A 115,343-nucleotide genomic window follows, 5' to 3' on the forward strand; every position below is an offset into this window, starting at 1 on the left:
TGCATAATATCTGTTGTGATATTTAAACCGAGAATTTAGATTCTCGGTTTACTTTGTAGGTTAGTAGTTCAATTGGTAGAGCGTCGGTCTCCAAAACCGAATGTTGGGGGTTCGAGTCCCTCCTAACCTGCCATTTATTTCAAAAGTTAAAGCTTGATGCTGACTGAGCTAAATTGTCTTATAATAAGTCGCGAATTCTACGACGAGTACACCCATGTCGAATGATAAATCGCGTGACGCATTAAGCGACGCGCCAATCCCTCAAAGAAATAATTCTGCTGAAGTTGTTCGTTCTGGCTCCCCTTTGGATGTTGTCCTGTGGATTGTTGCGATTATTTTATTTATTTGTGCAACTTTGGTGAATCAGTATCTGCCAGCATACTGGGCACCAGCCAATAATGTTTGGACGCGTATAGGTGCAATTTTAGCTTGTATCATCGTGGCTTTAGGTTTATTATACGCCACCCACCAAGGTAAAGGGTTTATCCATTTACTGAAGGACGCACGCGTAGAATTACGTCGAGTAACTTGGCCAACCAAGCAAGAAACCGTAACAACCTCATGGCAAGTTGTACTTGTTGTTGTTATCGCTTCAATTGTGTTGTGGTGTTTTGACTACGCTTTGGGCTGGTTAGTGAAGTTGATTATCGGGTAAGAAGCTATGAAACGTTGGTATATTATTCATGCCTATTCAGGTTATGAAAAACAAGTGATGCGCTCACTCAAAGACCGAATCCAGCGTAGTACTGTTGCCGATAGCTTTGGTGATGTTCTTGTTCCTACCGAAGAAGTGGTAGAAATGAAGGACGGTAAAAAACGCAAGTCTGAGCGTAAATTCTTTCCTGGCTACGTGTTAGTCGAAATGGAAATGAATGACGATACTTGGCACATTGTTAAAGAATGTCCAAAAGTGTTGGGCTTTATTGGTGGTACACCAGAAAAACCTGCACCGATTACTCAGCGCGAAGCAGATGCGATTCTTGCTCGTGTACGCAGTACAGGTGAAGCACCTCGTCCTAAGACGATGTTTGAACCAGGTGAAGAATTATTAGTTATTGACGGTCCATTCACAGACTTTAAAGGTGTGGTGGAAGAAGTTCAATACGAGAAGTCACGTTTAACGTTGACGATTAATGTATTTAATCGACCAACCCAAGTTGAATTGGAATTTCGCCAAGTCGAAAAAACAATTTAATTTGAATTGGTTGGAAAACGCCCGATTTATTCGGGCATTGTTATTGTAACAATTATGTTGCGAGAATAGTTGGGGAGCCTAGCGGCGTTTGTACCCAGAGGTAACTTAAAATGGCTAAGAAGATTGACGGCTATATCAAGCTGCAAGTTCCAGCTGGTAAAGCAAATCCATCTCCACCGATTGGTCCTGCATTGGGTCAACGTGGTGTTAACATCATGGCATTCTGTAAAGAATTCAATGCTGCGACTCAAAAACTTGAAGTTGGTTTGCCAATTCCAGTCGTGATCACTGTGTACAACGATAAGTCGTTCACATTCATCATGAAAACTCCACCTGCATCTATTCTTCTTAAGAAAGCTGCTGGTATCCAAAAGGGCTCATCTGTACCAAACAAAACTAAAGTTGGTAAGTTGACTCGTGCTCAGTTAGAAGAAATTGCGACTACTAAAGAACCAGATTTAACTGGTGCTGATTTAGACGCACGTGTTCGTACCATCGCTGGTTCTGCACGTTCTATGGGCTTGGAAGTGGAGCTATAAGACATGGCAAAGTTAACTAAACGTCAAAAAGCCATTGCTGCTGCTATTGAAGCAAACAAAGTTTACACTTTGGAAGAAGCAGTACAAGTTCTTTCTAGCCTACCTGCTGCTAAATTCAAAGAGTCTTTGGATGTTGCGGTAAACCTAGGTGTTGATCCTCGTAAATCTGACCAAGTTGTTCGTGGCGCAACTACACTTCCTGCAGGTACTGGTAAAACTGTACGTGTTGCAGTGTTTGCTCAAGGCGCGAATGCAGAAGCAGCTAAAGCTGCTGGTGCAGACATCGTTGGTTTTGATGATCTTGCTGAGAGCATCCAAGGCGGCAACCTTGACTTTGATGTAGTCATTGCTGCTCCAGACGCAATGCGCGTTGTAGGTAAATTGGGTACGATCCTTGGTCCACGCGGTTTGATGCCAAACCCTAAAGTGGGTACGGTTACTCCAGACGTTGCAAATGCAGTTAAAAATGCAAAATCTGGTCAAGCACGTTACCGTGTAGACAAAGCGGGTATTATCCACGCTGCGATTGGTCAAGTAGGTTTCTCTGCTGAAGCTGTTCGTCAAAACGTTGAAACTTTGATTGCTGACTTGAAAAAGTTAAAACCAGCAACTTCTAAAGGTGTCTACATCAAAAAGATCACTTTGAGCTCAACTATGGGTCCTGGTCTTGCTGTTGATGTAAGCAACGTTTCTAACTAAGTTTCGACTTAGAAAAGAATTTTAAAGCCCTGATAGAGAAAAGTGTAAATAGCAAATCATTGATTTTCTTCTACACTTAAGCAATTTATTGCTTTCTCATCAGGCGGACTTTGAATTGATAAATGTAAATTTATCAGCGTCAAAGACCTCGGGCGAAAAAAGTTTTTTGAACTTTTTTCTTAAAAAACCAGTCCGAGTAGACGCGGTGGTGTGATTTATTCATCCTCCGCGTGTAAGTTCGAAAGAACTTACGAATTGGGAGTGTGCTTGTAAAAGTACATAGATCACCGTTAGGAGGTTTACGATGGCTCTTCTTATCGAAGACAAAAAACAGATCGTTGCAGAAGTAAACGAAGTTGCTTCTAAAGCGTTTTCTGCTGTTGTTGCTGACTACCAAGGTTTAACTGTAGAAGCATTGACACAATTACGTGTTGAAGCTCGTAAGCTAGGTGTTAATACGCGTATCGTTCGTAACACTTTGGCTAAACGTGCGTTCGAAGGTACTCAGTTTGATATCTTGAACGATAACCTTGTTGGTCCAACAATTCTTGGTTTTTCAACTTCTGAAGATGACATGGGTGCAGCTGCACGCTTGTTCGAAGAATTTGCTAAAACTAACAAAGCATTTGAACTTAAAGCTGCTGCATTTGATGGCAAGGTTTATGTGGGTGCTGAAGTTAGCGTAATTGCAAATCTTCCGAACCAAGAAAAAGCGCTTACTATGCTTGCCAGTGTTCTTCAAGCTCCTATTTCGAAATTGGGTCGCCTCATTACAGCGCTCAAAGAGAAAAACGAGCCAGAAGCTGCATAAGCTTAAATTTATTTACACACCATTCAATTTCCATTTGGAGTTATTCTCATGGCTTTAACTAACGAAGAAATTTTAAACGCAGTTGCTGAAAAAACTGTTCTTGAACTTGTTGAACTTATCTCTGCTTTTGAAGAGAAATTCAACGTATCTGCTGCTGCTGTAGCTGTTGCTGCTGCTCCTGGCGCTGCTGCTGCTGTTGAAGAACAAACTGAATTCAACGTTGAGTTGACTTCTTTCGGTGCTAACAAAGTTGCGGTTATTAAAGCAGTTCGTGAAGCTACTGGCCTTGGTCTTAAAGAAGCTAAAGATCTTGTTGAAAGCGCTCCTTCAGTTGTTAAAGAAGCAGTTTCTAAAGAAGACGGCGAAGAACTTAAGAAAAAACTTGAAGCAGCTGGTGCTACAGTTACACTTAAGTAATTTGCAAGGGAGTCAATTATTTTTAATTGGCTCCTAAAAAATGGCTGATGGCTCTTGGGTCATCAGCCTTTTTGCGTTACAATAATCGGCTCGATTTTTGTTCTTATCGAATGAAAACGAATATTTTATAAAATAACGCAATATATCAAACGCTTACCAATATTTTTCAATAAAAAATATTGTTAAGCGTTTTATTACCACTCTAAATTGCAGCATTTGTAAGTAGTGGTGGCCATATCGGCCTGCGTAATTCCATCTAAATCCGAACTGCAGGCGGATTTAGTTTTGTACTTTCCGAGGACTCCAAATGGCATACTCATATACCGAAAAAAAACGGATCCGTAAGAATTTTGGTAATTTGCCTAAAGTGATGGACGTTCCGTACTTGCTTTCGATTCAAGTCGACTCGTACAGAACATTCTTACAAGATGGCAAAACACCAAAAAATCGAGAAGATATCGGTCTTCAGGCCGCATTTCGTTCAGTTTTTCCAATCGAAAGCTATTCTGGCAATGCTGCTTTAGAATTTGTTGAGTATAGCCTTGGTAAGCCAGAGTTTGATGTTCGCGAATGTATTCTTCGTGGCTCAACTTATGCGGCACCAATGCGCGTAAAAATTCGCTTGATCATTAAAGATCGCGAAACTAAATCAATCAAAGACGTTCGTGAACAAGAAGTCTATATGGGTGAAATGCCACTCATGACGGAAAATGGTACGTTCGTGATTAACGGGACTGAGCGTGTAATCGTATCTCAGTTGCACCGTTCTCCTGGCGTATTCTTTGACAGTGACAAAGGTAAAACGCACGCCAACAAAACTTTATATTCTGCTCGTATTATTCCTTACCGTGGTTCATGGTTGGATTTCGAATTTGATATTAAAGATTTGGTTTACGTACGTATCGACCGTCGTCGTAAATTATTGGCAACAGTTATTTTACGTGCGTTGAATTACACAGATGAACAAATCCTGAACTTGTTCTATGAAAAAGTTCCTGTGTATGTCGATATGGGCAGTTACCAGATTGAATTGGTTCCAGATCGCCTGCGTGGTGAAATGGCACAGTTCGATATCGCTGACAGCTCTGGCAAAGTGATTGTTGAACAAGGTAAACGTATTAACGCACGCCATGTACGTCAAATGGAAGCTTCAGGTCTGACTAAACTGCCTGTTCCAGACGAATACTTGTATGAGCGTATTATTGCAGAAAACGTGACTTTACGTGATGGTGACGTGATTCCTGCAAATACCTTGCTTAGCCATGACATTATGGTGAAATTGGCTGAAGGCGGTGTTAAGCAATTTAACATCCTGTTTACCAATGATATTGACCGTGGTTCATTTATTGCAGACTCTTTACGTGCAGATACAACATCTAGCCGTGATGAAGCTTTGGTTGAAATTTATAAAGTGATGCGCCCAGGCGAGCCACCAACCAAAGAAGCAGCAGAAAACTTGTTCCATAACTTATTCTTCTCTACAGAACGTTATGACTTGTCACCTGTAGGTCGTATGAAGTTCAACCGTCGTTTGGGTCGTCCATACGAAGTGGGTACAGATCAGAAATCTCGCGAAGTTGAAGGTATCTTGTCGAATGACGATATCATTGATGTAATGCGTATCTTGATCGAAATCCGTAACGGTAAAGGTGAAGTCGACGATATCGACCACTTGGGTAACCGTCGTGTTCGCTCTGTGGGTGAAATGACTGAAAACCAATTCCGTGTTGGTTTGGTTCGTGTTGAACGTGCTGTAAAAGAGCGTTTAAGCCAAGCAGAAACTGATAACCTGTCTCCACAAGATTTGATCAATGCTAAACCTGTCGCTGCGGCAATCAAAGAATTCTTTGGTTCAAGCCAGTTGTCTCAGTTTATGGATCAAAACAACCCGTTGTCTGAGATTACACACAAACGTCGTGTATCAGCACTCGGACCTGGTGGTTTGACTCGTGAGCGTGCAGGCTTCGAAGTGCGTGACGTACACCATACACACTATGGTCGTGTATGTCCGATTGAAACGCCTGAAGGTCCAAACATTGGTTTGATCAACTCGCTTTCTGTGTATGCAAAAGCCAATGACTTCGGTTTCTTGGAAACTCCGTACCGTAAAGTTGTTGATGGTCGTGTTACTGAAGAAACTGAATACCTGTCTGCAATTGAAGAAGTAGGTACAGTTATTGCGCAAGCCGACTCAGCAGTCGATGCTGAAGGTAACTTGATCGATGAGATGGTTACAGTTCGTCACCAAGGTGAAACTGTACGTATGCCACCTGAAAAAGTGACGCATATGGATGTATCTGCACAGCAGGTTGTATCTGTTGCGGCATCATTGATTCCATTCCTTGAACACGATGACGCGAACCGTGCATTGATGGGTTCAAACATGCAACGTCAGGCTGTTCCGACTTTGCTTGCTGACAAGCCACTTGTTGGTACAGGTATGGAAGCAAACGTAGCACGCGACTCTGGCGTGTGTGTGATTGCGAACCGTGGTGGTGTGATCGAGTTTGTTGACGCTTCACGTGTTGTAATTCGTGTCAATGAAGATGAGATGATTGCTGGTGAAGCTGGTGTCGACATCTATAACTTGATCAAATATACACGTTCAAACCAAAACACCTGTATCAACCAGAAAGTTCTTGTGAACTTGGGTGATAAAGTAGGTCGTGGTGATGTATTGGCTGATGGTCCTTCTACCGATGGCGGTGAGTTGGCATTGGGTCAAAACATGCGTGTTGCGTTCATGACTTGGAACGGCTTTAACTACGAAGACTCGATCTTGCTTTCTGAACGTGTACTTCAAGAAGACCGTTTAACCTCGATTCATATCCAAGAATTGTCATGTGTAGCACGTGATACTAAATTGGGTGCAGAAGAAATTACGGCTGATATTCCTAACGTTGGTGAAGCCGCACTGTCTAAACTGGATGAGTCTGGTATCGTTTATATTGGTGCTGAAGTAACAGCAGGGGATATCCTTGTTGGTAAAGTGACACCAAAAGGCGAAACTCAGTTAACTCCAGAAGAAAAATTGCTTCGTGCGATCTTTGGTGAAAAAGCGGCTGACGTAAAAGACTCTTCTTTACGTGTTCCGTCAGGTACTAAAGGTACAGTTATTGATGTTCAAGTCTTTACTCGTGATGGTTTAGAGAAAGACGAACGTGCACAAGCAATTGAAAAAGCACAACTTGATGCTTACCGTAAAGATTTGAAAGAAGAATTCAAAATCTTTGAAGAAGCAGCACGTGAACGTATTATTCGCTTATTGACAGATCAAGAATCTAATGGCGGTGGTACAACTAAACGTGGTGACAAGCTTGCTGAATCTGTTCTATCAGGTCTTGAGTTGGTTGATTTACTTGAGATTCAACCGACTGATGAAGCAATTGCCGAACGTTTAAGTCAAATTCAAGTGTTCTTGAAAGAGAAGAGCGCTGAAATTGATGAGAAATTTGCTGAGAAAAAACGCAAACTTTCAACAGGTGACGAACTTACAACTGGCGTATTGAAAGTTGTAAAAGTTTACTTGGCAGTGAAACGTCGTATCCAGCCTGGTGATAAAATGGCAGGTCGTCACGGGAACAAAGGTGTTGTATCAAACATCTTGCCTGTAGAAGACATGCCACACGATGCCAATGGTGTTCCTGTTGACGTGGTATTGAACCCGCTGGGCGTACCATCACGTATGAACGTGGGTCAGATTCTTGAAACTCACTTAGGTTTGGCTGCAAAAGGTCTGGGCGAGCAAATCGACAAGATGCTTAAACAGCAACGCACGATGGCTGAACTACGTGATTTCCTTGACAAGATCTATAACAAAGTCGGTGGTGAGCAAGAAGAGCTTGATACCTTGACTGATGAAGAAGTCTTGAAACTTTCAGGTAACTTGCGTAAAGGTGTGCCTTTGGCAACACCTGTATTTGATGGTGCTGAAGAAAGCCAAATCAAAGAGTTACTTGACCTTGCAGGCTACTCGAAGACTGGTCAAATGGAGCTGTACGATGGTCGTACAGGTGAGAAATTTGATCGTCCTGTCACTGTTGGTTATATGTACATGCTCAAATTGAACCACTTGGTTGATGACAAGATGCATGCGCGTTCAACGGGTTCTTACTCGCTTGTAACTCAACAGCCGCTTGGTGGTAAAGCACAGTTCGGTGGTCAGCGTTTCGGTGAGATGGAAGTCTGGGCACTTGAAGCATACGGTGCAGCATACACACTTCAAGAAATGCTCACTGTTAAGTCGGATGACGTTGAAGGTCGTACCCGCATCTATAAGAACATTGTAGATGGCAACCATTATATGGATCCAGGTATGCCTGAATCATTCAACGTATTGACCAAAGAGATCCGTTCTTTAGGTATCAACATTGAACTGAAAAATGGTGACTAAGCCCTAAACTGCTTAGATTTTTCAGGAAAAAACAATATTTGTGACCCAGCCGAGCGAGTTATGCTCCTCGGCACACGGAGAAAAAAATTGAAAGACTTGCTCGATATCATGCGTAAGAAGACGGACTCTGACGGTCATGCTCCAGTAGAGTTTGATCGCATCCGTATTGGTCTTGCGTCACCAGAAATGATTAAGTCGTGGTCTCACGGTGAAGTTAAAAAGCCAGAGACAATCAACTACCGTACCTTTAAACCAGAACGTGATGGTTTGTTCTGTGCCAAAATCTTTGGTCCAGTAAAAGATTACGAATGCTTGTGTGGTAAATACAAGCGTATGAAATATAAAGGCGTCATTTGTGAAAAATGTGGCGTTGAAGTAACAACTGCAAAAGTTCGTCGTGAACGTATGGGTCACATCGAGCTTGCATCACCAGTAGCACACATCTGGTTCTTGAAATCATTACCAAGCCGTATCGGTTTGCTTCTTGATATGACATTACGTGATATCGAACGTGTATTGTATTTCGAATCATACGTTGTGACTGATCCTGGTATGACTCCGTTCGAGAAGTATCAGCTTCTGACTGACGAAGAATACTTCAATGCACTTGAAGAACACGGTGATGAATTCACTGCGAAAATGGGTGCAGAAGCAGTTCAGGACTTGTTGAAAGACATCGACCTTGAAGCTGAAATCACACGTTTGCGTGAAGAAATTCCTCAAACAACTTCTGAAACGAAGTTGAAAAAAGCGTCTAAGCGCTTGAAATTGATGGAAGCATTCAAAGAGTCAAACAACAAGCCAGAATGGATGGTGATGAACGTACTTCCAGTACTTCCACCAGACTTGCGTCCACTTGTACCACTTGAAGGTGGTCGTTTCGCGACTTCTGACTTGAACGACCTTTACCGTCGTGTGATCAACCGTAACAACCGTTTGAAACGCCTTCTTGACTTGGCTGCACCAGACATCATCGTACGTAACGAAAAACGTATGTTGCAAGAGTCTGTGGATGCCTTGTTAGACAACGGTCGTCGTGGTCGTGCAATTACAGGTTCGAACAAACGTCCGCTTAAATCTTTGGCTGATATGATCAAAGGTAAGCAAGGTCGTTTCCGTCAAAACTTGTTGGGTAAACGTGTTGACTATTCTGGCCGTTCGGTAATTACCGTAGGTCCATCTTTACGTTTGCACCAGTGTGGTCTTCCGAAGAAAATGGCACTTGAACTATTCAAGCCGTTTATTTTCGCGAAACTGCAAGCTTCAGGTCAGGCAACAACCATTAAAGCTGCGAAGAAAATGGTTGAACGCGAGACTCCGGAAGTTTGGGACGTTTTGGCATCTGTGATTCGTCAGCATCCAGTGATGTTGAACCGTGCGCCAACACTTCACCGTTTGGGTCTTCAAGCATTTGAACCAATCCTGATTGAAGGTAAAGCGATTCGCCTACACCCACTCGTATGTACAGCGTTTAACGCCGACTTCGACGGTGACCAAATGGCGGTACACGTACCATTAACACTTGAAGCTCAACTTGAAGCTCGTGCGTTAATGATGTCAACCAACAACATCTTGTCACCTGCCAATGGTGAGCCGATTATCGTACCTTCTCAGGACGTGGTCTTGGGTCTTTACTACATCACGCGTGATGCGGTAAATGCCAATGGTGAAGGCATGGTATTTGCGGATACTCATGAAGTGAACCGTGCGCTTGCAACAGGTCAAGTGGCGATGCACGCTCGTGTAAAAGCGCGTGTACACCAAACTGTAATTAACGAAAATGGCGAACGTGAAAAACAGACCATTATTGTTGATACAACGCCTGGTCGCTGCTTACTTTGGGAAATCGTACCTGAAGGTCTAAGCTTCGAGTCAATCAACCTTGAGATGACCAAGAAAAACATCTCAAAACTGATCAACTCTTGCTACCGTAAATTAGGTCTTAAAGATACCGTTATCTTTGCTGACCAATTGATGTACTTGGGCTTCCGTCAAGCGACTCGCTCTGGTGTATCTGTGGGTATGGAAGACATGCTCATTCCACCACAAAAACAAGCAATTATTGCCAAAGCAGAAGCTGAAGTCCGTGAAATCGAACAACAGTTCGAACAAGGTTTCGTAACTGCGGGTGAACGCTATAACAAAGTGGTCGATATTTGGGCGCGTACCAACGACCAAGTTGCCAAAGCGATGATGGACAACTTGTCTTATACTCTTGTGAAAAACAAGAAAGGTGAAGATGAGAAACAGAAATCATTCAACAGTATCTACATGATGTCTGACTCTGGTGCGCGTGGTAGTGCAGCACAGATTCGTCAGCTTGCTGGTATGCGTGGTTTGATGGCTAAACCAGATGGTTCGATCATTGAAACGCCAATTAAAGCGAACTTCCGTGAAGGTTTGACAGTACTTCAGTACTTTATTTCAACCCACGGTGCGCGTAAAGGTTTGGCGGATACAGCATTAAAAACTGCGAACTCGGGTTACTTGACACGTCGTCTTGTAGACGTTGCACAAGACTTGGTGATCACTGAGCCTGACTGTGGTACAGCAGGCGGCCTAGTCATGACTCCACTCATTCAAGGTGGTGACGTGATCGAGCCATTACGTGACCGCGTATTGGGTCGTGTAACTGCAGAAGACGTAAAACGTGCATCTGATGATGAAGTTGTATTACCTCGTGGTACTTTAATTGACGAGAAAATTGCAGCTTATCTTGAAGAAGCAGGTGTCGATGAAGTTAAAGTTCGTTCAGTTGTAAACTGTGAATCTACATTTGGTGTATGTGCACGTTGTTACGGTCGTGACTTGGCTCGTGGTCACTTGGTAAACCCAGGTGAATCTGTTGGTGTAATGGCAGCACAGTCAATTGGTGAACCAGGTACACAGTTAACCATGCGTACGTTCCACGTAGGTGGTGCAGCGAGCCGAACTTCTGCGGCAAACAGCGTACAAGTGCGTAACAAAGGTACAGTACGTTTCCACAATGTGAAAACTGTACAACATACCAAAGGTCATTTGGTTTCTGTTTCACGTTCAGGTGAAATCGGTATTGCAGATGATTTAGGTCGTGAACGCGAGCGTTATAAACTTCCTTACGGTGCAAGCATTGTACTGAAAGATGGTGAAGTGGTTGAAGCTGGTGGTATCGTTGCGACTTGGGATCCGCATACCCATCCATTGGTAACAGAAGTTGCTGGTAAAGTACGCTTCTCGCAAATCGCTGATGGCGTAACTGCAACATCGAAAACTGATGATGCAACGGGTATGACCACAGTTGAAATCTTGCCTGTAACTGCACGTCCTGTAGCTGGTAAAGATATGCGTCCTGCGATCGTGCTTGATACGGCTGATGGTACTGAACAGTTCTACTTCTTGCCACAAAACACAATCGTAACTGTACGTGATGGTGAAACGATTGGTGTGGGTGACGTTATTGGTCGTGTACCACAAGAAACGTCACGTACTCGTGACATTACCGGTGGTTTGCCACGTGTTGCGGACTTGTTCGAAGCGCGTAAACCGAAAGAACATGCAATCTTGGCTGAAGTGTCAGGTGTTGTAAGCTTCGGTAAAGAAACCAAAGGTAAGAACCGTTTGGTTATTGCTCCAGATGATGGCTCTGAAATCTATGAAGAGCTTATTCCGAAATGGCGTACCATTAACGTGTTCGAAGGCGAGCATGTCAACCGTGGTGAAACCATTTCTGATGGTCCACAAAACCCACATGATATCTTACGCTTGAAAGGCGAAGTGGCGTTGACCAACTACATCGTGAACGAAGTTCAGGACGTTTACCGTCTGCAAGGTGTAAAAATCAACGATAAGCACATTGAAGTCATCGTACGTCAAATGTTACGTAAAGTTGATATCACTGATGGTGGCGATACAAGCTTCATCAAAGGTGAGCAAGTCGATTACATCCGCATGGTACAAGAAAACCAAGCAGTTGCAGCGCAAAACAAATTCCCAGCGAAATTTGAGCGTCAATTGATGGGTATTACCAAAGCGTCGCTTTCTACTGACTCGTTCATTTCTGCTGCATCGTTCCAGGAAACCACTCGTGTGTTAACTGAAGCGGCTGTAACAGGTAAAGAAGATGAATTGCGTGGTCTGAAAGAGAACGTGGTTGTAGGTCGTTTGATTCCTGCAGGTACAGGTCTTGCGTATCACTTGGAACGTCGTCGTCAAGAAGCTGAAGCTGCGGAGTTTGAACTTCACAATGACTTTAGTGATGTTGACCAGGCGTTTAGCCAAGCATTAAATGAAAGCCAATTCTAAGTTTGAATTGACTGACTAAAAAAGAGAGCCTTTCGAGGCTCTTTTTTTTGTTTATATACTTTGAAAAATAATGAATTTGAAAACTTAAAAGAATGAATTTAGAAGAAGCAACGCAGAGGTTTAATCAAGCTGTATATTTTTATAATAACAATGAATTCGATAAACTACAGATCAAACTTTCGTTGTAAAACGCTCACATAATCCGTTTAGAACTTAATCAAGCAAAACAGATTTTACTTAACCATTTAAAGAATATGCTTAGCATAAAAATTCATAAACAGGATTCTGGATTATTTGAGATTGTGAATTAAAACGGTTTATGATCTTGAAATAGCCTTTAAAAAACTATTCAGGAAGACTCATGACAACAGATGCACAATTTCCAACGCCAGCCAATTTAGGTATTGCGGTTTATGCCAACAACGCTGAAGCAATTGGTAACACGCCACTGGTTCGCATTAACCGTATTATTCAAGGTGGCGCAACCGTTTTAGCAAAAATAGAAAGTCGTAACCCTGCATTTTCAGTGAAATGCCGCGTGGGTGCAGCGTTGGTCGCAGATGCTGAAAAACGTGGTGTGCTTAAAGCAGGCATGCATATTGTTGAGCCAACCAGTGGTAATACAGGTATTGCTTTGGCATTTGTAGCGGCTGCAAAAGGTTATCCGATTACCTTAACTATGCCTGCCAGCATGAGCCTAGAACGTCGTAAGGTACTGAAGGCACTTGGTGCAAACTTGGTACTAACTGAACCTGCAAAAGGCATGAAAGGTGCGGTAGATGAAGCAATCCGCCTTGCCACTGAACAGCCAGAGCTTTACTTTCTGCCACAGCAGTTTGAAAATCCTGCCAACCCGCAAATCCACCAAGACACGACAGGGCCTGAAATTTGGCAGGCGACAGGCGGTCAAGTTGATATTTTGGTGTCAGGTGTTGGAACTGGCGGTACAATCACTGGGATTTCACGTTACTTTGAACAAGTACAAAACAAGCCATTGTACTCAGTTGCAGTTGAACCTGCGGAATCGCCGATTATTAGTCAATACCGACGTGGCGAAGATATTACTCCAGCACCACATAAAATTCAGGGGATTGGTGCAAACTTCATTCCTAAAAACCTAGACCTGAGTTTAGTCGATGAAGTTCTACCAGTGACTAGTGAAGAAGCTTTGGAATGGGCACGTAAAACTGCAACTCAAGAAGGTATTTTGGTGGGTATTTCATGTGGTGCAGCATTGGCAGCAGCAGCGAAACTGGCTGCACGTCCTGAAAATGCTGGAAAAACCATTGTGGTGATTTTGCCAGATAGTGGTGAGCGCTATTTGTCTTCGGTATTATTTGAAGGTTTATTTACTGAAGAATAAGCTCAGCCTACAAAGTGAAGTTGTAAAAAGACAAGGTAAATGCCTTGTCTTTTTTATTATCAGGTTCCATCTTGCTGTGCGCTGCGGCGACGTTCTGCCAAGCGTTGTAGCCAGACCTGCTTGGTCTGTGGTTTGATAAATAAACCGACAATTTCAGGATGCATGTGTTTGACGCGCATTTCCAGGCGGTTAACACAAGCTTCAATCTCATCGGAAGTCAGGTTATCTTTAAACTCCAAACTGAGCGATGCAATCACCTGATGTGCACCCATTTGCTGGGTGAGTACGCCATTGGCATGTAACACAGCATAATCTTGCTGTACCAGTTCTAAAATATGCTTCGGCAGCGCAGGATCGGCAGATTCACCCATAAGTAGACCTTTGGTTTCACGTGCCATAAAAAATGCCACCACCGCCAAAATACAGCCAATCAGGATAGAGGCAATACCATCCAGCACAGGGGCATGATAATAATGCGAAAGGAATACGCCTAAAAAAGCGATCATTAAGCCTAATAATGCTGCGCTATCTTCAAATAAAACGGTAAAAGTGGTCGGGTCTTTGCTTTTGCGAAAGGCTTCAAAATATCCCATATCGCCTTTGTATTTGCGAAAGCCTTTGAGCGCTAGTAACCAAGAAAAACCTTCACAGACAAATGCAATGACAAGAATGACATAGTTAATGACGGGCGAAGTGATGGCTTCAGGTTCAGCAATATGATGAAGACCCTGATAAATTGACACCACTGCACCCAGTGCAAAAACCAGTAACGCTACAATAAATGACCAGAAATACAGTTCACGACCATAACCAAACGGATGCTCTTCATCGGGCGTTTGCTGGGATTTTTTTAAACCGTGCAACAACAAAATTTCGTTGAGTGTATCGACCACCGAATGCACCGCTTCACTGAGCATGGCGGCACTCGAAGTGAGAAAAGCTGCAATAAACTTAGCCACCGCAATAATAAGATTGCCAACTAAGGCAATATAAATGACGCGGCGGTTACTGGAGGCTTTTTTCATAGATGGCCCTTAAAATAATCTGGGAATCTGGTTTTGATTCATCAATATTGTACGCTTTGCCCAATGGATAATCATAAAAAATGCCCTGTTGGATGTACCAGCAGGGCATTCAAATCATGCAAAATAAGTTCTAGAGTTTTGATCGGTTTTTCGGTTTAACTAAAAACTTATGTGCAACTGCGAGGAAGATGAGCCAAATTGCCCCGACATAGAGCGCTGGGCGTGAGTCTGGGAAATAACCAATCATGGCAATCACAAAAATCATAAATGCTGTGGCAATGATTGGAGCAACTGGCCAGCCGATGATTGGGAAATCTAGCTTCTTGATATCTTCTGCACTGAGTTTTTTCCGCATTCCCATTTGCGCTAGCAAAATCATGAGCCATACATAAACCGTTGCAAATGTTGCAATTGAAGCAATGATTTCAAAGACATTTTGTGGAATCAGATAGTTTAAAACTACACCAGCCAAAAGCACGACGGTCATGACCACAACAGGCATGAGTGGTGCGCCATTTTTTGAGGTTTTACAGAAAATTTTCGGAGCATGACCTTTGAGTGCCATACCGTACATCATGCGACCTGCGCCAAATACATCACTGTTAATGGCAGAAATAGCCGCAGTAATGACCACGATATTCAGGATTGCTGCCGCTGATTTAATGCCTAGACCTTCAAAAATCTGAACGAACGGGCTACCTGCAGTTCCAATTTGGTTCCATGGGAAAATTGACATTAAGACAAAAATCGTGAGGACATAGAACAGAATAATACGGATCGGCACGGCATTGATGGCACGTGGAATCGCAGTTTTCGGGTCTTGGGTTTCGCCCGCAGTCACCCCAATAATTTCAATTCCGCCAAACGCAAATACCACCACGGAGAAACAGGCAATAAAGCCAGAAATTCCGTTTGGCATAAAGCCGCCATGCTGCCACAAATTGGCGATGCCTGGGGTAAAGTCACTATGGGGTATGTGCATGCCATACAACATGATGCCAAACCCACCCAAAATCATGGCAATAATCGCAGTGACCTTGATAATAGACAGCCAGAATTCGACTTCACCATAGACTTTGACATGAATCAGGTTAATCGCGCCCAAGAATAAAATGACCGAGAGTACCCAAATCCAGCGCGGAACATCGGGAAACCAAAACCCCATGTAAATACCAAATGCAGTCACATCAGCAATTGCCACAATGACCATTTCAAAGACATATGTCCAACCCGTGGTAAAACCTGCCAATGGGCTGAGATACTCAGAGGCATAATGGCTAAAGGAGTCTGAAACAGGGTTGTGTACCGCCATCTCACCAAGTGCGCGCATCACGATATAAATGGCTACACCTGCAATCATATAGGCAAGTAAAACAGATGGTCCTGCCTGCTTTATTGCAGATGCCGAACCATAAAATAACCCCGTTCCAATCGCCGAACCTAGCGCAAGGAAACGGATGTGACGCGTATTCAGCCCGCGCCGTAAAGTAGATGTCTCTGACATTATTCACTCCAATTCATGCGCGGATATTGTATAGAAGCTTGACTGTGAGTTCACACAATATTTGCCCAGCTCCAGTATTTCCTGATGAATACTGAAGAATTTGTGCTATATGCATGTCTTTTGATCAATTACAAAAAAAAGTAATAAAACGATTGGTTGTAACAAAATGTTATGATTTTTTACTACAAAAAAGTTTAGTCTGATACTGAAAGACAACATAGTCTATTCGGAGCAAAATGATGAAAAAATTACTCGGTTTATGTGCACTTACTGCTTTATCTGGCATGATGCTGGTTGGCTGCCAAAGTATGTCACCTTCTGAGCAAAATATTGGTGCGGCAGCGTTAGGTGGTGCAATTGGTGGTGGTGCTGGTAACCATGTAGGTGGTGGTTTAGGTGCGGGCGTTGGTGCTGCTGCAGGTGCAGGTATCGCCAGCCATACCCAAGGTGGTTCAAGAACGACAACAGGTAGTGCAATTGGCGCAGGCGTGGGTGCAGTCATTGGTAAAGCGGTATTAGGTGGTGATGCAGGTGCAGCAATCGGTGGTGCAATTGGTGGGGGCGCTGGTGCTGCTATCCAAGAAAACAAATAAACGTTTGTCGCGTTGATTCATAGGGCTATACTTCGGATAGCCCTTTATTTTTTGACCAATGATCATGTTATAGAAATTAATTACAACAATAATTACGTTCATTATTTTTCAACTCAACATTAGCTTGGTGAACACCCATTCAGCTATTTAAGTCAATCCAGATCTGCCAAATTGAAACAGTTGTTTTGTACTATGAAAATGCCTTGGGCAGATCTTGGTATAGGTTGAATCTTGTATGAGGGATGCTGATTTTTGAAAATTAAAAAATAAGCTTAGCATAATAATCACAAATATTATTTAAAATAAACTTGTTTCAAAAATTGTTTTATTTATGATAATTAATTATAAGTTAATTGTTTTAAATCAGATTAAAACGGTTGGAATAATATTATTATAATCAGATTAAAAAGGTTGGATTAATCGTTTTTAAATCAGATTAAAATAGTTTGATATAATAAATTGTTATTTTAAAACCCAACTAAATCAATATGATTTAAAAATAAATTTTAATTAAAACAATATATTATAAATAATGTTTTGGTTGTTGTTAAAAAATGTATTGCATTCGTTTAAATCAGCTCTTAATATTTAATTAATTTATAAAAGGGGTTATTAACATGTTGAAAAAAACATTAGTCCTAGCATTATTAGCGGCTTCATCTGCAACATTTGCAGGTAATTGGCAAGTGAAAGTTGGTGGCAGCGTTGTTGCTCCGTCAGAAGATAATAATACATTGGCAAATGGTGCGTTAACGCACGTTAAAGCTGATAGCGCATACAGCTTTACACCATCTGTAGAATATTTCTTTGGTCAAAGTAATGTTTCTGCTGAATTGTTGTTGGCAACACCATTGAAGCATGATGTAAAAACAAATGGTCAAAAAATTGCATCTTTTAAAGAATTACCACCAACATTGACTGTTAAATATAATTTTAAAAACTCAACTCGCTTTACGCCATATATTGGTGTAGGTGCTACAGCAGTGATTCCATGGGGTGAAAAAATTGCTGTTGATGGCGCTAAGCTTAAAGCAGACAATGCTTATGGCGTTGCAGGTCAAGTCGGTTTTAACTTCCAGCCTGCTGATGCGAAAAACTGGGGTGTTTTCGTAGATGTGCGTTATGCAGACATTGGTTCTGAGCTTAAAGTCAATGGTACAAAAATTGGTACTTTAGATGTGAACCCTTGGGTTTATACCGTTGGTTATAGCTACCGTTTCTAAGTCTCTTTGCAACAGAGTTAGAATTAAAAACCTCATTCATTTGAATGAGGTTTTTTTATGCCTGATACAGTAGATGTACTGAATTGCCTTATAAATATAATGGGTTGGAGAGCTTTTAAACTTTAGACTAGAGTGACCAGACAGATTATAGAGGAAAGTATGATGACTCAATTATCTATCGGATTTTGTATTTTGGTTTTGGGAATTTATTCGCAAGCTCAGGCAGCCAGTTTTTCTTGTGACAAAGCCCGTTTAAAGGCAGAAAAAACCATTTGCCAGCGACGTTCACTGAATGATGCTGATGTGAAAATGGCAACCACCTATCAAATTATCCTGCATGCCTTGCCCATGGGTGGACGTGATCAACAGAAAGAAATTCAATGGCAATGGCTCCAATCCCGTAATGCCTGCGGAGCAAATGTTCCTTGTTTAAGCAAAGCTTATGAGCAGCGCCAACAACAGCTCGATACAATGATTCAGCAGCGTATTTTGAATCATGGACCTTTTTAGGGTGAAAAAAATTATATTGTAAGCATTGAAAAATTTCAGAATTACTCCATTCATAAAGCATTCAAGAAAAAATACCGATGTATATTTAAAGGAGTGATTCATGAGCGAACAAAAAGCGTCACAAAATTATAGTTTCCAAGCAGAAGTTGCCCAACTTTTGCATCTCGTGACACATTCACTATATTCCAACCCAGAAATCTTCTTACGTGAATTGATTTCAAATGCGTCAGATGCGTGTGATAAATTGCGTTTTGAAGGTATCAATCATCCAGAATTTTATGAAGATGATGCTGATTTGCATGTACGTGTCAGTTTAGATAAAGAACAAAAAACCATTACCATTTCGGATAACGGGATTGGTTTAACGGCACAAGAAGCGATTGAAAATCTGGGAACAATTGCCAAGTCAGGTACCAAGGACTTTATGTCTAAACTGACAGGTGATCAAAAATCGGATGCTCAGTTGATCGGTCAGTTTGGCGTTGGCTTTTACTCGGGTTTTATTGCTGCCGATAAAATTACAGTCGAGTCACGTCGTGCAGGGGTAGCTGCATCTGAAGGGGTTCGCTGGATTAGTGGCGGTACAGGCGAGTTTGAAGTTGAACAAATTGAAAAAGCTTCACGCGGTACAGACATTATTTTGCATTTGCGTGAAGATAAGCTGGATTACTTAGAATCTTATAAAGTTAAGCAAATCATCAACAAATACTCTGACCACATTAGCTTGCCAATTCAAATGCAAAAAGAAGTTTGGCAGCAAGAAGAAGTGGCTGAAGGTGAAGAACCGAAAGCAGGTCAGTACGTTAAAACTGACGAATGGGAAGCGGTTAACTCGGCAAGTGCGCTGTGGACACGTAACAAAAATGACGTGACTGAAGAGCAATATGTTGAATTCTATAAAAACTTAACTCATGACTATGAAGCACCACTGGCGTGGGCGCATAACCGTGTTGAAGGTAATACTGAATATACTCAGCTTTTATATATTCCAAGCAAAGCACCTCAAGATATTTTCACCCGTGAAGCGAAAGCAGGCATCAAGCTGTACGTAAAACGCGTGTTTATTATGGATGATGCAGACAACCTGATTCCAAATTATTTACGTTTTGTACAAGGGGTTGTGGACAGCGCTGACTTGCCATTGAATGTCAGCCGTGAATTGTTACAAGAAAGCCGCGATGTCAAAACCATTCGTGAGGGTAATGCGCGCCGTATCTTGACTGTAATTGATGGTTTAGCCAAATCAGAAGACGAAAAAGATCAGGAAAAATTCAAGCAGTTCTATGCTGAATTTGGTGCTGTACTCAAAGAAGGTTTGGGTGAGGACTTTGGTAACCGCGAGCGTATTTTAAAAATCTTACGTTTTGCGACATCAAATAACGACGAAATCAGCACTTCTTTAGCTGACTATAAGGCACGTATGAAAGAAGGGCAAAAAGCCATCTATTACGTGACTGCTGACAGTTTAGCGGCTGCGAAAAACTCGCCACAACTTGAAGTCTTCAAGAAAAAAGGCATCGAAGTATTGTTGATGGCAGACCGTGTCGATGAATGGGCAATGAACTTTGTTCATGAGTTCGATGGTACGCCAATGCAAAGCGTGTCTAAAGGTGCGGTAGACTTAGGCGACTTGCAAGATGCTGAAGAGAAAAAGGCACTGGAAAAAGCCGCTGAAGATTTCAAACCAGTGGTTGAAAAATTGTCTGACTCACTCAAAGACAAAACCAAAGAAGTACGTGTAACGACCCGTTTGGTGGATTCACCTGCATGCTTAGTCACCAGTGAGGGCGAACTGTCACCACAGTTACTGCGCATGTTGAAACAGGCAGGTCAGGCAGTACCTGAAAGCAAGCCGATTCTTGAAATTAACCCTGAACACCCCTTGGTGAAAAAACTTGATAGCTCAGAGCAGTTTGATGACTTAGCCAATGTGATCTTTGATCAGGCCGTGATTGCAGAAGGTGGCTTACCTGAAGACCCTGCGGCATATGTAAAACGGATTAACAGCCTGTTATTAAAATAATAGTGTGTTAAATCTAAAAAGCCTCTGTAAATCAGAGGCTTTTTATTTTTCTAAAGACAGAAAGTAAAATTTATACAGGATCAATATGGGTAATCACATCAATCACTCGATGTTTCTGCATAATCTGGTTTCGGACATTGACCGCAATATCGTGGCCTTCACGTACACTGAGTGAACCCTCAACTTCGATATGTGCATCAACAATAATCATGTCACCCATTTTACGGCTACGGATGTTATGTACGCCACTGATACCAGTTGTTGTTAAAAAGGTTTGGCGAATCGCCTCGACTTCACTTTCATCGGCAGCACGATCCATCAAATCACTCAGCGCGTCCCAACCGAACTCAACACCCATTTTTAAAATAATAAAGCCAACGATCAAAGCTGCTATCGGGTCTAAAATCGGATAACCCATGATGTTACCAATAATACCGACCATCACCACCAAAGATGAGGCAGCATCCGAACGCGCATGCCAGGCATTTGCGACTAGCATGCTGGATTTGACTTGTTTGGCGATACGAAGCATGTAACGGAATAGCAGTTCTTTAGCGATCAGGGCAGTCGCTGCAACATAAATCGCAACGCTATGTACTTGTGCAATCTGTTCATGATGCATAATTTTATTAATTGCAGAGATCGACATGCCAACCCCTACACCGACCAATAGAAGTCCTAGTACAAAAGAAGCTGCATTTTCAAAGCGATAGTGCCCAAATGGGTGATCATCATCGGCATCTTTCTGGCTAAAGTGATTGGCAATTAATACAATAAAGTCAGCAACTAAATCACTTAAAGAGTGAATACCATCGGCAACTAGACCTTGTGATTTAGAAAAAATACCGATCATGATTTGCAAAATAGATAGACATAAATTGACGACCACGCTGACCCAAGTGGTTTTACTGGCAGCTTTAGCCCGTTGTTCTGGATGAATGAAATCATCTTCATGAGTATCATCAAAATGCGGTATTAACATAAGTAAAATGAAATAGCTGCAGAAGGAAAGCCAAGTTTACGCTATTTTTTAGCCAAATTGAATTGTTATTTTTTAAAAAATATTTAAAAATCAGTTATTTAGTTAATAATAATCTTGGGGATATTGAAAATAATTTCACTTTGGAAATGCTTCTTATCTTGATCAATCTATCTGTTGGTTTAGAAGTTAGTTTGAAATTGTAGTGAGGTACTGAAAATATGACGTCCCTCATTATTGGTTAACTCCTTGTAATAAGAGACTTCATTTTCGATATAAATCCAGTTATACAATAATGGTCTTCGCCAAGAGACATAAGGTCCCCAGCTTTGTAACTCGATATCACGCTTGGTCTTGTCATAAATACCGCTCGAATAAATCCCATAAGTTAAACGCTTGTCGTTAGGAAATTGCTGCTGGCGAAATAGATGGTTATCCCAGGTATAGGTTTCATCAAAGGTTTTGACGACTGAAAACTGTGTTGATGCAAGCGTTGTTTTAGACTCTTGCTGTGTAAGTTTAAAATTGGTTTCCGAGTAGTTACGGCTTTGTGCACCATAGCGAAAAGTTTGCGCCGCGTTAAAGCTAAATTTTGGGGTGAGCTTCCAGTTTTTTTCAGCGCTGAGTTCAACATAAACATCAGAAGGTGAATTTGACCCCAGGTTCATATCATTTTGAAAAGGTAACATTTTGGATAAATCTGACAGCACATGTTTGACCCAGTGATTGTCAGTACTGGTTTTTTTATGGACTGCTTTCTGTGTACGGTTTTCACCAAATATGCGGCGTTTACGACGATTCTGCTCAGCTTTTTGTGCTTTTTCTGCCAAAGAATCTTGAGAAAATACGGCCATTAGCTCTTCACTGAGTTGTGGTGAATAGGGATCAAACTCAGGCGCATATGGATTTTCTGGTAAATTTTGAAATGGCGAAGGTGGCCATAACCGTGAGGGTTGCAGATTGTGTAACCGACAGATATTTTCATTGGAAAATGAGAATAAGTGATGTTGTTGTTCTTGGTTAAGTAATTGGTTTGCAACAGTATTTGTAGAAACAAATAGTGTCATAATCAGCAATTTTCGATTTATAAAAGCATTGAAATAAATCATGGGCATAAAATCATCAAAAGCATTGATGTAGCATATGAGAATAAATCTGCTATTTTAAAAGCTGCTTAAAAACTAATGTTCTGCCAACAGTTTTTGGGTTTGAGCATATAAAGTTTCTGCACGAATGGGTTGAGGCAAGACCTCGATAATTTCACGAAATAGTTGCCAGCTCACCCCATCTTGGCGTGAAAACAAAATACATGGATAACCGAGCTCGTCAGGGTCAAGTTGTAGCCGTTTTTCACCATGCAAGACCCGATACTTTTGTCGTTCTTTAATCAGTAGCAAGGGGGTTTCTAAATTGGCTTCACTTTCTTCAAAAGGAATAAAACGCTGCGGCAAAATCATTGAGGCTGGAATAAACGGGTACATATATTGCTGTTGCCACAGATTTTTGGCATTTAAATACTCATTGAAGAGGAGTTCAATGCGGTCATAACTGGCCTGAAACTGACCCCATGAGAGGGTTTTGACACTGGCTAAGATCGTATCGGTCTGCAAACAATATTGCTGTGCGAGCTGCCCTGCGGTCTGAATATCACGAATGCCTAAAATGGCAATATAGCCTAAAAACTGCCCGTTTGTATTGATGCGTTCAGCAACGACTGTCGGAGCCTGCTGCATTTCATTGACCCGTTGAGACAAACTAAAGCAGGTGAGGTAGTTTGAAATATGGTCATGACTTTGAAAAATGACTTCAAAACATAACTGGCTAAAACCTTCAATTCGAATCGGGGAAGTTTGGTGAATATTGATTGAATGATCGATTTTTTCTGCAGAAGGCTGTTGAGGCATGTCATCTGAAATTTCAACGCTCGGTAACTGGTCGGGCGTTTGCTGTTCTGCCCGAACTGCAGGTTGAATACCCAGACGTTCATTAAATTCATCATCTGTCAGTAAACACTGCAACAGGTTTTGTTGCTGTAACATCCATTGATAGCCTTCGTTTAAATGTCCTTTCCAACTACAGTGAATAGCCCCACGTCGCGCTTGTGGAATGAGCCAGACTTGCCAAAGCCGCTCTTCCTGATTATATAAAATTGCCCATCCCATGTTGGGGTTCTGATTCAGCGCCTGTAACAGTAAGGAGCGGTCATAAAACAACCCCCGATAGCTATTTTTAAATTTGGACAGCTTCAGCAGTTCATTACTTAAATGCACATGTGCTTCAGAAGCAATATGTGTTCCTTTCGGTGTCCGAAAGGTAATTGGTTTTTCACAGAGTTGAAAAATTTCTTTGAGATGGTGGGTTGCCTGAGCACGCTTAAACAGGGGGAGATGCTCATTGTCAATCATGACAATAGTTTGATGAATATCTTTAATCAGTAATGCTTTTTCTAATAAATTCATTGTTAATAGCTCACTTGCTAATATAGTTTTTAGCTTTGTTGAGATATTGTGTCAGTATCTGATTCAGGGCTAATTCCAGCATCCGATATTCTTTAGTCTCTTGATTTGTATAGTAGTTTGCAAGTTCGATCAGTTCGTCTAAATTCAGCTGATCATAGCGAACTTTTTCTTGTAAAAATTCTTGTAACTTTAGCATGGTAGCCTGACTAAAAAGCACAGATGGCTTTAATTATAAACAACTTCATTCAGTTTAAAACATATGTTTAATAAAAACATTTTTAGATCGTTAAATAATTTGTAACTCATTTATATAATTAATATTTAATATGAATAGTGTGGCATTTTCTGGTTTTAAAAAAGCGCAGATTTACTGCGCTGCTGAAGGTGGGATTTGACATTGCTCATCATCACAACGAGCTGCATCGGTATTCTGTTGAATATGAGTCGCTTGTTGCAGGGCTTGTAAGAAGATTTCGCGCGGCTGAGCGCCTGAAAGTGCGAACTTTTGTTCAAAGACAAAAAAAGGTACACCTGAAATATTGAGCTGTTCATGTGCAATTTTTTCATCATGACGCACAAATTCGGCAAACTCGTCTGAATCGAGTACATACTCAACTTCGGCATGATCTAGCCCGATACGTGAGGCAATTTCTTCGATGACTTCACGTTCACCAATCGCCAAACCTTCGGTCATGTAGGCATGAAAAAATGCTTCTTTGGCTTGATTACCCAGACCTTTACTTTGTGCCAGATGAATAATGCGATGCGCATTGAAACTATTGCCTGAATTGGCTTTTTCCCACTGGAAGTCAATGCCCTCACTGGCAGCAAGCGCAGCAACATTGCGTTCCATATCCTGCATTTCGGCAAAACTGCGACCGTATTTTTGGGCTAGACGCTCAGTATTGCTCAGCGTATGTCTGGCTGGTGCATCTGGGTCGAGCTCAAAACTATGCCAATGAATGTCAAGTTCAATGCCTGCTTCTTGTGCGACATGTTCTAAACGCTTTTTGCCAATATAGCAAAACGGGCAGACCACATCTGACCAAATATCTACACGCATATTCAGATTCTCTGATAAATAGACTTTGCATAGTAAAGCTTAGATTGGGGAATGAAAAGCTGTGCCATAACAGCCTGCTGATATTTAAGCGATAACCATAAAAGAACGATATTTATTTTTATCAGCAAGGTCGTAGATTTACCCTTCAGTGAAAAAGCCAGATCTACAAGTGTGTGGACATGAGCGCTTTAAGTAGGCAATTGAAAGCCTCGAGATAGTCGATGGATGAATAAATATATATAGATTGATAAACAGCTTCGATTTTTATTCAAATGTTATGGTTTTTGAAGAACGCTTGATTTATGTATCTTATATTTGTAAATCTTATTTTTTAAATAAAAATAAATCAATTTTATTGATAATTGGGTTGTTTTAAGATAATCACAAATACCCACAGGATATTTGTGATGCAACAGCCACAACAGTTGATTCGACATTTCACCCCGAACTGGCTTACGGTCAATATGGGAACCGGAGTCGTCGCACTACTCTTGAGTGCATCTCCGCTGATGACTGCATTTTGTGAGGAATTGGCATGTATATTGTGGTTGGCAAATATTGTGCTGTTTATCTTATTTGTCGTGTTGTATAGCTTACGTTGGCTTTTTTATTTTCATGAAGCCAAACAGATTTTTCAACATTCAAGCATGGCATTTTTCTTTGGCGCGATTCCAATGGGATTAGCAACCATCATCAATGGTCTGGTTAAATTCATGCCGCAACATTTGGCCTTGGCTGAGTTGTTATGGGGCATCGATGTCATCTTGGCGGTGACTGTGGCGGTGGGTGTACCGATGCTGATGTTTGTGTATCAGCAGCATCAGTTAAACACCATGACGGCGATTTGGTTATTACCCATTGTGACGGCAGAAGTGGTGGCAAGCTCTGGAGGTGTTTTGCTCGCACATTTGCCTGCCAGTCAAGCTGCAATGAATTTACTCTTTGGCTGCTATGTTTTATGGGGAATGTCAGTTTTACCCGCATTTGCAGTATTAACGATTTTATTGCTGCGCTTGGCACTGCATCGTTTACCTGAAGCACAAATGGCAATGTCTGTTTGTCTGGCATTGGGACCTATTGGTACAGGTGCGCTGGCATTGCTGCTGTTGGGACAACAAGCTCCACGTATTTTGGCAGCCTGTCATTTGGTCGAACTCGGCAATTTGATGCATTATGCTGGCATTTGGATCAGTTTTATTTTGTTGGGCTTTGGGTTGTGGTGGTTCGCTATCGCATTGTTTACGATCTATAAACATAGTCGTACAGGGTTGAGCTTTAATCTGGGATGGTGGGGGCTGACTTTTCCTTTGGGTGTGTTTGATCTGGCGATTTTAAATCTTGCCCAGCAAATCCAGAGTCAGGCTTTGTTGTATATCGGTTTCAGCTTTGCGGGATGTATTGTGCTGTTATGGGCAATGGTGATGGTAAAAACCATACAAGGCGCTTATCGGGGTTCATTGTTTTTTTCACCATGTTTAATGTCAATGCTTGAAAAAGCATGATCTAATGCTGAAATAAAATACAAGAAGTCAGAACCTATCATGTTGATTGAAGCAACACAACAGTATATTCCAGACATTGTTGAGCTGGTAAATCTATCTTACCGCTCACAAGATCTGCGGGGTTGGACATCAGAAGCCGATGTGGTTGAGGGAGATCGGATATCTGCTCAACAGCTTCAGGATTTATTTATTGCTGACTCTAAAATCCTGTTGTTGTTTGATGCTGCTGCACTGATTGCCTGTGTGCATGTGCAGAAACATAAAGATCAGGCCTATATTGGTATGTTGACCACACATCCACAGTGGCAAAATCAAGGGTTGGGTAAACAGGTGTTGCAGTTTGCAGAAGATTTTGCTCAGGAAAATTTTGCGGTTACAGATTTTAAAATGTCAGTACTGTCTTGTCGTACCGAATTAATCGAGTTTTATTTGCGTCGGGGTTATGTATTGACAGGTGAAACTGAAGATTATCCAATCGATGCGAATGTAGGGCAGCCATTATTTGAGAATATTCGGCTGTTGCATTTAAAGAAATTGGTTCGCTAATATAATTATAGAATTTGATGAAATAAAAATGAGTTTAAAAGATCGAGCTTCACTGATTCATGGGTATGGTGGCTCGATCGGATTGATTCAATCTGTTTTTCTGCGCCAATTTTCTTTCATATTTTGCGGTTTTGGTAGAGTGGGTGAATAAATTGTTTTACGACAACTTGTGTCGTTACAATCGTTATTAAAAAAAATTAGACAAATAGTTGGTTATATAATTATGCAATATAGAGAAAGTTACTATGAAATTTTTGATATCTCTAATTTTGAGTCTGAGCAATTTGAGCAGTTAGGGACTAAAAGTAAATTCTGGTACGTTGATGATCAACAAAGACAATATCTCTTTAAAAGTATTGAGTCTAAAGGTGGTGATAGAATTGGTGAAGATTGGGCTGAAAAAATTTCATGTGAGTTAGCCCAATGTATAGGTTTACCTCATGCTTATTATGAATTAGCTATTCATGATGGTGTGAGAGGGGTAATTACACAGAATTTTATTTCTCAAAAAGGGGAATATTTAACTTCAGGTAATGAGCTTCTACAAGAGTATTTAAGAATATCTACTGATGAAAATCCCAATATACAGTACATAAAAGATGTATATGAAATTATGACTCAAAAGATAGTGGGAAAACCTATTGGTTTTGATAGTTTTCCTAATGTTAAAACAGCAAGTGAATTTTTTGTAGGTTATCTAATGTTTGATGCTTTGATTTCAAATCAAGATCGCCATAATGAAAATTGGGGAATGATTCGTACAGTAAGAGCTGCTACTCATTTGGCCCCTAGTTATGATCATGGAGCTAGCTTGGCTAGGAATGAAAGTGATGCTCAAAGAAAGACTAGACTTTTATCTAAAGATAAAGGTCAACAAGTCGCATCTTATGTATTGAAGGCCCGCTCACAATTTTTAGATCCATCTAGTAATAAAAAGCTGAAGTTACTTGAAGTTTTTTATCAGTATGGAATGCTTGAAAAAAAAGCAGCAAGGGCTTGGTTAACTAAATTAAGATTCTTGGATGAAGGGTGTTTAAGAGGTTTAATTAATAAAGTTCCACATACTTTAATGTCTGATGTTTCCAAGGAATTTACTTACCAATTAATAGAGCATAACAAAGAAAATCTACTAAAATTGAATAATGAGTTTTTATAATGTTTGTTAGAGTTATTAAGGGATTGTCATAATGAAGAGTGTTTTCGTAATGTGGCAAGATTTAGCAGGTACTAGAATGTGGTATCCAGTTGCTAAATTGGTACAGTCTTCAGAGAATAGCTATCTTTTTCAATATACAAAAGGTGCAAATCATAAAAATTTTAGCTTCTTCCCGAGTATGGAAGACAAAAGCAAAATTTATAAGTCGGATAAATTATTTACTTTTTTTCAAAATAGATTAATGCCAGAAAGTAGGCCAGAACATGACAGTATGTTTGAGTGGTCTGGCTTATCTGTAAGTTCAAAAGATTATTTAGAGCTATTGGCTATCTCTGGTGGTGAGAAAAAGACTGATCATTTTCGTATTGTAAGCCTCCCTAAAAATGATGATGGATTTTACAGAGTAAAGTTTTTTGTAAGTAGTATTAATTACTTAAATCCTAAAGAGAAAGAGAATTTAAAATTAATCCAAACTGGCGATAAATTAAGTTATCAATTTGATAAAGAAAATCCAGTAGATGACGAGGCAACTATTTTATTGAAGGATTTTCAATTAAAAGTTGGCTATCTTCCACATTATCTATGTAAAGATCTAAAAAATCTTTTGGAGTATGTTGGTCCACAAGATATTGATGTTGAAGTTAAAAAAGTAAATTTAGATGCGCCTGCTCAATTCAAAGTTCTGTGTGAATTAAAAACTAAATGGCCTAATAAATTTGAACCATTTAATTATCAAGAATTCGAAACTATCTAAAAAAATCCCCGCACTAAGCGGGGATTTTCTTTCAAGCTTAAATCAAACACGTTCAATAATAGTCGCAATACCCTGACCTAAACCAATACACATAGTCGCTAGACCGATTTGAGTATCTTTTTGCTCCATGACATTGAGCAAGGTCGTGGTAATACGCGCGCCTGAACAACCAAGCGGGTGACCAAGTGCAATTGCGCCGCCGTTGAGATTGACGATATCCTGTTTCTCATACAAACCTAAGCCTTTGAGTACCGACAAACCTTGAGCAGCAAAGGCTTCATTCAGTTCAATGGTTTGAATGTCAGATATACTTAAGCCTGCACGTTTTAAGGCTTTTTGTGTCGCAGGTACAGGGCCATAACCCATAATTGCCGCATCACAACCTGCCACTGCCATTGAGCGAATCACGGCACGTGGTTTGAGACCTAAATCTTTGGCACGTTCAGCGGACATGAGTAACATGGCAGATGCACCATCAGACAGTGCTGATGAGGTTGCTGCGGTTACTGTCCCGCCTTTTGGATCAAATGCAGGGCGAAGCGCTTGGAAAGCTGCCAGATTGGCATCGGCACGAATCACTTCATCGACATCGCAGAAGATTTTAAAACCATCAGCATTATGACCTTCAACGCCAACAATCTCATTTTTAAAGCGACCTTCTTGGGTGGCTGCCCAAGCGCGTTTATGTGATTCAACCCCAAAAGCATCTTGCTCTTCACGGCTAATGCCATTCATGCGACCCAGCATTTCTGCGGTCAAGCCCATCATGTTTGAGGCTTTGGCATAGTGTTTAGACGCTTCAGGATTGAGGTCAACCCCATGCATCATGTTGACATGACCCATGTGTTCCACACCACCAATAATGAAGATTTCACCTTGATGTGTGGCGATTTGAGCCGCCGCAGTATGAATCGCCTGCATCGATGAACCGCACAAACGGTTGATGGTTTGACCTGCAACGGTTTTTGGCAAACCTGCCAGCAAACTAGCATTACGGGCAATGTTCCAGCCTTGTTCAAGGGTCTGATTCACACAGCCCCAAAGCACATCTTCAACTTCATTCACGTCAAAGCTGTTACGTGCCACCAACGCACGAATCAGGGCAGCCGACAGATGCTCGGCACGCACATTGCGGAACATTCCGTTTTTGGATTTGCCCATGGCGGTACGCACGCCATCAACAATCACAACGTCACGTGGATTTAAAGTAGTCATTCACGCTGCTCCTTAACCGTAAAATTTCTTGTTGTTTTCAGCCATGTCACGCAGCAATTGCGGTGCTTCATAGGCTTTGCCCAAATGTGCATAGGTGTTGCACAGTGCCACGTATTCAGCGACGCCAGTCTGGTCGATATAACGGCATGGCCCACCACGGAAGGCAGGGAAACCAATACCCATGATCATTGCCATGTCTGCTTCATGTGGTGTAGCAACAATTTTATCTTCTAGGCAACGAACCGTTTCATTGCAGAGCGCCAACATCATACGGTCAATGATTTCCTGAGGGTCAAGCTCACGTTTCTCACCTGTGACCACAGCGGCAATCAGTTCATAGGTTGTCGCATCAACGGTTTTGGCTTTTTTGCCTTTCTTGTCGAGTTCGTATTTGTAGAAACCGACATCATTTTTCTGACCGAGGCGTTTTGCTTCATATAAAGTTTCGATTGAACCTTTGAAGTCTGGTTTCATACGGTCAGGGAAGCCTTCTGCCATGACCTCAGCACCGTGTACACCTGTATCGATACCGACGACATCCATCAAGTAAGCAGGGCCCATTGGCCAGCCAAATTTTTCCATGACTTTGTCGATTTGCTGGAAGTCTGCACCGTCTTTGAGTAACAGATCAAATGCGCCGAAGTAAGGGAACAGAACGCGGTTAACCAAGAAGCCTGGACAGTCATTGACGACAATCGGGGTTTTACCCATTTTCTGAGCCAACACAACTGTCGTTGCAATCGCTTCTTCAGAGGTGTGTTCACCACGAATCACTTCTACCAGTGGCATCATATGCACAGGGTTAAAGAAGTGCATGCCGACAAAGTTTTCAGGGCGTTTTAGCGCTTTGGCCAAACGGGTAATCGAAATAGTCGATGTGTTAGATGCAAGAATGGTGTTGTCACGCACTTTGCTTTCGGCATCGGCAAGAACCATTTCTTTGACTTTTGGATTTTCAGTCACGGCTTCAATGATGATGTCGACTTCTTTAAATTCGTCATAACTTAAAGATGGACGGATACGGGTCAGGGTTTCGCCCATTTTTGCCGCAGTTAATTTGCCACGTTCGACTTGTTTGGTGAGTAATTTGTTGGCTTCAGACATCCCCAATGCGAGTTGTGGGTTGCCAATGTCTTTCATAATAATCGGCGTGCCTTTACTTGCAGCCTGATAGGCAATACCACCGCCCATGATCCCTGCACCTAAAACTGCAGCTTGGTTGATCGGATGTGCACCTTTCTCATGTTTTTTCGAGGCTTTTTTCACAACCTGATCGTTGATGAATAAACCAATCAAGGCTTCTGCCTGTGGCGTCACCGCAGCTTTGGCAAAGCCTTGCGCTTCGATTTTGACTGCTTCATCACGAGTGAGTGTTGCACCTGCTTGTAGTGAGTCCAGCATCAGTTTTGGTGCTGGGTACTGGGCAGGGTTGGCTTTAGACAGCACCGCAGCTTTGGCGGTGGTAAATGCCATCATTTGTTCAATTTGATTGAGTTTGACTGGATCAAGTTTTTCCTGACGTTTGGCTTTCCAGTCCAGACGTCCAGCAATCGCTTGTTTCACCAAATCAATCGCGGCGACAACGACTTTGTCATCGGCAACTACAGCATCAACTGCACCATCTTTGAGTGCAGCATCCGGTTTTTTAGGGACAGCCATAGCGATCCATTCAACCGCATTGTCAATCCCGATGATACGGCTTAAACGGACTGTGCCACCAAAGCCAGGGAAGAGACCAAGTTTGATTTCAGGTAAGCCAACTTGTGCCGATTGTGCCATCACGCGGTAGTCACACACCAGACACATTTCAAAACCGCCACCCAAAGCCATGCCATTAATGGCAACCACTTTCGGGATATTCAAATCTTCAAAACTGTTAAACACTTGATGAATGCTTACCAGCCAGTCCTGAATCACTTGCTCACCTTGAGCAAAATTTTCCCCAAATTCAGTAATGTCTGCACCGACAATAAATGTCGATTTGGCAGAGGTTACCACTAAGCCTTGAATTTCAGGATGTGCCTGTACCGCAGCGATTGCGGCTTGGAAGTCATTAATGGTGGCTTTATTGAATTTATTAACCGACTCACCGAGTAAGTCAAAGCGGAATTCTGCAATTCCGTCCTGTAGCATTTGGACGGTAATGGCATTGCCAGCGTGGATCATGCCCTGATCTCCTTTATTTTGGAGGACTTGTACGTTGATGTTATTGGGTTATGGTGCAAAGCACGCATCTGGAGTGCTTTTCATCTTACGATAACTCTAAACAAAAAATATGCTTGGAGTTGTATCAAGCCGTGACGCAATGGTCACTGATTTTTTGCATCAAAAGCGAACTGGGCAGTTTTTTTGTTGAATATGCATACCTAAAATACAGATTTCTAGAATTTATCATGATGTAAATCATTGGCTTGTAAAATAATCATCTGGGAATTTTGAAAAAATTATAAAAATGTATTTTTTGTCATTTGAGTCAATTCTATAAACCTTCTACAAGGAGGATGCATACAAAATTGCACAGCGCTTTAATTTGAATACACGACTCTCTAGAAAATACCGACAAGCAAATTCCGATGGGTGTTTAGGGCTGCACACTTAAGTCACGTAAAGAAGTATTATTCAACAATAACCAAGAATATGCTGGGTTAAATCGTTATGAAAGAAGCATAATCATTGCGTGATTAATCAATCTACCCAATAATCAACGAAAATTATTTCGCCTGAATTTATAAAAATGAAAGTTAGAATTATTTTTAAACATTCCTCTAACAACAGCCTTTTCTCTAGTAAGTTTTTATTTTTTTGGTAAAATTTCACAACATGATAATCAGTTGCTTTTTTAGGCTGATCGAATCATTGATTAATTCTGAGTAATACTATGATTAAATGGATTATTTTAGCGATTTTTGTGATATCAGCACTGTATATCCAATATCGCGGCAAAGTGCGTCATTCGTTTTATCGTCAGTTTTTTGACCATTCAACCTTGCTCGCACCGATTAATTTCTTAATGTATGCCTTTTCGAAAGTACCCAATCAGCCGTATATCGAAACGCAATACTTTAAAGATCTGAAAGTCCTCGATGAAAACTGGGAAATGATTCGTGATGAAGCCAAAGCACTGTATTCGCGTGGCGGCATTAAAGCAGCAGATACCTATAATGATTTAGGCTTTAACTCGTTTTTTAAAACAGGTTGGAAGCGTTTTTATCTAAAATGGTATGATTCTGCACATCCTTCAGCAGCCGAGCTTTGCCCAAAAACTACAGCTTTGCTGAAAACACTGCCGAGCATTAAAGCCGCAATGTTTACTGAACTCGCGCCAAACAGTCGTCTGGTTCGTCACCGTGACCCTTATGCTGGCTCATTGCGTTACCATTTAGGTTTAATGACCCCGAATGATGATCGTTGTTTTATTGATGTCGATGGGCAACGGTATTCTTGGCGTGACGGGCAAAGTGTCGTATTTGACGAAACTTATATTCATTATGCTGAAAATAGCACAGAGCAGAACCGCATCATCTTTTTTGCCGATGTTGAACGCCCCCTCAAAAGCCGTTTGATGGAAAAATTTAACCACTGGTTTGGTAAAAATGTCATGACTGCGGCAAGCTCACCGAATGATACAAATGATCAAACAGGCGGATTAAATAAAGCCTTTGCTTATGTGTATCAGATTCGTTTAAAGGCCAAAGCGTTGAAAAAAACCAATCGTCAGTTGTACTACGTTTTAAAATGGGTACTGATGCTCGGTATTTTCTTCCTGATCTTTATTCGTCCTTATGTGTTTAAATAAAAAAATGTGATTTAAAACGCCCAATAATGGGCGTTTTTTTATGCATAAAAAATATTATTTTTCATTGTCTAAAAATAAATATTCCATAAAATTGGAGATAAATTCATCAAAAACAATGGTAGGAAAAATACAAATGAAAACCAAACAACTTGCGGTTTTATTGGGGGCATTGGGGCTGAGTGTGTTGGGACATGCTACGACATGGTTTGCGGGTTCAGAGCATCGCGGCAATGTGAATATCCGCATTTCAGGCGGTGCAGGGGTGACATGGAACTGTAATGGTCGTGAATGTCAAATGTCTGGTCCTTGGGGCAATGATTTATCGCTTGAGTCTTGTCAGAACTTGGCAGCACAAGTGGGTGAGCTACGTTATTACGGCAACTCGGCGGGACGCATGTGGTCAGCGGGTTCATCTGCTTTGAATCAGTGTAATCAGGCAGCCAGTCGCCCAAGCAACCATGGGGAAACCGTATGGTATGCTGCAAGTCATTATCGGGGTAAAGTTCAAACTCAAATTTCAGGTGGTGCGCCTGTTGTTTGGGATTGCAATGGGCACGAATGTAGTATGTCTGGCCCTTGGGGCAATGATTTATCCGTTGATTCTTGCCGTAATTTGGCAGCGAAAGTCGGGCGTATCAGTAGCTATAGCAATTCGGCAGGTGCAGAGTGGCACAGTGGTTCACGAGAGCTTGCGAGTTGTAATGCAGCAGCACGTTAAATCATTTTATTCTTGAAATCTGCGGGTTCAGGCGCTACATACTGTCATAACTGTTTTGATTGCTGAGCCAGCCGTGAACCCAAACGCCCGCGAACACATTGAGCAACTGCTTGCCAAAATGACCCAATTGCCAGGGGTATATAAAATGCTGGGCAAGGAGGGCGAGCTGTTGTACGTGGGCAAAGCTAAAAACCTGAAAAATCGGGTGTCGAGTTACTTTGTCAAAACCATTGAACATCCAAAAACCCAGGCTTTGGTTGCACGCATTTATGATATTGAAACGCTGGTGGTGCGTTCTGAAACTGAGGCGTTATTGCTTGAACAAAACCTGATCAAGTTACATCGCCCGCCGTATAACATCATGCTGCGGGACGATAAATCCTATGTTTATATTTTCATTTCGGCTGATCAGCCTTATCCACGGATTGCCAGTGGACGCGGCAAGGGCAAACATCAGATTGGTAAATTCTTTGGGCCTTATCCGAGCGCTTATGCGGCACGCGATACTTTATTGATTTTGCAAAAACTGTTTAATGTGCGGCAGTGTGAAAACAGTTATTTTTCTCAGCGTAAACGTCCTTGTTTACAGTATCAAATTAAACGTTGTACTGCGCCGTGTGTCGGGCTGATTTCTCCTGAAGACTATGCACAAGATGTGCAAAACTCGATTCGCTTTTTGCAGGGCGACACGAAAGAATTAAATCAAGAACTGATCCAAAATATGGAAGCAGCAGCTGCACAGTTAGAATTTGAAAAAGCTGTGTTTTATCGTGACCGATTGGCATTGCTGCGTGAAGTTTCAGCGCAGCAAGCCGTTTATAAAATCAAGGGCGAAGCCGATATTCTGGCGATTGCGCAGCAGGCAGGCGTGACCTGTGTACAGATCATGTATGTACGTAATGGACGGATGCTCGGAGGAAAAAGCTATTTCCCCGATATGCTCAGTGATGACCTCGGGCAAATGCTCAGTGATTTTATGGCCAATTTTTACTTTCAGGTTGCCGATGAAATTCCACAGGAATTGATTGTGAATACTGATCTGCCTGATCGTGGTGAGCTGGAACAGGCACTCAGCCAGCAGTTCCAGAAAAAAATTCAGATTAAGCCGAATGTACGTGAAACCCGTGCCGAGTGGTTGGAACTGGCACAAATGAATGTGCAACATGCGATTCAGGGACAACTGAATCAGCATCAGGAATTACACGAACGTTTTTATCAGTTAGAGCAGATTTTAGAACGCCCGATCGACCGTATTGAATGTTTTGACATTAGTCATACCATGGGCGAAGCCACCATTGCATCCTGTGTAGTGTTTGATCAGGGTGGGGCACGTAAACGCGACTATCGCCAGTTTGCCATTGAAGATATTCAGGCAGGAGATGACTATGCCGCCATGCGCCAAGCCTTGACCCGCCGTTATAAAAAAGCGCCTTTGCCTGACTTACTCTTGATTGATGGTGGTAAAGGTCAGTTGCACATGGCGATGCAGGTCATGCAAGACTTGGGACTGGATGCGTTTATGCTTGGTGTGTCCAAAGGCGAAGGACGTAAACCGGGACTGGAAACTTTGCACTTTACCGATGGACGTAAAATCCAGCTGGCAGAAGATCATAAAGCGTTGCATCTGATTCAGCAGGTACGTGACGAAGCACACCGTTTTGCGATTACCAAGCACCGCGCCAAACGTGATAAGCGTCGGGCAGGTTCTGTCTTAGAAGTGATTCCGGGGCTTGGACCTAAGCGCCGCCGTGATTTGTTGACGCATTTTGGCGGAATACAAGGTGTGCTGAAAGCCTCGGAAAAAGAACTGACTTTGGTGCCTGGGCTTGGAGAGGTCATGGCACGCACGATTTATCAGGTACTGCATGAGTGATGGCATGAATTTGCTGTTATTGAGGATAGGGGCTGGTCGATGAATCTTTTGCCTTGCTGTATCGGCTTTGTAGTCGACACATCTATGCATTTCGTATAAAGTGTGACTGTATTGATCAGTCAAAAATACGTTTAAAAATCACTCTATGCGGACTTTGCAAGGGCTATATTGGCGGTGGCTATGACAACAGGGCGAATCCTGAATATTCCAAATATTCTCACCATTGCACGAATTGTGCTCATTCCCGTATTTTTACTTGTGGCTTACTGGCCTCCTGCAATTGGTGTCGAAGGACATACTGGGAGTTTCTCACGCCACATTCTGCTGACTTCCATTTTTGTCTTGGCAGCAGTCACTGACTGGTTTGATGGTTATCTGGCGCGTGCTTTAAATCAGACCTCGGCATTTGGACGTTTCCTTGACCCTGTTGCGGATAAGCTGATGGTGGCAGCTGCTTTGGTGGTACTGGTACAGTGGAAACCGACCATTATTATGGCATTTGCTGGGATTGTGATTATTTCGCGTGAAATTACAGTTTCTGCGCTGCGTGAGTGGATGGCTGAACTTGGTGCGCGTACCAGTGTTGCAGTGTCCACCGTTGGGAAATACAAAACAGCTTTTCAAATGATAGCGATTAGCGTGTTCTTGCTGAACTGGCAGCCTCTCGATACCTTTGCTTATATCCTGTTGTATACCGCCGTGATTTTGACACTTTGGTCGATGTTTATTTATCTCAAGGCGGCATGGCCGTATTTAAAACAGCCCTGAGAGCCAAAGCCCTGTATGTTCAGGGCTTTTTTGTGCCTGTTTTTTGGGTGTGCATATTTGCTGAAATAGCATGTATGGGAAAAATAGCTAAATGATTTATAAAGTAAAATTTTATAAAAATAATCCTTATTGAAAAACTTGGCTTTATGCAAGGGCTATTAGCAATAACACTGTATAACATTACAGATGCTGACAACTGTGTTGAGAAAAACTACCTTTTTTTAAAAAGAGCTCTGTCAAGATGCTGTGCGGCACGTGAAGTTTTCCTTCAAGGATTAGGGATGATGTGTTGTCAAACAGGGAAGAGATAGGAATAACAAATAACGAGCTGTCTTATTCTTTCATTTTAGACGGTTATTTATGAAAACAATGTTTTTAGATCGGAAGTTTTATCCGAGCGATTTAATGTCAGGTTTAGTGGTGTTTCTGGTGGCGTTGCCGTTGTGTTTGGGAATTGCCCATGCATCGGGAGCGCCGTTATTGTCAGGTGTGATTGCAGGTGTAATCGGCGGAATTGTAGTCGGTGCATTGAGCGGTTCACAGATTAGTGTTTCAGGCCCTGCAGCGGGTTTAACTGCGATTATTTTGACACAGCTCATGGCGCTGGATGGTCAGTATTCGGCATTTTTGCTGTGTGTAATTTTGGCAGGGCTGCTACAAATGGTCTTTGGCTGTTTAAAGCTGGGCAGCTTTGCCAATTTTGTCCCAACCAATGTGATCTTGGGTTTGTTGGTGGCAATTGGTTTAATTCTCATGATCAATCAGTTACCTAACTTGTTTGGTTTGCATATGGCAACCGTAAAACAGTTGGGTCTGCAAAATTTCCCTCAGGTTTTACAACATATTGATGTGGGTGCAGCCGTGATTGGTGTACTGTCTGTCGCATTGATTTTGCTATGGGATCAAACGCCTTTAAAGAAGTTGCAGTTGCCATCGGCACTGGTTGCGGTGGTATTTGCAGGCGTTCTGAACTGGTTGTTGATTCAGACTGGTTCAAGTTTTGCGGTAGGTGATCAGCATTTGATTGATTTACCGAGTTTGTTTTCTTCGGAAGAGAAAATTTTTTATTTCCCAGATTTTTCTTACTGGAATAACCCGCAAATTTATGTGGGAGCAGTCACGCTTGCTGTGGTTGCATCGTTGGAAACTTTGCTGAATCTGGAAGCTGCCGACAAGATGGATCCGCAAAAGCGCAGTTCACCGCCAAATCGTGAATTGCTGGCGCAGGGGATTGGTAATACGCTATCGGGTTTTGTCGGCGGGATGCCTGTCACATCGGTGATTGTACGAAGTTCCGTCAATGCGACCAGTGGTTCCAAAACTAAAGTATCGACCATTTTTCACGGCATTTTGCTGATTATTGCGATTGTGTTTTTAACGCCTTTGCTGAATGTTGTGCCACTGTCGGCATTGGCAGCAATTCTGTTACTTACAGGTTATAAACTGGTACAGCCAAAGCTGTTTATTCAGTTGTACCAGAAGGGCTGGAAGCAATTTCTACCGTTTATGGTGACCATTGTTGCAATTCTGCTGACCGATTTGTTGATCGGGATCATGATTGGTTTAGTGTTGAGTGTGTTATTTATTTTGCATAGCAATATGCATAGTGGCGTCAAAGTGATTCATGAAAAGCATTTGCATGGCAGTTTAACCCGTATTGAACTGGCGCAAAATGTCAGCTTTTTAAACCGCGCGACGTTATTGTCTGTACTCAACAAAATCAAGCGCCATGAGACGGTGGTGATTGATGCCAGTAACACCCTATATATTGATCCAGATTTGTATCAGGTGATTCATGAGTTTCAGAAGGATAAAGCCACACAACAGCAGATTGACCTGAAGCTGATTGGCTTTCAGGCACACTATCCCGAGTTGCATGAAGATGATGTGATTGATGTTGATGTCAGTACCCGTGAGCTGCAGCAACAATTGACCCCTGAACTGGTTTTGCAAAAACTCAAAGATGGCAATCAACGCTTTGTTTCGCAGCAGCGGTTACAACATAATATTGCCCGACAAATCCAGATTACCGCCAAATATGGACAGCATCCGATTGCTGCAGTGCTAGGCTGTATGGATTCGCGTGCCCCAACCGAAATGCTGTTTGATGTTGGCGTGGGTGATCTGTTTAGTTTGCGCATTGCGGGGAATATTGCAGGGGAGAAAGTGCTCGGTTCACTGGAGTTTGCTTGTAAAAGTAAAGGTTCTCGCCTGATCGTGGTTCTTGGGCATACAGACTGTGGCGCAGTCACGGCAGCATGTCAGATGTATCAGCAGCAACTTGATGTGAGTCAGGCTCAAGATACACCCAACATTCAATATGTGCTGAAACCGATTATGTCGGCTATTGATACGGTCAAAAACCGGATGGCGAATGATCCGAACGTGCACAGTTTTATTGATGAAGTGACCATGATGAATGTCAAAAACAACATGGCGTATATTCTAAAACATAGCAATGTGCTACGTGAGATGGTCGAGAAGGGTGAAGTTGGAATTGTTGGTGCAATTTACGATGTAAAAACCGGTCAAGTCAATTTTCTAGAGTAATTACCAAATCTTGTTTGATACAAGCAAGGCGGATGTTTATCCGCCTTGTGATTTTTAAAAAAGTGAATTAGTCGTGATGAGACTGCTGTTCAACCTGTTCAGCAAGGCTTAAATATTTTTTCTCAATCTCTGTAGCATGTTCTTTCAACGTCTGAATGATTTTTTCCAGATTGACGTATTCAAAACGGTTTTTTGAACCGACAACTGTTAGGGCAACAGGTGCAATTTTGCTGGAATATTTAATCGGTACGGACAAGCTTGAATAGAGTGGATTGACTTCACCTTGAGAAAAATAATAACCCTGCTTTTTAATTTTACGCATGTGCTGAATGAACTGGCTTTCATCCTGAGCAAAACCGACTTTGGCAAGTTGTGCGGAATAATGCTCGTAGAAATTGTGCAAGCCTTGCTTGTTCATGTGTGCCACAATAATTTTGGGTGATGCTCCCATATAGACAGGGCGCGGGCTACCTCGACCATACGACACCAGTAAGTTGCCTTGAAAAGACTCATCATGAATGTCGATACAGTAATCATGGTTTAGGAAAGTGAGTAGGCAACTGAGTTCGGTATGCTCAACAATATCTTTCATATACGGAATACTGACTTGAACCAACGGATCAGTCGTCCGTGAAATATAGTCCAGTACCGCAATTTTCGGTCCAAGTGTATAGTCGCCTGAAGTACCGCTAATACGTTGCAATAAATCCGCGGACACCAGCTCTTTTAAGTAACGATAGCTTGTCGGTCGGGATAAACCGAGTTCCTGACTAATAATATCGACATTGATGACGTGTCGAGAAATCGAGAATAAATCTAAAACGGTTAAAATTTTACCAAAGCTCGTAACAGCCATAGAGAATAGATTTCCCAAAAATAAAGGTGGCAAAGTCGTTATATTTTATAAAACGGTACATCTTTTCGCATAAAAAAAACATAAGATGTTTGTATAAAATAACATAAATTATCAAATTAAGATATTAGTGTTGACGAATATGTTTTTTTTTGAAAAAATCGGCAAACCAAATATCGAATGAAGACGTTAAATTGCATCTTCTTTGCATTAAACGAATTCAACTCTTTGCTTTCTTGCACCTCAAACAGGCAAGAAAACCTCCGACCAAATACAGCGCCTGTAGACAAGCCTATGGGTTAAGTATGCTATGGCATTGTGACAAATCATAGATTTGCTGTTTGTTGAGCAAATGTTAGAACATTATTGTCTTTAATTTGAGCAAAGAGTGATACATCATCAAAATCTAACCGAGTATTCGAGAGATATGCATGTTGCTCTATAAACAGTTGTTGGCGTTTCGCCCTTCAAAAATGGATTTTATCTTTGCGGTAAAAACCTTTATTGCGGGCATGTTGGCACTGTATCTCGCCTTTTGTTTAGATTTGACCTATCCCATGTGGGCCATCGGCACCGTGATGATTATTGTCAATCCATATTCAGGTATGGTGTCGTCCAAAGCGCTTTACCGTTTATTGGGTACTGCCGCAGGGGCGGTGGTCGCAACGCTGGTTACACCCCATTTGATCAATACGCCATTTTTGTTTATGTCAGTCTTGGCAGCTTGGGTAGGCTTCTGTTTATATATCTCTTTACTAGACCGCACACCACGTAGTTATGTTTTCATGCTGGCAGGTTATACCACCGCCATGATTGTATGTAACTCGATTAATAGTATCGAAACCGTGAGTGTCTTTGATATGGCACTGGGACGCGTACTTGAAATTTCGCTGGCGGTGGTTTGTACTGCGGTGGTCTTTGCCACGATTTTCCCTATGCATCTGGGGCCAGCCATTCAACAGCGGGTCGATAAAACCTTAAATGATACTCGCCAGATTTTTCAGAAAATTTTAACTGAGCATATTGCTGACAATAACTATACCCAGCTGCTCGGTGCAATCACCAGTGATATTGCAGATATACATGCTTTGGCAGCACACTTGGCCTATGAAAAAGGCGAACTGCAAGGCATGACCAAACCGATTCAGGAGTTACTGCATCAGGTCACCATGATTGTTTCCAATCTGACAGCGACAGCAGAACGGATTCGCCAGCTCAATGCCATCGATGCGCATTATCAGCAAGGCGTATTGACCCTGCATCAACATATTCGAGTATTTATTCAAAGTAAAACAGAGGTTCAAGAATCTGATTTAACGGCATTACCTGCTGAATTTGAACAGGATTTTAAACATCTGCATCAGCTGGCACGCCCAGAACAACAGATCATACTTGATGGTCTGAAAATGGATATTCGCCATCTGATTCAAAATGTTTTTACAGTGAAACTCATTTGGCAATTGATTCAACGTGGTGACAAGCACATTCCTGAATCAATCGCGACTTTGACCACCAGTTATCCAAGTTTGCATCGCGATCATGGTATGGCACTGCGTGGGGCGCTTGCAGCGATGGTGGCAATTCTTGTGTCATTTTCGCTGTGGGTGTATAGCGGCTGGAGTGCAGGTTACATGATGGCACAGTTGGCAGCAGTTTCAGCGTGTATTTTAACTGCAATGGATAACCCTGTTCCTGCACTGAAACTGTTTATTCGTGGCAGTATTTATGCAGGAATTTTAACGGTGATTTATATCTTGGGCATTATGCCTGAGGTCAAGGAATTCTGGCAGTTAGGCTTAGTTCTTGCGCCAGTCCTGATTTTCTTTGTCATGCTCTATCCACATCCACCGTTGGCGGGTTTGGCATTGCCGACCATGGTGACGTTCATCATGAGTCTGAATTTGCAAAACCGTTATAGTATTGACCCCGTAAAGTCCTTTGAAGGTTGCTTGGGTAGTGTAGCAGGTCCTATTATTGCGGTACTGGCGGTGTATTTTATTCGTGCCATTTCTCCCGAACAAAGTGCCAGCCGAATTTTATCCCTCCACTATAAAGCCATGCGCGAAGCATTGTACTTACCTTATGGCGTTGAATTCCGAATTCATTTACGCAGTATGCTAGATCGAATAGGCGTACTAAATACTAAGCTGGTTCAGTCTGCTGACTTAAAGCAAGCCATGAATTTGGCCCTGATTGAAACCAGTGCAATTGTGGATTTAAGCCGCTTGGATGAGCTGGCTAATCGGGCAGAAATGCCTACTGAATTGAAAACAGAGATTGGTGAATTGCAAAGCATATTAGACGATGCTTTTCGCAATCAGGAAAAGCAGTTGCATTTGGCAGAAGATATTCTTGCGCAGGTCATGCAGAAGATTACACAGTTAGAACAACAACTTCAGCAAGAAACGCCAGCCGATATTGAACAGCGGTTACGCATTAGTCTTAACAATATCCGTAGCAGTATTTTTCATATTTCAACCACGCAGGCAGGGGCATAAGCATGGGTGAATTCAATCTATATGGTGTTTTTGTGCCGAGTCTGCTGATTCAGGCACTGCTGGCATATATTGTTTTTATGCTACTGAGTAAATGGACAGATCGCCTGATTCAACGTGACTGGGTTGCCTTTCCAGGCATATTTAACCTGAGTTTGTATATGGTTTGTCTATTGCTGACACACTGGGTGTTTGCTCAGTTTTCGTATTAATTTTAGGTGATGAACGTTTAGGATAAAGTTATGAATTCATTTGATGCACGTAAAGTCGTTCGACCTATCGTGACACTGGTGACATTGCTCATCGCAATTTATGCTGTGGTGCATTTGTGGGATTACTACAATGCTGAGCCATGGACACGTGATGGTCGTGTACGTGGTGATGTGATTCAGGTGTCTTCCGATGTTTCTGGGTTAGTGACGGATGTACTGGTACAAGATAACCAGACGGTGAAGAAAGGCCAGGTCTTGTTCAAAATTGACGTTGCGCGTCAGCAACTGGATGTTGAGCAAGCACGCGCCGATCTGGCTAAAGCTAAAGCAGGTCTGGCACAAATGCAGGCCAATTTGCTGCAAGCCAATGCAAATTTGGTGAAATCACAAGCCAATACCCATCTGGCAGAAAAAAATGCGGTGCGTTATTCCAGTTTAATGGATGGTGCGGTGTCCAAACAGGAACAGGATCAAATGTTTGCCACACGTGATCAGTCGCATGCCGAAGAAGGTCAGCTCAAAGCGGCGATTGAAGAAGCTAAAGCCAATATTCAGCAGCAAAAAGCAGCGGTTGAAGTCGCTCAAAGTGCAGTCAATCTGGCAGTCTTGAATTTGCACCGCTCACAAGTGGTTGCGCCATCAGATGGAACTTTGTCGAACTTTAGTTTGCGTGCAGGCAGTTATATCAAAGTGGGTGATAATGTTGCTGCATTGATTGACCGTAAACAATTGTATGTGGTGGGCTATTTTGAAGAAACCAAACTCAATCGTATTCATTTGGGCGATCATGCCACGATTCAGTTGATGGGTGATTCACAAAAAATTAAAGCGCATGTGCAAGGGGTTGCTTCAGGGATTGATGACCGTGAGCGTTCAACCAGTTCGAATTTGCTGGCAAATGTAAACCCGACCTTTACTTGGGTGCGTCTGGCACAGCGTGTACCTGTCAAATTTATTTTGGATGAAGAGCCAAAAAATACATTGGCGTTTGTGGCGGGGCGTACCGCGACCATTCATATTCTAGAGAATAAGCCTGCCAAAAAATAAGCTAGTCTTTGGGCACATCACCTAAACTTTGACTTTGTCTTATTTTCCCAATAAAAAACCTGCATTAAATTGCAGGTTTTTTATGTCTTGAACTTCGAGTTTTAGGGTGTGATCCCTTCGGGTTCACGATACCAGCTTTCCAGTAATAACCCTGCTGCAAGGCTATCGGCAGCCACGCGTTTGGCACGCCCCTGACGCTGAAAGGCACTGAGTTCTTCACGGGCTTCACGTGTGGTCAAACGTTCATCCAGCATCCATGTCGTAATGTTGGTTTGATGGCGTAAGCGGCGGGCAAATTTGCGTGCGCGCATGGACAAATCAGACTCTGAATCATCCATATTTAAAGGAAGCCCCACCAGAAATACATCTGGCTGCCATTGCTTGACCAGTTTTAGCAACTCATCCCAGTTAGGAATACCGTCTTTCATGGGAAAAAGAGGGAGGGGATTCACGTTCTGAATGGCCGACTGACCCACGGCAATGCCCATTTTTTGTGTGCCGAAGTCAAATGCCATAAGGGTTTGCATTGTTTCAGGCATGACCAATCTCGGAGGCAAGCCAGTTACGATCAATGCCGATTTTTTTATAGGCAGCATCCCAACGCTCAGGGTACGGCAAGTTAAAAATCAGATCCATATCGGCATCACACATCAGCCAGTCACCACGGGCGATTTCTTCTTCAAGCTGGTTTTTAGTCCAACTGGCATAGCCCAATGCAATCTGATAACGTCCAACGCCTTCATTGTGAGCAATCGCATCTAAAATATCTTTGCTGGTGGTAATACACAGATTTTCACCAACCGCAATTGACGAATGCCAGACAGGCTGTCCTGTATGTAAAACAAAGCCTGCCTCAGGGCGTAGTGGTCCGCCTTGTAGCACTTCATGCGGTTGTACATTGTCTGCGTCAATTTCCAAGTCATTGAGTAACTCTTTAACCTGAATCCCTGCAGGGCGATTAATAATAATTCCCTGTGCACCATCGGCATCATGACGTGCCAAATAAATCACGGTGTTGGCAAAAAAATCATCTGCCATATCAGGGGGAGCAATGAGACAACGATGCGTCAAATATTGTTTGCTCACCTAAGCCGTTCTCCTAAAATCTAGTTGTTCAATGTTATATTGAGACCTTTTATCAACATACAAGAGTAAATCGCTTTCGCCAATAGTTTTTACTCAGGATTTTTCGATCTTCGTGTGCTGAAATTTCAATTGGCGTAACTGCTTGGCATGTTGCAAGGTGGTGTCATTGATTTCAACCCCACCTGTCATACGTGCTAGCTCCTGAATACGCTGCTCTTCGTTCAGGGCAAAAATGGTGCTGCTGGCAGGGTCGCTTTGTCGTTTTTGAACCAGTAAATGATGATCGGACTGTGCAGCAACCTGCGCTTGATGCGTAATACACAGAATTTGCACATGTTGAGCCAGATCTGAAAGTAAACGCCCAACAATTTCGGCTGTACCACCGCTGATCCCGACATCAATCTCATCGAAAACCAAAACTTCAGCATCGGTTTTTTCAGCGTTCATGACTTGCATGACCAAGGCAATGCGTGACAATTCACCACCTGAGGCCACACGAGCCAGTGGTTGTGCTGGAATGCCTTTGTTGGCGGTAAATAGCAGTTGAATGAAACTTAGCCCCTCAGCATTAGGTTGTTCCAGTGGTTCAAACTTAAACTCAAAATAGGCTTCGGGTAATGCCAATGGTTTGACTTGCTCGGTGAGCAATTTAGCAAGTGGTCCTGCTGCATCACGACGTTGCTGATCGAGTTGCTCGGCAAAAGCCAAAAATTCCTGTTCGGTTTGCTTCACCTGTTCGGCAAGGGTTTCAGGATCATCCAGTTGTTGTAGCTGCTCCAGTTCCTGCTGCCATGTGGCATATGCAGTATGTAACTCATCGGGTTGGGTGCGGTATTTACGTGCCAAACGGTGAAAGATCTCAAGCTGTTGATTGAGCTGTTCCATGCGTTCTGGGTCAAAACTTTGACGGTCAATAAACTGGCGCAGGTTTGCTGTGGCATCTTCGAGTTCACTTTGTGCGTTGACGAGAGCCGTATAAATATTGGAGAGTTGCTCACTGCGTCCGACGTGACTTTCAAAGCGGCGTACTACACTTGCCAGTTCCTGAGTCAGGTTTTGCTCAGCTTCATCAAGTACATTTAACCCATAAGCACAGTCCTGCATGATGTGTTCATGATGACTAAGCCGATCAAATTCCTGCTCAATTTCAGCATAGTTGTACTGTAAGGTATCTTCGAGTTCTTCAAGTTGCAGTTCAAGGGTGGCAATGCGTTGCAGACGAGTGGCTTGAGCATGTAAGGCATGTTCATGCTGACGAATGGCTTTTTGCCATACGCTGTAGGCGTCGCGTACTGTTTGGGCAGGTTCAGCAAAGTTGCTATAACGGTCGAGCCACTGTTTTGGATAAGGCGGTTCGAGCAGTTGTTGCTGACTATGCTGACTGTAGAGCTGAACCAGTAAACGCCCGAGATCTTTAAGTTCTGCAAGGCTGCTTGGACGTCCGTTAATCCATGCCTTACTACGTCCTGTGGCAAAAATCACCCGACGTAGATGAATCTCGCCAGATTCATCAGCCAGTTCATGTGTCGCTAGCCACTGTGCTTCGGCAGAATGTTCTTCATAGCTAAAAATGGCAGTGACATCGGCTTTATCTGTGCCATAACGTACCATATGGCTGTCTGTACGCTCCCCAAGACAGACAGAAAGTGCATCGAGTAGCAGGGATTTACCCGCACCCGTTTCTCCCGTGAGGACATGAAAGCCTGCTTCAATATCCAAGGCTAAATGATCAGCCAAAGCAAAGTTAATCAGAGTTAAGTGAGTCAACATATATGGACGCATCCAGACTGCGAGAAATGATGTTTGAAATAAATGAGGTTTTAAGTCATAACGGCTTCATCTTTGACAACGATCATACAAAACATCTTGGCACTGTAAACAAGATTTTTATATCAATCTGCAATTCGTACAGTAAAACAGCCAGTTTGGTATAGGATTTGCTAATTTAACCTGAGTTCAAGATGAAATGTATAGAAAGAATAGGTTGTGCAGAAACCTCTACGCTATGTTTGAGATCAGGACTACATTGTTAAGATATTGTTTATCAATGTATTAAAAAGATGATGATATCTGACAGAGTGTGCGAGAGGGTAGTCTTTGTGCAGCAATGCTGTTCATTTTGAAAGCCTTGTGAAGTTGTGCTTCTCAGATCGAACAGGGGAGAAGAACCCTGAGATACGAGTCAAAATGGTAAGGCTGAGTCATCATGATTTATTTGTTTTCAATATGTTGAGTAAAATTTTTCACATAAATCGATGTTAATTGACATTAAAATCAGATGGTGATTGATTCAAACCGCAGCCCTATTTAAACTAGACTCACGTATTTACAATAAATGCACATTATTTGGAGAATATGCATGTCTGCTCAGTATGATCATGTTTCGGTCGTAAAGAAATCAAATGTTTATTTTGGTGGTTTATGTATCAGCCATACGGTTCAATTTGAAGATGGCACTAAAAAAACACTTGGTGTCATTCTACCAACAGAACAGCCACTTACATTTGAAACGCATGTTCCTGAACGTATGGAAATTATTTCAGGTGAATGTCGCGTAAAAATTGCAGACAGTGAAACTAGTGAGCTTTTCCGCGCAGGGCAATCATTTTATGTACCTGGCAACAGCAAATTCAAAATTGAAACTGACGATGTACTGGACTATGTTTGCCACCTAGAAGGTTAAGCAAATCACGGTAAAATCCGTTAAACTATGCTCATCATCAATCCTGTAAAGTTGGCTTTGCAGGATTTTATTTTTTTATTTGTATCGTTTTTGAGGTCACCCGTTCATGGCAAAACCAGAATACTATTATGGCGTACATTCAGTGGAATCACTGTTGGAACTTGAGCCAGAACGGGTACTGACTTTATTTACCCTCAAAGGGCGCGATGATCAGCGCTTGCAGCGTATTTTGCAGTTGGCTGAGCCGTTTGGTATCAGTGTGCAAAAAGCCAGCCGTGACAGTTTGGAAAAGCTGGCAGGTTTACCGTTTCACCAAGGCGTGGTCGCCGCTGTACGTCCACATCCAACCTTAAATGAAAAAGACCTTGATGATTTGCTTGAGCAAAACCCAGATGCCTTGCTTTTAGCACTCGATCAAGTGACTGACCCGCATAATTTGGGCGCATGTATTCGTACCGCTGCCGCAATGGGCGTGCAGGCGGTGATTGTCCCGCGCGACCGTTCTGCAAGTTTAACGCCAACGGCACGTAAGGTTGCTGCAGGTGGGGCAGAAAAAGTGGCGTTTATTCAAGTGACTAATCTGGCACGTACCTTGGCACATATCAAAGACCAGCATCATATGCGTGTGGTTGGCACTATGCTGGATGAAAAAGCGCTGCCAATTCAAAAATTTGATTTTACTGGCGCAGTAACGATTGTTATGGGGGCAGAAGATACGGGTTTACGTCCGATTACCCAAAGCCAGTGTGACCAAACAGTTTATATTCCAATGGCAGGTAATCTACAAAGTTTAAATGTCAGTGTGGCGGCTGGTATGGCACTCTATGAAGCTTGCCGCCAGCGTAATCTCGTTTAAGCCAACTTTGAGCCGATAATGACTTCACGTACCCAAGGGTATTTATTTGTTGCCATTACCATGTTGATTTGGGGTGGCTTCACGATCTTTTCCCGACTCAATGCAGGGTGGCATATCAGTGCATGGGATATTTGTGCGCTAAGGTTTACCATCGGTTTTACGGTTTTAATGCCGATTTTAATCTGGCGTCGTGAAACTGCATTTTTGTGGAAAAAAGAGCCATTTATCTTAGGGTTACTCGGTGGGGTTGCATACTGTCTGACGTCGTATTCGGCGTTTCATTATGTGCCTGCAGCTCATGCTGCAATTTTCCTCAATGGCTGTATTCCATTATGTACCGCAGTTGCTGCTTATCTATTGTTTAAGCAACCTTTTGATAAACACACCTGGATCAGCCTGATCATTATGCTGGGTGCAATTTCAGTCATGAGTGTCATGATGTATGAGCAGACGCATGTTGCCCTGAATATTGGTGATGGCTTATTTTTCCTGTCTGCTATTTGGTGGGGTATTTTTACCGTATTGCTGAAACACTGGAAATTATCCGCTTGGCAATCCATGAGTGGTGTGGCAATTTGGTCGGCACTGATTTATTTGCCAATTTATATCCTGTTTTTGCCAAAGCATTTTCAGGAAGCCAGTCTAATGCATTTAGCGATTCAGGGCTTCTTTCATGGCATTTTGGTTGTAATCGTTGCAACCCTGAGCTATGTTGCAGCCATTGAGCGTTTAGGCGCATTTAAAACGGGGAGTATCGTGACGCTTGCGCCGTTTATTGCGGCGATTGTCGCCGTGCCACTTTTGGGTGAACCCTTAAATACTGCAATGATTTTTGGGTTGGTTGGTATGGGCGTGGGTGCGTTACAGCCTTGGCGCTGGTTTAACCGTAAAGACCCATTGCAACAGCAATTGAATGCACAGAAAAAAACAGCCTCACATTGAGGCTGTTTTTTTGGCATAGTTTAAATATTGTTGATGCAAGGGTTCGAGTTGTGCATATAAATGTGCAAGCTCTCCATCATTGATCACAATATCATCGGCACGTTGTTGTTTTTCTTCACGTGGCATTTGATGTGACATAATGGTTTGAATATGCTGATGCGAAATTTGATCGCGCTGAGTCGCTCGGTGTAATTGTAAATGTTCTGGTGTATCAATCAGTAGATTACGCTGTGTCAGGTGGGTTTGTCCTGTTTCAAATAATAAGGGTGATACTAAAATTACATAAGGACTTACCGCAGTTTGTAGCTGCTGAATGATGCTTTGCCGAATGATAGGGTGAGTAATATTTTCTAGCGTTTTTTTGGCTTCAGGATGTTGAAAAATATATTCGCGTAGTGCACGCCGATTCAGTTCACCATTTTCTAGAATGACCCAGTCACCGAATTGCTGTTGGATGTGTAGCAGTGCAGGCTGTCCAACCTGTACCACCTCACGTGCAACCACATCGGCATCAACCACTTGAATCCCTTGTTGAGTAAACCAGTCGCTGGCAACTGTTTTGCCACTACCGATACCGCCTGTGAGACCAATCACATACATCTTATTGACCCAAGTAGATTTTCATAATGTCGTTACCCCATAAAAAAGCAATCCAGCCAGCAATCGCGATATAGGGGCCAAAGGCGAAAGGTTGATTTTCTTTACGTATCTTCAGCAAAATGATCCCAATGACAGCACCCACCATAGACGACAATAAAATAATCAACGGCAGCATCATGGGGCCCATCCATGCACCAAGTGCAGCAAGAAGCTTGAAGTCTCCGTAGCCCATGCCTTCTTTGCCTGTAATCAACTTAAACAGGATATAGACAATCCATAAGCATAAGAAACCAATCACAGCTCCCCAAATCGACAGGGTTGGTGATGTATAAATGCCAAAGCTGTTAATGGCTAACCCTGCGCCTGCTAAGGTCAAGGTAAAGCGGTCAGGTAACAGTTGAGTATCAAAGTCAATAAAGGTGAGGGCAATCAGTACCCAAGTCAGTACCACACCACACAGCATTTGCCATGTTGCACCGAACACGGTAACGACAATCAAAGAACAGATGCAGGTGAGCAGTTCAACGAATGGATAACGTTTGCTGATGGGATGCTGGCAATTGCCACAGCGCCCACGCAATGCTAACCAACTCACGACAGGAATATTCTGATACCAGCGAATGGCTGTGTGACAATTCGGGCAAGTTGAAGGTGGGCTGCTTAAAGTCAGTTTTGCATGTTCAATGATGGGCTGTTCAGGGTGGAGCAGCAGTTGGCACTCCTGCTTCCACTCCTGTTCCATCATTTTGGGTGTGCGAAAAATGACGACATTTAAAAAACTACCCACGCATAAGCTGATTAAACCGATAGCGAGATAGAGAGCTATGGAATTCTGTACAAAATAATTGATGAGTTCTAGCATTAGACCACAGAACCCATCTGGAAGATTGGAAGGTACATGGCAATCACCAGACCACCCACAAGAACCCCTAGAATCGCCATAATTAAGGGTTCCATCATTGCGGTTAAACCATCCACAGCATTGTCGACTTCATTTTCATAGTAACTGGCAACCTTGTCGAGCATGGCATCTAGAGAACCTGATTCTTCACCAATCGCCACCATCTGGATGGCCATAGAAGGGAAGATATTGGCAGCGCGCATCGCAAATTGTAATTGTTGTCCAGTTGCGACATCGTCCCGAATCTTCATTACGGCTGTTTCATACACAACGTTGTTTGTTGCACCAGCCGTAGATTCTAAAGCATCAATCAGTGGGACACCTGCCGCAAAAGTGGTTGCAAGCGTACGGCTATAACGAGCAATAATCGCTTTATAGACCAAATCTCCAAAAATAGGGAGTTTTAAAGAGAGTTTGTCGAGATTATCCCTGAATTTTTGACTGCGTTTTTTCGCCTCCAGAAAGCCATATACCGTCACGCCAATCCCAATAATCAGGATGAACCAGTATTCCTGCATCCATTTTGACATGTTCACGACCATTTGAGTAAAGGCGGGTAACTGCGCACCAAATGAGGTAAATAGGTCTTGGAAAACCGGAACGACTTTGACCATCAAAATAATGGTGACGATGATTGCCACCACGATTACGGTCATTGGGTACTTCATGGCTTTTTTAATTTTTTGTTTTAAAAGCTCACTTTTTTCTTTATAGGTTGCGACACGTTCCAGCATAGTTTCAAGCGCACCAGATTGTTCGCCTGATTCCACGAGAGAACAGAATAGCCGATCGAAATACTGTGGATATTTTCGCAGCGCACCTGTAAATGTGTTACCGCCTTCTACTTCACCTTTAATCCCTAAAACTACTTCACGCATGGCAGGATTATCCAATCCTTCTGCGACGATCTCAAAGCTTTGAACCAGCGGGACACCTGCTTTCATCATGGTTGCAAGCTGACGAGTGAAAATGGTGATATCGAGTGTAGACACTTTCTTTTTAAAAATATTTTCAAGCAGATTTTTTCGCTTCTCATGGATAGACTTAACATCTACACCTTGTTTTCGCAAAGTAATCTTGGCCAAAGCCATGTTGCGAGCAGTAAGTTCCCCTTTAACTTTAATACCTTTGCGGTCAACCCCCGCATAGGCAAATATTGGCATCGCCTGAGCTTTTTTTACCGCCATAGTATTATCCTTTTTTTAATTTCGCTATGCATTATTCACTAGTGACACGATTGACTTCTTGTAAAGAAGTCACCCCTTGCATTACTTTCTTTAAACCTGAGCGCCGAAGGTCAGGAAATCCCAGTTTTTTCGCTGTTTCGGCAATTTGTAAAGCATTACCATCTTCCATAATCAATTTGGAAATTTCAGGTGTGATTTTCATCACCTCATAAATCCCCACACGACCTTTGTAGCCTTCTCGACATTCAGGACAACCCACAGGTTGATAAAGTTTAAATTCTGGATCCTCTAAATCTGCCTGAGTAAATCCCATTTCATACAAACTGTTTTGTGGAATATCAGCAGGGATTTTACATTTAGAACATAAACGACGTGCTAAACGTTGCGCAATCACTAGATTGACAGAGGTTGCAATATTAAATGATGGCACACCCATGTTACGTAAACGAGTCAGGGTTTCTGGCGCACTATTGGTATGTAAGGTTGAAAGCACCATGTGACCTGTTTGTGCTGCCTTAATCGCAATTTCGGCAGTTTCAAGGTCACGAATCTCCCCGACCATAATAATGTCAGGATCCTGACGCAAGAAGGAACGTAAGGCTGCCGCGAAGCTTAAGCCAACTTTCTGGTTGACGTTGACCTGATTAATCCCTTCAAGGTTAATTTCGACAGGGTCTTCGGCAGTCGAAATATTGGAATTTTCTGTGTTGAGAATATTTATACCCGTATAAAGTGATACGGTTTTACCAGAACCTGTCGGGCCTGTAATCAGCACCATCCCCTGAGGTCGGTGCAGTGCTTCTAAAAACAGCTCTTTTTGCTCTTCTTCATAACCGAGGGCATCAATCCCCAGCATTGCGCTTGATGGATCAAGAATACGCAATACAATTTTTTCACCAAATAAGGTCGGCAAAGAGTTGACACGAAAATCAATGGCTTTGGTTTTTGATAGTTTGAGTTTAATACGACCATCTTGAGGAATCCGTTTTTCTGAAATGTCCATTTGTGACATGACTTTTAAACGAGAGGCAAGACGGTTTGCCAATTGTAGTGGTGGGTTGGCGATCTGGCGTAACACACCATCGACACGGTAACGGACTCGATAAGATTTTTCGTAAGGTTCAAAGTGCAAATCTGATGCACCCATACGAATCGCATCGACAAGAAGCTTGTTAATGTATTTGACAATTGGTGCTTCATCTTCTTTAGAATCATCCTCAGAAGGTTCTGTAGGTGAAGATTCATCCAATGAAATATCTAGCTCTTCGTCACCGAAGTTAAAGTTATCTTCTTCGGTGAAATACTTATCAATAAATTTTTCTAATTTATCATGCTCAACAATCACCATTTCAGGGTTGAGCTTACTGTTAAAGCGAACAGCATCAATGGCTTCTAAATCAGTCGGGTTACTGATTGCCAAATAGATGTTATTGCCGCGTCGCATGAGCGGCACAATTCGGTGCTTTAAGATATGTTTATCTTCAACCAAATCACGAGGTAGCTGTATAGGATCATAACTAGAAAGATCAAACAATGGCTCATTAAATTCGATTGCAATCGCTTCTGCAATGGTTAACGAAGCAAGATGCAAATGATCAATCAAATAAGGTACAAGGTTTTGCCGAGCTTTTTTTGCCCCCTCAACAGCCTGTAGCATTTTATCTTCAGAAATATGACCATCTGCAACTAAACGACGGGCAAAGCCTGATAAACGTGGCGTAATAGAGATGTCTGCCATAAATGTATTTGCCTTATGATTTGATCGTTTGCGAATACTCGATATTGAAAAAATTATACGGTTGCTTTCACAAAGCGCCATGCACGAATGCAAGCTAACAGTATGTTACAACACTGAATTACGAGTATTTAACCTAATTATAAAAAATATAGAACTTACTGAGCATACAGCGTTGTTTATTTTGACAGAAAAAATAGCTTTGTGAGATTAAATTGTATAAAAAAGCAAAAAAAGCGTCAATTTGAGAAAAACTGTGTAAAATAAGCCCATTTTGGTGAAAGGGTTTTCTTGTATGTCGGGTTCGACAATTGTGCCTTGGGTGATTGGTAACTGGAAAATGAACCCTGCTTGGGCGAGTTCCCAACAATGGATTGAACAATTTAAGCAACATTTACAGCAATCTCCAATTTTAGAACAACAATGCCATTTAGCCGTTGCACCCACTGCAATTGCCTTAAATCGAGTACAGGTGCAATTAGACAACGCGCCACGGACTGTGCATACTGTTGCCCAAGACGTTTCACGTTTTGCTGGAACAGGTGCATTTACAGGTGAGATCAGCGCGACTTTACTTGCCGATAGTCAAATCGGTTATGTCCTGATCGGGCATTCAGAACGCCGCGAGTTGTTAGGTGACACGCCCGATGTGCTGAAAGCAAAAATCACACAAGCTTTGGCAGAAGGTCTCACCGTGATTTACTGTGTGGGTGAAACCCTTGAACAGCGTGAGCAAGGTGTAGCTGAGCAAGTGGTATTACAACAAATCTGTGATGTGGCCACTGTGATTTCTGAGCAGCATTGGCAAAACCAGATGATTATTGCTTATGAGCCGATTTGGGCAATTGGGACAGGTAAAACCGCTTCTGCACAAGATGCGCAAGCCATGCATGAAAAAATCCGTGCAGGTCTGGCGCAGTTAAGTCCAGCAGGTCAGCAGGTCGCCATTTTGTATGGTGGTAGCGTGAAACCTGAAAATGCTCAGGAGCTTGCAGCATGCCCTGATATTAATGGTGCTTTGGTGGGTGGCGCTTCATTAAATGCAGAGTCTTTTTATCAAATTGCTCAAGCATTTGCGGCAAACCAATCCTAAGGAGATTCAACATGCATACATTTATACTGGTTGTGCATATTTTACTGGCTGTCATGATGATTGTCCTGATCTTGGTACAGCAAGGTAAAGGCGCAGAAGCAGGAGCCTCTTTTGGTGGTGGCGGTGCTGCTACTGTGTTTGGTGCTTCAGGTTCAGGTAACTTTTTGACCCGTTTAACTGCAATTTTAACGGCGCTATTTTTTGTGACCAGTATTACTTTAGCTGTACTTGCCAAGAAGCAAACAGCAGAAGCATATAGCTTGGGAACACCCGCAGCACCTGTAACAACGCCTGTAAAAAATTCGACTGAAACTTCATCAAATACGCAGAAAACTGCAAATTAATGCCAAGAAAGACTTTTCTTTTTTGAATGAAGCGAATAGAATGCACGCACATGCGGTGGTGGTGGAATTGGTAGACACGCTACCTTGAGGTGGTAGTGCTTTCGGGCGTGGGGGTTCAAGTCCCCCCTTCCGCACCAACATTTTAGATAAATAAAATGTTGTTACCAAACAAAAAGGCTCAGTCTGAATAAGACTCAGCCTTTTTTGTTGTCTATAGAAAAATAAAGACTCATAATAATTTTGACTAAATTTATGAAATTAATTGTTTTTTAGGTAAAGAACTGTTTTTTTCTTCTATAAGCTCTGCATTAATTTTTGCTAAATTTTGAAATGAATCAAAAACTGCATCATCAGTGATGTGCTAAGCATTTGCCGTTCAATGAATGCCTTGATCAAAATCATAATTGACCTAGAATTTAACTTATCGACTTGGCAAGGGTTTATGGCAAGCTGTCACAATAGCCTATCAGTTTAAATGATCGGATCAGTATCACCGAGCACCTGATTGATAAACCCAATTTTGCAACATTTGACCAAGTCCAGAGCAGTTTTTTGCCCAGTTTGATCTTGCCAGAATCACAGTGATAGCAGATTGGGTGATTGATGCAAAAATTGAAATTATTGTGATTGCCAAAATAAAAGGATAAGAAATGTCGAAAGAAGTTTTGGTGCTAGGTGCAGGTATGGTCGGAATTTGCACTGCTATTCATTTGCAACAGCAAGGTTATACTGTCACGGTGGTTGACCAGTCCGCACCGGGCACAGAAACTTCCTATGGCAATGCCGGGATTATTCAAACAGAAGCGGTTGAACCGTATGCCTTTCCGCGTGAATGGGTAAGTTTATTTAAAGTCGCGCTAAAACAGGATAGTGCGGTGAATTATCATGTGAATGCCTTACCAGAATATGCTGCACCGCTGTTGCAATACTGGCGTAATTCCAGTCCGAAAATTCATCAGGCCATCTCGCAGGATTATGCGGTGCTGATTCGGGTGGCACTGTCGGAGCATCAGCAGTTGATTGCTCAGGCACAGGCTGAAGATCTGATTTTAAAAAATGGCTGGATTCAGCTTTACCGTAGTGAAGCGGCATTGCAAGAGGGCATTCAGGATGCCGAGCGCCGTCAGCAGCGTTATGGCGTGCCGAGTCAGATTTTAAATACTGGTCAAATCAACCAGCTTGAACCGAATCTGAAAGCCGATCATCCTTTAATTGGCGGGATTCACTGGACGCAGCTGTGGAGTGTGATTGAACCCGGTGAACTGGTACAGCGCTATGCTCGATTATTTGAGCAGCTTGGCGGTGTGATCGTACAGGCTCAGATTCAGCAATTACAACAGCAAGATCATGGATGGCAAGTCCAGACTGATGGGCAGGCTTTAACTGCACCGAATGTGGTGCTGGCGCTTGGCCCATGGTCATCGAAATTTATAACTGAACTGGGCTATCACAATCCGTTATTTGTAAAGCGTGGTTATCATCAACATTATACTCAAGGCAGTCAGTTGAGCCGCCCAATGCTCGATGCTGAATATGGTTATGTACTTGCACCGATGAAAAAAGGCACTCGTCTGACTACAGGCGCCGAGTTTGCGCATTTTTCTGCGCCTGCAACGCCTGTGCAACTGGAGAAGACTCAGCAACGTGCCCGTGACTGGCTGGACTTGGGGGAAGCTTTGCCAACACCTGCATGGCTGGGTCGCCGTCCTTGCAGTGTCGATATGAAACCGTATATTGGTGCTGCACCGCGCCATAAAGGGCTGTGGTTTAACTTTGGGCATGGGCATCAGGGTTTTACTTTGGGCGCAGCCAGCGGGCGTTTATTGGCAGAAATAATGACAGGGAAAGTCCAGTTAATTTCTGACCCAAATATTTTTTCACCGAACCGAATTGCAGTTTAATCAAGAGCGAAATCTGTTATGCAACCTATTCAAATCGATCAACTTGTTGCTAAATTTCCGTTGCTGCAACAGCTACAGGATTTACAGGAAACAGTATGGTTTAACCCAGCCAGTACCACGTTGGATGTGGCGCTGGCGGATGTCGGTTTGACCGCAGAAGATGTGGCACAGGCACATGCGCGCTTGCAGCGTTTTGCACCATATTTAATGTTGGCTTTTCCAGAACTTGAAGCGACTGAAGGTAAAATCGAGTCGGACTGTGTAGCAATTCCTGCAATGCAACATTGCTTGCAACAGCAATATCAGCAAGAAATTTTTGGGCAGCTTTGGTTAAAACTGGACAGCCATTTGCCGATTTCAGGTTCGATCAAGGCGCGTGGCGGGATTTATGAAGTGCTGGCTCATGCCGAAAAACTGGCAGTCGAAGCCGGTTTACTGAATCTTGAAGATGATTATCGCAAGTTGTATTCGTCTGAGTTTAAACAGTTCTTTAGCCAGTATGCGATTGCGGTGGGTTCAACAGGTAACTTGGGAATGTCAATTGGCATCATGAGTGCCAAAATGGGCTTTCGGGTCACGGTGCACATGTCGGCAGATGCCCGTCAATGGAAAAAGGACAAGCTACGTGCCAACGGCGTGACGGTAGTTGAATACGAACAGGATTATGGTGTCGCAGTTGAACAGGGACGTGCTTTAGCCGCTCAAGATCCGCAGTGTTTTTTTATTGATGATGAAAATTCACGCACGCTGTTCTTGGGCTATGCCGTGGCAGGCGAGCGTTTAAAGCAGCAGTTCCAGCAAAAAAATCTGGTGGTGGATGCTGAACATCCACTATTTGTATATTTGCCTTGCGGCGTGGGTGGTGGGCCTGGCGGTGTGGCATTTGGTTTGAAACTGGCATTTGGTGATCATGTGCACTGTTTTTTTGCTGAACCGACGCATTCGCCGTGCATGTTGCTTGGCGTGCATACAGGATTACACGATGCGATTTCGGTACAGGATTTGGGCATTGATAATTTAACTGCCGCAGATGGTCTGGCGGTTGGTCGTGCTTCGGGGTTTGTGGGTCGTGCCATGCAGCGCCTGATAGATGGTTATTACACTCTGAATGATCAGCGTTTATATGACATGCTGCGCTGGCTCAGTGATGCTGAAAATATTCAGCTTGAACCTTCGGCTTTGGCAAGTATGTACGGTGCGGTATTGATCTCGCAGGCATCAGATTATCTGAATGCGCAACATTTCTCAGAACCGCAATTGCGGCAGGCGACGCATCTAGTCTGGGCAACAGGCGGTGGCATGGTGCCTGAAACTGAGATGCAGAAATATTTGGCACAAGGTCTGGCGGCTACTTAATGCTATGTGTAGTCGCATGCAGAAGTGTTTGATAATGGGGTGATCATTCTAAATTTGGGTTTAAGCAATAGAATGCTTTTATCGTGGATCACATGCTGTTTTTTCTCTGATCAAAATTTCAAGAAAAAGCAAAAGGGTTTATGGCGAGTGTCTAATCAACTCTAAATTTTGGGAACTTTTTTGTTATTTTTTAGAAATGGTCTGCTGCACGTGCAAAAGGGGCAATGATCTTAAACCTACACTTTAAAGCTGCTCACATTTTCAAACTGAAAGCTCTTATCTACACGGGATAAGAGCTTTTTTGTGGTTAGGCAGAAAGTTTGTGATTAAACGTGTCATGCCATTGTTCTGCTAGCAGTACCCAGACAGGTGACCAGTATGAGAAAGTTTTCACTTCGGCAATCACCTGATCGATATTGTTTAAAGTATCAGATTTAAGCTGGAAAAATACCGTATCAGAAAGGGTTTCCATAAAATGCTGTGCCAATGCGCTGGCATCATTGAGCAACGCAGGGTCTAGGCTGTCATGAACAAAGACATCAAATAATGTTTCGGCATAAGTCAGTGGTGGTAGCCCTAATTTGGACACTTTATTTTCATTATAAAGCTCCATTGCATCTTTCATGTTCAGGGCAAGGACACAGTGTTGTTGATAATCGCTAACAGGTGCAAATTGCTCAGGTGTGTTGGCAAGCTGCTGTTCATACAGCTCGAGTGCCAGTTGCTTGGCTTGCTGTACGATGGCTGGATTAAGTGTGTTTGTATGATCCATTTAAAACCCCAAAAAATAACAAAAATATCGCTTTCTAATCGTAGGAAATTCCTCATTTCATTCTAGCAATTTTTTCTGGAAAAGCGCTAATTTTGCAGCGATCTGACTGTAAAAAAGCAGATTTATGCCGATGCTCAGTCAACATGGAATGGATATTGCTTGAATACTGTGACAAATGCCGTGAATGGTTCAGCTTGCAATAAATAACAATCGGGGAGAATACAAGAATGCCAATTTCATCGAAGTTAAAAATATTTGCGACAATGGTCATAATGACTGGCTCGGTCTGCTTGGGCGGGGAAATGGTACAAATGCAGTTACAGCTTCCCGTAGCGATTGCAGGAGTATTTCAGGGCTTATTGCTGATGTTTTTACTGGCAACCAATGCCTTTATTGAAAAGAAAACCAAAGCAGCTGCATTGGCAATGCAAGACTAAAAGAAGAATACGGATATGTTAGTTACCGCAATTTTAACCGCATCGTTGTTGTTGCTACCCCTTTGATTTTGCAGGTTTAGGCAAACGGGTAGCCGAGCGGACAAGGGAAATTAACCTCTGCGTAGGGCATGATGCTGGTCGGCGCAATTACCCATTGTCTTGTCAGTGCAGTTCGATCTGAGTGTGTTTGGCGCGCTTTGGGGCGGGGCAGGCGGAGGTATGCTCATGGCACTGATTTTTGTTTTTTAGTTTGTCACTGAGTACCAATCAGTCCGCTTGTGGTTTGGCACTGACCATTTTGGTGTTGGTGCTGATTTCTCGGGATAAAAAGTTATTAAAGATGAATTTGCCTGCGTCGTTGGGCAAGACGTTTTTGCTTTAGTTTGAGTTGATGATCGAATAAAGGGAATAGAACTTGGATATTGATGCGAATGGTTTTACTTTTCAGGGATGAAAAGTAACAAAAATCCTTTGTTGTACTGACGTTATGTCCCTATAACGCAGTACAACATGGCGGCATCCATGCCGCCTGTCATTTAAATTCATTCCGAATAACATTCAAATTTTTCATACCGTGAGTTTCTATTTTTATATCCGAAACCTACGCACATACAAAATTTTAAGATGATCGCATCACTCTGAGCTATCACGTGCTTAGCTCAAGGAAAGCCAATGTCTGCATCCAATCCTGAACAAATTTCACGTTTTCTGTGTTTATCCAATGACGTGGGTAAACGCGCCATATCTTTAGATCATCATCCCTTTGGTGCGGTACTGGTTGTGCCCGACCACGAACGTATCTTCGGCTGATGTGTTTGCGCATGGGCAAAAGGACATTGAGCTGATTGGCCCTGTTGCGGAACTGGAGCAGGAAACTGCTGATTTACAATTGGGTTTTTGGAAAAGCCGTTAAAGGCTATATCTGCAATTCTGCTATGCATATGTAAAAAATCCACAAGGATGGAGGCTTTGATGCATTTTGGTCATACACTCAGAAAGGCTTTATCGGTTTTAAAGATATCTAAATATATGTATAACAATAAATTTTTCTTCTACTTTTTGAATTAAGCCGAAAGTGGTTTTAGCAGTAAACCTGTAAAACTTTGCAGAAAATCTTTTATGCAGAAAATTTCATAATTATCCAATTTTTTCTTTATTTTGCTAAAAAAGACAAAGCTTTAAGGTATGGGCTTCCAGATCATTTTTGTCGAAAGAGCGCAGAAAGCCATGAATCGCTGTATACCACTTCGCACCTTCGTGGTGTCATCTATTTATCTTCAATCCTTCACGGTTATGCCAAACATGTGTTGTCAGTCTGCTCGAATGTAACTGAATTTTAAAACATATTTTTGAATGAACTCACAGAATTTAGGATGTAGAAAGATGAATCGTATTCAACAGTGGTCAGTGATTGGTTGTGCAGGTTTGAGTTTGGCACTGAGTGCATGCAGCAAACCTGCCGAGCAGCAACAAGGCAATGCACAGGCAGCATCGCAGCCAAAAACCGAATTGAAAACTCTAAGTATTGGCTTTCAAAAGTATGGTCTTTTGCCGATTGTCAAAGCACGTGGTGACCTAGAAAAAACTTTGCAGGCACAAGGGGTTCAGGTGAAATGGGTGGAGTTTCCTGCGGGTCCCCAACTGCTTGAAGGTCTGAATGTTGGCAGCGTGGTGATTGGTGAGGCAGGTGAGGCGCCACCAATTTTTGCTCAAGCAGCGAATGCCAACTTGGTTTATGTGGCAAACCAGCCTGCTGCACCTCAGGCAGAAGCACTGATTGTGCCGAAAACCTCCAATATTCATTCGATTCAGGAGCTAAAAGGCAAACGTGTTGCTTTGAACAAAGGTTCGAATGTGCATTATTTGTTGCTGAAAGTTTTGGAAGCGAACTATCTCACTTTAAAAGACATCCAAGTGGTGTACCTGCCACCTGCCGATGCCCGTGCCGCGTTTGAAAAAGGCGCAGTCGATGCATGGGTGATTTGGGATCCGTTCTTTGCCGCAGCACAGCAGCAACTGGGCGCACGTGTGTTGTCGACAGGGCAGAACTTGGTCAGCAATCACCAGTTCTATTTAGCCGATCGCAAGTTTGCACAAAACAACCCGCAAGTGTTTAACACGGTAGTCAAAGAGCTGAATCAGACCACTGAATGGGTCAAGACCCATCAGGATGAAGCTGCAAAATTATTAGAAAAACCAACAGGGCTAGATTATAGCGTGCTGAAAACTTCAATTTCGCGCATGGGTTTTGGTGTGACGCCTATTTCCAGCCAAGTGATTGCAGAACAGCAGCAAGTTGCCGATGCCTTTTATCAACAAAAACTGATTCCAAATCAGATTCATATTCAAGATGCGATTTTAAGCGCACCCAATAAATAACGGGGACAGACATGAGCTATTTACGAAGCACCAGCCTTGTAGCCTTGACCAGTGTCACGGTACTGCTTGCAGCGTGCCAGAAGTCTGAAACTGCCCCTGCACAGGCATCTGCACCTGCTGCAAGCCATGCGGCTGAGCTAAAAATACTGAGTATTGGATTTCAAAAATCATCTTTAAATTCAATTGTGTTGAAACAGCAGCACTTGCTGGAAAAAGAGTTTTCGAAAACCAAGGTCGAATGGAAAGAGTTCCCCGCAGGGCCACAAATGCTAGAAGCTTTGGCAGTTGGTGCAGTTGATCTAGGTTCGGTTGGCAATACGCCCCCGATTTTTGCCCAAGCTGCCAATAAAGGCATTGTATATGTCGGTTATGAAAATGTGCATCCGAAATGGCAAGCAGTTCTTGTGCCGAATGACAGCCCAATCAAGACGATTGCCGACCTCAAAGGCAAACGCATCGCGGTACAAAAAGGCTCAAGTGCACATGACTTGCTCGGGCGTGTGTTGAAAAAAGCCAATCTGACCTGGAATGACATTCAACCGATCTGGTTAGCACCTGCCGATGCGCGTGCGGCACTGGATAAAAAATCAGTGGATGCATGGGCAATCTGGGAACCGTTCCGCAGTGCGGCTGAAGTGGAAGGACATGCCCGCCCGATTATTGATGGCACAGCCTTTGAAACCACCTATAACTTTGTGATTGGTAACCCTGACTTTGTCAAAGCCCATTCACAGGAAACCACACAGTTCTTAACCGCACTGAATCATGCTGCACAGTGGATTGTCGATCATCCAAAAGAGTCATTGCAGTTGTATCAACAGGCGACAGGTTTAAATGCCAACATCGCCCAGCGTGTACTCGACAAGCGCTATAAGCCGTCACTAACACAGGCGATTACTCCTGAGGTGGTCAAGGCACAGCAAGAGATTGCAAATCGTTTTTATCAAGAGAAGTTGATCCCAAATTCCATCGAGATCAACCAAATTATCTGGGCGCAGCACTAACCGCGCTCTGAGTTTTAAAGACTTAGACATTTAAAGGAACAACACAATGAAAATTTTCTGGTTTATTCCCACTCATGGTGACAGCCGTTATTTAGGTACCAGCAAAGGTGCACGTCAGGTTGACCACGCTTACATGAAGCAGATTGCGGTTGCCGTGGATAATTTGGGCTATGAAGGGGTGCTCATTCCGACAGGACGTTCATGTGAAGATCCGTGGATCACGGCAGCCAGTTTGATTGATGCCACTAAAAATCTGAAATTTCTGGTGGCGTTACGCCCTGGGGTGACTACGCCAGCGTTGACTGCACGTATGGCAGCAACTTTTGACCGTTTGTCCAATGGCCGTGTGTTACTGAACTTGGTGACGGGTGGCGATGAACAAGAACTCAAAGGTGATGGCTTGTATGAAGATCATACCACCCGCTATGAAACTGCCAATGAGTACGTGAAAATCTGGCGTGAAATTTTAACCCGTTCACACACAGGCGAATCATTTAGCTTCCACGGCAAACACTTAAATGTCGATGATGCGAAACTGCTTTATCCACCTGTGCAACACCCTCATCCACCACTGTGGTTTGGCGGTTCTTCTGATGTGGCGATTGATTTGGCGACAGAACAGGTTGATACCTACCTGACTTGGGGCGAGCCACCTGCTGCGGTGAAAGAAAAAATCGAAGCAGTGCGTGCCAAAGCCGAAGCTAAAGGGCGTACTTTGAACTATGGTATCCGTTTGCATGTGATTGTGCGTGAAACCAATGAAGAAGCATGGGCAGCCACCAACGACCTGATTCAATACGTTGATGACAATACCATTGCCGCAGCACAGAAAAAATTTGCACAAATGGATTCAGTCGGGCAGCACCGCATGGCAGCCTTGCATGGCGGTCGCCGTGATCAACTGGAAGTGTCACCAAACTTATGGGCAGGCATTGGCTTGGTGCGTGGTGGTGCAGGCACGGCGTTAGTGGGTGATCCTGAAACTGTTGCGGCACGTATTCAGGAATATGCCGATTTGGGCATTGGCACCTTTATTTTCTCGGGCTATCCGCATCTGGAAGAATCGATTCGTTTTGCCGAACTGGTGTTCCCATTATTGCCACTAGAAACCCGTCAAAAACTGTCACAGCCGAATTTGACTGGACCATTTGGCGAAATTATTGCCAACAACTATGTGCCTGATGAAGACAAAAAACGTCAGCGGGCAGAGGAGGCTGTATGACCCAAGTGGTAAAACGGCTGGGGCAACGCACGTTGCCTTGGCTGGTGCCCGTGGTATTGGTGATTTTCTGGCAAGTGGCGTCGGTGACAGGTTGGCTGGAAAGCCGGATTTTACCTGCGCCGACTGCGGTGCTCGGTGCTTTTTGGTCGCTGTCGATCAGTGGTGAACTGTGGCATCACGTCAAGATTAGTGCGGGGCGTGCCTTGCTCGGCTTATTGGTTGGCGGTGGTTTGGGCTTACTGCTCGGGTTACTCAATGGTTCCTCCAGAATTGCCTCAAATTTACTGGATACCACCTTACAGATGATTCGTAATATCCCTGCGCTGGCACTCATTCCATTGGTGATTTTGTGGTTCGGGATTGATGAATCGGCAAAACTGTTCTTGGTCGCCATCGGGGTATTTTTCCCAATGTATATCAACACCTATCATGGTATTCGCTCGGTTGATCCGCAGTTGATTGAAATGGGTAAAAGCTATGGCTTGACCCGTTGGCAGTTGTATAAAGACATCATTTTACCTGGAGCGATGCCTTCGATTTTGGTTGGTTTACGCTTTGCACTCGGTTTGGTCTGGGTATTGTTAATCGTCGCGGAAACTATTTCTGCTCAGGCAGGCATTGGTTATATGACCATGAATGCGCGTGAATTCTTGCAAACCGATGTGGTCTTGGTCGGTATTTTACTCTACGCCTTACTGGGTAAACTGGCAGATGTTCTTGCCCAATATCTGGAACGCTATTTACTGCGCTGGCATGCGGGTTATCAACACGATTGAGGAGAGCATCATGACTGATTTAAGTATTGCGGATTACGCGGATGAGCTAGTCATCTCGCCCAAGTATAAAGTTGCGCCGACCACAGGCGCTGAAATTCATATTCAGCAACTCAACAAATATTATGGCAGTGTCACGGTACTGGAAAACCTTGATCTGAATATTCAGGCAGGTGAGTTTCTAGCGATCGTCGGGCGCAGTGGTTGTGGTAAAAGTACCTTGTTACGTCTGGTTGCAGGTCTGGAGCAAGCCAGTCAGGGGCAAATCGGTTTTACTGCGCCTGCACACAGTGCCACGATTCAGCCAGATGATATTCGGGTGATGTTTCAAGACCCGCGTTTGCTACCATGGAAGAGCATTGAGGACAATGTCAAACTCGGTTTGCCCAAGCAACAGTCTGAACAGGCGATAGCCTTACTGGAAAAAGTCGGTTTAAAAGAAAAAGCCAAATTGTGGCCAAGTCAGCTTTCGGGTGGACAACGCCAGCGTTCAGCATTGGCACGTGCCTTGGCGCATCGCCCACGGATTCTATTATTGGATGAACCGCTTGGCGCACTGGATGCCTTGACCCGTTTGGATATGCAAAATCTGATTGAAAAGTTATGGCGTGAGCAGGGCTTTACCGCAATTTTGGTGACGCACGATGTCAGTGAGGCAGTGCAACTGGCAGACCGTATTATTTTGCTGGATAAAGGGCATATTGCGCAGCAGTTTAAAGTCAATCTGCCACGCCCGCGTCAAAAAGGTATTGGCTTTGCTGAACTCGAACAACAGGTGCTACAGGCAGTTTTAGCCACTTAAATCTGACACCACGAATCTTGCTTGTCGAGATAATTAAAATGTTGAAAACAATATAGAAACAAGGCAGGGATTCCTGCCTTTTGTTTTTTGGTGGGGGCGGATGGTATATGCCTGAGCTGAGTGTAGTATCATGCCAGATATAAGAATTGAATAAGCATAGGTCACTCAGTATGGATCAAAGTGTAAAACCAGAAAAAATAAAACATGACCATCAACTTTCCTTTGACCTCATTGAAGCCCAATACCGACTGCGAAATAGCCGAGGGAGTGATCACGGTAAAAGCGTTCTGGTGATTATGAGTGGTATTGAACTGGCAGGTAAAGGTGAGGCAGTCAAGCAACTGCGCGAATGGGTCGATCCACGTTATTTACATGTCTATGCCGAGCCACCGCATTTTTTTAACAACAAACAACCTTTTTGGCAGCCATATGCACAGGTGATTCCTGCCGAAGGGCAAGTGGTGGTGCTGTTTAGTAACTGGTACAACGACTTACTCAATACAGCCATGCATGTCTCCAAGCCTTTAGATGACACCATGTTCGATGCTTACATCCAGCAAATGCGCAAGTTCGAGCAGGATCTAAAAAACAATCAGGTCGATGTCGTCAAATTCTGGTTCGACTTATCTTGGAAATCTTTGCAAAAACGCCTGGACAATATGAATCCTTCCGAGGAGAAATGGCATAAATTGCATGGTCTGGACTGGCGCAATAAAAAACAGTATGACAACATCCAGCGATTACGTGAGCGCTATAGCGAGGACTGGATTGTACTGGATTGCGAAGATAAACATCAGCGTAACCGTGAATTTTCCCAGCATTTATTGCTGGCATTCAAAGACTTGCCTAGACATACGGGCCTAGTTGCAAATCAATGGCCACAAGCCCCGATTCCACAAAATTTATCTGCAATTACACATCCTGAAATCAGCAAAAAAGACTATAAGGCACAGCTTAAAAAACTCTCGCGTAAGGTCGCAGATTGCTTGCGTTACAATCAGCGCAAAGTGGTCATTGTGTTTGAAGGAATGGACGCTGCGGGTAAGGGGGGCGCAATACGCCGAATCGTAAAAAACCTCGATCCGCGTGAATACGACATTCACTGTATCGCTGCACCTGAGCATTATGAACGGCATCATCCATATTTGTGGCGTTTCTGGACAAAATTCGAAAACGCCAGCCCGATCAGCATTTTTGACCGTTCTTGGTATGGTCGAGTGCTGGTCGAACGCATTGAAAATCTGGCAGCAGATTTTGAGTGGCAACGTGCTTATGAGGAAATTAACCGCTTTGAAAAAGATCTGGTCGATACTCAGACCATTGTGATTAAATTTTGGTTAGCCATTAGTAAGGGTGAGCAGGAACAGCGCTTCAAAATTCGTGAAGAAACACCACACAAACACTTTAAAATTACCAGTGATGACTGGCGTAATCGGGCAAAATGGGATGACTATCTGGAGTCTGCCTCCGATATGTTTTATCTGACCAATACTGCTTATGCACCGTGGCATGTGATTTCTACCGACAGTAAGCGTCAGGCACGACTGGACATTATGCAAGCTATTTTAAATCAGTTAAAGGCGGAGTAATCCGCCTGATGCTAGCTCACAACGGGTTGGGCTTTTTGTTTAAGTTGAATGCCTTTTGCCAGTTGGTAGCAGTCTTCAACATGTGCAGAAGCAATTTTTTTAAAGACCAGATAACCCAGACTGGCAGCAACAATTTGCCCGCCTAAAGGGATAAATTTGGAGACTTGTTTGGTAATCATTTTACCCACAAAACCGTTCAATGATTTTTTGACACCTGTGCGTGCCACCATTAAGCCTGAAAATTGCACGCCACGTTTGCGCAGTTCCTGCCAGTGAATTTCACGGGTTTTCGGGTCATACACGCTAATGTGTTCAGGGTCGAGTCCAAATTTCTCATTAATTTCAGGAATCAGTTTCGACAAAATACCGACATCGACCACCACATCTAAAAAAGGCACAGGAATGACCGCAGCTCCCGCAGACAGATAGGCGCGTTTTTTCGCTAAAGCCAAGCAGTTTTGGCGTACCTGTTCCAGATTCAAATCGGGGGCAATCGAGTCGGGAATATGATCAATTTTCATAAAGTCTTTACCTGTTGAGGTGCTATTTTACTTGAAATACAGTCATTGTGATCACAACGTATTGTTTTTTAAAATGACATAAGTCATGTTAAAGAAATAGTACAATCTGTGTGTCAATTTGTGCAAATTGCATCCATTCTGCAAAAATACAGCGAGAAAAGTGATTTATGGGTATTCATGTTTGTCAAAGTCAGCGATTAGAACTGTTATTGCAAACGCTGTTAGCCCAAATTAGTCAGGCAGAAAGCCATCCTTTACAGGTGTTACAACAGCAGCATTTTGTGGTGCCGAGTGCTGCTGTGGAGCAATGGTTACAGCAGCAGATTTCTCAGTATCAGGGCATTAGCGCCAACCAATTGTATCATCAACGGATTCAGACCTTTCAATGGTATGCGTATCAACAAGTTCTAGAAAATAAAGAACAAGTACGTCAGGCCAATATTCCACGTTTGGTGATGCAGTGGCGTATTTATGAAGCGTTAAAACCCTATATTGAACCCGAACAGCTCAGCCTTGCTGCCGAGCATCCGCTGTATAGCATTGTGCAGCGAATTTACGACAGTGCAGCGCATTTAACACCAGGTTTGCAACAGCAACTCAAAAAACAAAACATGCTGTACTGGGTATCCGAGCAGGTGTCGAGAGTATTTAGCCATTACATGGTTTACCGTGGGCAATGTCAGCACCACTGGCATGAGCCATGTGGTTGCCCTCAAAACTGGCTTAAGGCTTGGGGCAATAACCGCGAACTGGATATTGAGCAATTATTTCAGGCGGATGAACACGGCATTGCACTGTATCAACTGGAACAGGTACAGCAGCTTGAAGCATGGCAGCGCTGGCTGTGGCAAGAAGTCTTTCATGCTGACTTTGTGCAAATGCAGCAGATCGACCGCGATTTTTGGGCAATTCTGGATGACCCAGAGCAGCGTAAAGCCGCGCTGAAACGCCTGCCGCAGCAATTGCTGATTTTTACGGTGCTGGATTTGCCTCCGACCCAGTTGCAATTTTTACGGCGCTTGGGGCAGTACTTAGACGTGGTGATTTTGCACTATAACCCTTCGCAGGAATACTGGGCGGACAGTGTCGATCCGAACTGGAAGAAACGCTATGACCTTGGGGTCAAGCAGCGTTTTTTGCAAAAACATCCGCAAGCCTCCGATGCCGATCTGCAACGTTTCTTTGATGAATTTACCCTCAATTTTAATGCCGAAGCGCGTGAGTCGCGTCATCCATTATTGACCCGTTTTGGCAAGCAGGCACGTGACCATTTCTCGTTGTTATCGCATTTGTCTTCGGGGGAAGAAGGGCAATGGCTCGATTTGTTCGATGAAGATTATTCCGAGAGTTTACTCGGTAAAATCCAGTCAGATGTGCTGTATCTGATGGAACCTGAAAAGCATCAATTTGAGCTTTCTCCCGATGATCAGTCGATTCAGGTTCATGTTTGTCATTCTGCATTGCGTCAGCTTGAAGTCTTGAAAGATCAGCTGTTGCATTGGCTGGCACAGGGTACGACGGAACAACCGCACCGACTGGATGATATTTTGGTGTTAACACCAGACATCAAGGCGCTTGAGCCTCATATTCGCAGTGTCTTTGCACCGCCACCACGGGTACAAAATGCACAGCAAGCGCCGTATTTACCTGTCAAAATTGGCGGTGTGGCGCAGCTGGATATGCGTCAGGCATGGCAGGCAGTATGTGATCGGATTCAGTTACCGCATGGACGTTTCCAGTTTGAACAGTTTGCAGACTGGTTGAGTTTGCCTGCGACGCAGCAGCGTTATGGTTTAGATACCTCACAAACCCAGCGGGCGTTGCAGTTGTTGATTCAGGCTGGTTTTAAACGCGGGTTGGATGAAGCCCATCTGGCGCGTCAGCTTAGTCCAGAAGATCGGGATTATCGTTTTAGTTTTAAATTTGCCCTAGACCGTTTGGCACTTGGAGTGGCGATTCCTGAACATGTGTTGTTTGAAGGAACACTGAGCTATGCGCAAGTGTTGTCGAGTGATTTTGAGTTAATCGCGACCCTGATAGACATATATGAAGATTTGGCACAGCGTCGTGATTGGCTGATTTTGCATGAACTTGGACAAAATCATACCGTTGAACACTGGCTGTATCAGATCCAGCAAGATATCCATGAGTTTCAGCAGGCAGGTGTGACCGCACTTGGTGCTGCTTATGACATGGTGCGTAAACACATTCGTATGCTGACCTTATCGGTACATTATCAAAAACAGCAACATTCACCACAGGTGGCATTACAGGATTTTAGCCTGCCACTGGGCGTGGTTTTGCAAGAAATTCAGCAGCAGCTCGACAGCCAGTTCGATCAGGCTGAACCGAGCGGACAGATTACTTTTAGTCAAATTGGGCAGATTCGTCCGTTGCCGTATCGTTTGGTGGTCATGCTGAATCTGGACAGTGGGAAATTCCCAAATCGACAAACGCATACCCCGTTTGATTTGATGCAAAGTTTACGACCACAGTTAGGGGATCGTTCGCGTCTGGAAGATGATCAGGGCGCATTTCTAGATGCGCTGCTGTTGGCTAAAGAGCAACTCTGGCTATTTTATAATGGTTTTGATATTAGCGATGGTGAAGTGCGCCAGCCATCCAGTGTTTTGCAAGAACTGCTGGATCATATTGGCTACATTGTGGCATCCGAGCAGCCCGATGCCGAGATTGATGTAACTGTAGAGCATGCAGGTCTAGAGATCCCACAGCATGTGCTGAGTTTATATCAGGTACACCCGCTACAGCCTTTTGACTTGAAAGGTTTTACAGCCGAATATCTGCGCTATCAAGACCAGTGGTTTACTGTAGCTCAGCAAATTCAGCAAGCCACAGGGCAGCGTCAGCCGTGGAGTAATCAAACTTATACGGTGTCTGAAACCGATGTGATTATGCTCAGCAGCCAGCAGTGGCTGAATGACATGGTCTTTCCAGCCCAGCTGTATTTAAAAACCCTTGGGGTTGAAAATCTGCGTATGCAGGATTTACCCGATGAAGTTGAGCCATTGTTACTCGATGGTTTGGGGCGTTATAGCTTGCGCGAGTTTTTACAGCAGCAGGATGCCGCAAGTACCGAGCTGTTGCAAGACCGCTTGCCTGTCGGTAAAACTCAGCACAGCGCATGGCAGCTCGGTCAGTTGGAACATCAGCAACTTTTGACCCAGTTACAACAATATGTTGCTGCACAAACTGAAACCACGGGGCAGACTTTGCATCTGCGTGACAAGTTGCACATACGGATTGTGATTCCTAAACAGCCACAGCAGGATTGGGTAAGCCTGAATCCATCCAGTGCCCGCGCTGAACGCCGTGCCAAAACATGGCTGGAGTATTTGCTGTGGTTGACGTATTTAAACCTCGGAGAACAAGGCAAGCAGCTGAAACGTATAGTGGTATTTAGCAACAGCACCCTGATTTGTGAAGGACTGAGTTCGGTACAGGCAAAAGCTTATTTGGATGAATGGCTGAAGGCATGGGATTATGGGCAAACTTCACCCTTGGTGTTGCCTGCGGCATTGTTATTGAAACCACTCGAAACGGGTAAAATCTTAGAATGGCAAGCCGATGAACAGGGCAGTATGCACATCGTTGAACCTGAAAAAAATCTGTTGAAACAGTGGCAAGGTGGAGGAAACTTTAACAGTATCTTTTCAATCCATGAAGATCGTTCCACTCAGTATCACGACGACTGGCAGTTTATTTTGCAGGAACAAGATGCTGACCTGTTGCTACAAGATGCCTGTCAGCGTTTTGCCTATCGTCTGTATGCGCCTATTTATCAGTACCAACGTGCAGTAGAACATGCCTAATGAATAAGAATAAAACCTGTATTTCAACCACCCCGATTCATGACATTGATTTTAGCGGTTTGCACTGGATTGAAGCGTCCGCAGGTTCGGGCAAGACCTTTACTTTATCAAGCCTTATGGTGCGGATTTTACTGGAACAATATCTGCCGCGTCAGGTGATTGCCACCACTTTTACCCGTGCGGCGGCGGCAGAGTTAAAAACCCGGATTCGTAAACGCTTACAAGAAAGCCAGCGTTTTTTTGATGCTCGGCGTAGTGCGACGGCTGAAGAAAATCTGGCATTTGCACAGCAGTGTAGCGACCCATTACAAGCCAAGATTCTCGGCCAGTTTGCCCATCAGGTTGGGTATGCTTGTGAACGCCTCAAACTGATCATCGATCAGTTGGATGAGTTATTTGTCGGAACGCTCGACAGTTTTAGCCAAAAGCTATTACGTGAGTTTGCATTTGAAAGTGGCAAAATTGAACATGCCGAAATTACCGATCAAGCCAAGCAATATACGCGGCAACTGGTGCATGACATTTTACGCGAATGGATTCAGGCACAGCCTCAGCAGTTGATTGACTGGTTATATATCAGTGGTGAGCTTGGGCGGGTTGACAGTTATGTCGAGGTGGTTGAAAAAAGCCTGAATTTTAGTAATGCCCAGTTTAAAAGCGTTGATGTGCCTACTTTCAGTATTGTTGAATTTGAGTCCGCTTTAAATCAATTTGTATCTACGCCATCGCAACATTGGGAAGAGTTGCAAGATTACTATTTGCTGGATGGCGCATATTATAAATTGATCAATAAGAAAGCGTTTGCAAGTGATCGTTTCCATGGCATTTTTACTACAGGCTTGCCTCGAATTATTCAACAAATTCGCCAACAAGGTGTGCATATATATTTTGATCAGCGCATATTGAAAGACATTGAGGTTTTATTTCTAGATTCAAAAGGGAAACCACGAACCAGTATTTTTAATAAATGCGATCAACACATTCAGGATTCTTTTTATCAGCATCCTATGATTGTGTCGTTAAAAAATATTTTAGAAACGAAACTTAAGATTCAAAAAGATTTAAAGCAATTTAATACGTCTTTGCAATTCTATCTCTGTCAGGAAGTCAAAAAGCGTTTGCCGCAGCTGTTGCAGCAACATGGTGAAACCACTTTTTCCCAGCAAATCCGAACACTGGCAGAAGCCTTGCAAGGTGAGCAAGGGCAAAAATTTGCGGCTTTTGTGCAAAACCGTTATCCGCTTATTTTAGTCGATGAGTTTCAGGACACCAACCAAGATCAGGATGATATGCTGGCGAGTATCTGGCGGCATCCTAAGCGTTATGGTCAAAGCTGCATGATTATGGTCGGTGACCGTAAACAGGCCATTTACGGCTTTCGTGGCGGTGACATGCTGACCTTTATTAAAGCGCATCAGGATGTACAGCAAAAGGCAGGCAAGTTCTATCAACTGATTCATAATCAACGCTCGATTCAACCTTTGGTTGAAGTGGTCGATGCTTTGTTCCAGCGACAGCCCGATTTTGGTGAGCAGGTCATCTATTACCCTGTGCAGGCAGGGCATCGTCCTCATCCTGCCTTGATTGATCAGGCACAGGAAAATCCGCAGCCGTTACGTTGGTTGAACATTCCTGAAAAACAGCCTCCCCATGAACAGGTGGCATGGCAAATTCGACAGTTGCTGAACCAGTCGGCACAAGGCCAATTGTATTTTGCCGAGAGCTCAGGCTCACGGGCGCTGATTGCCGATGATATTGCGGTGCTGTCCAAAAATCATGATGGTTTGGATCAGGTGCAACATGTACTGGAACGGTTGAATATTCGGGTCAATCGCCCTGCCAAACGAAGTGTATTTGATAGCCAGATTGCCAAAGATGTTGCAGCAGTCTTGACCGCAATTTTAGAGCCTTATCATGAAGCCAAACTCAAGCGTGCATTGCTAAGCCGTTTGTTTGGTTTAACGCTGAAACAATTGGTCGATTTGCAAGCTCAAGCTGATGGTCTGAGCCAGTATATTTTAGAGTTTGACCACGTGCGTGAGCTGTGGTTGGCACGTAACTTCTTGACCGCATGGCAGTATTTATTGCAGCGTTTTGCGGTGTGGCAAACTGTGGTGGCGAGCCAGAGCCGTGACAATGAACGTGTCATAGTCAATTTACGCCACTTGACTGAATTGCTCAGTCAACACAGTGGGCAGTATCAGGGGGCACAAAACCTGTATCACTGGTACATGACGCAGGTGCAAAAACCGAGTGATCGGGAATGGGAACTGGAACGCAAACTCTCTACTGCTGCGGGTGTGCAACTCATGACCATTCACCAGTCTAAAGGGCTGGAGTTTAAAATCGTATTTTTACTGAATGCTGATGGCAAACACAGTGAACCCAACAAACAACTGAATTTTTCGACGGTAGAGCAGTTAAATCCACAAACTCAGCAGCTCGAAGCACAGCGTGTGATTGCGATTCATGATCGGGACAATATCCCGCAGGCCGATTTGGATCAGCATCAACTGCGTCTTGAAGCCGAGCAGCATCGTCTCTGGTATGTGGCGCTGACCCGTGCCAGTTATCGAGTCTATGCCGTGTTGCAAGACCATAAAGGCACATCCATTACAGGCTTGGCATTTTGGAAAAATCAGGCCCAAGAGTTTCAGCATCCTGCCAGTGGCGAAGCGGTTTTTTTAACCGAATGTCCCAAACCAATTTTTTCTGCTGCACCTGAAACGGTTATGGAACTACAGGCATTGCCATTGCCGAAAAAGCGTTTTTATCCGCGTGTACGAACCAGTTTTACAGGGTTGGCCCAACATCTGTCCAGACAGCAAGCCAAAGACTTACTGGCAGAATATAGCGGTGAACAACAAGCTGCAGAGGATGAATGGCAGTCACTTATGCCAATGACTCAGCTTTCACAAGAGCGAGACAAATTGCCGTGGATTCAGCGCCAGTTTCCACAAGGTACACATGCAGGGAATTTCTTGCATGGAATTTTTGAACATCTGGATTTTCAGCAAAATGATAGCTGGCATTATGAAATTCGCCGCCGTTTTAAAAATGATGATATTTACTTATGGCAACAGTTATTGGAGCGCTATCAACAGCGCAGTGATTTGCATGTTGAGACGACACTTGAAGACTGCGCGGTTGCCGAAATTCAGCAATGGTTAACTCAGATTTTAGCAACGCCCATTCATGGTGATTTTTGTTTGCAGCAGCTAGAGCCTGCACAGCACTTGGCGGAGTTTCCATTTTTTATGGTGCTGTCTGATCAGGTCTTTGCGGTGCAACGTTTACATGCACTCTTTAAAGAATATGGGTTATACATGCCTGAGTTTAATCCTGCCGAATCTGCACGTTATTTAAATGGAGCAATTGACTTGGTATATGAGTATCAGGGGCGCTTTTATATTGCCGACTATAAAAGCAATTATTTGGGCGATAGCCTGCAAGATTATAATGTGCTTGGCATTCAGCAAAATATGTCGCAAAGCAGCTATTGGCTACAGGCCAGTATTTATCTGGTGGCTTTACACCGTTATTTGAAAACTCGCTTGGAAAATTATGCGATTGAGCAGCATCTGGGTGGAGCGAGTTATCTGTATTTGCGTGGCATGTCGGCACAGGCTGGATTTGGCAGTTATTACTGGCGACCAGAACCTGAGTTTATTTTAAGGCTAGATGCCATTTTGGGTTATACGCATGTACAGAACAAGGTACAAAAAAGTGCATAACTTGGCTAAATGTATAAAAAACAAAAGTTTAAATTGTGGACAACTTTGGGTATAACTCTGTTGATATCTATGTGAATAAGTATGAGGATAACTAGATGATAATGCAGGAAATCATGCCAGAGCAGCGGGAAAATTTTGTCTGGGCTGAAAAGTGGGCGAAGTATCTGACAAAAAGCCTTGTAAAGTCAAGCGAAAATGTTGATGTTATACTCTACATTTCACAATTGTTTATGGCAAAAGCTCGTGGTGACAGTTGTGTTCGCTGTACAGAGCAGCAAGCGCAGCAACTTGGGTCACTGGTGAGTATGCATCCGGCTCAGGTCGCCCCTTTTATCTACGATGGGCAGGCTTTATTTTTGTATCGCTATTTTGCACTCGAGCAACGTCTGGCTCAGCAAGTACAACGTTTGGTCGCTCAGCAGCCTACGCAGGTCGATACTTCCAGTTATTTATCGTTATTACCTGATCCATATCAGCAGCAAGCTTTACAAATGGTTGGGCAGTCCGCTTTAAATATGATCACGGGCGGGCCTGGGACTGGGAAAACCTACACACTGGCACGAATCGTGGCAGTGTTAAATCATTGCTTGCCTCATTTACGGATTGCAATGGCTGCACCTACAGGTAAGGCAGCGCAACGTATGCAGGAAGCCTTGCAACTTTCTTTTAATGATCCTGATTTGCAACAACAAGGCTTGATTCAGTCTGGACTGTTGTTATTGAAGCCTGTGACATTGCATCGCTTGCTTGGAATCGGTAGGCAAGGGCAGGCAAAGTTTACCGCCCAGCAACCCTTACCTTATGATCTGATTATTGTCGATGAAGCTTCGATGCTGGATTTAAATCTGGCAACCTTATTATTTGAGGCAATTCCTGATCATGCTCGCCTGATTTTGTTGGGCGATGCGCAGCAGCTGGCATCGGTGGATGTTGGTTCGGTGCTGGCGGATTTGCAGCAACCCAAACGCTTACAGCCGTACCGCGTAAATTTGCTCAATAGTCGGCGTTTTAGTGATGATGCTTTAATTGGCAAAATGGCACGTTTTATTCAGCAGGTAACAGCGCGACAACTGAATACTGAACAAGTATTGAGCGCATTTGAACAGGATATTGTTACGGCGGGTCAACTGCAAATTGTAGATCTAAACAGGATTCAAAAAGATTTAGTTCAGTTACAGTATTTAAATGCTGAAACTGCCATAGAACAGGCATTGGAGCAATTATGGTCAGGCTTTGAAGACTATACTCAAAGCCTGCTGGCTTATTTGCAAGGTGAACAGTCACAGGCTGAGGTCGAACGAGTCATTGCCTGTTTTGACCATTATCGTATTTTGACTGCGATTCATCATGGCGAGTTCGGTTTGGAATATATCAACCAATTTATGCAGCAGCAATTACTCAAAATACTACTCCCTTATACACAGGCGGTTGGGGATTGGTATATTGGTCGTCCTGTCATGATGACGGAAAATGACGACCAGCTTGGACTTGCCAATGGTGATATTGGAATCTGCTTTTTTCAGAAAGAAGACCATCAGCAGTTTTCGGTATTTTTTCCGAGCTTACAAAAATGGGTGATTGCCCAGCGCTTACCTAAAAATATTGCTACAGCATTTGCACTCACCATTCATAAGTCGCAAGGTTCAGAGTTTGCGCATACGGCGGTTGTACTTGATGCTCAAGCGGAAAAGCTGTTAAGTCAGGAGCTGATCTATACAGCCATTACTCGGGCAAAAAAAGCTGTATCATTATTGGTCGATCGGGCAGCTTTTGCTCAGGCGTTAACCTGTCAGACAGTTAGATACAGTGGTTTGATTAGAAAAATTGAACAATCATTTGAATAGTAAAGTTTTATTTTACAATAGAGGCTAATGTAAGAAATGGCTTACATTAAATAAGGAAATTGCCGAATAGTTTAGTCTGTTATATGTTCATACTATGGTTTTGCCAAATTGATTTAGCATGGATGAGCTAAATTATAATTGCATAAGAATAATAATAGTCAATAGACAGCAAACTTACGGGACGTGAGTCATACGCAGGAAACTTACAGCCACTAAACCTTGTAGTTTTGGGAGAGACTACAGGGTTTTTTTATATCCTGAAGATTTAGACTTGTTAATCATCATCTTGATTCATCAAGATACAACCGGCCAGTTGTGTTTTTATGCAAAGTAGAGAAATTAACCATGTAAATATTTGTATCAAATGGTCAACTCTTTTAAATATATAAAACTATAGGTATAATCTTTTATCTATTTTTATTTATTTGAATTTATTGAATATTTTTTAATAAACTTTGTGAAATTATGTTTCTTGAGTATTTTAATCGTGTTTGTTTTGTAAGTTTTTGCTTACATTAGCTTGAGACAACGCCCATAGGTGACCAACTATTTTTATGCGAACATGATGCTCATGGAAGCATGATAAGCCCAAGTTAGGACGTTAAATCAATAACTAACTAAGAAGCGCGACTCAACCGCTCATAATAACAACAAAGCAAAACAAGAAACTACAGCGTACAAAAGCCCAAACCAATATCGTTTGGGCTTTTGCATTTTTTTATTGTTTTTATAAAAAATTGATTGAATCTCACGCTTTTTTTGCAATCGCCTAGCTTTTGACTTAAAATAGATGGCTTGCTGTAGTGATGCACGGCAATCAGTAAATTAATTATATTAGTTTGTTGATATATATCATTTTTATTTATTTTTTTAAGCATCTCGGAGTAATCGAATGGCTTTAACTAACCAAGACCGCGCAGAAATTGTTGCTAAATTTGCTCGTGCAGAAAATGACACTGGTTCACCAGAAGTACAAGTTGCTTTGTTAACTGCACAAATCAATGATTTGCAAGGTCACTTTAAAGAACACAAACACGATCATCATAGCCGTCGTGGTTTGATCCGTATGGTTAACCAACGCCGTAAATTACTTGACTACTTAAACGGTAAAGATCATGGTCGTTACACTGCTTTGATCGGCGCTTTAGGTTTACGTCGTTAATTCGATTTAGGCTTATTTTTCGGTATTTCGAATGTTTCTGACTTCGTCGCTGAAAATCAAGCAAAGCTTAGCTTGCTAAGCTATTTTAGAAGGGGCGAATATTCGCTCCTTCTTCGTGTCTAACATCTAGTGAGGTCGGCTTCTAAGCTTTGTCATTTATTTCCGATTTGTGTTGTGAATGCCAAACCTTAGGGGTCTCCACTAGAATAATTGTTCAAAAAGAACTAGGAAAATACAATATATGTCGATGTTTAATATTGTTCGTAAAGAATTTCAGTATGGTCAATACCAAGTGGTTTTGGAAACTGGTCGTGTTGCACGCCAAGCCAACTCTGTATTGATTACTATGGGTGGGGTAACTGTTCTTGTTGCAGTTGTGGCTCAGCCAACTGCAAAAGCAGGTCAGGATTTCTTCCCGTTAACAGTTAACTACCAAGAAAAACAATATGCTGCGGGTCGTATCCCAGGTGGTTATGGCAAGCGTGAAGGCCGTGCTTCTGAAGCAGAAACTTTGATTTCACGTTTGATTGACCGTCCAATTCGCCCGTTGTTCCCAGAAGGTTATTACAACGAAATTCAAGTGACAGCAACAGTTGTGTCTTCTGACAAAACTATGGACGCTGACATTGCTGCGATGCTAGGTACTTCTGCTGCACTTGCGATTGCAGGCACACCATTCCGCGGCCCAATCGGTGGTGCGCGTGTTGGTTTAATCAACGGTGAATATGTTCTTAACCCGAACTATGAACAGTTAAAAGAAAGCGATCTTGACCTTGTGGTTGCAGGTACAGAATCAGCAGTATTGATGGTTGAATCTGAAGCGAAAGAACTTTCAGAAGACCAAATGCTTGGTGCTGTATTGTTTGGTCATGACGAACAACAAATTGCGATTCAAGCGATTAAAGAATTTGCAGCAGCTGTTGGCGCAGCAGAATCAACTTGGGTTGCTCCAGCACAAAACGAAGAATTGCGTGCGAAACTCAAAGAAGCATTTGAAGCAAAAATTTCTGAAGCTTACACCATTGCAGTGAAACAAGACCGTTATGCGGCACTTGATGCACTTCAGGCAGAAGCTATTGCTCAATTCGTTCCAGAAGAAGATGTCGATGGTATCGCTGACGACGTAAACGAATTATTTGAAGATCTTAAATACCGTACCGTACGTGACAACATCTTGTCTGGTAAACCACGTATTGATGGTCGTGACACTAAAACAGTTCGTGCGCTTGACGTACAGGTTGGTGTGTTAGATCGTGCTCACGGTTCTGCATTGTTCACTCGTGGTGAAACTCAGGCGTTGGTCACAACAACTTTGGGTAACACACGTGATGCGTTGATGGTTGATACCCTTGCAGGTACTAAAACTGACAGCTTCATGTTGCACTACAACTTCCCAGCATACTCTGTGGGTGAAACTGGTCGTGAATCTGGACCTAAACGTCGTGAAATCGGTCATGGCCGTTTGGCACGTCGTGGTGTACAAGCTGTTCTTCCTGCAGCAGACCGCTTCCCGTATGTAATCCGTATCGTATCTGATATTACTGAATCTAACGGTTCATCTTCAATGGCTTCTGTATGTGGTGCTTCTCTATCACTTATGGATGCGGGCGTTCCACTTAAAGCACCAGTTGCGGGTATCGCAATGGGTCTAGTTAAAGAAGGCGAGCGTTTCGCAGTTCTTTCTGACATCTTGGGTGACGAAGACCACCTTGGCGACATGGACTTTAAAGTAGCAGGTTCTGCCAACGGTATTACTGCACTTCAAATGGACATCAAGATCGAAGGTATCACTGAAGAAATCATGGAAGTTGCGTTAAACCAAGCATTTGCTGGTCGTATGCACATCTTGAATGAAATGAACAAAGTGATTTCTCGTGCTCGCCCTGAAATTTCAATGCACGCACCAACTTTTGAAGTGATTACGATTAATCCAGACAAAATCCGTGACGTGATTGGTAAAGGCGGTGCAACAATCCGTCAAATTACTGAAGAAACTAAAGCGGCGATTGACATTGAAGACAACGGTACAGTACGTGTATTTGGTGAAACTAAAGCGGCTGCACGCGCTGCAATTGCCAAGATTCAAGCACTGACTGCTGAAGTTGAGCCAGGTAAAATCTATCAAGGTAAAGTCATTCGCATTGTAGAATTTGGTGCGTTTGTAAACATCATGCCTGGTACAGATGGTTTGTTGCATATCTCTCAAATTTCAAATGAGCGTATTGCTAACGTGACTGACGTATTGAAAGAAGGCCAAGAAATTAACGTTCAGGTTGCCGATGTGGACAACCGTGGTCGTATTAAATTGACTATGAAAGATGTTGCTCAAGCATAATCTGACTGTTGTTTGATAAAGAAAGTCCGCTTGAAGCGGGCTTTTTTTATGGCATGATAAAAGTCTTAGTGTATTTTTAAATGTGAATATATGCAGATTTATTACTTTTACCATCATCCCGACGAAAATTACGCCTTTATTAGCCAAGAACAGTCTGAATTTTATGTGCTGGATTTTGTCTGGGTTGATTGCTTAAGGCAGGATGTGGTCGGTAAAAGTGATGAATGGCAGGAAAAACTGCATGCTTTGGCAAATTTGTCCTTAAATGAATTTCATGTACAGGATATTTTAAATATTGAGCATCCATGTGCTTTTGATGCGATGGAAGATTATGATTTCCTGATCTTTCGTAAACTGATTACCCTGAATGACCGTATTAACCTCACTGATAAAAACTCCGAAACTCATAGTAGTGATTTTGGTTTGGTGACAACCCCTGTGGGGTTTTGTATGAGTTCACGGGCGTTGGTGACCGTACGCGAAAAGGGCAACAAAGCCATTGAGAATTATATTGAGCGTTTGCATGGTTTTATGCATCGTTCGCCTGAAGAACAAAACCGTCTACGTAAGCTTCCCAATACTCCTCTGAATCTGTCATTGCGTATTTTAAATAGCATGATTGATGATTATCTGGAGTTACGGTCACCATTGACGCGCCGCGTAGAATATTGGCAGCGTGAGCTGTTGCAAGGGCATGGGAATTTCAAGCAATGGCATCAGTTGTTGCAGGAAAACATGGCGTTCCAGCAAGTCGAAAATCTATGCGAAGAACAGATTGAAACCTTGCAGGAACTGCGGGATGAAATTGTAGAAAACTACCATCATTTAGTGGGTGAACAACATCGTGAAGCACTCGACATTATGTTGGTGCGCATTAACGATCTGGTGAGCCATATTGAGCGGATTCAGAAACATACCGCACGCTTGCGTAGTTCGATTCAGGCAGCAATCGATCTGCATTTTTCGGCGATCAGCAATCAGACCAATGAAAATATGCGAATTTTAGCCATCATTACCGCAGTATTTGCGCCTTTAACTTTGTTGACAGGGGTTTATGGAATGAATTTTGAATTTATTCCAGGCTTGAAATCACCTCTAGGTTTTTGGGTCATGCTGATCGTGATGCTCATGTGTACAGTAATGCTGGTGATATATTTTTATCGTCGTCATTTGGTGGGGCGTGGTGAAAAGAGTGTGATTGATATGCTCGCACAGCAGCACCATCATCGTGGCGTAAACTTATTTTGGTTTTTAGATTATGAGCCAATTAAACAGACCCTGAAAGAAGTCGAGAAGATCACTAAATTTAAATAAAGCAGACGGGCTATGAGGCTATCAAGTCGCTTAGCCTTAATCCTATCGCTTAGATATTGAAATGGGGTACTTTTCTTGTTGAAAGCTGGATGCTTGAGTACGAGTAGTCATATATTGAAGGGCAAACGGATGTTGTACCGTTTGTTCTTGCATCATTCTCCAAGATAGAAAGTGATTTACTGATGCTTTTTTAATAAAAATTAAAAAATATTCGCCTTTAGTCTAATTTTTTTCACAAAACCGCAACCCTTTGTGTGCATAATGGGATGAACAAAAACAAACCTGAGGTGTAAATGACAGTTAAAATTATTGCAGTAGATATGGATGGAACTTTTCTTAACGAAGATAAAAAATATAACAAAGCACGCTTTTTAAAACAGTATCAACAACTTCAACAACGCGGTATTCATTTTGTAGTTGCCAGTGGCAATCAACTTTCAACCTTAAAAAATTACTTTCCTGAGATTGCTCACCAGCTTGCTTTTATCTCCGAAAATGGTGCTTATGTGGTGGATGCGGAACAAGAAGTTTCATTTGCACATTTCTCTGCAAGCTTGGTAGATCACATGCGTGTCGCAATTGCAGAGCGTTACGCAAGTGCGCTGATTCTCTGTGGGAAACGTGGTGCGTATATTGATCGCGCAGTCCCTGAGCAAAATCTGGAAAAACTCAACAAATACTTCAAGTCTCTTCAGCAAATTCCTGATCTGACACAGGCTCAAGATCAGATCTGCAAAGTCACTTTAGATACTCGACAATATGATTTTTCAACGCTGTGTGATGATTTGCAGCAGTTTGAATTTATCGCGAATGGTTCGGTGAAAATGGTGTCGAGCGGTTTTGGTTTTATTGACCTGATTGTGCCAAATCGCCACAAGGCACATGGCTTACAATTGCTACAACAGCGCTGGGGTATCTCGGCAGATCAGGTACTCGCGATTGGTGATAACTACAATGACCTTGAAATGGTCAAACAGTCAGGTTATGGCTTTGCGGTTGCTAATGCTGTTGATGAGCTGAAACAGGCAGCCAACTTTGTCACCGAAAAAAACAACCAGCAAGAAGTGGTACTCGATGTGATTGATCAGGTGCTGCTGGGGCAACTCCCATTTCATAGTCTGCATAAAAAGAGTGCTTAAACTGGTTGGATGCTGAGGATTCAGCTTATTGAATTTGCAATAAAAAAGACGAGCTGTTACCCGTCTTTTTTGGATGCTAGCGAGTGTTAACTCGTTTAAATATCACTCTCTGCACGTTTCAACATATCGTACAGTTCTTCTTTTAATTTAAGTTTTTTCAGTTTGAGCGTTTCAATTTCTTCTAGTCCAGAAGTCACGGGATCTTGCTCTAAACGAATGATTTCATGATCAATTGCATTGTGTTCGTCAAACAGTTTGGAAAAATGAGCATCTTCCTGTTTTAACTTGCTAATGAGTGCGCGATATTCTGGAAACATGGTTGCTCCTCGTGTGAGTATTAGATTGTTATATTTACACCGCATCAACAAATGCAACGCAATTTATAATGCTTGTGAGTTTTTTAATTCCTTATAGAGCTTATGTGATTATTTGGTTTTTTTACAGTACTTTGTATAAAAAATATTCCTGTATTTTGTAAAAATTCTCCACTTATTCGAAGTTCGCATGTCTGACCTGCTTACGCAGTTTTTGCACCTCATCAATCAAATCAAGCATCATCGCAACGGCTGAAAACGAGGCTTCAAAGTCTCGTTGTAAACGATAGGCTCGGCGTGCCCGACTGAGGTCTTCACCTAAAAAAACATGTTCTGCCGTGTCTGAACGGGTGGGTAAGATGTCGTATTCGAGTAGTTGCAGAATCCATTCTGGTGATTGCCCACATGTCTCAGCAAATTGGGTCAAAGTGAAACTGAGTTGGTCATCAATGATTTCCGAATCGGTGCAGTCATCACAGAGAATTTCACGATAATAAATAGTAGTCATAGCTCAACTCCTTAGCCTTGACGCGGGTTAAAGTCTGGAAAACTTGCCGCCAATTGTTGATACGCATGTTGCTGTTGCTCATTGTGAGCACTTGGAAAGACGATATTGAGAATTAGATATAAATGTCCTGCGGTTTTATTGGGAATCCCTTTGTCTTTTAAACGTAATTGTTGGCCCTGTTTTGCATTTTTAGGAATGTTGACCTGTAATGCACCTGCAGGCGTATTTACGGTGATGCCATGTCCGAGAGCTGCTTCCCACGGGCTAATTGGCACAGTCACATAAACATCACTGCCTTCAACCCGAACGCTGTCGGTATCTTGGTAACGAATTTCAATATATAGGTCACCGTTGGCTCCACCACGTATTCCGACCTGACCTTGACCAGACAGGCGAATTTGTTGACCTTCTTTCATGCCTTTGGGAATTTTGACTTGCAAGGTTTTACGCTGGACTTCAGGCTCGCCATAGGCATTGATGGTGGGAATTTGTAGCGTAATTTGTTGGGTTGTACCCTGATAAGCAACGTCTATCGGCACTTCAATACTGGCGTGTTGATCTTCCCCTCGATAAGATGACTGCTTACGCTGTGCCCCACCAAAACCTGACCCAAACCGCCCAAATAAATCTTCAAAACCATGAAAATCTGAGGCATTGCCTTGACGATAAAACTCCGCCTGATCAAAACCGCCTTGACCTGCTTGCCCACCAAAACCAGCAAAGCCCTGTGGGTGATCTAACATTTGATCATATTCTGCTTTTTTTTCAGGGTTGCTGAGCGTGTCATAGGCAACATTGATGGCTTGCATTTTGGCTTCAGCATCACTTTCTTTGCTAATGTCAGGATGGTATTTACGTGCCAGTTTGCGATAGGCTTTTTTGATTTCGTCTGCGCTCGCCTTGCGGTTGACTCCTAGTTCTTCGTAGTAATTTTTTGGCATAGCTTCATCGCTGTTTATGGTTATCTTTTCCTCATTATGAAACGATTTTCATAGATTTCAACAGGCGTTGTGCATTCAATTGAATATAGATATCGTGAAATTTTAAAATTCATCGCACAGAAGTGTTTTCACAAAATACGGTTTCTAGGTTTTGCTGTGAGACTCAATGCAGTGATTCACTCTATTGAGCTTAATGTGGGTAAAGGCAGGTTATCGTCAGCAGAAAGTTTGATGGGTATAGGCTATTTTATGAAATTAATTTTTTATATCCCGTATGGGAGATGCTGCCTGTTGTAACTTAGATGAATTGAAGTGGTTCTTCAATTCATCTTAAATTGAGTCATTTAACTGAGATGCTCGCCAAACAAGCCAAGTGCTTCTTCAGCGGTAAACTGATATTTGGTGTTGCAGAACTGGCAGTCCATCTCAATCGGATTTTGAAATTCCAGGGTTTCTTTGACTGCAGAAACGCCAATTTGAATCAGGGCATTGGCACATTTTTCTTTAGAACAGGTGCAACCAAATTGAAGCTGTTCCAGTTCAGGTAAACGCACATCTTCTTCGTTATATAAACGGTACAGAATTTCATTGGCGCTTAGGCCTGTTAATTCTTCAGCTTTCAGGGTTTCGGTCAGCATAATCAGACGAGGCCACAAGTCTTCATCGACAAAACGCTGTTCTTCTTCGCTGTTACGCGGCAGAAGCTGAATCAGTAAACCACCTGTGCGTTTTTCATTGCTTGCCAAGACAATATGCGTTGGAATTTGTGCTGACAAATCATAGTACTGCATCAGGCAGCTTGCCAGATTTGGCTGATCTAAAGGTACAATCCCTTGATAACGCTCGCCAAACTCAGGTTCGATATTGATAAATAATACAGGTTGGCTTAATGCGGCTAACACTGTGCTACTGTCCGTAGCCTGTTCAAAGCGTGGGTCTGCTTCAAAGTCGGCTAAAGCGCGTACTTCACCCACATGGTTACATTCTGCCATCGCCCATTTAAACGTGCCTTGTGCCTGAATTTGCAGGCTGATACGGCCTTTAATCTTTAAGGTGCTGGCAAGTAGCGCTGTGGCACTGAGCATTTCACCCAGTAAAATCTGTACAGCTTGTGGATACTGACGCTGCTGCAAAATGGTTTGCAGCGCTTCTTCCAGATGAACCACTTCGCCACGAACAGGGCAGTTTTCAATATAAAAGCGTTGACGTAAATTAGACATATATTTCTCCAAGACCCTGTATTAATGGAGATGATATTATAAAACACAAGTTACTCAGACTCATCCCGTGCCACATTGATGCGTTGTTGATCTAAACCGCGACGTAAATTGACATCATCGCTTTTATTTTCAGCAAAGGCATCACTTTCAAACAGATGCTCCAGTTCAGCCAACGCATTACGGTGTGTTTCAAAGATTTTCTGTTCATCATTGTAAATATTTTGCTGTTCCAATAACAGCTTTTCATCGTAATCACGGAACAGCTCGATTTTTTGATACGCTGTGGCATCATCAATCCCGAGTTCACGTAACGCACGATATGCCATACCCAGTGAGGATAAATAGGTTTCCCGCCAGATATAATGCACGCCCAAATCTCGTAGCAAATGCACATGATGGCGGTCGCGTGCCCGAGCCAGTAGTGTAATGTGTGGGTAGTTCAGGGTAATGTGCCGAGCCACATTGAGTGAGTCTTCGACATCATCAATCGCCAGAATAAAAATTTTGACATGTTCAATGCCCGCCGAACGCAAAATTTCAGGTTGAGTCACATCACCATAGTAGAGTGTGCCGCCGTATTTGCGTACAAAGTCGATTTGTTGCAGGCTATGGTCAATCGCAGTAAAGGGAATATGTTGCAGGCGGGCAACCCGCGCAATAATTTGCCCGAAGCGCCCAAACCCTGCAATGATCATCGGGTTATGCTGATTCGGAATTTCATCATAAGCAGGCTGTTCCTGACGGTCAAAACGTGGTGCAATCCAGCGACTCACTACCCAGTACAGCAGTGGGGTTAAAGTCATGGACAGCGTTACAATCAGGCTGACAGGTTCGAGCAGATGGCTTTTCAGTACGCCTGCATCTTGGGCAGTGGTGAGTACCACAAAGGCAAATTCACCACCTTGTGCCAGACAGGTTCCGAGCAACAGGCTGTTTTTCCAGCTGTTACAATAATAACGCCCAATCAGGGTCATGACACTGGCTTTAATCAGTAACAGGGCAACCGCACCACCGACAATGATTTCAGGCATGCTTTGCAGCAAGGAAAGCTGTGTGGTCATGCCCACAGTCATAAAAAACAGACCTAGTAGCAAGCCTTTAAACGGCGCGATACTGGCTTCGAGTTCATGCCGAAATTCGGAATCTGCCAACAGTACGCCAGTTAAAAATGCCCCGAGGGTGACACTGATCCCAAGAGTTTGCATCAACAGGACGACCGCTAGCACAATAAACAGCGCCACTGCGGTAATCAGTTCACTGGCACCACTTTTGGCAACAAAGCGAAAAAACGGACGCATGACAAAACGGCTAAATAAAAACAAGCCGCTAAAGGTGGCAAGAATCGCTGCAAAATAGGCAATACCGTGATGTGCAGACTGGTTGCCTGCCAAAATCGGAATAGTGGCAAGCAGTGGAATGGCGGCGATATCCTGAAACAGTAATACTGAAAAGGCTTTTTGCCCATACGTGGTATTCAGCTGTTGTTTTTCGCTGAGCAGTTGCAGCACAAAGGCGGTAGAAGATAGCGCAAGGGCAAAACCAATCACAAAGCTACTGGCAAGTGATAAATGCAGCCCGAAATACAAAATCGGCATGATCACGATGCCTGTCCCGAGTACTTGCAGGCTACCCATCGCAAAAATGGATTCGCGTAACTGCCATAAGCGCTGCGGACGTAACTCAAGTCCGATCAGGAACATCAGCAAAATCACGCCAAACTCTGCCATGTTCATAATCGCATCGGCATCACTGGCGATATTGAAGACACTCGGCCCTAAAATAATGCCCGTGAATAAATAGCCTAAAACCGTAGCCAGACCAAAACGCTTCCCCAAGGGAACCAGTAACAGGGCAGCACCCAAAAAAATCGTGATTTGCAGGAGTAGTGACATGAATCAGCCTTAATATTGAGCAGCAGAACATCGACCAAACCCAAACATCGAGTCAAGTAGCCAACTTTATCTCTTTGATCCATATATTATAAACAGCAATATTGCACACAATGCCCGTAAATGGTCGTAGTTGTGTTAGTTCAATTCCTGCGGATCGACATCAATGGAAACACGGATATTTTTCGGTTGTTGCTGCATGACTTCTGCCCACCATGAGCGCACATACATGTGCAGGCGGGCACGATCTGTTGCCAGCAGCAGGAGGTGTGCCTGATTGCGTCCTGCCTTGCGTTCCATCGGGGCAGGAATCGGCCCCCAAATCTCGATTTCATTGCCTGACACACTACGAAGCTGGTTGGCAATCTGCTGTAAAAATGCCTGATTGTCGTTGGCATTGCGGGCTTGGCTACGCACCAGCATGCTGTAACGATACGGCGGAAACTGTGCCAGTTTACGTTCCTTGAGCGTATGCTGGGCAAAGTAACGATAATCCTTTTCCAGCAACATATGAAACAGGGGATGCTCGGGGCGCAAGGTCTGAATCAGTACATCGCCTTTATGTTCACCGCGCCCTGCACGTCCAGCCACCTGAATAATCAGTTGTGCGGTGCGTTCCGTGGCACGAAAGTCGACACTGAGCAGGCCTGCATCAATATCTAACAGTGCCACCAGACTGACATAGGGGAAATGATGTCCTTTGGCCAGCATTTGTGTGCCCAATAAAATCAGGGGCTGGTTTTGCTGAATCTGATCATAGAGTTTTTGCCAGCTTCCGACCCGACTGGTACTGTCACGGTCAACCCGCAGTACAGGGTACTCAGGAAACAGTTCCTGTAAAGCTTCTTCAATTTTGACCGTACCTATGCCAATCGGCTTTAAACTGTCATGGTTACAGGCAGGGCAGTGCTCAGGCAAACGCTGTACCAGTCCACAGTGGTGACAGTGCAAATGCTGATAGGGTTTGGTGTGCAGGGTAAAATGCGCATCGCAATGCGGGCAGTTGGCTTGCCATGCACATTGCTCACAAATCAGGACAGGTGCGTAACCCCGCCGATTCAGAAAGATCAAAACCTGCTGTTTTTTCTCAAGCCGCTGTCGAATCTGCTGAATTAACTGCTGACTCAACCCATGTTGTTTCTGGGCAATTTTCAGGTCAATCAGATGCATTTGTGGCAATAATGCATGACCTGCACGCTGGTTGAGTTGCAAATGCGTCAGTTTGCCTTGTTCGACCAAGGCATAGCTTTCCATACTTGGTGTAGCTGAGCCTAAAATAATCGGGCAGTGTTGTACATGTGCGCGATACAAGGCAACTTCGCGGGTGTGATAGCGAAAACCTTCCTGTTGCTTAAAAGACAGGTCATGTTCTTCATCTAAAATGATCAGTCCAAGATTAGGCAGTGGGGTAAAAATCGCAGAGCGTGTACCCAAAATAATTGAAGCGTGCCCCGTTTGAGCCTGTTGCCATGCCTGTAAGCGCTGCGCATCGGTTAAGCCAGAATGCAACATCACGGTATGACCGTGAAACCGTGACTGAAAACGGTGAATGGTTTGTGGGGTCAGCCCAATTTCAGGCACCAGTACCAGAACTTGTTTGCCTTTTTTCAGTACCTCGTGCATGACCTGCAAATACACTTCGGTTTTACCGCTGCCAGTAATCCCATCCAGTAAAAATGCCTGAAAATGATCTTGCGCCTTTAATATAGTTTGAATGGCTTTGCTTTGGTCAGCGTTGGCTTTGAGTGGGAGCTGCGCCAGTTGTACAGGTTCGTTTTTAATCTCGTGGTGTTGATATTCTGCACGAGCAATCCCTTTCTGGGCGAGGGCTTCAAGGGTTTTATTTTCAATCCCGCTGGCATTTAAAATATGCTGCGGTGCACCGTGTGGCTTGAGTTTTAAAATTTTGTAGGCTTCTTGCTGGCGATGTGCATTTTTAAATGTCACTTCCGCGTGCGGGTCAGTGAGTACCCAGATTTTTGCCAAAATATCATAAGGTTTGCCCTGACGTAGCAGGGTTGGAAATGCGACAGGCAACACTTCTCCGAGTGGGAAATGGTAATACAGTGCTGCCCAATGCAATAGTTTTAGATGGTTGGCATCCAGCAAACTGTGCTGATCCAGTAAGGCGTGAATGGCTTTTAATTCAAAACGTGGATCTAATGGTTCATCGGCTGCCAGTTTTTCTACAATGATGCCAATACAATGCCGTGCCCCAAACGGAACTGCCACACGTGCGCCCATCTCTGCCTGCTGATACTGCTCTGCACTCAAGGTGTAATCGAAACAGTCATATAAATGAACAGGAATAGCAACTCGAATCCGAAATGGTAAAGGCATAAACATCACTTATTTTGAATTTGACAGCACTATGCAAGATTTGTTTGGACGTTGACAAGTCTGACACTGAAAAAATGCGAAATTTACCTGAAAAGCAGCAATAAAGAATAATTTAACATCTTAATTTAGAACAAGAATAATTATCAAAGCCAATAGTTACAAGAAACTCTAAATATGGGCGGAAATCAGGCTGTTTCTTGGTTTTAAAACTTCGCATAATGCAAAAAGACAATGTTTTTATCAGAAGAGATAAAGCATGAAAACCTTATTCTTAGCTGATGTGCATGAGTTGCACTGGAAAATGCTCAAAGCTGTGTGTTTAATTGCCAGTTTATTGCCCGCAAAGCATGTGGCCGATGTTTTATGGCATGTCAGTCATGCTGAAAGTCAGATCGTTTTGGGATTCTTTGCGCTTAGTTTATTTGCATCCTGTGCCAGTTTGGGTTTTATTGGCGCGTTGCAAATTTTAACGCTGTCAGTGAGTGGTATAAAACATCCATTTGAGCAACGGATCATACACATCTATCAGCATATCCCCATGCTGTTTTTGGCAGGGGTCGTCACATATTTGGTGATGAGTTTTCAGTATTAAATGATGAAGCGTGTTGGCTACCTGATGCAACCAACACGTTGCTTGAATTAACGACGAGACTTAAACGACACGTCAATCTGACGTGGACGATAGCGCAAGCTCAGTAATAACAATACAGCAGAGAAAATCAATACAGGTGCATTGCCCAAACGGTTATACAAGGTTTGACCTGTATATGCAGACAACTCACCGCGCAACACAAAGGTTTTATCTTGAGGTGCCTGTTTGACAATATGCCCTTGCGCATCAATAAACGCAGTTACCCCGGTATTGGTGGCACGAATAAACCAGCGTCCATTTTCTTTGGCACGCATCTGAACCATTTGTAAATGCTGCCAAGGGCCTGCGGTGCCTGTAAACCAGGCATCATTGGACACAGTCACCATAAAGTCACTGTGTTCGGCATTCAGGCGGGTCAGGTTCGGATAAGCGACTTCATAACAAATCACCGCACCTAAATTGTGTCCCTTCACAGACAGAGGTTTTTGCCCTGACTGACCTGCTGTAAATCCACCTGCACTGGCATCATTTTGCAGGGAAGGTAAAACCCACTTGAGTAAGCCTGCCAGTGGCACATATTCGCCAAAGGGTACAAGACGCTGTTTCTGGTATAACCCAGAAGTCTGCTCGCCAGAAGCCATCAGGGCATTATAGAACAATGGTTTTTGTGCCTTGATCGAGCCAGCTTCATCAAAGTAAGGGATACCTGTCACCCATGCAGAATGTTTGGCAAGCGCTTGATGGTTAATGTCTTGTAAAAACGGCTCAATGCTATTTTGTGGCATCGGAATCGAAGACTCTGGCCAAACCACCAAATCCTGTCCCCATTCAGGAACGCTTAAGTCGTGGTAAATTTCCAGTGTACGGTTCTGATAGCTGGTTAGCCATTTCAGATCTTGCGGGATATTGCCCTGAATCAACGATACCTTTAAAGGTTTCCCAGCTTTTGGTTGTACAAATACTGCAAACGAAGCGGCCCATGCACCAGCCAGTAAGACCACGATTGGTACAGCCCAGAACCATTTCCGCCGAATCATTTCTACTAAGCCGCAGGCAATGGTCACGGCAATAAATGAAATGCCAAAGACTCCAAAGAGTGGTGCATATTGGTCTAAAAAGCGTTCGGTAAAGGCATAACCGACAAATAGCCACGGAAAGCCTGTAAACACCCAGGTTTTTGCCCATTCAAAAAACACCCAAAGGGGTGCAAAAGTCAGCGGTGTTTCAGGGAAAAAGCGTCTGTAGACCCAGGCTTGTAGCGCACTAAACAGCGCCATAATGCTGGCCATAATTGCAATCAGTAATACGCTGAAAAATGCACTGGTATCGCCGTATTCATGAATCGAGGTGTATAACCAAAATGCACCCACAAACCATAAGCCGAAACCGTAACACCAGCCAACCAGTAATGCTTGAGGGGCAGAACGTTGTTGCAGGCAAGCATATAAAACGGCAGGGCTAATCAGTGCCACAATCCAAATATAATAGGGCGCCAAAGCGAAAATAAAGGCGGAACCTGCTAGTAATGCAATCAGACTAGCGAGCCAAAGTGGAAGTTTTGCCGTGCTGTTATTTTTAGAGGATTTTGCGATGAAGATTTGACTCATTGACGCACAGCCTGAATTAAATGAATCGTACGTGCATCAGCTTCTAAAATGGTAAATTGCCATTGGTTTAGCTCAATCACTTGTCCTTGCAAATCATTGACTAAACCGAGTTCTTGTAACAGTAAGCCGCCAACCGTTTCGACTTCATCATCTGAGAAATCGGCATCTAGGACACTATTAAAATATTCAATTGGAGTGAGTGCTTGCACCAGCCATGCGTTGGAAGTGTTATGTTTCGGGTCAGGGACAATATAACTGGCTTCTTCATCTGCCGTGTCATGTTCATCCTCAATTTCCCCGACAATTTCTTCCAAGATATCTTCGAGCGTAACCAGACCAGAGGTTGCACCGTATTCATCAATCACAATCGCAATATGGGTCTGGGTATTTTTGAGCATACGCAACACTTGGTCAGAACGGGCACTTTCAGGCACGAACACAGGCTGGCGCATAATCGCACGAATATCGAGTTTGGCTTTCGGGTCAATCAAAAATGGCAATAAATCTTTTGCCAGTAAAATTCCCACCACATTTTCAGGTTGGTCGGTTGAAAACACAGGAAAGCGTGAATGTGCCGAATCAATCAGGACATGCAAAATGTCGAGCAGTTCGTCATCTTCTTGTAAGCTGATCATGGCGGTACGGGGTGTCATGACTTCGCGAATTTTGGTGGCAGGTAAGTCCAGCACACCTTCAAGCATTGCCACTGTATCGGGTTCTAAAAAACGGCGAGAATCTTGGACAAGTTTTAATAATTCATCTCGGGTTTCAGGCGCTGTGCCTAACCATTTTCTTAAGCCTCGCATCCCCCACGATGGGCTTGATTCCTCGTGCATGATTGTTCCTAAAATGGGTGTTTTTTTACTGAATGGGCCTCAATCATACCGAAGAAAAAACCGAGATGCATCTAATAAACTGCATCTTGCAACGACAATACAACGAATTGAGAAAAAACAAGTCCTGTTGTACTTTATGCTAAAATAAAGTCGATTTTTTATCTTGGGTTTACCATGTCTGAAGTTCCTGTTACCCCTGCCATTCAACTCAATACCCGTGGGCTGCGTTGCCCTGAACCTGTCATGATGCTGCATCAAGCGATTCGTAAAGCCAAATCAGGTGAAGTGGTAGAGGTGTTTGCGACTGATCCCTCAACCTCATGGGACATTCCAAAGTTTTGTATGCATTTGGGGCATGAACTGTTGTTGCAGGAAGAACAGCTCGATGAACAACAGAAGAAGGAATACCATTACTTGGTGAAAAAAGGTTAGATCTGATAAAGTACGGTTTGTTTCAACCTGTTCTCAGATTGATGCGTAACGCATACTGGTTTGATTGATCGCTCTACAAACTATGCAGGATGAGATCGGAACCGAAAAATATACAGGTGCACATTTAAGCTTTGAAGCGTTCAAAATGCTTAATCTGATCAGGAAAAATGCAATAAGCTACAAAAAAATAATGAAAGCGTATTTAGTATTAAGCTTGAAAGATTAAACTTAGCTTTAGACGGTATCTGGGGCGCAAAATGCACTCTGATGGTCACAAATCGGTATTTTAACTGCCTCTTTGTATACCTTGGTACATGATCATTTTTATATCCCGATTGAGTTAGGAACGCACGATGAACAAATTACATAGCATGACTTCTGTTGCAGCATTATTGGCACTGTCTGTAGCCGGTACAGCCGCTCATGCTGCTGATAATCAGCCTGCATCTGCCAGCAGTGTGCAAAGCAGCGAAGCCAAAAGTGCAATGATGAAAAAATCAACGCAACATAAAACAGTTCAGCATAAAAAAGCTGCTGATGCTTCATGTGGTGGTCACAAAGCTGGTGATGCTTCATGTGGTAGCAATCACTAAACAGCTGATGTTGACAGTCCAGTGACTGTCAACATGCTGATCTATTGAGGAAGGTCATGCACAACTTGACAGGTGTTGGCTTGGGGTTACGGCGTGAGCTGATTGATGCATTTTTGCTGGCTGAGCAGTTACCTGACTTTATTGAAGTTGCGCCTGAAAACTGGATGGGTTTTGGTGGGCGGCATGCCAAGCAGTTCGCGGCATGTGTTGAACGCGTGCCCCTGATTTGTCATGGCTTATCGTTGTCGATTGGCGGGCCGCATCCGCTGAATCTGGAATTTGTCGGAAAGATCAAACAGTTCCTGAAACAGCATGACGCACTATTGTACTCAGAACATTTAAGCTATAGCCATGATGGTGGCTATTTGTATGATTTACTGCCTATTCCGATGACCGAAGCTGCCGTTCGCTATGTTGCCGAACGGATTTTAAAGGTACAGGACATTTTAGGGCAGCGCCTAGTGATTGAAAATGTCTCAACCTATGCCATGCCTGCGGCAGAAATGACCGAAGCCGAATTTGTTGTTGCAGTCCTTAAAGCAGCGGATTGTGAACTTCTGCTCGACGTCAACAATGTCTATGTCAACAGTGTCTATGTCAACAGTGTCAATCATGGTACTGATGCGCAGGCATTTATTCGTGCCATGCCGCCTGAACGGGTGCGTTATCTTCATGTTGCAGGGCATCAGCAGGTCAGCCCCGATTTACTGATCGATACACATGGTGCTGCGATTGCTGATCCTGTCTGGCAATTACTGGCATACACTTATCAACAGATGGGTGTGCGTCCGACACTATTAGAGCGTGATTTTAATCTGCCTACATGGTTAGAGTTACAGCAAGAACTGCAACAGATCCGACAGATTCAGCAGGGGTATGCAGATGCAAACCAAGCCTGATTTTCAGCAAGTTCAGCATCAGTTTTGCCAAGCTATCCGGCAGGCAGATCCTGCGCAGTTGCCGCAGCTACAACCCGAGCGTCTACAGCTATATCGAGAACTGTTACTGAACAATATCACCAGTTTTATTGACAATGTTTATCCGATTGCCAAAAGCCTGCTTCCTGAGTCACTTTGGCGACAGTTGATTCATGATTTCTTTGCCCAAGAACAATGTCAGTCACCGTTCTATAATGAAATTTCCCTGCAATTTCGTGACTATCTCAGTCGGGAGCAACATGCTGTTCTTGAGCAATATCCGTGGCTGGCTGAGCTGTTGCAATATGAATGGCTGGAGTTGTATCTGGATACGATTGAATTATCAGACAGTGCATTAGAAAACTCAGAACAGTGGCAACTCACAACACAAATCTGGGTATTGGTCTATCAGTATCCTGTGTATCAGTGGCAGTTGGGCATATCTATTGATGAATGCCAGCCGCAGCCGAGCGCGATTATGGCGTGGCGTGATGTGCAAGATCAGATTCGTGTTGATGTACTGCATCCCGTCATGGCGATTTTGATCGAACAACTCAGTCAAGGCCCGCAATCGACTAAACAGCTAACACAGCTGCTTGAACAGTATTTTCCACAGTGGAATGAGGAGCAGTATGGTCAGCAGCTTGATGAATTGGCTGTTTATTTGCAGCAACAGAATCTTCTAAGAATGAGCGTGTTTTAAATGCCGTATTGATTGCCCGTAACTATACGTCAGTTGTTTGTCGTAGCAAGCCTCGCTTTTCTAGGTCTAAACTTCGATGTTTGACATCTGCACTGATAAAAAATCCCCGATGAATCGGGGATTTTTTTAGCTAGATTCGCTCTTTTATGCATATGAGGGACGAAATACAAAGCAGGGCGTTTGTCGTCTCACACGTGTGAAAGCGATGCTTTTCAAATTACATATTTGGATAATTTGGTCCACCACCACCCTCAGGCGCCACCCAAGTAATGTTCTGTGACGGATCTTTAATGTCACAGGTCTTACAGTGTACACAGTTGGCTGAGTTAATCTGGAAGCGTTTTGAACCATCATTCTCTTCCACAATTTCATACACCCCAGCAGGGCAGTAACGCTGTGCAGGCTCATCCCATTTTGGCAGATTCACGTTCACAGGAATCGAAGCATCTGCCAGTTTCAAATGTGATGGCTGATTTTCTTCATGCACAGTATTGGAAATAAACACTGAGGATAAACGGTCAAAAGTCAGTTTACCATCCGGTTTTGGATATTCAGGTTTGAAGTTGACTGCATCCACCGTTTTTAATGCTTGGAAGTCAGGTAGCAGGTCATGCAACGTAAATGGAATGCGGAACACATTTTGGTCAATAAAATTGAATCCACCGCCAATCCAAGTCCCAAATTTATGCATCGCAGGGCCAAAGTTACGTGAGTTATATAACTCTTCTTTGAGCCAGCTATTTTCATATTTTTGAGTGTACGTAGTCACTTCTTTGATGAAGACATCATCACCTTCAGTGACACGAGCAAAACCGACTTCACCACCTTGTGCTACGCCCGCAGCAATGGCTTCAAAGATCGCTTCACCACAGAGCATGCCCGATTTCATGGCAGTATGTGAGCCTTTGATTTTGGCAAAGTTCAGGAAACCTGCATCATCACCGATCAGGCAGCCGCCTGGGAAAGTCAGTTTTGGTAGTGAGTTAAAACCGCCTTTAACTACCGCACGCGCACCGTAAGAAATACGTTTGCCACCCTCCAGAACTTGCTTGATCAGCGGATGGGTTTTCCAGCGCTGCATTTCCATAAATGGATAGACATGCGGGTTTTCATAGGATAAGTCGGCAATCACGCCCAAAGACACTTGGTTGTTTTCACCGTGATACAACCACCAGCCACCAGCCGTACCTGTTTCAGCAAAAGGCCAGCCTGTACCATGCATCACCAGGCCAGCCTGATGTTTTTCAGGATCAATTTCCCACAGTTCTTTAATGCCGATACCATAATGCTGTGGATCTGCATCTTTATCCAGATTGTATTTGGCAATCAGGCGTTTACCCAAGTGACCACGGCAGCCTTCGGCAAACAGTGTGTATTTGGCATGTAGCTCATAGCCTGGTGCAAAGTTATGGGTTGGCTGACCGTCTTTGCCAATGCCCATGTCACCTGTTTGGATACCTTTAACTGAACCATCTTCATGGAACAAAATCTCAGATGCAGCAAAGCCTGGAAATACCGAAACTTCCAGTTCTTCGGCTTTTTGCCCTAACCAGCGTACTACATTGCCCAAAGACACCACATAGTTGCCATCGTTATGCATGGTTTTGGGTACCATCCAGTGCGGGGCTTCTTTATGTGTGCTGTCTGATAGCAAGAAATAGGTTTTGTCCTGAGTTACAGGGACATTCAGCGGAGCACCTTCTTCTTTCCAGTTTGGAAAAAGTTCATTCAGTGCGCGTGGCTCAAGCACCGCTCCAGAGAGAATATGCGCGCCAACTTCGGAGCCTTTTTCGACAACACAAACGGAAAGATCGGGTAAATTGTTTTCAATTGCGAGTTGACGAATTTTGATTGCGGCAGAAAGACCAGAAGGTCCCGCGCCGACGATCACGACGTCAAATTCCATCGATTCGCGTTCGATGTGCTCCATGTAGGACTCCTCATATTGCAAAAAGGTGGCAACCAAATCTGTAAGCTGGTGCTGCCATGAGCGTTCTTTGGGTGTAGATCAGTATTTCGGTTAGTATAGATTTAAACCGCATTCAGTCCACTGACTGAGAGGGCTGTATTTTCTGTCAAATAGGGCATAAAAGCGATGGCAAATCAAAAGATTTCCCCCGATATGAGCAAAAAAACATCAAGTCACGATGATAAAAATTTTAAACAGATTACTCAATACTTAAAAGATGGACAGCAAGGTCACAAAAGGTCAATTCCCCCTCTTGACCAGTGGCACCCAAAGCATTGTGGCAAAATGGATTTAACCATAAAATCCAACGGAGAATGGTGGCACGAAGGTCAACGCATCACGCGCCAAAGCCTGATTGACCTATTTTCCAGTGTGCTTTGGAAAGAAAACGAGAGATTTTATTTAAAGACGCCTGCCGAGCAGATTGAGATTACCGTTGAGGATGCACCGTTACATGTGAGTCAGGTCGATCAGGTCAATATTGATGGAAAAAATTATTTGCAATTGACCACCACCAATCAGGATATTGTGATTGTGGATGCCGAACATCCGATTTTTATGCAGCAGTATCAGGGTGAGTGGCGTGCTTATGTGCATGTGCGCTTTGGTTTAAATGCGTTGATTCAACGCAGTTGTTTTTATCATTTAATAGACTATGGAATATTGAGTGAAACCGAGCAAGGGGACAGTATTTTGTCTTTACAAAGTGGTGATTTACTCTTGCAATTACGTAGCTGAGGTTTAAGCTTTATAGATATATTTGATTGCCTTGAAGTCTGACCATGACCGCAATACAGCCTCGACCGCTTGTTTCCCAAGCCATGCCTAAAGCCGATGCCCATGCGCCTATCGGGATTTTTGATTCAGGAATTGGCGGGTTATCTGTTGTGCAGGAAATTGCCAAACATTTACCCAACGAACGCATTATGTATTTTGCGGACACCGCACATGTACCGTATGGGCCACGCTCAGGGCAGGAAATTCGTGAGTTGACTGCAAATGCAATCGAATGGCTATATCGTCAGGGATGTAAAGCTGTAGTGGTGGCGTGTAACACAGCCTCAGCGTTTAGTCTGGACTATTTGCGTGAACACTATGGTGAAAATTTTCCGATTATTGGTTTAGTGCCTGCACTTAAGCCTGCAGTCCTGCAAACTAAAACCAAAGTAGTTGCCGTACTGGCAACGCCCGCAACTTTTCGCGGACAACTGATTAAAGATGTCATGCAGCATTTTGCAGAGCCAGCAGGGGTTAAAGTTCTGCCTGTCACCTGTTTGGAACTGGTTCCTTTAATTGAAGCAGGACAGCAAATGAGTCCGTATTGCTTAGATGTATTAAAACAATGTTTGACCCCTGCGGTTGAGCAGGGTGCCGACTGCTTGGTGTTGGGCTGTACACATTATCCATTTTTGAGCGAAGCGATTCGGCAGGTATTTGGCAACCAGCTTAAGCTGATTGATTCGGGTGTCGCCGTAGCCCGACAAACATCACGTATTTTAAGCAAACATGCCTTACTCAATAATCAACCGATGTCTGGGACGCAAATTTGTTGCTATGCCAGTGGTGGTAAAACCCCTCAGTTAATGACAGTGATTGAGCACCTGATGCCGTTACATTTAGATTGGGAGATTGCAAATCCTGCACTGTGATTTATACTGAATCGCTGTTTTTTTATATGAATTAAAAATTAAGTCTGTTTTGTTTCTTACAGTACACTCAAGAGCATAATTATGGTCGATAAACGATACCAAGTGTTTATTTCAACTTCGGGGCAGGAAATGTTACCCGAGCGAAGTGTACTGTGTCAGACCTTGGTTGGAATGGGCTTTTTTGCTTGGGGACTCGAACAAAGAACCCCTTTAAGCACAGCTTTGGCACGCCGCCAAATCGATGACTGTGACTACGTGATTATGTTGCTGGGCAGCCATTATGGTGAGCAGTCTATGTCAGGCGTGAGCTATATGCAGCTCGAATATATTTATGCGGTCAGTAAAGATAAACCGATTATTGTTTTTGTACATTCAGACCCTGAGTCACGCCGCGATCTTTTGCCGAAAGAACCAGATATCGTGCAGGAAAAATTTCATGCCTTTCGCAAGATTTTGTTGCAGGAAGTGGAACATATTTTTTATTTTCGCAATACGCGAGAGCTTGAGTTAACAGTCAGAATGAACATGTCAAATATGTTGATTCGTTACCCTGCTTGGGGATGGGTTCGCCCACAAAATACACAAGCTTTAAATAATGAAATTGTTGCGCTCAAAGAAAAAATAAAAGGGCTTGAAACCCAGTTGGCACAAAAAAAACCAGATCCATTATTAAGTTATCCTAAAATTACCAGTCAAGACACTTTTGAGTGTGAATATCAGTTACATGCTTATCAGGATGGTAATTTTAAAGAACTGAAATTAAGCCGCCTAATGACATGGCTAGAAATTCTACAGATTTTATACAGCGTCTTCAAAAATCCAACGCCAGAAGAATATTTTTCCATTCGCATCAATGATTATTTGAACGAAACTGGTTTAAAGGATGCACAGCTACAAATGTTACGTGCGCACGCGGTGGCACGTTCCCAGATTAATTTTCGAGTATTGCAAAACATTAAGCAGCAGTTACGGCAAAGCGACTGGATTGTCCCCGTCGGGCGTGATGACCGTCAGCGTACCCTGTGGAAATTTACCGAAAAGGGTTTGAATTTGCTTGATAAAATGACAGCAAACAAAGCATCCTTATGATATGTTGCAAGCAGTGTACAATCAGCGCATGAATGGATAGGTTCAGTGTGAATAAACCCAAGATTACTGTCATTTTAGCCAACTTAGGCACGCCAGATGCGGCAACCGTACCCGCAGTACGTGAATTTCTAAAAGAGTTTTTGTCAGATTCTCGAGTCATTGAAATCCCTAAACTGCTTTGGCAAATTATTTTGCGGGCTTTTATTTTGCCATTTCGCCCAAAACGGGTGGCGCACGCTTATGCTTCGGTTTGGGGTGAAGACTCGCCGATGCGGGAAATCATGTTTCAGCAAGTGGCATGGTTAAAGCCACGACTTGAAGCAGCTTACCCAGACTTTGAACTGAATATTGTGCCTGCCATGAGCTATGGCAACCCAGGACTAAAAGCACTGTTACAGCAACTTCCACCACAAGAACATTTGCTGGTCTTGCCATTATTTCCGCAGTATTCAGCAACGTCGACTGCATCGCAGTACGACCAGTTAGCAGCATGGATGATGCAGCAACGCAATTTACCTGGCTTGACGATTATTCGCGATTATTATCAGCACCCGCTATACATTCAGGCATTGGCAGAAAGTGTACGCAATTATTGGGCTGAACATGGTCGTGCTGAAAAGCTGTTGATGTCATTTCATGGTATTCCACAGCCGTATGCAGACAAGGGTGATCCGTATGCCGATCGCTGCCGCATCACCGCAGACAAAGTGGCACACGCTTTGGGTTTAAGTGATGAACAATGGGCCATCAGTTTCCAGTCTCGCTTTGGTAAGCAAGAGTGGGTTAAACCTTATACCGATGCTTTACTGACTGAATGGGCACAGCAAGGGGTCAAATCTGTACAAGTGCTCAGTCCTGCCTTTTCGGCAGATTGTTTGGAAACTTTAGAAGAACTCGCCATTCAAAATGCCGAGCTGTTCAAAGCTCAGGGCGGACAGTCTTATGCTTATATTCCTGCTTTAAATACTCAGCCTCTGCATTTGCAGTTGTTTGAACAATTGTTGTCGGCGCATCTTACCGCGTTACAACAGACCTTTGCCAGTTACTGAGAATAATCGCCATGCTTCAAGTTAAAATTGTTCCTGTCACCGCATTTGCGCAAAATTGTTCAATTGTTTGGGATGATGATAGTAAACAAGCTGTGCTGATTGACGCGGGTGGTGATGCACAAAAATTACAACAAGAAGTCGAAGCACTCGGTTTAACCGTACAAGCCCTTTGGGTCACGCATGGACATTTAGATCATGTTGGTGCGGTGGGTGAGCTGGCGCGTGTGTGGCAAGTGCCTGTGATTGGCCCACAGCAAGAAGACCAGTTTTGGCTCGATGCTTTGCAGGATGTTTCAGTGCGTTATGGTTTTCCGATTCCAGAGCCTGTTCATGTAACGCAGTGGCTTGAAGGGGGCGAAACCTTAAGTTTGGGGTCACATCAGTTTGAGGTGCGTTATGCGCCTGGGCATACACCAGGGCATGTGATGTTCTACAGTGCCGAATATGGTCTACTTTGGACAGGAGATGTGCTGTTTAAAGGCTCGATTGGTCGCACCGATTTTCCACGTGGTGACCATCAGCAATTGCTCGATTCGATTCAGCGTGAATGCTTTAGCCTGCCCGATGACACCCAGTTTATTTCAGGACATGGACCAATCAGTACTATTGGCTACGAAAAGCAATTCAATCCTTTTGTTGCCAGTAAAGCAGGTTAAGACCTGCTTTTTACTTTTATAGAGCATCTTTCATCAGTCAATTTTATTTCTTCTTCTGAGAAAAAATAAAGAGGATGTGAACCATGATGAAAGAAATCTATGATCGGTTAAAATTCATCGTCCTGTTGCGAAATATCAGATTGCGGTGAATCTTGAGTGGGCAGACGATAATCTTCATTTGCCCATGCCCCTAAATCAATCAGTTTGCAGCGCTCTGAGCAGAATGGACGATAGGGATTGTCTTCCCATTGACTGGGTTCACCGCAGCGTGGGCAAGGAAAGGTACGAGGCATGAGAAGCTCCTACAAAAGCGTTTTCGGGTAGGCATTTGGGCAAGCACTTGTTAGACTTGTGCCATTTTGTGAATAGTTTGATCTGATTATGCATCTTCGTCAATTTCAAGCCCAGCGTATGCAAGCGCCACGTGAGTTTCAAGCTATTGAAAATCAGCCTGTTTGTGTAGAAATCGGTGCAGGTAAAGGAAAACATGCGGTTTTGTTTGGCCAGCAGCAACCTCAATCCAAGCTGTATGCGATTGAACGAACTCGCGAAAAGTTTGAAGCGATGCAAAAACAGCATCAATTATCTAATTTAAACAATTTATTTCCAATCCATGCCGATGCATTACCTTGGATTACCCACGCGCTTTATCCTGCGCAGGTGGAGCAGTTCTTTATTTTGTATCCAAATCCTGAACCGCATAACCCTGCACAGCGTTGGCTGAACATGCCATTTTTCGAGTTCATTCTGTCTCGTTTACAGTTCGAGGGGCAAATCACTCTGGCCAGCAATATTCCTGAATATATTGAGGAAGCAGAGCAGCAGTTAAAAGAGATCTGGAAATTACCGTATGAGAAACAGGTGATTGCTTCTGACTCGGCACGCACACATTTTGAAGTCAAATATTTGGAGCGTGGTGAATTATGTCAGCAATTGATTATCCGTAAACCTGCTGATTACACCACCCGTTTTGATGACTTTATGCCGCTGTTGGGACAAAGCCATGCAGGCTAAGGTTGCCATTGTCGGGGCAGGGCCTGCAGGGCTGATGGCAGCCGAAGTGTTGAGCCTGTTAGGTTATGCGGTTGAAGTTTTCGAGCAGATGCCTTCTGCGGCACGCAAATTTCTGATGGCTGGCAAAACAGGGCTGAATATTTCCCATGCCGAAGCCTTACCTGAATTTATTCAGCGTTATGATCATGCGGATTGGCTCAAACCATGGCTGGAACAATGGGATGCGACTTGGATTCGTCAATGGATGAGTGGTTTAGGCATCGAATCTTATGTCGGTACATCGGGGCGGATTTTTCCTGTTGAAATGAAAGCTGCACCATTGCTTCGTGCATGGCTCAGACGTTTAGCCGATGCTGGTGTGGTGTTTCATTATCGACATCGTTGTGTTGGCATTCAGCCTGAGCAAGTGCTGTGTTTTCAGAACACTCAAACACCCGATGCTCCTGTGATTGAACAGAAATTCTCGGCGATTATTTTAGCCTGTGGTGCGGTGTCCTGGTCGCGTTTAGGTAGTGATGGTGCATGGCAAACATGGTTAAAACCTGAAGAAATTCAAACTTTCCAAGCCAGTAATGCAGGTGTGGAGCGTGCTTGGTCAAGCTATATGCAACCTGTGTTTGGTCAGCCTTTAAAGCGGGTCAAAGCTTGGGTAGATCATGCCGAGCAGGCCAGTCTGGGCGACATTGTGATTACCCAATACGGTCTGGAAAGTGGGCTGATTTATAAATTTAACCGCGATTTGCGCCAACAAACATCCATGCAGCTTTACTTGGATCTATTGCCCGAATTGACACAGGCTGAATTGGTTCAAAAGCTACAGCCGCATAAAAAACAGTCCATGGCAAATATCTGGCGTAAAGCGGGTTTAGATGCAGCAAAAGCCAATCTAGTTCGTGAGCTTGTGCCGAAAGCCTTGTGGCAACAACCTGAAGCACTCGCAGCTCACATCAAGCAACTGCCAATTGCGCTAACAGGTTTTCGCCCGATTGATGAAGCGATTAGCTGTGCAGGTGGAGTGAAGCAAGATGTTCTCAGTGATGCTTTACAACTCAAACAGCATAAAGGCATTTTTTGCTGTGGTGAAATGCTGGACTGGGATGCACCAACAGGCGGTTATTTGCTCACAGCCTGTTTTGCAACAGGGCGTGCTGCGGCACAAGGCGTGGTTGAGTTTTTAAGCTAAAGCCTACATTTTTTGTTATGCTGATGCCACGATAAATACAATCTGAAGGAAGAACAAATGTCTGAAACGATCTATCGTGGCAGCTGTTTATGCCAAGGCATTCAATACGAAATACATGGTGCATTGGTGATCTGGTCGAATGCCATTGCCAGCGTTGCCGTAAAGCCAATGGTAGTGCTTATGCAGTCAATGCCCCGATTCGTGTTGCAGAATTTAAAATTGTGCAGGGTGAACACTTACTGAAAAAATATCAGTCAACTGCAACGACACAACGTTGTTTTTGTAGTGAATGTGGTTCACCGATTATCAGCGTGAAAGCAGAAACTCCAGATTCTTATCGCCTGCGTATTGGAACACTGGATACGCCTTTACAACAAAAACCAACCATGCATATTTTTGCAGCATCAAAAGCGGAGTGGGATGAGATTTGTGATGCATTGCCACAGTATGCAGAACGCCCATAAAAAGATCGGGAAAAACGATTTTTCATGCTGATGAAAAATCGTCTAAGATAAGTTCATCTGGAGATGGCATTCCTCCTGTAACAAACCGCCATATCGGCTAATGATGCCTACGTCACCCTTCATCTAGACAGGGTACGTAGGTTCGTGTACGTACTCTGTCAGGAGTACTCCTATGCCTTACCCATTCTTTGCTTATGCTCTTTTAGATCTGTGCTAAAGGAGACAGATCATTATGTATTATTCACTCATTTCAATTGCCTTAGGTTCTGTCCTCGGTGCGTGGACACGCTGGTTTTTAGGCTTAAAACTCAATGCGATCTACCCAGAGATTCCACTTGGAACAGTAGCAGTCAATCTGATTGGTGGTTTTATTATTGGTTTTTCGATTGCCTTTTTTGCACAAAGTAGTCTGAGTCCAAACTATAAATTATTTGTCATTACAGGGTTTTGCGGGGCACTGACGACATTTTCAACTTTTTCTGCTGAAATTATGAGTTTGCTGCAAAATGGCAAACTCAGTCTGGCATGTCTGGCAATCTCGGTGCATTTGATCGGTTCATTACTGTGTACCTTTCTGGGAATGGCAGCACATCATTATTTGATCGCACAGGCTTGAATTGGAGGCAGATATGCAAGGCTATTTATTGCGTTTTTATACCGAACAGCAAGTGCAATATCGTGGCAAAGCCATGTACAAATGGTTACTGGCTGTTGCACAGCAATTTAAAATTCAGGGTGCAACAGTTTTGACTGCACTCGAAAGTGTTGGGCGACAAGGTGCAAACCATTCAAGTCGTTTTTTTGAGCTGGCAGATCAACCCATTCAGGTGGAATTGATTGTGACCGCTCAACAGGCAGATGAGTTGCTGGATTATTTACAGCAACAAGAGCTGTCCTTATTTTATGTCAAAATTCCTGTCGAATTTGGTTCGCTTGGGCAATTAACATAAAAGACTCGCTTAAAAGCCGAATGCTGGTCAGTGATGAAATTGACTGGCATTTAATTTTTAATTTTTAATTTGATGTGATGATATGTTTTGTGGTGATATTTTCACAACACTTTAGAAAAAAACTGGGGGCAATGAGTCCTGTGTATCAATCAGCTTTTCTTACGAGGTTTCGTTTCTTATTCGTAGAAACCAGAAAATAACATATATCTAAGTATTTATTTTTTATACTTATTCATAAATTAAGGAGATTATTGATCATCTCCTTAACTGATCAGTATTCAGCTGAGTGCCTATCTTTTAATGAAAGAGCGATACAGGATTATTTTGCTGCTAAAGCCTGACCTTCAAATTTAATCCCTTGCCAGCCATGCTGCATAAACTGACGGATGTTTTGATGGTCAGTGCTTTCAGGGGTTGCTAACACAGCAGCATAATGTTCCGCAAACAATGCAAGCGTATCTGCTGGGTTTAAGCCATTTAACTGTGCAAACGAAAAGACTTTGGCACTGCCTTGATTTTCAGTGCTGGCATTATGCTGGGCGCCATTTTGAAAAGCGGTTGGGGTATGGGTGTAATGCTGTTCGATGTAACTAATTACATCTGCAAATTTAGCTTGACCGTTTTTTAGTTGCTCTAACAGGGCTTGAGCCATAGTAACCTCGATGATTTTTCAAAATACAGCGAAGCATAGCATTGTTCTGGCACATAAAAAAAGAAGCCTAAAAGGAGGATGGATTTTAGGCTTCGCAATAAATTGAATTTCAATCGACTCGTTTAAAATCAGATCAATCAATTTTAAATAGATGGATTTATTGTAGAAGAGATTTATGACATGTTGTCAGGAATTAGCTCATTAAACAGGCTGTTGAGATCATCTTTTACCTTTAAATGCACCAGATTCCAGTAATGCCCTGTAAAAGTTCGGTTTAACATTAAGGTGTTTGGCGAAGGCTTAAAAATATCCCAATATTTTAAAGAAGCCTTCATGAGTAACATCCCATCATGATGTGCGCTGTTTTCTGCAAAGTCATAATGCTGGATTAACGGGCGTAATAGAATTTCTAACCAATCATGATACAACTCGTTTGGAAAGCGCTGCTTTTCGGTCAGGACTTGTAACTCGGTGAGTGCATTTTCCAGTTCGAGAATATTGCTCTGTCTGGCAGCATAGATTAGCTTTTTGAAATACTGGACCTGCTCAGTGCTGAGCTGTTTTACACCACCATAGTCATAAACCACCACACTGCCATCGGGACGAAATGCCAGATTGCCGGGGTGAGGGTCACAGTGAAAACGCTTTAAATAAAAAATTTCCTGTCCCATCGCAGTAAACAGGCGTTTGCCTAACTCATTACGCAACTCTTGTGACCATGTACTGGCATGCTCAATACTATCACCCGCTTCAAAGCTGAGGGTTAAAATATGCCGAGTCGAGTATTCCTTAAATACTTGTGGAATAATCACTTTTGAGTCTAATTTTTGATGGAATGCTCGTGCAATCTCAAGGTTTTGTGCTTCAAGTTCATAGTTGAGTTCATTGGCAAGGCTTTCTTGAATTTCACTAAATAACTGATCTTGCAAATCTTTATCAATTTTTAGCATTCCCATCATGCGTAGTGCCAGCCGAATCTGTTTCAGATCACTCTCACAGGCATGATCAACGCCAGGATATTGAACTTTGACCACCACATCTTGCCCGTTGTTTAGGGTCGCCCGATGTACTTGCCCAATTGATGCTGCGGCAAAAGGTGTTTCACTGAAGTGAGTAAATATCTTTTCAAGTGGTTGTCCTAGCTCAGACTCGACCTGCGCCCGAATTTCAGTAAAAGGCATGGCAGGGGCTTGGCGTTGCAATTTACTAATTGCTTGGGCAACTTCAGGTGGGAAAATATCTTTGTATTGCGAGGCAATTTGCCCCACTTTCATGACCGCACCTTTCATTTGCCCCAGAGTATCGGCAATTTGGATTCCAATTTCCTGAAAAAGTTTAGACTTGGCCGCATTTTTTTGGTTTTCATCAGCGTTTAGGCTGCGCAGGCTATTTGAAACTGTTTTGGTGGCAATGCTCGCTGTCATCCCTGCAAGTTTTAAAAAACGCCGAGTCGGGGAGTTTGCTGAATTTGCCATATTTAAAAAAACCTTATTGTTATACAAAATTAGATCATAGAGTGCTTTTCTGCCCAGTGTGATAGAAAATTGTTAACTTAAAAATGTTGTTCAGCTTGAATGGTACGTCCACGACCTGTTTTTTTGGCATGGTATAAAGCTTGATCAACACTGGTCAGCAGGTTGGTTAAATTACAGCATCCTTGCTCAATCAGTACGACGCCTGCACTGTAATTGAGTTTGATGGTCTGGTCCTGATATATCAATGGATGGTTTTGCAGGGTTGTTCTTAGTGTACGGTCAAATTCCATTGCTTCATCCAACGACGAAACTTTCATGATCAGTAAAAACTCTTCACCACCAAAACGTCCAACGGTCATATTTTGTTTGCGAGCAGAGCGCAGGAGTTGGCTAAAGTGAATCAGGGATTCATCGCCTGCCAAATGCCCCCAAGTATCATTAATGCTTTTGAAATGATCTAGATCCAGCATAAATACACAAAAAGGCAAAAGCTGCTGCTGACTTTGACTCTCTTCGAGCAGTTGTTCAAGCTGATGCAAAATTTCATCACGGTTAAAACACTGGGTCAATCCGTCTGTACTGGCACGGGTTTTTAGAATTTTTTCAGTTTTACGCTGCTCGGTAATATCAATGCCGAAATTTAAAGTGGTCTGGTCAGGCAGCAATAACTGCGCCCAAAGCGTGGTGAGCATATTGCCATCACGGTGTAGCGGGTTCCATTCTTTGAGTTTTTTTGAGCCTGTATTTTCTGTGGTTTGTTTTAAGACCCGATCTCGGTATTTTTTATCGGGATAGAACAGTTTTAGGGGTTGCTCAAATTGTTGTAATTCTTGTTTCGACCAGCCGAAGACCTGTTCACATTGTTTATTCCACATCACAATCCGTTGCTGTTCATCAAGCGCGTAAATCATGACAGGCGCATTATCGACAATATCTTGATAAAACTCGCTAATATTTAAAGAATGAAAAAAATTATTTTTAAAACTTGCCCGTTCTGAAAAGTACATACGGACAATGTTGAGAAACAACATAAACTCCATACTGGTGAACAGCGTCTGCGGTTGCGGTATTGTAAATTGTAAATATAAATAAATACTGGCCAGATTTTCACGCGTGGCGAGTTTAAAGGTTAGCTTTGAACAGTAATTCGATGCAGGGTTATTGGTTGGTGCCATCGCAATATGAGGATGACATGGCTTAAACTCGTGTTTGGAAATGTGCTGCTGGCTCTGAGTTTCTGAAAATGAGCTGTCAGGCGTGTTAAAAAAATGGCATTCATCCCAAAGGTGATATTGTTCAAATAACCATGCTTCACTGGTCTGTAGTTGTGCACAGCAATATTCTAAGAGCACACTGGGCGTAATACTTTGCTGAATCGCATCGGTCAGCTTGCTTACTAAGGATAAAAGCTCTGTGGAATCAAGAGTACGTATGGAGGTACTAGACATTCTAATTTATTTTGACCTAGACGAAAAATGTATTTATAGCCACGCATCCATGGATCTATTTCTATACAGTGATTGTAATGGATATATTTGTAATAATGAATAATATTTGTTCGTGTAAAAACAGTAGAAAGTGAATAGAGTCACAATCGTAATAATTATATATCTAACTTGTATATAAATAAAAGCACACAGAGTGTGGCTTTTATTTATATTTTACAGCAAAACTTATGCTTGACCTTCAGCAGCAGCCAGTTGCGCACGCTGCATGTTCGCTTCAAACTCAGCATCGAAGTTGATAGGAGTCAACAACAATTGAGGGAAGCTACCTTTAGTCACAAGGTCATTCACTGCTTCACGCAAGAACGGGAACAAAATATTTGGGCAGTATGCACCTAAAATGTAAGGAAGACGTTCATCTTCAATATCGCTAATCAGGAAAATGCCTGATTGAGTCACATCCACTAAAAATGCGGTTTCACCTGCATTCTGCGCTTCTACAACCACTTTTAATGAAACTTCATAGTGAGTTGGGTCAATTTTTTCTGCAGCAGATGAAAGATTGATATTTAATTCTGGTTGCCATTCTTGGGTAAAAACTTGTGCGCCAGGAACTTCAAAAGAAACATCTTTAGTATAAATACGCTCTAAAGCCAATTGAGCTTGTTGTTCTTCACTCATTTTAAGTTAAATCCTTCGTGTGATAGAAATTATGCCAGTAACTGGTCAAGTTTACCTTCACGCTCTAAAGCGTAAAGTTGGTCAAACCCACCAATAAATTGATCATTAATAAAAATTTGTGGCACAGTGCGGTGGTTGGTACGCTGCATCAATTCCACACGTACTTCAGGTGCTTCATTGGAAAGATTGATTTCTTTATATGCCACGCCTTTGCGTTCGAGTAACTGTTTTGCACGAATACAGTATGGGCAAACGGTTGTTGAATAGATTACTACTTCAGCCATCATATTCTCCTCAAAATTATTTTTTTGCTTTTACAAGTGGTAAACCTTGTGCTTTCCAGTTGGAAACACCGCCATCTAAACGATAGCTGTCAGCGTGCCCAACTTGTTGTAACGCACTTCCCGCAACCTGACCTAAATTGCAAATAAAGACCAATGGACGATCTGAGCCTTTTAATTCTTCAATATGGCTAGACAATTGGCTGTACGGAATGTTACGGCTACCGCTGATATGCCCCTCACGGAAATCTTTAGCATCACGTAAATCAATGAGAATGGCATTTTTAACTTTGACTAAAATACCAAGGGATTGTGGTGAGATTTTTCGACCGCTGCGTCGTCCTTCAAATACGAAAAACAATACGATAAGAACGGCAAGAATACCAAATAGAAAGGGGTGATTCCCCATGAATTCAAACCAACGTTCCACAATTCACCTTATAACCATCAGAAATTGAGCTAGAGTATAGCTTATATTAATAGTGATCAAAAACCTCGCTTCAAGGGTAAATCTCAACAAACTTAGTTTTTTTGTTGCGCTTCTTGAATCTCATCACATAAACGTAAAAAACTTTCCAGACGTCGCGGCAAAATTTCACCTGCATTGGCTGCCTGTCGCAGTGCACAGTTTTTCTCATGCTTATGCGTACAGTTACGGAACTGACAAGATCCGAGTAGATTGGCAATTTCAGGAAAACCCTGTTCAACCGCATCTAAAGTTAAATGCCACAAGCCAAATTCACGAATTCCGGGAGAGTCAATCAATGCACCTGTTTCACCAAAACTGATCAGACGGGTTGATGTTGTCGTATGTTGACCAAGCGCTGAGTTTTCCGAAATGATATTGGTTTTTTGTGCCGCTTCAGGCGCAATGATGTTAATCAGGGAGCTTTTTCCAACCCCAGATTGCCCAACAAATGCAACGGTTTCATTGTCTAAACGCTGTGCCAGCGCTGAAATATCGCCTGTTAGGCAAGTTTGCATGACTTCATAGCCTAAAGCTTCATACTCTGCGACCAGTGTTAAAATCGGGTCATTTTCTTTTAATAAGTCGGTTTTATTGAGTACCAGTAATGCTGGAATTTCGGCGTTCTGACATGCCACCAGATAACGGTCTATGAGCATTGGCGCAGGTTCAGGCAAGGCAGCAAATACAACCACAATCAAACTGACATTGGCAGCAACAGGCTTAACTTTATGATAACGGTCAGGGCGGGTCAGTAAAGACTGACGTGGATGAATGGCGGTAATAATGCCTAAACCCGTATTGGGGTCGGCCTGCCATTTGACCCGATCGCCTGTAACCAGCAATTCGAGGTTGGTACGTGTATGACAGCGCCAGACACTACCCAGTTCAATGGGTTTCCAGAAAGGTTCAGGTTCACCTTCAGCAACAGGCGGTTTTTCAGGGTGTGGTTCAGGAATTGATAATGCTTTGACTTCTAGCTGACGTCCATAATGTTGCACCACTAGGCCTTCGAGATCATTTGATGTATCAATATCTTCTTGGCGTGATTGATGCTGTTTTTGAATCCGTCGCTGTTGTTGCTCAGTTAAGCGACGTTTACGGATGAGAGCCATGCATATCCTAAAGACCAACACAAGAGAATGGCAAAAATAGCATGAAGCCCTGATGAATTACAGCGAAGTTGCAAGAAATTTGCTAAGATGAGAATTTTTAAACAGATAAGAATTGACTCGATGAGTAGCACCCCTGATACACGTTTAATTTGGATTGACCTTGAAATGACAGGTCTCGATACAGATAATGATCAAATCATTGAAATTGCAACAATTATTACAGATGATCATTTAAACGTGCTGGCGGAAGGGCCTGTGCTCGCGGTACATCAATCTGATCCAGTCATTAATGCAATGGATGAATGGAATACTCGTCAGCATGGGCAGTCAGGTCTTATTAATCGTGTACGTCGTAGTCAGCTCACGGCGCGTGATGCTGAAGTACAAACCCTCGAATTTTTGAAAAAGTGGGTCAATGCCAAATCATCGCCAATGTGTGGTAACTCGATTTGCCAAGATCGTCGTTTCTTACACCGTTTAATGCCTGAACTGGAGCAATTTTTCCATTATCGTAATTTGGACGTTTCTTCTGTTAAAGAGTTGGCGAAACGCTGGCGCCCTGAAATTATGTCTGGCCTGAAAAAAGAAGCTTCACATCTGGCTTTAGATGATATTCGTGATTCAATTCGTGAGTTGAAATATTATCGCGAGTATTTCTTCATTATGAACAAGTAATTTAGATGATTGACGTCTGCCAAGGCCTGTCTTTTCGATGACAGGCTTTTTTTGTGAAGATGGCATTGGTGGTGCGTCGCTGTATCTGTAAAAATATGGCCTTAATCTAGAAAATGCTATGTAAATACGCCAATATAGAGTTATCGGATGATTTTTGAGTGTCAGTCAAGTGAAACGAAATCACAGCAAATATTAATGGATTATTGTACTGGCATATAAATTGCTCCATTTGCAATAAACACTCAAATTTAAAGGATACTTAAGCCCGCAATAAATAGCATTCAATGCCATTTTATTGAGATGTATGGAGACAGTCAGGCAAGTTTAAGTCCCAGTCAACAATTAGCGATTTATTGGTTCAGTACACTCATTTTTTATTTCTGAACTTTATAAAAAGGCTGTTCACTTTATAGTTTCTTTGGTTTTCTAACTATTGAACCCTCTTGAAGAAAACTCTCAATCAAAAAGCAAATTCTAGATTTGGAGTCCGACATGCAAAAGATAGATAAACCTCTCATTTTAGAGGATGTTGAATATAAGCGAAGTATTCACCACCAACTCGATAAGGAATGGAGTTGGTTAAATCCTGAGTGTGCTGATATTGATCAACCTGCCAATTATTATGAAAGTTCACTGGCAGAATGGCATTCATTTGATACCTTAACGTCGGATCAGGAATGTGATGTTGTCGTGATTGGTGGAGGCCTACTTGGTTCATCTACAGCATTGCATTTGTCTGAACTCGGTATCGATACCATTTTGGTAGAAAAAAACCGAATTGGCAGCGCAGCTTCAGGGCGAAATGGTGGACAACTTACCCCAGGTTTGGCGCGCTGGGAAGCTTCCGAAATGCTGGAGCACATGAGTGTGGAAGATGCCAAAAAACTCTGGCGTTTTACCGCAGATGAAGCCATGCAGCTGATTGATGAGATTGCTGATAAATATGATTTAGCACTTGACCGCAAGCGGGGACATATCACAACAGCAGTGCATGAAGGGCACTTAATTGCGCTGACCCAAGGTGCAGATGCACGTAAGTTTCTCGGCGAAGATCACACAAAAATTATAGGGAAACATGAAGTACATAACTATGTGAACAGTGAAGCATATCATGGTGGGCTAATTGATAGCCTAGGTGGACAAATTCACCCGTTGGCACTGACTCGTGGTTTAATTTATGGCTTCTCTAAAAATGGTGGTCAGGTTTTTGAGCAGACAGAAGTTATAGAATTAAAAACGCAGGCTGATGGTGTTTATGTGCATACAACGCATGGCGTGATTAAGGCGCGTAAAAGTGTGGTTTTAGCTGTACATCATGCCTCGTTTAAATTACTTGAGTCGCATAATCATACAACCATTCCGTTGTTTACTTATGTCTGTACCACAGCACCTTTAGAAATTGATTTAAAAGAAATTATCCCATCGGGCTATGCCGTTTATGATACGCAATTTGCGCTTGATTTTTACCGTGGAGTGCCTAAAAACCGCCTGTTGTTTGGTGGAGAGGGTACAGGAAGATGCTGGAATCCACATCG

Annotated in this window: 100 protein-coding genes, 2 tRNA genes, 2 pseudogenes and 1 riboswitch (1 of these 105 running past the window's edge); of the genes and pseudogenes, 68 read left to right on the forward strand and 36 right to left on the reverse strand. The window is 43.1% G+C overall.

Features of this window, described 5'->3' with window-relative positions:
• Positions 1–57 precede the first annotated feature (57 nt).
• The 10 genes from ACX1N5_RS07875 (at position 58) to cysK (ending at position 13,698) form a co-directional block, all read left to right on the forward strand.
• Positions 58–133, forward strand: a tRNA-Trp gene (locus ACX1N5_RS07875).
• A gap of 81 nt (positions 134–214) precedes the next feature.
• Complete coding sequence (gene secE / locus ACX1N5_RS07880; RefSeq protein ID WP_004749887.1) at positions 215–655, forward strand: preprotein translocase subunit SecE; 441 nt, start codon at positions 215–217, stop codon at positions 653–655.
• Positions 656–661: 6 nt separating this feature from the next.
• A complete protein-coding gene (gene nusG, locus ACX1N5_RS07885; RefSeq protein ID WP_004749886.1) occupies positions 662–1,195 on the forward strand; it encodes a transcription termination/antitermination protein NusG in 534 nt (177 codons plus the stop codon).
• 110 nt (positions 1,196–1,305) lie between these two features.
• Positions 1,306–1,734 (forward strand): 50S ribosomal protein L11, encoded by a 429-nt coding sequence (gene rplK, locus ACX1N5_RS07890; protein ID WP_004637639.1) that lies wholly within the window; start codon positions 1,306–1,308, stop codon positions 1,732–1,734.
• A 3-nt stretch (positions 1,735–1,737) separates the two neighbouring features.
• Positions 1,738–2,433, forward strand: coding sequence for a 50S ribosomal protein L1 (gene rplA / locus ACX1N5_RS07895; protein ID WP_004749885.1), 696 nt, complete (start codon positions 1,738–1,740; stop codon positions 2,431–2,433).
• A gap of 304 nt (positions 2,434–2,737) precedes the next feature.
• On the forward strand, positions 2,738–3,244 hold the full coding sequence (gene rplJ, locus ACX1N5_RS07900) for a 50S ribosomal protein L10 (RefSeq protein ID WP_004749884.1): 507 nt from the start codon (positions 2,738–2,740) through the stop codon (positions 3,242–3,244).
• A gap of 48 nt (positions 3,245–3,292) precedes the next feature.
• Positions 3,293–3,661 carry a 50S ribosomal protein L7/L12 gene (rplL, locus tag ACX1N5_RS07905; protein WP_004749883.1) on the forward strand — a complete coding sequence of 123 codons (369 nt, stop codon included), beginning with the start codon at positions 3,293–3,295 and terminating at the stop codon, positions 3,659–3,661.
• A 307-nt stretch (positions 3,662–3,968) separates the two neighbouring features.
• Positions 3,969–8,054, forward strand: a complete 4,086-nt coding sequence (rpoB, locus tag ACX1N5_RS07910) for a DNA-directed RNA polymerase subunit beta (RefSeq protein ID WP_004749882.1) — start codon at positions 3,969–3,971, stop codon at positions 8,052–8,054.
• A gap of 87 nt (positions 8,055–8,141) precedes the next feature.
• On the forward strand, positions 8,142–12,335 hold the full coding sequence (gene rpoC, locus ACX1N5_RS07915; protein WP_034425647.1) for a DNA-directed RNA polymerase subunit beta': 4,194 nt from the start codon (positions 8,142–8,144) through the stop codon (positions 12,333–12,335).
• Between the two features lie 361 nt (positions 12,336–12,696).
• On the forward strand, positions 12,697–13,698 hold the full coding sequence (gene cysK / locus ACX1N5_RS07920; protein ID WP_458801580.1) for a cysteine synthase A: 1,002 nt from the start codon (positions 12,697–12,699) through the stop codon (positions 13,696–13,698).
• A 59-nt stretch (positions 13,699–13,757) separates the two neighbouring features.
• Here the strand turns inward: cysK and ACX1N5_RS07925 are convergent, their stop codons facing one another.
• Positions 13,758–14,723, reverse strand: a complete 966-nt coding sequence (locus ACX1N5_RS07925) for a cation diffusion facilitator family transporter (RefSeq protein ID WP_458801578.1) — start codon at positions 14,721–14,723, stop codon at positions 13,758–13,760.
• Positions 14,724–14,853: 130 nt separating this feature from the next.
• Positions 14,854–16,227, reverse strand: a complete 1,374-nt coding sequence (locus tag ACX1N5_RS07930; RefSeq protein WP_131381439.1) for an amino acid permease — start codon at positions 16,225–16,227, stop codon at positions 14,854–14,856.
• 239 nt (positions 16,228–16,466) lie between these two features.
• On the opposite strand from ACX1N5_RS07930, the gene ACX1N5_RS07935 reads away from it, so the two are divergent.
• From ACX1N5_RS07935 to htpG, 4 genes are all read left to right on the forward strand, one after another.
• Positions 16,467–16,820, forward strand: coding sequence for a YMGG-like glycine zipper-containing protein (locus ACX1N5_RS07935; protein WP_004749875.1), 354 nt, complete (start codon positions 16,467–16,469; stop codon positions 16,818–16,820).
• 617 nt (positions 16,821–17,437) lie between these two features.
• On the forward strand, positions 17,438–18,043 hold the full coding sequence (locus tag ACX1N5_RS07940) for an OmpW/AlkL family protein (RefSeq protein WP_131381438.1): 606 nt from the start codon (positions 17,438–17,440) through the stop codon (positions 18,041–18,043).
• 159 nt (positions 18,044–18,202) lie between these two features.
• On the forward strand, positions 18,203–18,553 hold the full coding sequence (locus tag ACX1N5_RS07945; RefSeq protein WP_458801575.1) for a lysozyme inhibitor LprI family protein: 351 nt from the start codon (positions 18,203–18,205) through the stop codon (positions 18,551–18,553).
• A gap of 100 nt (positions 18,554–18,653) precedes the next feature.
• Positions 18,654–20,576, forward strand: coding sequence for a molecular chaperone HtpG (htpG, locus tag ACX1N5_RS07950; protein ID WP_004749872.1), 1,923 nt, complete (start codon positions 18,654–18,656; stop codon positions 20,574–20,576).
• A gap of 70 nt (positions 20,577–20,646) precedes the next feature.
• On the opposite strand, the gene ACX1N5_RS07955 is transcribed toward htpG, so the two are convergent.
• The 5 genes from ACX1N5_RS07955 to ACX1N5_RS07975 all read right to left on the reverse strand — a co-directional run bounded on the left by ACX1N5_RS07955 (position 20,647) and on the right by ACX1N5_RS07975 (position 25,077).
• On the reverse strand, positions 20,647–21,558 hold the full coding sequence (locus ACX1N5_RS07955; RefSeq protein WP_458801573.1) for a cation diffusion facilitator family transporter: 912 nt from the start codon (positions 21,556–21,558) through the stop codon (positions 20,647–20,649).
• A 179-nt stretch (positions 21,559–21,737) separates the two neighbouring features.
• Positions 21,738–22,622, reverse strand: a complete 885-nt coding sequence (locus ACX1N5_RS07960) for a hypothetical protein (RefSeq protein WP_458801571.1) — start codon at positions 22,620–22,622, stop codon at positions 21,738–21,740.
• 114 nt (positions 22,623–22,736) lie between these two features.
• A complete protein-coding gene (locus ACX1N5_RS07965; RefSeq protein ID WP_458801569.1) occupies positions 22,737–24,014 on the reverse strand; it encodes a hypothetical protein in 1,278 nt (425 codons plus the stop codon).
• Positions 24,015–24,024: 10 nt separating this feature from the next.
• A complete protein-coding gene (locus ACX1N5_RS07970) occupies positions 24,025–24,210 on the reverse strand; it encodes a hypothetical protein (RefSeq protein ID WP_458801567.1) in 186 nt (61 codons plus the stop codon).
• 171 nt (positions 24,211–24,381) lie between these two features.
• On the reverse strand, positions 24,382–25,077 hold the full coding sequence (locus ACX1N5_RS07975; protein ID WP_458801565.1) for a DsbA family oxidoreductase: 696 nt from the start codon (positions 25,075–25,077) through the stop codon (positions 24,382–24,384).
• 407 nt (positions 25,078–25,484) lie between these two features.
• Between ACX1N5_RS07975 and ACX1N5_RS07980 the strand changes: the two genes are divergently transcribed.
• The 5 genes and pseudogenes from ACX1N5_RS07980 (at position 25,485) to ACX1N5_RS08000 (ending at position 29,035) form a co-directional block, all read left to right on the forward strand.
• Positions 25,485–26,579, forward strand: coding sequence for an SLAC1 family transporter (locus ACX1N5_RS07980; RefSeq protein ID WP_458801563.1), 1,095 nt, complete (start codon positions 25,485–25,487; stop codon positions 26,577–26,579).
• Positions 26,580–26,618: 39 nt separating this feature from the next.
• Positions 26,619–27,125 (forward strand): GNAT family N-acetyltransferase, encoded by a 507-nt coding sequence (locus tag ACX1N5_RS07985; protein ID WP_458801561.1) that lies wholly within the window; start codon positions 26,619–26,621, stop codon positions 27,123–27,125.
• Between the two features lie 37 nt (positions 27,126–27,162).
• Positions 27,163–27,263, forward strand: a pseudogene (locus ACX1N5_RS07990) (phosphatidate cytidylyltransferase); the annotation flags it as partial.
• Between the two features lie 31 nt (positions 27,264–27,294).
• Positions 27,295–28,281 carry a HipA domain-containing protein gene (locus ACX1N5_RS07995; protein WP_458801559.1) on the forward strand — a complete coding sequence of 329 codons (987 nt, stop codon included), beginning with the start codon at positions 27,295–27,297 and terminating at the stop codon, positions 28,279–28,281.
• Positions 28,282–28,330: 49 nt separating this feature from the next.
• Positions 28,331–29,035 (forward strand): HipA N-terminal domain-containing protein, encoded by a 705-nt coding sequence (locus ACX1N5_RS08000; RefSeq protein WP_458801557.1) that lies wholly within the window; start codon positions 28,331–28,333, stop codon positions 29,033–29,035.
• A 42-nt stretch (positions 29,036–29,077) separates the two neighbouring features.
• Here the strand turns inward: ACX1N5_RS08000 and fadA are convergent, their stop codons facing one another.
• Together fadA and fadB are read right to left on the reverse strand one after the other, a co-directional pair.
• Complete coding sequence (fadA, locus tag ACX1N5_RS08005; protein ID WP_458801555.1) at positions 29,078–30,250, reverse strand: acetyl-CoA C-acyltransferase FadA; 1,173 nt, start codon at positions 30,248–30,250, stop codon at positions 29,078–29,080.
• Positions 30,251–30,262: 12 nt separating this feature from the next.
• The gene (gene fadB, locus ACX1N5_RS08010; protein ID WP_458801553.1) at positions 30,263–32,416 is read right to left on the reverse strand and encodes a fatty acid oxidation complex subunit alpha FadB; all 2,154 of its coding nucleotides are present in this window, start codon (positions 32,414–32,416) and stop codon (positions 30,263–30,265) included.
• Between the two features lie 712 nt (positions 32,417–33,128).
• On the opposite strand from fadB, the gene lpxO reads away from it, so the two are divergent.
• The 5 genes from lpxO to ACX1N5_RS08035 all read left to right on the forward strand — a co-directional run bounded on the left by lpxO (position 33,129) and on the right by ACX1N5_RS08035 (position 39,955).
• Positions 33,129–34,046 carry a lipid A hydroxylase LpxO gene (lpxO, locus tag ACX1N5_RS08015; RefSeq protein ID WP_004749860.1) on the forward strand — a complete coding sequence of 306 codons (918 nt, stop codon included), beginning with the start codon at positions 33,129–33,131 and terminating at the stop codon, positions 34,044–34,046.
• Positions 34,047–34,440: 394 nt separating this feature from the next.
• Positions 34,441–34,764, forward strand: coding sequence for a hypothetical protein (locus tag ACX1N5_RS08020; RefSeq protein WP_458801593.1), 324 nt, complete (start codon positions 34,441–34,443; stop codon positions 34,762–34,764).
• A 73-nt stretch (positions 34,765–34,837) separates the two neighbouring features.
• Positions 34,838–36,637: an excinuclease ABC subunit UvrC gene (uvrC, locus tag ACX1N5_RS08025; RefSeq protein ID WP_458801551.1), complete on the forward strand. Its 1,800-nt coding sequence runs from the start codon at positions 34,838–34,840 to the stop codon at positions 36,635–36,637.
• Positions 36,638–36,817: 180 nt separating this feature from the next.
• Positions 36,818–37,405 carry a CDP-diacylglycerol--glycerol-3-phosphate 3-phosphatidyltransferase gene (gene pgsA / locus ACX1N5_RS08030; protein WP_004749857.1) on the forward strand — a complete coding sequence of 196 codons (588 nt, stop codon included), beginning with the start codon at positions 36,818–36,820 and terminating at the stop codon, positions 37,403–37,405.
• A 360-nt stretch (positions 37,406–37,765) separates the two neighbouring features.
• Positions 37,766–39,955 carry a solute carrier family 23 protein gene (locus tag ACX1N5_RS08035; protein WP_458801549.1) on the forward strand — a complete coding sequence of 730 codons (2,190 nt, stop codon included), beginning with the start codon at positions 37,766–37,768 and terminating at the stop codon, positions 39,953–39,955.
• Positions 39,956–40,022: 67 nt separating this feature from the next.
• Here the strand turns inward: ACX1N5_RS08035 and ACX1N5_RS08040 are convergent, their stop codons facing one another.
• Positions 40,023–40,811: an IclR family transcriptional regulator gene (locus tag ACX1N5_RS08040; protein WP_458801547.1), complete on the reverse strand. Its 789-nt coding sequence runs from the start codon at positions 40,809–40,811 to the stop codon at positions 40,023–40,025.
• Positions 40,812–41,239: 428 nt separating this feature from the next.
• Between ACX1N5_RS08040 and ACX1N5_RS08045 the strand changes: the two genes are divergently transcribed.
• The 3 genes from ACX1N5_RS08045 to ACX1N5_RS08055 are packed head-to-tail and all read left to right on the forward strand — an operon-like array spanning position 41,240 to position 44,562.
• A complete protein-coding gene (locus ACX1N5_RS08045; RefSeq protein ID WP_458801545.1) occupies positions 41,240–43,306 on the forward strand; it encodes an FUSC family protein in 2,067 nt (688 codons plus the stop codon).
• A 2-nt stretch (positions 43,307–43,308) separates the two neighbouring features.
• A complete protein-coding gene (locus ACX1N5_RS08050; RefSeq protein WP_004749852.1) occupies positions 43,309–43,515 on the forward strand; it encodes a DUF1656 domain-containing protein in 207 nt (68 codons plus the stop codon).
• A gap of 30 nt (positions 43,516–43,545) precedes the next feature.
• Positions 43,546–44,562, forward strand: a complete 1,017-nt coding sequence (locus tag ACX1N5_RS08055; protein WP_458801543.1) for an HlyD family secretion protein — start codon at positions 43,546–43,548, stop codon at positions 44,560–44,562.
• A 101-nt stretch (positions 44,563–44,663) separates the two neighbouring features.
• Here the strand turns inward: ACX1N5_RS08055 and ruvX are convergent, their stop codons facing one another.
• The 3 genes from ruvX to recN all read right to left on the reverse strand — a co-directional run bounded on the left by ruvX (position 44,664) and on the right by recN (position 47,418).
• The gene (ruvX, locus tag ACX1N5_RS08060) at positions 44,664–45,101 is read right to left on the reverse strand and encodes a Holliday junction resolvase RuvX (RefSeq protein ID WP_004749850.1); all 438 of its coding nucleotides are present in this window, start codon (positions 45,099–45,101) and stop codon (positions 44,664–44,666) included.
• Entirely contained in the window at positions 45,094–45,648 is a 555-nt protein-coding gene (locus ACX1N5_RS08065) for a YqgE/AlgH family protein (protein WP_004749849.1), read from the reverse strand. Before ACX1N5_RS08065 ends, ruvX begins: the two co-directional genes overlap by 8 nt.
• Positions 45,649–45,741: 93 nt before the next feature.
• Positions 45,742–47,418 (reverse strand): DNA repair protein RecN, encoded by a 1,677-nt coding sequence (gene recN, locus ACX1N5_RS08070; RefSeq protein ID WP_131381423.1) that lies wholly within the window; start codon positions 47,416–47,418, stop codon positions 45,742–45,744.
• A 589-nt stretch (positions 47,419–48,007) separates the two neighbouring features.
• Here recN and ppnP point away from each other — a divergent pair.
• The 3 genes from ppnP (at position 48,008) to ACX1N5_RS08085 (ending at position 50,129) form a co-directional block, all read left to right on the forward strand.
• Positions 48,008–48,331: a pyrimidine/purine nucleoside phosphorylase gene (ppnP, locus tag ACX1N5_RS08075; protein WP_004749847.1), complete on the forward strand. Its 324-nt coding sequence runs from the start codon at positions 48,008–48,010 to the stop codon at positions 48,329–48,331.
• A 106-nt stretch (positions 48,332–48,437) separates the two neighbouring features.
• A complete protein-coding gene (gene rlmB / locus ACX1N5_RS08080; protein WP_004749846.1) occupies positions 48,438–49,187 on the forward strand; it encodes a 23S rRNA (guanosine(2251)-2'-O)-methyltransferase RlmB in 750 nt (249 codons plus the stop codon).
• A gap of 18 nt (positions 49,188–49,205) precedes the next feature.
• Complete coding sequence (locus ACX1N5_RS08085; RefSeq protein WP_458801539.1) at positions 49,206–50,129, forward strand: DMT family transporter; 924 nt, start codon at positions 49,206–49,208, stop codon at positions 50,127–50,129.
• Here the strand turns inward: ACX1N5_RS08085 and coaE are convergent.
• Genes coaE through pilB form a run of 4 tightly spaced genes read right to left on the reverse strand, consistent with a single transcriptional unit; the run spans position 50,121 to position 54,555 of the window.
• On the reverse strand, positions 50,121–50,729 hold the full coding sequence (gene coaE / locus ACX1N5_RS08090) for a dephospho-CoA kinase (protein ID WP_116729568.1): 609 nt from the start codon (positions 50,727–50,729) through the stop codon (positions 50,121–50,123). The genes ACX1N5_RS08085 and coaE overlap by 9 nt on opposite strands.
• Before the next feature lies 1 nt (position 50,730).
• Positions 50,731–51,591: a prepilin peptidase gene (locus ACX1N5_RS08095; RefSeq protein ID WP_458801537.1), complete on the reverse strand. Its 861-nt coding sequence runs from the start codon at positions 51,589–51,591 to the stop codon at positions 50,731–50,733.
• Entirely contained in the window at positions 51,591–52,817 is a 1,227-nt protein-coding gene (locus tag ACX1N5_RS08100; protein ID WP_458801535.1) for a type II secretion system F family protein, read from the reverse strand. Before ACX1N5_RS08100 ends, ACX1N5_RS08095 begins: the two co-directional genes overlap by 1 nt.
• A 31-nt stretch (positions 52,818–52,848) precedes the next feature.
• Positions 52,849–54,555: a type IV-A pilus assembly ATPase PilB gene (gene pilB, locus ACX1N5_RS08105; protein ID WP_458801533.1), complete on the reverse strand. Its 1,707-nt coding sequence runs from the start codon at positions 54,553–54,555 to the stop codon at positions 52,849–52,851.
• A gap of 292 nt (positions 54,556–54,847) precedes the next feature.
• On the opposite strand from pilB, the gene tpiA reads away from it, so the two are divergent.
• The 5 genes from tpiA to ACX1N5_RS08130 all read left to right on the forward strand — a co-directional run bounded on the left by tpiA (position 54,848) and on the right by ACX1N5_RS08130 (position 59,246).
• Positions 54,848–55,645: a triose-phosphate isomerase gene (gene tpiA, locus ACX1N5_RS08110; protein WP_458801531.1), complete on the forward strand. Its 798-nt coding sequence runs from the start codon at positions 54,848–54,850 to the stop codon at positions 55,643–55,645.
• Positions 55,646–55,656: 11 nt separating this feature from the next.
• Positions 55,657–55,989, forward strand: coding sequence for a preprotein translocase subunit SecG (gene secG / locus ACX1N5_RS08115; protein WP_116729573.1), 333 nt, complete (start codon positions 55,657–55,659; stop codon positions 55,987–55,989).
• 52 nt (positions 55,990–56,041) lie between these two features.
• A tRNA-Leu gene (locus tag ACX1N5_RS08120) sits at positions 56,042–56,126 on the forward strand.
• A gap of 513 nt (positions 56,127–56,639) precedes the next feature.
• Positions 56,640–57,890 (forward strand): NAD(P)/FAD-dependent oxidoreductase, encoded by a 1,251-nt coding sequence (locus ACX1N5_RS08125; protein WP_458801528.1) that lies wholly within the window; start codon positions 56,640–56,642, stop codon positions 57,888–57,890.
• An 18-nt stretch (positions 57,891–57,908) separates the two neighbouring features.
• Positions 57,909–59,246: a D-serine ammonia-lyase gene (locus ACX1N5_RS08130; protein WP_458801526.1), complete on the forward strand. Its 1,338-nt coding sequence runs from the start codon at positions 57,909–57,911 to the stop codon at positions 59,244–59,246.
• Between the two features lie 307 nt (positions 59,247–59,553).
• Here ACX1N5_RS08130 and ACX1N5_RS08135 read toward each other — a convergent pair whose 3' ends face one another.
• Entirely contained in the window at positions 59,554–60,018 is a 465-nt protein-coding gene (locus tag ACX1N5_RS08135) for a hypothetical protein (RefSeq protein ID WP_458801525.1), read from the reverse strand.
• Positions 60,019–60,245: 227 nt separating this feature from the next.
• Here ACX1N5_RS08135 and ACX1N5_RS08140 point away from each other — a divergent pair, with 227 nt between their 5' ends.
• The 9 genes from ACX1N5_RS08140 to pap all read left to right on the forward strand — a co-directional run bounded on the left by ACX1N5_RS08140 (position 60,246) and on the right by pap (position 68,224).
• Positions 60,246–60,455, forward strand: coding sequence for a hypothetical protein (locus tag ACX1N5_RS08140; RefSeq protein ID WP_458801595.1), 210 nt, complete (start codon positions 60,246–60,248; stop codon positions 60,453–60,455).
• Between the two features lie 672 nt (positions 60,456–61,127).
• On the forward strand, positions 61,128–61,265 hold the full coding sequence (locus tag ACX1N5_RS08145; protein WP_458801523.1) for a cytidine/deoxycytidylate deaminase family protein: 138 nt from the start codon (positions 61,128–61,130) through the stop codon (positions 61,263–61,265).
• Positions 61,222–61,368: a hypothetical protein gene (locus ACX1N5_RS08150; RefSeq protein WP_458801521.1), complete on the forward strand. Its 147-nt coding sequence runs from the start codon at positions 61,222–61,224 to the stop codon at positions 61,366–61,368. Before ACX1N5_RS08145 ends, ACX1N5_RS08150 begins: the two co-directional genes overlap by 44 nt.
• Before the next feature lie 470 nt (positions 61,369–61,838).
• Positions 61,839–62,834, forward strand: a complete 996-nt coding sequence (locus ACX1N5_RS08155) for a sulfonate ABC transporter substrate-binding protein (RefSeq protein WP_458801519.1) — start codon at positions 61,839–61,841, stop codon at positions 62,832–62,834.
• Positions 62,835–62,845: 11 nt separating this feature from the next.
• Positions 62,846–63,838, forward strand: a complete 993-nt coding sequence (locus tag ACX1N5_RS08160; protein ID WP_458801517.1) for an aliphatic sulfonate ABC transporter substrate-binding protein — start codon at positions 62,846–62,848, stop codon at positions 63,836–63,838.
• A gap of 46 nt (positions 63,839–63,884) precedes the next feature.
• Positions 63,885–65,060, forward strand: coding sequence for an FMNH2-dependent alkanesulfonate monooxygenase (gene ssuD / locus ACX1N5_RS08165; protein ID WP_458801515.1), 1,176 nt, complete (start codon positions 63,885–63,887; stop codon positions 65,058–65,060).
• Entirely contained in the window at positions 65,057–65,836 is a 780-nt protein-coding gene (ssuC, locus tag ACX1N5_RS08170) for an aliphatic sulfonate ABC transporter permease SsuC (RefSeq protein ID WP_458801513.1), read from the forward strand. Before ssuD ends, ssuC begins: the two co-directional genes overlap by 4 nt.
• Positions 65,837–65,846: 10 nt before the next feature.
• Positions 65,847–66,635: an ABC transporter ATP-binding protein gene (locus ACX1N5_RS08175; protein ID WP_131381406.1), complete on the forward strand. Its 789-nt coding sequence runs from the start codon at positions 65,847–65,849 to the stop codon at positions 66,633–66,635.
• Positions 66,636–66,805: 170 nt separating this feature from the next.
• The gene (gene pap / locus ACX1N5_RS08180) at positions 66,806–68,224 is read left to right on the forward strand and encodes a polyphosphate:AMP phosphotransferase (RefSeq protein WP_458801511.1); all 1,419 of its coding nucleotides are present in this window, start codon (positions 66,806–66,808) and stop codon (positions 68,222–68,224) included.
• An 11-nt stretch (positions 68,225–68,235) separates the two neighbouring features.
• On the opposite strand, the gene ACX1N5_RS08185 is transcribed toward pap, so the two are convergent.
• Positions 68,236–68,745, reverse strand: a complete 510-nt coding sequence (locus tag ACX1N5_RS08185; protein WP_458801509.1) for a hypothetical protein — start codon at positions 68,743–68,745, stop codon at positions 68,236–68,238.
• A 167-nt stretch (positions 68,746–68,912) separates the two neighbouring features.
• Here ACX1N5_RS08185 and ACX1N5_RS08190 point away from each other — a divergent pair, with 167 nt between their 5' ends.
• From ACX1N5_RS08190 to ACX1N5_RS08220, 7 genes are all read left to right on the forward strand, one after another.
• Positions 68,913–72,575, forward strand: a complete 3,663-nt coding sequence (locus ACX1N5_RS08190) for an exodeoxyribonuclease V subunit gamma (protein ID WP_458801507.1) — start codon at positions 68,913–68,915, stop codon at positions 72,573–72,575.
• On the forward strand, positions 72,575–76,309 hold the full coding sequence (locus tag ACX1N5_RS08195) for a UvrD-helicase domain-containing protein (protein ID WP_458801505.1): 3,735 nt from the start codon (positions 72,575–72,577) through the stop codon (positions 76,307–76,309). The genes ACX1N5_RS08190 and ACX1N5_RS08195 overlap by 1 nt, the downstream gene beginning before the upstream one ends.
• Before the next feature lie 101 nt (positions 76,310–76,410).
• Entirely contained in the window at positions 76,411–78,153 is a 1,743-nt protein-coding gene (gene recD / locus ACX1N5_RS08200) for an exodeoxyribonuclease V subunit alpha (RefSeq protein WP_458801591.1), read from the forward strand.
• Between the two features lie 892 nt (positions 78,154–79,045).
• Positions 79,046–79,315: a 30S ribosomal protein S15 gene (rpsO, locus tag ACX1N5_RS08205; protein ID WP_004749819.1), complete on the forward strand. Its 270-nt coding sequence runs from the start codon at positions 79,046–79,048 to the stop codon at positions 79,313–79,315.
• Positions 79,316–79,562: 247 nt separating this feature from the next.
• Positions 79,563–81,650, forward strand: coding sequence for a polyribonucleotide nucleotidyltransferase (gene pnp / locus ACX1N5_RS08210; RefSeq protein WP_171458163.1), 2,088 nt, complete (start codon positions 79,563–79,565; stop codon positions 81,648–81,650).
• A gap of 90 nt (positions 81,651–81,740) precedes the next feature.
• A complete protein-coding gene (locus ACX1N5_RS08215) occupies positions 81,741–82,964 on the forward strand; it encodes a magnesium transporter CorA family protein (protein WP_458801502.1) in 1,224 nt (407 codons plus the stop codon).
• A gap of 293 nt (positions 82,965–83,257) precedes the next feature.
• The gene (locus ACX1N5_RS08220) at positions 83,258–84,103 is read left to right on the forward strand and encodes a Cof-type HAD-IIB family hydrolase (protein WP_458801500.1); all 846 of its coding nucleotides are present in this window, start codon (positions 83,258–83,260) and stop codon (positions 84,101–84,103) included.
• Between the two features lie 95 nt (positions 84,104–84,198).
• Here ACX1N5_RS08220 and ACX1N5_RS08225 read toward each other — a convergent pair whose 3' ends face one another.
• From ACX1N5_RS08225 to ACX1N5_RS08250, 6 genes are all read right to left on the reverse strand, one after another.
• The gene (locus ACX1N5_RS08225) at positions 84,199–84,420 is read right to left on the reverse strand and encodes a YdcH family protein (RefSeq protein WP_004749814.1); all 222 of its coding nucleotides are present in this window, start codon (positions 84,418–84,420) and stop codon (positions 84,199–84,201) included.
• Positions 84,421–84,592: 172 nt separating this feature from the next.
• Positions 84,593–84,925: a chaperone modulator CbpM gene (locus ACX1N5_RS08230; RefSeq protein WP_004749813.1), complete on the reverse strand. Its 333-nt coding sequence runs from the start codon at positions 84,923–84,925 to the stop codon at positions 84,593–84,595.
• Between the two features lie 11 nt (positions 84,926–84,936).
• A complete protein-coding gene (locus ACX1N5_RS08235; protein WP_116729598.1) occupies positions 84,937–85,866 on the reverse strand; it encodes a DnaJ C-terminal domain-containing protein in 930 nt (309 codons plus the stop codon).
• A gap of 344 nt (positions 85,867–86,210) precedes the next feature.
• Positions 86,211–87,086, reverse strand: coding sequence for an Hsp33 family molecular chaperone HslO (hslO, locus tag ACX1N5_RS08240; protein ID WP_004749810.1), 876 nt, complete (start codon positions 87,084–87,086; stop codon positions 86,211–86,213).
• 50 nt (positions 87,087–87,136) lie between these two features.
• Positions 87,137–88,978 carry a monovalent cation:proton antiporter-2 (CPA2) family protein gene (locus ACX1N5_RS08245; protein ID WP_131381387.1) on the reverse strand — a complete coding sequence of 614 codons (1,842 nt, stop codon included), beginning with the start codon at positions 88,976–88,978 and terminating at the stop codon, positions 87,137–87,139.
• 135 nt (positions 88,979–89,113) lie between these two features.
• Positions 89,114–91,315 carry a primosomal protein N' gene (locus ACX1N5_RS08250; RefSeq protein WP_458801496.1) on the reverse strand — a complete coding sequence of 734 codons (2,202 nt, stop codon included), beginning with the start codon at positions 91,313–91,315 and terminating at the stop codon, positions 89,114–89,116.
• Between the two features lie 256 nt (positions 91,316–91,571).
• Here ACX1N5_RS08250 and ACX1N5_RS08255 point away from each other — a divergent pair, with 256 nt between their 5' ends.
• Complete coding sequence (locus tag ACX1N5_RS08255; protein ID WP_458801495.1) at positions 91,572–91,907, forward strand: hypothetical protein; 336 nt, start codon at positions 91,572–91,574, stop codon at positions 91,905–91,907.
• Positions 91,908–91,954: 47 nt separating this feature from the next.
• Here ACX1N5_RS08255 and lnt read toward each other — a convergent pair whose 3' ends face one another.
• The gene (lnt, locus tag ACX1N5_RS08260) at positions 91,955–93,514 is read right to left on the reverse strand and encodes an apolipoprotein N-acyltransferase (RefSeq protein WP_458801493.1); all 1,560 of its coding nucleotides are present in this window, start codon (positions 93,512–93,514) and stop codon (positions 91,955–91,957) included.
• Complete coding sequence (locus ACX1N5_RS08265) at positions 93,511–94,350, reverse strand: CBS domain-containing protein (protein WP_004749804.1); 840 nt, start codon at positions 94,348–94,350, stop codon at positions 93,511–93,513. Before ACX1N5_RS08265 ends, lnt begins: the two co-directional genes overlap by 4 nt.
• 174 nt (positions 94,351–94,524) lie before the next feature.
• On the opposite strand from ACX1N5_RS08265, the gene tusA reads away from it, so the two are divergent.
• The 4 genes from tusA to ACX1N5_RS08285 all read left to right on the forward strand — a co-directional run bounded on the left by tusA (position 94,525) and on the right by ACX1N5_RS08285 (position 96,995).
• Positions 94,525–94,782 (forward strand): sulfurtransferase TusA, encoded by a 258-nt coding sequence (tusA, locus tag ACX1N5_RS08270; RefSeq protein ID WP_116729603.1) that lies wholly within the window; start codon positions 94,525–94,527, stop codon positions 94,780–94,782.
• Between the two features lie 353 nt (positions 94,783–95,135).
• Positions 95,136–95,375, forward strand: coding sequence for a hypothetical protein (locus tag ACX1N5_RS08275; RefSeq protein WP_458801491.1), 240 nt, complete (start codon positions 95,136–95,138; stop codon positions 95,373–95,375).
• Between the two features lie 56 nt (positions 95,376–95,431).
• Complete coding sequence (locus ACX1N5_RS08280; protein ID WP_458801489.1) at positions 95,432–96,274, forward strand: HvfB family MNIO-type RiPP peptide maturase; 843 nt, start codon at positions 95,432–95,434, stop codon at positions 96,272–96,274.
• Positions 96,258–96,995, forward strand: a complete 738-nt coding sequence (locus tag ACX1N5_RS08285) for an HvfC family RiPP maturation protein (RefSeq protein ID WP_458801487.1) — start codon at positions 96,258–96,260, stop codon at positions 96,993–96,995. Before ACX1N5_RS08280 ends, ACX1N5_RS08285 begins: the two co-directional genes overlap by 17 nt.
• 217 nt (positions 96,996–97,212) lie before the next feature.
• Here ACX1N5_RS08285 and ACX1N5_RS08290 read toward each other — a convergent pair whose 3' ends face one another.
• A complete protein-coding gene (locus ACX1N5_RS08290; protein WP_458801485.1) occupies positions 97,213–98,925 on the reverse strand; it encodes an electron transfer flavoprotein-ubiquinone oxidoreductase in 1,713 nt (570 codons plus the stop codon).
• Between the two features lie 165 nt (positions 98,926–99,090).
• Between ACX1N5_RS08290 and ACX1N5_RS08295 the strand changes: the two genes are divergently transcribed.
• The 5 genes from ACX1N5_RS08295 to ACX1N5_RS08315 all read left to right on the forward strand — a co-directional run bounded on the left by ACX1N5_RS08295 (position 99,091) and on the right by ACX1N5_RS08315 (position 103,407).
• On the forward strand, positions 99,091–99,702 hold the full coding sequence (locus ACX1N5_RS08295; RefSeq protein WP_458801483.1) for a DUF1285 domain-containing protein: 612 nt from the start codon (positions 99,091–99,093) through the stop codon (positions 99,700–99,702).
• A 44-nt stretch (positions 99,703–99,746) separates the two neighbouring features.
• Positions 99,747–100,613 (forward strand): glutamate racemase, encoded by an 867-nt coding sequence (murI, locus tag ACX1N5_RS08300; protein ID WP_458801481.1) that lies wholly within the window; start codon positions 99,747–99,749, stop codon positions 100,611–100,613.
• Between the two features lie 81 nt (positions 100,614–100,694).
• Positions 100,695–101,702, forward strand: coding sequence for a DUF4062 domain-containing protein (locus ACX1N5_RS08305; protein WP_458801479.1), 1,008 nt, complete (start codon positions 100,695–100,697; stop codon positions 101,700–101,702).
• A gap of 32 nt (positions 101,703–101,734) precedes the next feature.
• Entirely contained in the window at positions 101,735–102,751 is a 1,017-nt protein-coding gene (gene hemH / locus ACX1N5_RS08310; RefSeq protein WP_458801478.1) for a ferrochelatase, read from the forward strand.
• Positions 102,752–102,762: 11 nt separating this feature from the next.
• Positions 102,763–103,407 carry an MBL fold metallo-hydrolase gene (locus ACX1N5_RS08315; protein ID WP_458801476.1) on the forward strand — a complete coding sequence of 215 codons (645 nt, stop codon included), beginning with the start codon at positions 102,763–102,765 and terminating at the stop codon, positions 103,405–103,407.
• Between the two features lie 107 nt (positions 103,408–103,514).
• On the opposite strand, the gene ACX1N5_RS08320 is transcribed toward ACX1N5_RS08315, so the two are convergent.
• Entirely contained in the window at positions 103,515–103,700 is a 186-nt protein-coding gene (locus ACX1N5_RS08320) for a DNA gyrase inhibitor YacG (protein ID WP_004749790.1), read from the reverse strand.
• A gap of 82 nt (positions 103,701–103,782) precedes the next feature.
• Between ACX1N5_RS08320 and ACX1N5_RS08325 the strand changes: the two genes are divergently transcribed.
• The 5 genes and pseudogenes from ACX1N5_RS08325 to ACX1N5_RS08345 all read left to right on the forward strand — a co-directional run bounded on the left by ACX1N5_RS08325 (position 103,783) and on the right by ACX1N5_RS08345 (position 107,018).
• A complete protein-coding gene (locus tag ACX1N5_RS08325) occupies positions 103,783–104,421 on the forward strand; it encodes a class I SAM-dependent methyltransferase (protein ID WP_458801589.1) in 639 nt (212 codons plus the stop codon).
• A complete protein-coding gene (locus ACX1N5_RS08330) occupies positions 104,411–105,604 on the forward strand; it encodes a TIGR03862 family flavoprotein (RefSeq protein ID WP_458801474.1) in 1,194 nt (397 codons plus the stop codon). The genes ACX1N5_RS08325 and ACX1N5_RS08330 overlap by 11 nt, the downstream gene beginning before the upstream one ends.
• A 57-nt stretch (positions 105,605–105,661) precedes the next feature.
• Positions 105,662–106,068, forward strand: a pseudogene (locus ACX1N5_RS08335) (GFA family protein).
• Between the two features lie 50 nt (positions 106,069–106,118).
• A riboswitch (Fluoride riboswitch) is annotated at positions 106,119–106,185 on the forward strand.
• A 115-nt stretch (positions 106,186–106,300) separates the two neighbouring features.
• Positions 106,301–106,684: a fluoride efflux transporter CrcB gene (gene crcB / locus ACX1N5_RS08340; protein WP_458801472.1), complete on the forward strand. Its 384-nt coding sequence runs from the start codon at positions 106,301–106,303 to the stop codon at positions 106,682–106,684.
• A 13-nt stretch (positions 106,685–106,697) separates the two neighbouring features.
• Positions 106,698–107,018, forward strand: coding sequence for a DUF190 domain-containing protein (locus ACX1N5_RS08345; RefSeq protein ID WP_458801470.1), 321 nt, complete (start codon positions 106,698–106,700; stop codon positions 107,016–107,018).
• Positions 107,019–107,337: 319 nt separating this feature from the next.
• On the opposite strand, the gene ACX1N5_RS08350 is transcribed toward ACX1N5_RS08345, so the two are convergent.
• The 7 genes from ACX1N5_RS08350 to rsgA form a co-directional block, all read right to left on the reverse strand.
• Positions 107,338–107,670 carry a HopJ type III effector protein gene (locus tag ACX1N5_RS08350; protein ID WP_004749783.1) on the reverse strand — a complete coding sequence of 111 codons (333 nt, stop codon included), beginning with the start codon at positions 107,668–107,670 and terminating at the stop codon, positions 107,338–107,340.
• Positions 107,671–107,843: 173 nt separating this feature from the next.
• On the reverse strand, positions 107,844–109,145 hold the full coding sequence (locus ACX1N5_RS08355; RefSeq protein ID WP_458801468.1) for an ABC1 kinase family protein: 1,302 nt from the start codon (positions 109,143–109,145) through the stop codon (positions 107,844–107,846).
• A 77-nt stretch (positions 109,146–109,222) separates the two neighbouring features.
• Positions 109,223–110,593, reverse strand: coding sequence for a sensor domain-containing diguanylate cyclase (locus ACX1N5_RS08360; protein WP_131381359.1), 1,371 nt, complete (start codon positions 110,591–110,593; stop codon positions 109,223–109,225).
• A gap of 225 nt (positions 110,594–110,818) precedes the next feature.
• Positions 110,819–111,271: a protein-export chaperone SecB gene (secB, locus tag ACX1N5_RS08365; protein ID WP_004749780.1), complete on the reverse strand. Its 453-nt coding sequence runs from the start codon at positions 111,269–111,271 to the stop codon at positions 110,819–110,821.
• A gap of 29 nt (positions 111,272–111,300) precedes the next feature.
• Positions 111,301–111,558, reverse strand: a complete 258-nt coding sequence (gene grxC, locus ACX1N5_RS08370; RefSeq protein ID WP_035365490.1) for a glutaredoxin 3 — start codon at positions 111,556–111,558, stop codon at positions 111,301–111,303.
• Between the two features lie 13 nt (positions 111,559–111,571).
• On the reverse strand, positions 111,572–111,982 hold the full coding sequence (locus tag ACX1N5_RS08375) for a rhodanese-like domain-containing protein (RefSeq protein ID WP_004749778.1): 411 nt from the start codon (positions 111,980–111,982) through the stop codon (positions 111,572–111,574).
• A gap of 92 nt (positions 111,983–112,074) precedes the next feature.
• A complete protein-coding gene (gene rsgA, locus ACX1N5_RS08380; RefSeq protein ID WP_131381357.1) occupies positions 112,075–113,133 on the reverse strand; it encodes a ribosome small subunit-dependent GTPase A in 1,059 nt (352 codons plus the stop codon).
• Between the two features lie 120 nt (positions 113,134–113,253).
• Here rsgA and orn point away from each other — a divergent pair, with 120 nt between their 5' ends.
• Together orn and ACX1N5_RS08390 are read left to right on the forward strand one after the other, a co-directional pair.
• On the forward strand, positions 113,254–113,808 hold the full coding sequence (gene orn / locus ACX1N5_RS08385) for an oligoribonuclease (RefSeq protein WP_004749776.1): 555 nt from the start codon (positions 113,254–113,256) through the stop codon (positions 113,806–113,808).
• A 492-nt stretch (positions 113,809–114,300) separates the two neighbouring features.
• Positions 114,301–115,343: the 5' portion of an NAD(P)/FAD-dependent oxidoreductase gene (locus ACX1N5_RS08390; RefSeq protein ID WP_458801465.1), read on the forward strand. Its footprint extends 373 nt past the window's final position; only the first 1,043 of its 1,416 coding nucleotides appear in the window; it begins with the start codon at positions 114,301–114,303; its stop codon lies off the right edge, out of view.

The organism is Acinetobacter sp. ANC 4636 (assembly GCF_054454555.1).

What these genes read in the sequence shown, in the direction of transcription:
- secE (WP_004749887.1), top strand. Translation starts at nt 215, where the DNA reads ATGTCGAATGATAAATCGCGTGACGCATTAAGCGACGCGCCAATCCCT.
- nusG (WP_004749886.1), top strand. Translation starts at nt 662, where the DNA reads ATGAAACGTTGGTATATTATTCATGCCTATTCAGGTTATGAAAAACAA.
- rplK (WP_004637639.1), top strand. Translation starts at nt 1,306, where the DNA reads ATGGCTAAGAAGATTGACGGCTATATCAAGCTGCAAGTTCCAGCTGGT.
- rplA (WP_004749885.1), top strand. Translation starts at nt 1,738, where the DNA reads ATGGCAAAGTTAACTAAACGTCAAAAAGCCATTGCTGCTGCTATTGAA.
- rplJ (WP_004749884.1), top strand. Translation starts at nt 2,738, where the DNA reads ATGGCTCTTCTTATCGAAGACAAAAAACAGATCGTTGCAGAAGTAAAC.
- rplL (WP_004749883.1), top strand. Translation starts at nt 3,293, where the DNA reads ATGGCTTTAACTAACGAAGAAATTTTAAACGCAGTTGCTGAAAAAACT.
- rpoB (WP_004749882.1), top strand. Translation starts at nt 3,969, where the DNA reads ATGGCATACTCATATACCGAAAAAAAACGGATCCGTAAGAATTTTGGT.
- cysK (WP_458801580.1), top strand. Translation starts at nt 12,697, where the DNA reads ATGACAACAGATGCACAATTTCCAACGCCAGCCAATTTAGGTATTGCG.
- ACX1N5_RS07925 (WP_458801578.1), bottom strand. Translation starts at nt 14,723, where the DNA reads ATGAAAAAAGCCTCCAGTAACCGCCGCGTCATTTATATTGCCTTAGTT.
- ACX1N5_RS07930 (WP_131381439.1), bottom strand. Translation starts at nt 16,227, where the DNA reads ATGTCAGAGACATCTACTTTACGGCGCGGGCTGAATACGCGTCACATC.
- ACX1N5_RS07935 (WP_004749875.1), top strand. Translation starts at nt 16,467, where the DNA reads ATGAAAAAATTACTCGGTTTATGTGCACTTACTGCTTTATCTGGCATG.
- ACX1N5_RS07940 (WP_131381438.1), top strand. Translation starts at nt 17,438, where the DNA reads ATGTTGAAAAAAACATTAGTCCTAGCATTATTAGCGGCTTCATCTGCA.
- ACX1N5_RS07945 (WP_458801575.1), top strand. Translation starts at nt 18,203, where the DNA reads ATGATGACTCAATTATCTATCGGATTTTGTATTTTGGTTTTGGGAATT.
- htpG (WP_004749872.1), top strand. Translation starts at nt 18,654, where the DNA reads ATGAGCGAACAAAAAGCGTCACAAAATTATAGTTTCCAAGCAGAAGTT.
- ACX1N5_RS07955 (WP_458801573.1), bottom strand. Translation starts at nt 21,558, where the DNA reads ATGTTAATACCGCATTTTGATGATACTCATGAAGATGATTTCATTCAT.
- ACX1N5_RS07960 (WP_458801571.1), bottom strand. Translation starts at nt 22,622, where the DNA reads ATGACACTATTTGTTTCTACAAATACTGTTGCAAACCAATTACTTAAC.
- ACX1N5_RS07965 (WP_458801569.1), bottom strand. Translation starts at nt 24,014, where the DNA reads ATGAATTTATTAGAAAAAGCATTACTGATTAAAGATATTCATCAAACT.
- ACX1N5_RS07970 (WP_458801567.1), bottom strand. Translation starts at nt 24,210, where the DNA reads ATGCTAAAGTTACAAGAATTTTTACAAGAAAAAGTTCGCTATGATCAG.
- ACX1N5_RS07975 (WP_458801565.1), bottom strand. Translation starts at nt 25,077, where the DNA reads ATGCGTGTAGATATTTGGTCAGATGTGGTCTGCCCGTTTTGCTATATT.
- ACX1N5_RS07980 (WP_458801563.1), top strand. Translation starts at nt 25,485, where the DNA reads ATGCAACAGCCACAACAGTTGATTCGACATTTCACCCCGAACTGGCTT.
- ACX1N5_RS07985 (WP_458801561.1), top strand. Translation starts at nt 26,619, where the DNA reads ATGTTGATTGAAGCAACACAACAGTATATTCCAGACATTGTTGAGCTG.
- ACX1N5_RS08000 (WP_458801557.1), top strand. Translation starts at nt 28,331, where the DNA reads ATGTGGCAAGATTTAGCAGGTACTAGAATGTGGTATCCAGTTGCTAAA.
- fadA (WP_458801555.1), bottom strand. Translation starts at nt 30,250, where the DNA reads ATGACTACTTTAAATCCACGTGACGTTGTGATTGTTGATGGCGTGCGT.
- fadB (WP_458801553.1), bottom strand. Translation starts at nt 32,416, where the DNA reads ATGATCCACGCTGGCAATGCCATTACCGTCCAAATGCTACAGGACGGA.
- lpxO (WP_004749860.1), top strand. Translation starts at nt 33,129, where the DNA reads ATGATTAAATGGATTATTTTAGCGATTTTTGTGATATCAGCACTGTAT.
- ACX1N5_RS08020 (WP_458801593.1), top strand. Translation starts at nt 34,441, where the DNA reads ATGTGGTCAGCGGGTTCATCTGCTTTGAATCAGTGTAATCAGGCAGCC.
- pgsA (WP_004749857.1), top strand. Translation starts at nt 36,818, where the DNA reads ATGACAACAGGGCGAATCCTGAATATTCCAAATATTCTCACCATTGCA.
- ACX1N5_RS08035 (WP_458801549.1), top strand. Translation starts at nt 37,766, where the DNA reads ATGAAAACAATGTTTTTAGATCGGAAGTTTTATCCGAGCGATTTAATG.
- ACX1N5_RS08040 (WP_458801547.1), bottom strand. Translation starts at nt 40,811, where the DNA reads ATGGCTGTTACGAGCTTTGGTAAAATTTTAACCGTTTTAGATTTATTC.
- ACX1N5_RS08045 (WP_458801545.1), top strand. Translation starts at nt 41,240, where the DNA reads ATGTTGCTCTATAAACAGTTGTTGGCGTTTCGCCCTTCAAAAATGGAT.
- ACX1N5_RS08050 (WP_004749852.1), top strand. Translation starts at nt 43,309, where the DNA reads ATGGGTGAATTCAATCTATATGGTGTTTTTGTGCCGAGTCTGCTGATT.
- ACX1N5_RS08055 (WP_458801543.1), top strand. Translation starts at nt 43,546, where the DNA reads ATGAATTCATTTGATGCACGTAAAGTCGTTCGACCTATCGTGACACTG.
- ruvX (WP_004749850.1), bottom strand. Translation starts at nt 45,101, where the DNA reads ATGCCTGAAACAATGCAAACCCTTATGGCATTTGACTTCGGCACACAA.
- recN (WP_131381423.1), bottom strand. Translation starts at nt 47,418, where the DNA reads ATGTTGACTCACTTAACTCTGATTAACTTTGCTTTGGCTGATCATTTA.
- ppnP (WP_004749847.1), top strand. Translation starts at nt 48,008, where the DNA reads ATGTCTGCTCAGTATGATCATGTTTCGGTCGTAAAGAAATCAAATGTT.
- rlmB (WP_004749846.1), top strand. Translation starts at nt 48,438, where the DNA reads ATGGCAAAACCAGAATACTATTATGGCGTACATTCAGTGGAATCACTG.
- ACX1N5_RS08085 (WP_458801539.1), top strand. Translation starts at nt 49,206, where the DNA reads ATGACTTCACGTACCCAAGGGTATTTATTTGTTGCCATTACCATGTTG.
- coaE (WP_116729568.1), bottom strand. Translation starts at nt 50,729, where the DNA reads ATGTATGTGATTGGTCTCACAGGCGGTATCGGTAGTGGCAAAACAGTT.
- ACX1N5_RS08095 (WP_458801537.1), bottom strand. Translation starts at nt 51,591, where the DNA reads ATGCTAGAACTCATCAATTATTTTGTACAGAATTCCATAGCTCTCTAT.
- ACX1N5_RS08100 (WP_458801535.1), bottom strand. Translation starts at nt 52,817, where the DNA reads ATGGCGGTAAAAAAAGCTCAGGCGATGCCAATATTTGCCTATGCGGGG.
- pilB (WP_458801533.1), bottom strand. Translation starts at nt 54,555, where the DNA reads ATGGCAGACATCTCTATTACGCCACGTTTATCAGGCTTTGCCCGTCGT.
- tpiA (WP_458801531.1), top strand. Translation starts at nt 54,848, where the DNA reads ATGTCGGGTTCGACAATTGTGCCTTGGGTGATTGGTAACTGGAAAATG.
- secG (WP_116729573.1), top strand. Translation starts at nt 55,657, where the DNA reads ATGCATACATTTATACTGGTTGTGCATATTTTACTGGCTGTCATGATG.
- ACX1N5_RS08125 (WP_458801528.1), top strand. Translation starts at nt 56,640, where the DNA reads ATGTCGAAAGAAGTTTTGGTGCTAGGTGCAGGTATGGTCGGAATTTGC.
- ACX1N5_RS08130 (WP_458801526.1), top strand. Translation starts at nt 57,909, where the DNA reads ATGCAACCTATTCAAATCGATCAACTTGTTGCTAAATTTCCGTTGCTG.
- ACX1N5_RS08135 (WP_458801525.1), bottom strand. Translation starts at nt 60,018, where the DNA reads ATGGATCATACAAACACACTTAATCCAGCCATCGTACAGCAAGCCAAG.
- ACX1N5_RS08140 (WP_458801595.1), top strand. Translation starts at nt 60,246, where the DNA reads ATGCCAATTTCATCGAAGTTAAAAATATTTGCGACAATGGTCATAATG.
- ACX1N5_RS08145 (WP_458801523.1), top strand. Translation starts at nt 61,128, where the DNA reads ATGTCTGCATCCAATCCTGAACAAATTTCACGTTTTCTGTGTTTATCC.
- ACX1N5_RS08155 (WP_458801519.1), top strand. Translation starts at nt 61,839, where the DNA reads ATGAATCGTATTCAACAGTGGTCAGTGATTGGTTGTGCAGGTTTGAGT.
- ACX1N5_RS08160 (WP_458801517.1), top strand. Translation starts at nt 62,846, where the DNA reads ATGAGCTATTTACGAAGCACCAGCCTTGTAGCCTTGACCAGTGTCACG.
- ssuD (WP_458801515.1), top strand. Translation starts at nt 63,885, where the DNA reads ATGAAAATTTTCTGGTTTATTCCCACTCATGGTGACAGCCGTTATTTA.
- ssuC (WP_458801513.1), top strand. Translation starts at nt 65,057, where the DNA reads ATGACCCAAGTGGTAAAACGGCTGGGGCAACGCACGTTGCCTTGGCTG.
- ACX1N5_RS08175 (WP_131381406.1), top strand. Translation starts at nt 65,847, where the DNA reads ATGACTGATTTAAGTATTGCGGATTACGCGGATGAGCTAGTCATCTCG.
- pap (WP_458801511.1), top strand. Translation starts at nt 66,806, where the DNA reads ATGGATCAAAGTGTAAAACCAGAAAAAATAAAACATGACCATCAACTT.
- ACX1N5_RS08185 (WP_458801509.1), bottom strand. Translation starts at nt 68,745, where the DNA reads ATGAAAATTGATCATATTCCCGACTCGATTGCCCCCGATTTGAATCTG.
- ACX1N5_RS08190 (WP_458801507.1), top strand. Translation starts at nt 68,913, where the DNA reads ATGGGTATTCATGTTTGTCAAAGTCAGCGATTAGAACTGTTATTGCAA.
- ACX1N5_RS08195 (WP_458801505.1), top strand. Translation starts at nt 72,575, where the DNA reads ATGAATAAGAATAAAACCTGTATTTCAACCACCCCGATTCATGACATT.
- recD (WP_458801591.1), top strand. Translation starts at nt 76,411, where the DNA reads ATGCAGGAAATCATGCCAGAGCAGCGGGAAAATTTTGTCTGGGCTGAA.
- rpsO (WP_004749819.1), top strand. Translation starts at nt 79,046, where the DNA reads ATGGCTTTAACTAACCAAGACCGCGCAGAAATTGTTGCTAAATTTGCT.
- pnp (WP_171458163.1), top strand. Translation starts at nt 79,563, where the DNA reads ATGTTTAATATTGTTCGTAAAGAATTTCAGTATGGTCAATACCAAGTG.
- ACX1N5_RS08215 (WP_458801502.1), top strand. Translation starts at nt 81,741, where the DNA reads ATGCAGATTTATTACTTTTACCATCATCCCGACGAAAATTACGCCTTT.
- ACX1N5_RS08220 (WP_458801500.1), top strand. Translation starts at nt 83,258, where the DNA reads ATGACAGTTAAAATTATTGCAGTAGATATGGATGGAACTTTTCTTAAC.
- ACX1N5_RS08225 (WP_004749814.1), bottom strand. Translation starts at nt 84,420, where the DNA reads ATGTTTCCAGAATATCGCGCACTCATTAGCAAGTTAAAACAGGAAGAT.
- ACX1N5_RS08230 (WP_004749813.1), bottom strand. Translation starts at nt 84,925, where the DNA reads ATGACTACTATTTATTATCGTGAAATTCTCTGTGATGACTGCACCGAT.
- ACX1N5_RS08235 (WP_116729598.1), bottom strand. Translation starts at nt 85,866, where the DNA reads ATGCCAAAAAATTACTACGAAGAACTAGGAGTCAACCGCAAGGCGAGC.
- hslO (WP_004749810.1), bottom strand. Translation starts at nt 87,086, where the DNA reads ATGTCTAATTTACGTCAACGCTTTTATATTGAAAACTGCCCTGTTCGT.
- ACX1N5_RS08245 (WP_131381387.1), bottom strand. Translation starts at nt 88,978, where the DNA reads ATGTCACTACTCCTGCAAATCACGATTTTTTTGGGTGCTGCCCTGTTA.
- ACX1N5_RS08250 (WP_458801496.1), bottom strand. Translation starts at nt 91,315, where the DNA reads ATGCCTTTACCATTTCGGATTCGAGTTGCTATTCCTGTTCATTTATAT.
- ACX1N5_RS08255 (WP_458801495.1), top strand. Translation starts at nt 91,572, where the DNA reads ATGAAAACCTTATTCTTAGCTGATGTGCATGAGTTGCACTGGAAAATG.
- lnt (WP_458801493.1), bottom strand. Translation starts at nt 93,514, where the DNA reads ATGAGTCAAATCTTCATCGCAAAATCCTCTAAAAATAACAGCACGGCA.
- ACX1N5_RS08265 (WP_004749804.1), bottom strand. Translation starts at nt 94,350, where the DNA reads ATGCACGAGGAATCAAGCCCATCGTGGGGGATGCGAGGCTTAAGAAAA.
- tusA (WP_116729603.1), top strand. Translation starts at nt 94,525, where the DNA reads ATGTCTGAAGTTCCTGTTACCCCTGCCATTCAACTCAATACCCGTGGG.
- ACX1N5_RS08275 (WP_458801491.1), top strand. Translation starts at nt 95,136, where the DNA reads ATGAACAAATTACATAGCATGACTTCTGTTGCAGCATTATTGGCACTG.
- ACX1N5_RS08280 (WP_458801489.1), top strand. Translation starts at nt 95,432, where the DNA reads ATGCACAACTTGACAGGTGTTGGCTTGGGGTTACGGCGTGAGCTGATT.
- ACX1N5_RS08285 (WP_458801487.1), top strand. Translation starts at nt 96,258, where the DNA reads ATGCAAACCAAGCCTGATTTTCAGCAAGTTCAGCATCAGTTTTGCCAA.
- ACX1N5_RS08290 (WP_458801485.1), bottom strand. Translation starts at nt 98,925, where the DNA reads ATGGAGCACATCGAACGCGAATCGATGGAATTTGACGTCGTGATCGTC.
- ACX1N5_RS08295 (WP_458801483.1), top strand. Translation starts at nt 99,091, where the DNA reads ATGGCAAATCAAAAGATTTCCCCCGATATGAGCAAAAAAACATCAAGT.
- murI (WP_458801481.1), top strand. Translation starts at nt 99,747, where the DNA reads ATGACCGCAATACAGCCTCGACCGCTTGTTTCCCAAGCCATGCCTAAA.
- ACX1N5_RS08305 (WP_458801479.1), top strand. Translation starts at nt 100,695, where the DNA reads ATGGTCGATAAACGATACCAAGTGTTTATTTCAACTTCGGGGCAGGAA.
- hemH (WP_458801478.1), top strand. Translation starts at nt 101,735, where the DNA reads ATGGATAGGTTCAGTGTGAATAAACCCAAGATTACTGTCATTTTAGCC.
- ACX1N5_RS08315 (WP_458801476.1), top strand. Translation starts at nt 102,763, where the DNA reads ATGCTTCAAGTTAAAATTGTTCCTGTCACCGCATTTGCGCAAAATTGT.
- ACX1N5_RS08320 (WP_004749790.1), bottom strand. Translation starts at nt 103,700, where the DNA reads ATGCCTCGTACCTTTCCTTGCCCACGCTGCGGTGAACCCAGTCAATGG.
- ACX1N5_RS08330 (WP_458801474.1), top strand. Translation starts at nt 104,411, where the DNA reads ATGCAGGCTAAGGTTGCCATTGTCGGGGCAGGGCCTGCAGGGCTGATG.
- crcB (WP_458801472.1), top strand. Translation starts at nt 106,301, where the DNA reads ATGTATTATTCACTCATTTCAATTGCCTTAGGTTCTGTCCTCGGTGCG.
- ACX1N5_RS08345 (WP_458801470.1), top strand. Translation starts at nt 106,698, where the DNA reads ATGCAAGGCTATTTATTGCGTTTTTATACCGAACAGCAAGTGCAATAT.
- ACX1N5_RS08350 (WP_004749783.1), bottom strand. Translation starts at nt 107,670, where the DNA reads ATGGCTCAAGCCCTGTTAGAGCAACTAAAAAACGGTCAAGCTAAATTT.
- ACX1N5_RS08355 (WP_458801468.1), bottom strand. Translation starts at nt 109,145, where the DNA reads ATGGCAAATTCAGCAAACTCCCCGACTCGGCGTTTTTTAAAACTTGCA.
- ACX1N5_RS08360 (WP_131381359.1), bottom strand. Translation starts at nt 110,593, where the DNA reads ATGTCTAGTACCTCCATACGTACTCTTGATTCCACAGAGCTTTTATCC.
- secB (WP_004749780.1), bottom strand. Translation starts at nt 111,271, where the DNA reads ATGAGTGAAGAACAACAAGCTCAATTGGCTTTAGAGCGTATTTATACT.
- grxC (WP_035365490.1), bottom strand. Translation starts at nt 111,558, where the DNA reads ATGATGGCTGAAGTAGTAATCTATTCAACAACCGTTTGCCCATACTGT.
- rsgA (WP_131381357.1), bottom strand. Translation starts at nt 113,133, where the DNA reads ATGGCTCTCATCCGTAAACGTCGCTTAACTGAGCAACAACAGCGACGG.
- orn (WP_004749776.1), top strand. Translation starts at nt 113,254, where the DNA reads ATGAGTAGCACCCCTGATACACGTTTAATTTGGATTGACCTTGAAATG.